The sequence below is a fragment of the Achromobacter sp. ACM01 genome (genome assembly GCF_014851745.1).
Lineage (GTDB): Bacteria > Pseudomonadota > Gammaproteobacteria > Burkholderiales > Burkholderiaceae_B > Achromobacter > Achromobacter aegrifaciens.
In genome coordinates this window covers 1,245,987-1,360,063 of sequence record NZ_JACVAF010000001.1, presented here as the reverse complement: position 1 = coordinate 1,360,063, position 114,077 = coordinate 1,245,987, and the positions used below count along the sequence as shown (strand labels likewise).

Below are 114,077 nucleotides of genomic sequence, written 5' to 3'. Positions count from 1 at the left end.
GTGGCGCTACCGGGCCAGCAACAAGGAAGCGCACTATGACCCTGACTGGAATCACTCCACCATGCTGGAGCTCCTGATCTGGGCCGCGCCGCTGCTGATCATCATCGCGCTGGGCGCGCTCACCTGGGTCAGCACGCACCAATTGGATCCTTACCGCCCGCTTGTGCGCCTGTCCGAGGGCCGCGAAGTGCCCGCCGGCACCAAACCGCTGGTCGTGGAGGTCGTGGCGCTGGACTGGAAGTGGCTGTTCATCTATCCCGAACAGGGCATCGCCGCGGTGAACGAAATGGCGGCCCCGGTGGACCGTCCCATCCAGTTCAAGATCACTTCGTCCACCGTGATGAATTCCTTCTTCGTGCCCGCGCTCGCGGGCCAGATCTACGCCATGCCGGGCATGCAGACCACCCTGCACGCGGTGATCAACCATCCCGGCGAATACGAAGGCCTGTCCGCCAACTACAGCGGCTCGGGCTTTTCCGGCATGCGCTTCAAGTTCCACGGCGTGGATCAGCAGGGCTTTGACAAATGGGTGGCTGACGCCCGCGCCTCCAACGCCACGCTCAGCCGCGAAACCTACCTGAAGCTGGAGCAACCCAGCGAACGCAACCCGGTGCAACGCTATGCGTCCAGCGCGCCCGGCCTGTTCGAGGCGATTGTCAACCGCTGCGTGGAACCCAACCGCATGTGCATGCGCGACGCGATGGCGATCGACGCGCAAGGCGGCATGGGCATACCCGGCGCGCTCAATGTCACCACGCTGGACGCCGGAACGCGCGAGCGCCTGGGCCTGACCGGCGCGCCGCGCAAGTATGTGGGCGCGATGTGCACCGCCACCGAAGGACTGGTCCTGTAGCGGATCGCTGGCGCACGGGGCTTCGTGAAATTGCGGTCTTTTTGCTGGAATCGAGATGCCTGATCAACCAGACCTCACCAAGCTGATCTTCGGTAAGTTGACCTGGGAAGCCATTCCCTACCACGAACCGATCCTGCTCTTCACCTTCATCGCGGTCGCCATCGGCGGCATCGCGGTGGTGGGCGCCATCACCTACTTCGGCAAATGGGGCTATCTGTGGCGCGAGTGGTTCACCAGCATCGACCACAAGAAGATCGGCATCATGTACGTCATCCTGGGCATCGTGATGCTGCTGCGCGGCTTCGCCGACGCCATCATGATGCGCCTGCAACAGGCGGTGGCGTTCGGCGATTCCATGGGCTACCTGCCGCCGCACCACTACGACCAGATCTTCACCGCGCACGGCGTGATCATGATCTTCTTCGTGGCCATGCCGCTGGTCACGGGCCTGATGAACTACATCGTGCCCTTGCAGATCGGCGCGCGCGACGTGGCCTTTCCGTTCCTGAACAACTTCAGCTTCTGGATGACCACGGGCGGCGTCATCCTGGTCATGATGTCGCTGTTCGTCGGTGAATTCGCGCGTACCGGCTGGCTGGCGTATCCGCCATTATCGGGGATCCTCCAGAGCCCCGACGTGGGCGTCGATTACTACATATGGGCCCTGCAGATAGCGGGGGTAGGCACACTGCTTTCCGGCGTCAACCTGCTGGTCACCATCGTCAAGATGCGCGCGCCGGGCATGACCATGATGCGCATGCCCATCTTCACCTGGACCGCGCTGTGCACCAATGTGCTGATCGTGGCGGCTTTCCCGGTGCTGACGGCGGTGCTGGCGCTGCTCTCCATGGACCGCTACGTGGGCACCAACTTCTTCACGGCGGACTTCGGCGGCAACGCCATGATGTACGTGAACCTGATCTGGATCTGGGGCCATCCCGAGGTCTACATCCTGATCCTGCCGGCCTTCGGCATCTTCTCCGAAGTGGTCTCCACCTTCTGCCGCAAGCGCCTCTTCGGCTATGCGTCCATGGTGTACGCCACGGTCGTGATCACGGTGCTGTCGTACCTGGTGTGGCTGCACCACTTCTTCACCATGGGATCAGGGGCAAGCGTGAACTCGTTCTTCGGGATCACCACCATGATCATCTCGATCCCCACGGGCGCCAAGATCTTCAACTGGCTGTTCACCATGTACCACGGCCGCATCCGCTTCGAGGTCCCCATGCTGTGGACCCTGGGGTTCATGGTGACCTTCGTGATCGGCGGCATGACGGGCGTGCTGCTGGCCGTGCCGCCCGCCGACTTCGTCCTGCACAACAGCCTGTTCCTGATCGCGCACTTCCACAACGTGATCATCGGCGGCGTGCTGTTCGGGCTGATGGCCGGCATCACGTACTGGTTTCCCAAGGCCTTTGGCTACAAGCTCGATCCGTTCTGGGGCAAGTGCTCGTTCTGGTTCTGGCTGGTGGGCTTCTACGTCGCCTTCATGCCGCTGTATGTGCTGGGACTGATGGGCGTGACGCGGCGCGTGAATCACTTCGAGGACATGTCCCTGCAGATCTGGTTCCAGGTGGCGGCCTTCGGCGCGCTGCTGATAGCCTGCGGCATCGCCAGCTTCCTGATCCAGCTGGTGGTCAGCTATCGCCGCCGCGAGTCGCTGCGCGACGACACCGGCGACCCCTGGGACGGCCGCACGCTGGAATGGTCGACCTCGTCGCCGCCGCCCAACTACAACTTCGCCTTCACGCCGCGCGTGCATGACCAGGACGCCTGGTGGCAGATGAAGCAGCACGGCTACCTGCGGCCGCAGCAGGGCTTCATTCCCATCCACATGCCCAAGAACACCTGGGCGGGCATCGTCCTGGCGGGTATCAGCGTGGTGATGGGTTTCGCCTTGATCTGGCATATGTGGCCGCTGGTCGTGCTGTCGTTCGCGGCGCTGATCCTGGTGTCCATCATTCACACCTTCAACTACAAGCGCGACTACTACGTGCCGGCCGAAGAGGTCGTGCGCGCCGAAGACGCCCGCACAAGGTTGCTAGCGAAAAATGTCTGATACCCTGGCCCCCAACCTGCCCGGCGGCGCCGCGCCGCCCGCGGAGCCCATGTTCCACGTCCCGGGCGAACACCACCCCAAGAACGGGACCCTGCTCGGGTTCTGGGTCTACCTGATGAGCGATTGCCTCATCTTCGCCTGCCTGTTCGCCACCTATGGCGTGCTGGGACGCAACTATGCGGCTGGCCCTTCCGGCGCGGACCTGTTCGACCTGCCGCTGGTAGCGGTGAATACCGCGCTGCTGCTGCTGTCTTCCATCACCTACGGTTTCGCGATGCTGGAAATGCGGCGCAACCGCGTCGGCGCCACCCAGCTCTGGCTGGCCGTGACCGGCATCCTGGGGCTGGGCTTTCTGTCGCTGGAACTGTACGAATTCGCGCACCTGATCCACCAGGGCGCCGGCCCGCAGCGCAGCGCCTTCCTGTCGTCCTTCTTCACCCTGGTCGGCACCCACGGGCTGCACGTCACCTTCGGCATCGTGTGGCTGGTGACGATGATGATCCAGGTCCAGATGCACGGGCTGATCCCCGAAAACCGCCGCCGCCTGATGTGCCTGTCCATGTTCTGGCACTTCCTGGACCTGATCTGGGTGGGCGTCTTCACCTTCGTGTACCTGATGGGAGTGCTGCCATGACCGCGCACCTGGAGCATCCGGCCGATCACGGCCACGGCGGCCACGACCACCACGACGACGATGACGGCGTCGCCCATGGCACCTTCAAAAGCTACATGACCGGCTTCGTGCTGGCGGCCATCCTGACCGCCATCCCGTTCTGGCTGGTCATGAACCAGGTCTTCTCCCAATCCCGCACCACCGCGCTGGTGATCCTGGCGTTCGCCGCGGTGCAGATCGTGGTCCACATCATCTACTTCCTGCACATGGACACCAAGTCCGAAAGCGGCTGGAACATGTTGGCGTTAATATTCACGCTGGTGCTGGTCGTAATCACGCTCAGCGGATCCATCTGGATCATGTATCACCTCGACTCCAATATGATGCCCATGTCCACACACGACATGCGGAAAATGCCCTGATGGCCGCAGTAAACGACTCCACTTCCCGCGACACCTCTTCCCGTAATCCGCGCAGCAAACTCACCCTGGTCATCCTGGGGGTGCTTGCTGTCGCCATTTTTGCGGGCCTCTGCGCCCTGGGCACCTGGCAGGTGCACCGGCTGGCCTGGAAGCGCACCCTGATCGCACAGGTCGAACAGCGCGCCCATGCAGCGCCCACGCCGGCGCCGGCCCAGGCCGAATGGCCTGCGCTGACATCCGACAATGCCGAGTACCGCCGCGTCACGGCCAAGGGCACCTACCTGTACGACCGCCAGACCCTGGTGCAGGCCGCGACCGAGCTGGGCAGCGGCTACTGGGTCATGACTCCGCTGCAGTTGCCCGAAGGCGGCACGGTGCTGGTCAACCGCGGCTTCGTGCTGCCCGAATGGCGCAAAAGCAAGTCGGCCATACAACAAACGCCCGAAGAAGCCACCGTCACCGGCCTGCTGCGCATGGGCGAGCCCCCTCATGGTTTCCTGCGCAACAACGATCCGGCGACCAACCTCTGGTACTCGCGCGATCTGCCCGCCATCGCTGCGGCGCGCGGCCTGACCGACGTGGCCCCCTACTTCATCGACGCCGATGCGACGGGCAAGGACGGCAGCGGGCGCACCGCTCCCGTCGGCGGCCTGACGGTGCTGAACTTCCCCAACAATCACCTGAGCTACGCCATCACCTGGTACGCCCTGGCAGCCATGGTGCTGGTCGGCGTTTTCATCTTCGTGCGCGAGGAAAAGCGCGCGCGCCGCAAGGGCTGAATCCGCCGGCTGCGGCCGGTGTCCTACAATGAGGGCTGGGAACAGCGCTGAGCTACATGCTCGCGTGCTGTTCCCTTTTGTTTTTTCCACCCCTCAACCAGGAGTCCCCAAGGATGAAAAAGACGCTGCTCGCCGCCGCAATGTTCACGACTTTTGCAGGCGTTGCTCAGGCAGAATCGTCGGTAACTCTCTATGGTGTCATCGACACCGGCATCGGCTACAACAAGATCAAAGGCGATGGATACGACGGTAGCAAGATAGGCATGATCAACGGCATCCAGGCCGGCTCGCGCTGGGGCCTGCGCGGCGCCGAAGATCTGGGCGACGGCCTGCGCGCCACGTTCAAGCTGGAAAGCGGATTCGACTCGGCCAACGGCCAGCGCGGACAGTCCGGCCGCCTGTTCGGCCGCCAGGCCACCATCGGCCTGGCCAACGACGCCTGGGGCTCGCTGGAGTTCGGCCGCCAGGCCACGGTGGGCTCGAACTACCTTGCCGACATCGACCCCTTCTACACCAGCTACACCCAGTCCAACATGGGCCTGGGTTTCAGCGCCGCCAACACCATGCGCTGGGACAACATGGTGATGTACAAGACGCCTTCGGTGAACGGCTTCGAACTTGGCATCGGCTACTCGTTCAATGCGGACGACACGACCGCCGACCAGACGGGTTTTCGCACCGCCGACAATACCCGCGGCATCACCGCCGGCCTGCGCTACGTGCAAGGTCCGCTGAACGTCGCGCTGACCTACGACCAGCTCAACGGCTCCAACCGCGGCTCCATCGACCATGACGCCACGCCGCGCCAGTACGCGCTGGGCGTGTCCTACGACCTGGAGGTCGTGAAGCTCGCCGCCGCCTACGGCCGCACCACCGACGGCTGGTTCGTCGGCCAGGACCTGCCGGCAGGCACGCCCTTCAGCGATGAATTCGGCACCAACCGCTTCGTGGACGGCTTCAAGGCCAACTCCTACATGCTGGGCGCCACTCTGCCCCTGGGCAGCGCAAGCAGCCTGTTCGCGTCGTGGCAACACGTGTCGCCGAACAACGACAAGCTGACCGGCGGCGACACCAACATGAACGTCTGGAGCGTGGGCTACACCTACGACCTGTCCAAGCGCACCAACCTGTACGCCTATGGTTCGTACGGCAAGGACTATGCCTTCATCGACGGCCTGAAGAGCACGGCCGCCGGCGTCGGCGTGCGCCACACGTTCTAAGCAAGTCAGCGGAGCGGCTGCGGGGCCGCTCCGCTGTCGGCGAATCCGTCCGATTCGAAGCCCCCTGGTATCGGGCTTCTTTAATATCGCCCGAGAGCCTGACGTCATCCGCATGTACGTCCAGGAGGCTCTCATGCACAAACCGCTCCCCCATACTTCTGCTTTCCCCGCCGCGGGTACGCTCGCGGTATACGCCGCGCTGGCGCCGGATCACCGGCAACTGGTCAAGGACACCATGACCCAGGATCTCGATGCGCTGGAGCAAGCCGCCGAGAAACCCGACGCCCTTGCCACCGCCCAGATGCTGCACCGCATACAGGGCGCGCTGCTGGCCCTGCAGATGCGCGCGCCAGCCTCGCACTTCGAGGCGCTGGAAGAAGAACTGGCAGAAGGCCTGTCCGCCGCCGCAGCCGCCAGAATCCGCCGTCAGGCCACCGTCGTGCGCGGCCTGATGGACAGGCTGCATGCGTGGCAACCCGTTCCGGTGCAATCTGCAGGAAACACGCGTCCCTCATGATCGGCTATCTTTGAAACCAGATCCTGAAACGGACCATGCCCTCTACCTCTCTTCCCGCGCGTCGCGCTTTTCCCGCCCGCCGGCAACGTTTGTTGCATGCGTTGGCCGCGGCTTTGCTGCCGCTGGCCCTCGCAGCCTGCAACGGCGGCGGCGACGACCATGACGACGAACCCGTCACCGTCGCGCCGCCTCCCGTCGAAGAAACGCCCCCCGCAGAATCCCAGCCGCCGCGCAATACGGCCTATCTGCAGGCCAAGCCGGGCGACGTCATCCAGGTCCGCATCGAGGAACTGCATCCCACCCAGGCCGCCATCGGCTACGACCAGATCTACTACAAGCTCGGCCGCTGGCAAGGGGACTTCGAACGCCCGACCTGGGCGGACAAGCCGGCACTGCAGCTGGACTACCTGAACCGCACGGTCGGCAAGAAGTTCGACGACTACTGCGAAGACATGGGCGGCGCCGAGCGCGCGCAGGAATTCCAGAGCATCGCCGAGGCGCGCGTCGCCCGCCTGGACCAGCCGGCCACCTATGCCTGCAAGAACGCCCCGGGCACCAACGCGGCCAACCTCAAGACGGTGGTGGTCGGCTGGGACGGCAACCTGTATCTGACCGACGGCCACCATACCTTCTCGTCGCTGCGCGAAATCGCCGATGGCGGCCCCAAGCTGCCGGTCTGGGTCAAGGTCGACGCCAACTACAGCACCCTGCCCAATGCGGCGGCGTTCTGGCAGCGCATGGTCGACGAACGCCGCGCCTGGCTGCGCGACGGCCAGAACCAACCCATCACCGTGGACCAGTTGCCCGCCCGCCTGGGGCTGGCCAGCGCCCAGGAAGCCGGCGGCATGCAAGAGGACCGCTACCGCTCGCTGGTGTACTTCACCCGCGACATCGCCTACAGCAATGGCAACCTGCCGGAGTTCGCGGAGTTCCTGTGGGGCGACTGGCTGCGCCGCCAGGCCGCGGGCGGCCAGCTGCCGGGCCTGGACCAGTACAAGATGATGGCGCCCGCCGCGCCGGCGCAGATCCTCGCTGTCAGCACGCTCGACAAGAGCCTGGCGCCTGCCGGCGCCAATGACAGCTATGCCGCCGCGGTGCGCGACGCCTCCCTGAAGATGAGCGCATTGAAGGACACCGACATCGTCTTCGATGACCGCGACGCTGCCGGCCTGGGACGTATCGCGCTGTCGCCCGACGCCGCCAGCGGCTCGCCCACCAAGAAGGCGCGCGACACCCTGGAAGAACTGCCGCGCAACGACGCCAAGAACGATGGCAGTCCGCGGGGCGCAGGCAAGCTGTGGTTCGCCGTGAACTACCGCAACTGCGGCAAGCCCGCGACCGGCACCTGCTGGGGCTGGTAAGCCGCGGCGCCCGCCCACGCGCGCTAAGCGTCGATCTGCATGGCGGGCCGGGCCTGGACCCGGTCCATCCATGCCCGCACATGCGGATGCGACGCCACTCTGGCGCCCAGATAGGCGCTGTAGCCGACCACCGAACCGACCACCAGGTCGGCCAATGAGTAGGCCGCGCCCAACATCCAGGGCTGCCGCGACAGATGGCCGTCCAGCACGGCCAGCAACGCGTCCACGTCATCCAATACGCGTTCCGCCTCGACGCCGCCGGGCGCGTCAGCGCCCTGCGTGGCGAGATACAGGCGCATCACCGCCGCGCCGTAGCTGACATAGGACCAGGCGCACCACGACATCGCCAGCAGGCGTTCGGGCGTGCCGGCGGCGGGCCACAGGCCGCGCTCCACGCCGTAGCGCTCTCCCAGCCATAGCTGTATCGCCAAGGTTTCGAACAAGGGAGCGCCGTCCACTGTCAGCGTGGGGACCTTCCCGTTGGGATTGAGCGCCAGGAATTCGGGGCGATGCTGTTCCCCCGTCCTGATGTCCACCTTGATGCGTTCATGCGGCACTTGCAGTTCAGCGAGCGCGCTGGCAACCGGGGTTGCGCTGGACATGGGGTGCCAATAGAAGACGATAGACATGGGCAAATCTCCAATTCGATCAAGGGATGTGCGTCGCGGCCCCTGCCGCTGACTACGGGGGCCACTGTAGAATCCATTGAGGACAGATTCCGCCCTCGATACGCGCTATCGTGCCGCCATGCTTACTTCCAGCAACCGCCTCCTGCGCCTGCTGTCGCTGCTGCAGACCCGCCGCCATTGGGCCGGGACCGAACTGGCCGCGACGCTGGCGATCCACCCCCGCACCCTGCGGCGCGACATCGACAAGCTGCGCGAACTGGGCTACCCCGTCCATGCCAGCAGCGGCGTGGCCGGCGGCTACGCCTTTCGCGCGGGAAAGGCGCTGCCACCCCTGTTGTTGGACGACGATGAAGCGCTGGCCGTGGCGCTCACGCTGCGCACGGCGGCCACGGGCACGGTGGGCGGCATCGAGGAAACCGCGCTGCGGGCGCTGGTGAAGCTGGAGCAGGTCATGCCGCAGCGCCTGCGCCACCGGGTCGACGCGCTGCGATCGGCCATCGTGCCGATCCCGCGCGACGGCGCGGCCGTCGACGCCACCCTGCTGGCCACGCTGGCAGCCGCCTGCCGCGACCAGTTGCGGGTCGGCTTCGACTATGCGGACGGCAAGGGCCGGGCAAGCACCCGACTGGTGGAGCCGCAAGGCTTGGCGCATACCGGATACCGCTGGTATCTGGTGGCCTGGGATCCCGCGCGCGAGGACTGGCGCACCTTCCGTATCGACCGCATCGCGGGCGCCCCGGAAGTCGGCGCGCATTTCGCGCCGCGCCCTCCGCCCGAAGGCGGCGATCTGCGCGCCTATGTCTCGCGCTCGGTCAACATGGCGCCGCATCCGGAGCCCGCGCGCGTGATCCTGCACGCGCCGCGCGCCGTCATGGCCACGCGCATCCCGCCGGGCGCCGGCCAGATCGAAGCGCTGGACGAAGCACGTTGCGTACTGCAATGCGCCGTGCCCAGCCTGGACGCGCTGGTGTACTGGCTGATGGCGCTGGACGTCGAATTCGAGGTGCTGGCGCCTGCGGCGCTGCAGGACCGCCTGCGTCTGGCCAGCGAACGGCTGGGGCGCAGCCTGGAAAAAATGGCAGTTCCCAAAGCGCGCGGATAGCGGTCGGATTTGGCTGTTTTTCGGCCTATCCCATTCTGTGTATTTCGCCCGCGATTCGAGTATCTTGGCTGCTTTCCAAACATTTCCAGAAATCACGCCATGAGCAACGTTCCCGACGCCGACGCCTTCCTGCAATTCCTCGTCAACCTGGTGAACAACGGCAGCCAGATCGAGAGCATCGGCGTCACCCTGCAGATGGGCGGCATGCTGGTGTCGGGTTCCATCGTGTCCGGGGCAGAGTACTTCGACAGCTTCGCCGCCAGCTTCACGGGATCCCTGGACAAGGTGGACGACGCCACTCGCAAGGCCGTGCATGCCTCGCTGACGGAACTGGGCGACGTCTTCCGCGTGCCCCAACCCGCTGACCCGCTGCCGAACTACATCCATCTCGCCGACGCCCTGTTCTTCACTGCCGACGGCACCCCCATCGCCGGACAGCCCACGCTGTGGCGCGGCCGCACCAGCGCGGTCGACGGCTTCGTGCTGGGCCGCCTGCAGGAAGAAGCGGCCGGCTGAGGCCGCCGATATCCCTATTGCGCACAGGTCCCCGCCCCGGTTCTCGGGCGCGGGGCGCGCCGCTACGCAAAAACCACTACGCTATGGGTTTGCCTCCGCCCCCAACCCTGAGTCCGCCCGCCTTCTCTCCACTTGAAGCACGGGCTCGCTTGAAGTCACTCCCCCGCATGGAAAGACTCCGCATCGTCCTGGTCGACGACCATCCCCTGGTCTTGATGGGGATGCGCGACCTGCTGGAAAAGGACCTCAACTTCGAGGTCACGGCCACCCTGCCCGGGCCGACCGCGCTGATCCAGCACCTGCAACGCGATATGCCGCACGTGGTCATCACCGACTACTCCATGCCCGGCGACGACACCTATGGCGACGGCATCCGCCTGGTCAAATACCTGACGCGGCATTATCCGGACGTCCAGATCGTAGTGCTGACCATGGTGTCGAACTCCATGATCATCTCGGCGCTCTACGACGCCGGGGTGGCCGCCGTGGTGCTCAAGCGCGACAACCTCACCGAAATCATGACCGCGCTGGAAACGCTGCATGCCGGCCGCAAGTACTATCCGCCCGGCTTCCAGCGCGACGGCGCGGCCGATGAGCGCAGCAAGTTCATCGGCGAACGCATCAACAGCCTGTCGCCCAAGGAATTCGAAGTGCTGCGCCACTTCATCCGCGGCGAATCCATGATGCAGGTGGCCGAGGCCTTGAAGCGCAGCGTCAAGACGGTCAGCGGCCAGAAGATCTCGGCCATGCGCAAGCTCAACGTCCGCACCGACCAGGAACTGATCGCCTTCTGCGTCGAAAGCGAAATCTTCCAGTAGGCTGTCCGTTTTCCGGAAATTCAGGCAGGAACGCGCAGCATGACGCAAAAAGCAATCGAGACGGTGGCGGGCCAGGAAGTGGACCGCAAGCTGATGCAGGGCTTGATCGAACAGTCGGCCGGCCGTCCGCTGTCGTTCCATGACTGCGACTTCCAGGACGCGGATTTTTCGCGCCTGGATCTGCGCGGCGCGCAATTGACCGCGTGCGCGATCGCTGGCGCTTCCTTTCAGGGCGCCACGCTGGCGGACTCCGTCTGGCTGCGCTGCCGCGGCGGCCAGGTGGATTTCGCCTCATGCGACGCCAGCGATGCCGTCTTTGAAAACTGCGACCTCAACAATGCCAACTGGCGCCGCGCCCGGCTGGCCGCCGCCCGTTTCCAGGGCTGCAAGCTCACCGGCAGCGACTTCGACGGCATCGCCTGCCTGGGTTGGTCGCTGGAGGAATGCCTGCTGGTCGGCGCGCTGCTGCGCGGCGTGTCGTTTCGCAAGACCGACGTGCGGCACCTGGACTTCTCCGATGCCGACCTGACCGGCAGCGATTTCCGCGACACCGTGTTCCATGGCGGCAGCCTGCGCAACGCCATCCTGAAGAATGTCCGCTTCGAAGGCGCCGACCTGCGCGAAGCCGACCTGGGCGGCCTGGACCTGAATTCGGCCGCGCGCCTGGCAGGCGCCACCATATCCAAGACTCAGGCGGCAGCCCTACTGGCCGAATTGCGCATCAGCGTGATCTGAAGCGCGCCGGCTGCGGCGGACAAAGCGCTGCTCGACCACCACGCTGCCCCACTGCCGGCCTTCGGACTCCTCGGCCAGCGTGAAGCCGGCAGCCTCGTAGAGATGCCTGGCTGCATCCAGCCCCTTGAAGGTCCACAAGTACGTCTCGTCGTAGTGGGCGTCGACAAACGCCATGGCCCGCTCCAGCAGGACGCGGCCCACGCCCATGCCGCGCAGCGACTCGTCGACGATGAACCAGCGCAGGTGCGCTTCACGGGCGGCAAGATCGCCATCGATGACGATGGAAGCCAGCGTCCTGCCGTTGTCCACGTACAGCCAGATGTTCTTGCCGGTGGCGGGCAGGCCTTCTGCGAACTCGGCCAGCTCGCTCGCGACCTTGCGTTCGAAGTACACGCCGAATCCCGAGGCCTGCGCGTAATAGCGCGCATGCAGGCTGGCCACGTCGCCGATGCAGCCGGGCAGATAGCCCGCGTGGATCTGCTCTGCGATGCCGCCCGTGACGGCGGGCGCGGTGTTGGGGTTCTCGTGCGACAGGGCGTCGGCGTAAAGGGAAAGAAAGCGGATCAGCGACTGCTGGTCCTCTGGCGCCAGTTGGCGCAATGCCCGCGAAACCTGGTCGGTGGCGAACTGGTCTATCTGCGTACGCAGCCGGGTGCCGGCTTCGCTCAGGTACAGCCGCGACGAGCGCGCATCGTCACTGTCGGCCTCGCGCGTCAGCAGCCCGGCTGACTCCAGCTTGGCGACCTGACGGCTGGTATTGGACTTGTCCAGCCTGAGGATGGCCGCCAGATCGCGCGCCTGGATGCCCGGCTGCAGGCCGATCTCGATGATGGCGTGGACGGCGGACGGCGCCAGCTCGCTGCCGGCCAGCGAGCTGCGCATGAAGCCTAGCTCGCGCACCAGTTTGCGTGAGAACTCCCGCAAATCCCGGATCGTCTGATCGCGGGACTGGATGGGGGTATCGATCAGATCCATGGCGCGCCCTTAAAGTTGCGATTCGCAACCAATATACTTGCGGATCGCAACCAATTCAACATTTTTCGCGCCAGCCGCTGCCGCGGCCTATTTCGGCCGCTTGAACCCCGCGCGCGCGGCCTCGACCGTCTGGCGGCAGACGCAGCCGCTCATGTGATCGTTGACCATGCCCACGGCCTGCATGAAGGCGTACATGGTTGTCGGGCCCACGAAGGTCCAGCCGCGCTTCTTCAGGTCACGCGACAGCGCCGCCGACGCCGGCGAGGTCGGATTGCCATTCCAGTAGTCCAGGTCCACGGTCGCGGGACGGTCCTGGGCCGGCGGCTCATGGCTCCAGAGCCAGGCCGACAATGAACCCGTCTCGTCGGCCAGGGCGCGTGCACGCCTGGCATTGTTGATGGCGGACACGATCTTGCTACGGTTGCGCACGATGCCCGCGTCGCCCATCAGGCGCTCGACGTCGCGCTCCGTGTAGCGCGCCACCCGCTCGAAGTCGAAGTCATCGAAGGCCGCGCGGAACGCCTCGCGCTTGCGCAGGATCGTGATCCAGGCCATGCCGGCCTGAAAACCCTCCAGGCAGATCTTCTCGTACAGGCGGCGGTCATCGGCCACCGGCCTGCCCCACTCATGGTCGTGATAGTCGGGCATGGACGGCTGCCAGAAGCAGCGCGCCACGCCCTGCTCGTCCGTGATCAGGCCCGGATCGTTCTTGTTCATCTCATCGGTCTTCATGCGGCGGCTTACTGCTTGCCCGGCACCGGGCAGCTCAGGTCGCCTTCCTCGCACTTCAGGTAGGCCTGCAGTTCCTTGGTGCGCGCCTGCGTCAGTTTGTCCAGGCACAGGCTCAGCGTCATGGGATAGGCGCTGCCGCCGGACGTGCTGCTGGACGCGAAGGCGCACTCCGCATCGCGAAAGAACAGCCAGGCCTTCTGGGCGGCATGCAGCTGGGTCGTCGCGTCCCGGTCGTTCTTCAGGCGCGCGGTCACTTCCTTGTAGGCGGCGTTCAAGGCGGCGTCGGACTTGCGGTACGCCTGGTCGGCGCACAGGCTCATGTCCGTCTGCGTGGCCGCGTTGCCGCAATCCAGCGGCTGCGCCTGCGCGCTTGCGGCCAGCGCAAGCGCGGCAGCGGCGGTCATGATGGCGATACGCATGGAATTCCTCCTGTGTGGCTGGTGAACCAGGAAAGTGTCGCATGGAACAATGGCCTCCCGCAGCGGCGGCTGCGCCCCCAGTGGCCTAAGATGGCGGCTATGAAGATCCAATTGCTCTCCGACCTGCATCTTGAAACCGACCCGGATTTCCTGGCCCGGCCCGCGCCCGGCGCCGATCTGCTCGTGCTGGCCGGGGACATAGGCTCATACCGCCGCGGTTCGCTCATGACCGGCGACGACTTCGGCCTGGGCAACTATGCGCCGAACAAGGGCTGGCCCACGCCCGTGGTGTATGTCCCCGGCAACCACGAATACGACAACGTCGATTTCGACGAGACCCACGCACGGCTGCGCCAGCTTTGCTGCGAACTCGGCATCCACTGGCTGGAACGCGAGACGCTGGTCATCGATGGCGTGCGCTTTGTCGGCACCACGCTGTGGACGGATTTCGACGCGCTGGCCGCGCCCGGCGACACCGTCGGCGCGGCCCTGAAAAAGCGCGAAAAAGCGTTTCGCGCGGCGGACTTCTATCTGGAAAAGGCCGAAATGCGCCGCAACGGCGCGCCCTTCATGGCCGAGCAGATGCGCGAGCAGGGGCTGCTATGCCAGCAATGGCTGCAAGACGCCCTGCGCGCGCCCCACGACGGGCCGACCGTGGCCATCACCCACTTCGCCCCCACCTTGGCGAGCGCGGATCCGCGTTACGGCGTCACCCCCGGCACAGCAGGGTTCTGCAATGCGCTGGACGCCCTGCTGCCCCTGGCCGACGTCTGGATGCACGGCCATCTGCACTGTCCGCAGGACTATGTGAAGAATGGCTGCCGCATCGTGGCCAATCCGCTGGGCTACGCCAAGAAGGGCGAACAGCAGGACTTTGCGCCTGACCGCCTGTGGGACGTGACGGCGTCTAGAACTTGAGGCTGGCGCTCAAGGCGTAGGTGCGCGGGTCGCCCGCCTTCACGTAGTCCGGCGACTGGTATAGCCAGTAACGCTTGTCGGCCAGATTGTTGATGCCCGCGCGGAACGTGGTTTCGTAGCCGTAGATGCGCGTGTCGTAGGTGGCGCCGATATTGACGATGGCGTAGTCGGACACCTGGACCGCATTCGAAGCGCCCAGCATGGTGCTGCCGGTGTACTTCACGTCGGCCCTGAGCTTCAGGCCCGGCAGTTGCGGAACCGAATACGCGACCTGGGCGGCGGCGACGAACTTGGGCGCGCCCGCGACGCGGTTGCCGGTGAAGCTGGAGCCCTTCTTGTATTCCGAGTCCAGGAACATCAGGCTGCCGCCCACGTTCCAGTTCGTCGCAATGCGCGTGGAGGCTCCCAGCTCCAGCCCTTGGTAGATTGACTTGCCGTCCTGCACCAGCTCATTGGCGGCGTTGGTGTATTCCGCCTTCTTCTCGATGCGGAACAGCGCCGCCGTGGCAGCCCAGCCGTCCTGGTTGGTCTTGATGCCCAGTTCGTACTGCTTGCTCTTGAGCGGGTCCAGCAGCGCGCCGAAGTTGGCGTAGGTATTGCCCACCGACGACCCCGGCTCCAGCGACTCGATGTAGCTGGCATAGGCCATGGTCTGCGGCGTGATGTTGTACATCAGCGCCACCGTCGGCGTCAGCACGCCGTTCTTGTCGTAGCGCGAATTGCGCACGCCCGCGGCGTCGAAACCGACCTGTTCGTAGTCGGTATAGCGCAGGCCGCCCAGCACGGACCAGCCGCCGGTCAGGTCGATGGTGTCGCTTGCGAACAGCGCCTTCTGCGTGATCTCCGCGGCGCGGTACAGGTCCAGGCTGCCCTCGCTGTAATAGGTGTTGGTGTTCTGCGTGCGCAGATTGCCCGTGCCTTGCAGCTGGTACACGCCGTTGGCGCTGTAGTCGTTCTTCTGCTTTTGCCAGGACGCGCCCGCCACCACCTGGTGTTTCAGCGGGCCGGTGCTGAACCTGCCTTCGAGCATGCCCTGCCATTGGTTGTAGGCATAGGCTTCACCGTAATCCGAGCGATAGTCCTGGTAGTCGCCCGCCTGGTTCTGCAGGAACAGCACCGATTCATTGCGGCGGGTGCGAGTGGAGCTGTAGCTGTAGTCGGTGCGCACTGACCAATCGGACGACAGCTGGTACTTCAGCCCGGTCGAATAGAAGCGGAATTTATTGTCGGCATACGGGCCCTGGCCCACCAGCCTGCCGTTGTCGTTGCGCACCGGCGACGGCAGCTCCGAGCCCGCCATCTGGCCAGCGTAGATGGTCGGCTCCTGCCCGATCGCCTTGCGGTTCTGGTAGATGGACTGGAAGTCCCAGGTCAGCTTGTCGGTCAGGCGCGCGTCCAGCGCCAGCGACACCGAATCCCGATACAGCGAGCCGCCGTTATAGGTATTGCCCTCTTCATGCGTGGCGTTCAGGCGATAGCCGAAGCGGCCGTCGCCGCCCACGCGCCCGCCCAGATCGACGTGTTCACGCAGGAGGCCCTTGGACACATAGCCCAGCTCGATGCTGCGCACCGGCTCGTCGGTCGGCTTCTTGGTGACATAGTTGATCAGTCCGCCCGGCGAACCGAAGCCGTACATGAAACCGGATGCGCCCTTGAGCAGGTCGATCTGTTCGAAGTGCTCGTAAGGCAAGGTGGTGACGTAGCTAAGGAAGGGCTTGCCGTCGATGCGGTAGGAATTCTGCCAATCCAGCGGCAGGCCGCGCACGCTCAGATAACTGGCCCAGGCGCCGTAGGAGGCGCTGTTGTCGGTGACGGATGCGTCCAGGGCGAACACGTCGCCCAGCTTGCGGACCTGCCGCTCCTCGATATCCGCTGCGGTGACCACGGCCGTGGAAAACGGCGTCTCCAGCTGGCTGCGGTTGCCCAGCGCCCCGCTGTTCACCGGCGCGGACAGATGCTCCAGCGTGTCGTCCAGCGAGGTCGCGTTGACGGTCACTGCCGGCAACTGGGCCACGCCTTGCGCATCCCCCCCGACCGTCGGCGGCGGCGTGCCGGCGTCCTGGGCCTGGACGCCCCCGGAATGAACGATGCCCAGGGTCAGGGCTAGGGCATAGGGTGCAACGGCATGCCGCGCGTGCTTGCGCGCGCGGCACTTCCTGGCGGAAGCGGGACGGACCACGTTGAATTCTCCAGAGCGGGAGGGGAAGAAATGTCGATTTCTTATAAATAAGACTGATTCGCAATTATATTAACAACTGCGAACTTCCCCATGCCGCTCTGGCCCTGCGGTCACTGCTTGGACGCTTTCTCCAACTGATCGCGCAGCCGCTCCTCCTGGGCGCGCAGCTCCGCCGTGAACTCCTCGCCGAAGTCGTCGGCCTCGTACAGCGGGCGGATCTCGATGTCAGACGGGCCGGGCATCGGATTCGGACAGCGCTTGACCCATTCGATGGCCTCCTGCAGCGAGGCGCACTCCCAGAGCCAGTAGCCGGCAATCAGCTCCTTGGTTTCCGCAAAGGGGCCGTCTATCACCTGCCGGCTGCTGCCGGAAAAGTGCACCCGTGCGCCCTTGGAGCTGGGTTTCAGGCCGTCGCCCGCCAGCATCACGCCCGCCTTGACCAGTTCCTCGTTGAACCGCCCCATGTCGGCCAGCAGTTGCTGGGTGGGCATCACCCCTGCTTCGCTATCGGCGGTGGCCCTGACTTGAACCATGAATCGCATCTCGGTCTCCTTGTGTGGATGGTGGAACTTGCATGCTCCATCCACACGACGAACCGCGCCAGTCGAAATCGACAGCCGCCAGGAAAAAAAGTGTATCCGTGGCCGGGTCGGCGTCCTCCATGAAAAACCCATGACGCCCGGAAAGCGTCATGGGTTCTTGCCGCCATGGCTGACGGGGCGATCAGCGCATCACGGCGCCGGATTCGGCTGGCGGGCGTGGATCTTGTCGATCGCCTCCAGCACCTCGGCCGACAGGGTCACGTCCACGCTGTCGATGTTCTCCTTCAGCTGTTCCAGCGTGGTCGCGCCGATCAGGTTGCTGGTGACGAAGGGGCGCTGGTTGACCCAGGCCAGGGCCAGGTGGGTGGGCGAAATGCCGTGCGTGCGCGCCAGTTCGACGTAGGCGCGGGTGGCGGCCTCGGCCTGCTCATTGCTGTAGCGGGTGAAGCGCGTGTAGAGCGTCAGGCGGGCGCCGGCCGGGCGCGCTCCGTCCAGGTACTTGCCGCAAAGCATGCCCATCGCCAGCGGCGAATAGGCCAACAGGCCCACGCCTTCGTGGTGCGAGTACTCAGACAGGCCGATCTCGTAGACGCGGTTCAGCAGGCTGTAGGCGTTCTGGATGGTTGCGATGCGCGGCAAGCTCTTGTTCTCGGCATGCCGCAGGAACTGGCCGACACCCCAGGGCGTTTCATTGGACACGCCGATGTGGCGCACCTTGCCGGCGCGCACGAAGTCCTGCAGCACCTCCAGCGTTTCCTCGATCGGCACGGTGTACTCGTCCTGGACCCAGGGATAGGACAGCTTGCCGAAGGTGGCCGTCGTGCGGTCGGGCCAATGCAGCTGATACAGGTCCAGGTAGTCCGTTTGCAGGCGCTTCAGGCTGGCATCCAGGGCCGCGGTCAGATTCTTGCGGTCCAGGTGGGTCTTGCCGTCGCGGATGTGGCCCGGACGCTTCGCGTCGCGCACGGGGCCCGCCGCCTTGCTGGCCAGCACGATATCCTGGCGGCGCTTGCTGCGCGCCAGCCAGGTGCCGATATAGGTCTCGGTGAGGCCCTGCGTTTCGGGCTTGGGCGGCACCGGATACATTTCGGCGACGTCAACCAGATTGATGCCACGCTCCAGGGCGTAGTCCAGCTGCTGGTGCGCCTCGGCTTCGGTGTTCTGCTCGCCCCAGGTCATGGTGCCCAGTCCGATCAGGCTGACATCCAGGTCGGTACGGCCGAGTTTGCGGTATTTCAATTTCTGCTCCGTGCGGTGTCGCTTACTAGGGAAGCGACACCTTACTCCAAGAAGCTTTTCAAATACCTGGCAACGATCCGCGGCTGCGGGTTATTCGCCCCTTGCCCGCCGCGCCGCACTCGGCATACGCTCTATCCCCAAATAACCACCGGAAATCAACGTGCTGCGCGAAATTGATGAAACCTACGTGTTTTTCATCTGCGTAATCGCTTGCCTGGCCATCATCGAGCTGGGCTTCCGGTTGGGGCGCAGGCACCGCCGCGCTTCCGACGACGCCGCCAAGACCCATATCGGCGCGCTCCAGACCGCCTTGCTGGGCCTGCTGGCGCTGCTGCTGGGCTTTACCTTCGCGATGTCGGTGACGCGTTTCGAAACGCGCAAGAACCTGGTGCTGGAAGAGGCCAACGCCATCGGCAACGCCTATTGGCGCTCGCAGCTGCTGCCTCCCGCGGCCCGCGATCCCATCGCGAAGCTCTTGCTGGAATACACGACGACGGCGCTGGAGTTCAGCGACGCCGACAACGACAAGGAGCGCCTGGCCGCGGCCAGCATGACGTCGCGGCGCATCGAGCGCCAGATCCGGAGCACGGCTGCGAGCGTCCTGGAGAACCCGCCGTCGATATCCACGGTCATGTTCATCCAGGCCATCAACGAAATGGCCCAGGTCAATGAAAAGCGCCGCGTCGCGCTGGAAAACCACGTACCCGAGCCCGTCTTCTATCTGCTCTTCATCGTCACCGGCGGCGCAATGGGCTTCATCGCCTACGGCACCGGGCTGCACAAGCGCAGGCGGCTGATCTCGACCGGCCTGTTCGCCACGCTTATTTCCCTGGTGCTGACCTTCATCCTGGACATCGACCAGCCAGCCAGCGGCGTGATCATGGTCAGCCAGGAGAGCATGGTGCGGATGAAGGCGACGCTGGAGCAGGAGCGCTAGGCGCGCGGCGCCTGCGCCCCCCGTCCTGGCACGCGTCAGTACTGGTAGCGCATCGTCAGCATGGCGCTGCGTCCCGCCCCCCACGCGCCCTGGCTGTAGAACCCGATCTGGCTGTAGTACTTGCGATCGAACAGGTTGTTCACATTGAGCTGGGCGCTCAGGTTGCGATTGAAGCGGTAGCGAGCCATCAGATTGGTGATCGCATAGCTGCCCTGACCGACTCGCTCTTCTCCGTTCGGGCCGCTTGCCATCGTGTACACATGGCTTTGCCAGTTGACGCCGCCGCCCACCGTCAGACGGTTCCAATCGCCAGGCAGCGTATAAGTCGTGAACACGCGCACCAGGCTGCGCGGCTGGTCGGTCTGTATGGCATTGCCATCGCCGTCGCGCGCGGTCCAGTGCGACCAGCCCGCGGCAAGGTTCCATCCCGGCATCACTTCACCCGAAACCTCCAGGTCAAAACCGCGGCTGCGCGTGCCCTGCGCAGCGGTGTAGGCCTGGTTGATGGTGCCCGGCACCATGTAGCCCGGATCGACCTGGGCCACATTGTCCTGCTCGATCTGGAACACCGCGGCGCTGGCGTTCAGCTTGCCGTCCAGGAACTCGCCCTTGATGCCCGCTTCGTAAGACTTGCCCTCGAGCGGATCGAGCCAGTTGCCGCTGCGGTCCTGATAGCTCTGCGGATTGAAGATGCCGGTGTAGCTGACGTAGGCCGTGTAGGTCTCGTTGATGTCGTAGAGCAGGCCGGCATAGGGCGTGAATTCGTTCTTCTTGAAAGACTGGCGGCTGCCGCCGCCAAAGCCGACCGAATCCGTTTCCCACGTGCTGTAGCGGCCGCCCACGATGAGCTTGAGCGGATCGGCAAGATTGAAGCGCAAGGCGCCGTACCAGCCCGTTTGCTTGGTGGTGTACCGATTGGCGGTGACCGAATCGCTGCTCCATTCCGGCTCCGGATACGAGCCGTCCCAGTCGAGGAAATTGCCCACGGCCGCGCTCGACAGGGCCGAGCGGTAGTCGAAGTCGCCGTGCTGGCGGTTGAAGCTGGCGCCCACGACAGCCTCGTGGCGGCGGCCGAACAGCGTGAACGGACCGGATGCCTTGACGTCCAGGCTGTTCTGCTTGCGGTCTCCCACGTACCACGCCGGCGATGCGTTCACACCCAGGCCGGTGTCGCGGTCGGGCCAGCCATAGAGATAGAGAAGCTTGGCATCCATCTCGTTCTTTGAATGCGAGCCCACCGCGTTGACAGTCCAGCCATTGTCGAAGCGGTGTTCCAGGCTGGCGAAAGCGCCCTGGGTCGTGCTACCCCACGAACTCCAGTCCGCCCCGGTGTTCAGCGAACGGCTCCAGTCCGTGCGGCCGCCGTCGGCGTACCAGAGCGGGAAGCCGCCCCAGCTGCTGCGTTTCGGGTCGTTGTCCTGGTAATTGAAACCCACGCTCAGCGTCGTGCGGGAGGTGATGTCCGCGTCCACCACGCCATAGAACACCTTCTTGCGGTTCTGGTAGCCATCCAGGTAGGAGTGATTGTCCTGATAGGCCGAGACGATGCGTCCGCGCACACTGCCGGCGGAGTTGAGCGGCGTGGAAAGATCCACCGTGCCGCGATAGGTGTCCCAGTTGCCAGCGCTGACGCTCATGTCCGCCTTGAACTCACGGCTGGTGGCGTGCTTGCGTACCAGGTTGATCGACGCGGACGGATTCCCCGCGCCGGTCAGCAGGCCGGTGGCGCCCCGCACCACCTCGACCCGGTCATAGATGATGGGATCGAGCGATGACTCGCCCGCGGCATAGCCGGTGTCGAAGCTCGTCGGAATTCCGTCATACATGTAGTTGCTGACGCTGAAGCCCCGGGAATTGAACGAATACCGCTCGCTGTCATAGTTCTGCACCGAAATACCCGGCGTGCTCGCCATCACGTCAACCAGCGAAAGCATGTTCTCGTCGTCCATGCGTTGCCGCGTGACCACCGTGACCGACTGCGGCGTTTCACGCAATGTCAGCGGCAGCCCCGTACTGGCGGCGGTGGCGCGCGGCGTATACGAACCGGTGCCCTCGGTGGTGGTGCTGTCGGCGTTGCCGATCACCTGTACGGACTGCAAGGTGGCCACGCCCTCGTCCTGAGCCGTGGCAGTGCCGCAGGCCAGTGCCATCAGCACCAGGCAAGGCGTGCGCCGCAGGACGAGGCGTGGACGAACGGAACGAGTGCGGCCGGCGGGCCCGGGGTGTTGCATGTTGGCTTCCTTTCCCATGTTGAAACTTCTAATGGGAAGAAAGTGTAATGCAAACAATTCTCAGGTGCGTTATTGAATAACCAAGCATCACCTGCTGGACGTCCGTATCGTTTTGGGGACGCAACCTGGTTGCAGGCAGACCGCCCGGCCGGCCGGGTAGCTTGTCGAATGGCGCGTCAAAATGAAAACTGGCGCGGCCATCGTCGCGGCCGCGCCAGAAATTCCGGCTACCCGGTAGCGGCCAAGGCCGCTCGTGGCTGTGCCTCAGCCCGCCTTGCCCGCCGACGCCAACGCCTGCGCCGCAGGCTCGCCCGCGTCCGCACAGGCCGCCGGGCTGCGCTCGGCAAGCGCTTCCAGCAACTCGGACGACGGCACGAAGAACAGGCCGCCCGTGACCGCGTGGCTGAAGTCGAGCAGGCGGTCGTAATTGCCGGGCGGACGTCCGACGAACATGTTCTCCAGCATCAGCTCGATGGGACGCGGCGAACGCGCGTAGCCGATGAAGTACGTGCCGAATTCCCCGGATCCCGGCCGGCCGAACGGCATGTTGTCGCGCAGGATCTTCAGTTCCTGGCCGTTTTCCTCGATGGTCGTCAGGGCGCTGTGCGAGGACGAGGGCTTGATGTCGTCGTCGAGTTCCACGTTGGACCACTTGTGGCGGCCGATGACCCCTTCCTGGCCTTCGACCGTCAGCGCATTCCAGGCCTTCATGTCGTGCAGGTACTTCTGCACCAGCACGTAGCTGCCGCCGGCGAACTCGGCGTCCTCGTCGCCGATGACGGTGAAGTCGAATGCTTCCTGCCCTTCCGGATTCTCGGTCCCGTCGACGAAGCCGATGATGGCGCGGCGGTCGAAGTAGCGAAAGCCATGGACCTCATCCACGACCGTCACGGCATCGCCCAATCCGCCCAGCAACAAGGTGGCCAGTTCGAAGCAGAAATCCATCGAGTCCGCGCGGATGTGCAGCAGCAGGTCGCCCGGCGTCGCCATGGCCAGGCGCTCGCCGGAACCGAACTCGCGGAAAGGGTGCAGCGCGGCGGGACGCGGCGCGCCGAAAAGCGTGTCCCAGGCCGTGGAGCCGAAGGCGGTGACACAGGAAAGATTCTGCTCGGGCGCGCGCGTGCCCACCGTGCGGACAACGGCGGCGACATCGGCGCACCAGCCACGCACGGTTTCGGCGGCGGCGGCGCCTTCATTGAGGGTGGCCACGATGAAAATCGCGTGGCGGGTCGTCGTATTGTGGACGGCTTGGGATAGGGGCTGACGGTCAGACATCGGATCGGGGACCTCAAGAAAGCGAGCGCGGCGGCGCGAAAGGGCTAGTCCGATTCTAAGCGCGGACTGTGTACGTGCGCACCCGATTGGTTACGGCACCGCCCTCAACCACTCGCTCACCACATCCAGCACGATGCGGCTTTGTTCGCGGTGCGGCACATGCCCGCAGTTCTCCAGCAGCACAGGGCGGCCGCCGGCCAGCGCCGCGATCTTTTCCTGGTGTTTGGGGGAACCGTATTCGTCGATTTCGCCATGCAGGGCAAGCACGGGGCAACGCACCTGGCGCAATTGCTCGTCCAGGTTCCAGGCGGCAAACTCGGGCGACAGCCAGGTGTTGATCCACGCGCCCAGCACCCATTCGGCTTTCTCGCCGTGATACTTCTTCAGCCGGTCCAGCTGGCCGGGTTCTGCGAAATTCTGCTTGGCGGCCCGTATGCCTTCCAGTGTGCGGTCTTCGGCAAACATCTGTGCGGACTCGGTGATCAGCGCCCGGCAATCGTCGGCATACACGCCGGCGCAGCAGACAGCCATGCCACCGCCCACGCTATGGCCGAACCCCACGTAGGGGCCGATGCCCAGCGCTGCGCGCAGGCTGCGGAATCCGCCCTGCGCTTCTTCTTCCACAAAGCCGGGTTCGAACACGGCGGTATTGGGATCGGAGCGGCCAAAGCCCAGGCGGTCATAGGCGATGACGCTGCGCCCGGTGGCCTGCGCCAGTTGTTCAGGGAAATCGCGCCACAGCTCCACGCAACCCAGCGAATCATGGAACAGCACGATGGGCGCTGCGGCAGCGGTCTCACCGGCGGGATCCCAGCGCCGCGCGAAAAGGCGGCCCTGGCTGGTGTTCACGTAGACATCCTGGCTGGTAACGGCAAGCATGAAAAGTCCTGGGGAGAGTATGCGACGATGCGCCATCGCACCGCGCTCCGATTATAGGAAAGCCGGCGGCCTCACCGCAGTCCGGACACCACGCCTGCGGCGATGATGAGCAGGACCAGCGCGGAAATCGCCGTGTAGGCGTAGTCGCGCTCGCGCAGGAAAATGGCCAGCATCAGCGCCACCCGCGCCACTGGCAGCAGGATGAACAGGGCCACCCCGACCTTGACGAGTCCAAGGTCCCGCAGGCCGCCATGCGCGGGCAACAGGAAATCCACAGCCATGCCGGCGGCGATGAGAGCCGAGGCGAGCCAGGTTCCGTACCACAGCAAGCCGGCGATGGCGCGGTCGCGCCGCGCCTGTTTGTCCACCGTCTGCGTCATGCCGGGCCTCCCGGGATATGCACGCCCAACGCGCTCAGCAGCATCTGCACCGCCAGCAGGGACAGCACGATCACGAAGAACAGCCGCAGCTTGTCCGCCGGCAGGCCCATCAGCAGGCGGGCGCCGAGCAAAGCGCCCGCGACCGAACCCAGCGCGACCGGTCCGGCGATGCCTATGTCGATATCGCCGCGCACGAAATAGGCGCCGGCGCTGGCGGCGGCGGTCACGCCGATCATGAAATTGGACGTCGCCGACGAGACCTTGATGGGCAGCTTCAGCGCGGCATCCATGGCCGGAATCTTGAGCACGCCCGAGCCTATTCCGAGCAAGGCCGAAATCAGCCCCGCGCCATACATCAGCGACAAGCCCAGCGGCACGCGATCCACCTGATAGTGCACCTCCCGGCCCAGCGCGCGGTCGGGGAAGCTTGCGTGCAGGCGCAACGCGGTGGCCCAGCTGGCGGCGCCGGGCGCAATCGCCACGGCCTCGCGCCGGCGCGCCAGCATCTGCTGCGCGGACAGCGCCAGGATCACTGCGAACAGGCCGTAGAGAAATCCGGTCGAGACGATGCCGATGAGGAACACGCCGGTCAGCGCGCCCAGCGTGGTGGCCGTCTCCAGGACGATGGCAAGCCTGACGTTGGTCAGCCGCCCTTTCAGGAAAGGCGCGGCGCTGCCGCAGGAACAGGCGATCACCGAGATGATGCTGGCCCCGATGGCGACATGGATGTCCACGCCGAACAGCAACGTCAGGATGGGCACGATGAAGATGCCGCTGGCCATCCCCAGCACCCCGCCCAGCGCGCTGGCGCCGAAGGCGGCGGCGAACAGCCAGAAGATCGTCGAGGTCTCCATGGCCGCCGCTTCAGGTCGGCTTGCGTGGCTGGCGCGCCAGGCGGGTACTGAAGCGGATCAGGTCGCCGCGGTAGTACAGCTTTTCGTAGTCGACGGGCCGCTGGCCCTCGGTGTAGGACGTGCGCTCGATGAGGAAGATCGGGCTTCCCGCGGCGACGCCCAGCGCCTGCGCGACGCGTTCGTCTGCCGTCACCGCTTCCAGCTGGTACTCGGCCTCGATCAGCGGCAGGTCGTAGCGCAGCTCCAGCAGGTCGAAGATGGGCTCGGCCTCCAGGTCGTTGCTGGCGACTTTTTCGCCCACGTCCAGCGGTAGATAGGTTTCATCAAACGACATGGCCACGCCGTCCGCCAGCCGCACTCGCTCGATCCGATAGACCAGCGCGCCGCGCGCCACGCCCAGTTGGCGGGCGACGTCTTCCGTGGCCGGCACCGGGCGCTTGTCCAGCAGGCGCGCGGTCGCCCGGCGGCCGAGCGCGGTCATGTCCTCGACGAATCCGCTCAGGGCCGTCAGCGGCTGCATCAGCTTGGGCTCCGTGACGAACGTGCCTTTGCCGCGCCGGATTTCCACCAGCCCGCGCGCAACCAGGTTTTCCACCGCCTTGCGCACGGTGCTGCGGCTGACGGCGAAGCGCTCGATCAATTGGTCTTCCGTTGGCAGCCGGTCGCCAGGCGACAGGCTGCCGGACGAGATTTCCGCAGCCAGGGCCATTTCCACCCGGGCATAAAGAGGAGCATATTCGGCATCGTTTTGCATGAAGACATCATAACATCATGATGTCATGATGACGCAAGGGCGAACATGCATTACGGATGACGACGCCGGCAACTGGTAGTCTTCGCAGGCCTGCCCGGCGCCTTCCGCGCCGGCGCCACTCTCAAGCGAGACACGATATGAGCAATTTCATGCACAGCGCCTCCGTTCCCGTCCTGACGCAAATGCTGTCGGCCCTGTCCGACGTGCTGAAGAAAGCGGAAGCCCACGCCACGGAAAAGAACATCGATCCGGACGCCTACCTGGGCGCCCGCCTGTTCCCCGATATGTTCCCGCTGTCGCGCCAGGTGCAGATCGCCGCGGATTTTGCCAAGGGCATCGCCTCGCGCCTGGCTGGCGCGGAAGTGCCTTCGTGGCCGGATAGCGAAGCCACCTTCGCGGGCCTGCAAGCCTTGATCGCCAAGACGCTGGAGCACCTGGCTTCGTTCGGCCCCGAACAGTTCGCGCAGAGCGAAGCGCGCGAAATCGTGCTGCGCCCCGGCACGCCCAAGGAAAAGAAACTGAGCGGCAGCGCCTATCTGCTGCACTATGGGCTGCCGCAGTTCTTCTTCCATGTGACCACGGCCTACGACCTCCTGCGCCACAACGGCGTGGAAATCGGCAAGCGCGATTACATGGGCAAGTACTGATCCGTGTCAGCGGGCCTCAAGCCATTGAGGCCCGCGCCCGGCGGCTACTCCGCGTAGCCCGGGTTGCGGCGGTCCAGGCGGCGCAGCAGTCCCGGCCAGGCCAGCATGGCCTTGTGCGCGCGGTCGGCCTGCGATTCCACCGTGGCGTTCTTCAGGATGTCAGGCGGGATGTAGGTCAGTTCGCCACCGGCCTGGGCCCGCACCTGCACCATGCAGGCGGCCTCCAGCCGGTGCATGGCCTGGAACGCTTCGGCCATGCTCTGCCCCACGGTCAACAGGCCATGGTTGCGCAAGATGAGATAAGTGTTGCTGCCCAGGTCCCGTACCAGGCGAGGCTGTTCCTCGGGATTGAGCGCCAGGCCTTCGTAGTCGTGGTAGCTGAGCGAACGCAGCACGATGAACGCGAACTGCGACAGCGGCAGCAGGCCGGCCTTCTGCGCCGACACCGCCACGCCGTTGATGGAGTGCGTATGCAGCACGCACATCGCGTCCTTGCGAGCCGCGTGGATACAGCTATGGATGGTGAAGCCGGCTGGATTGATGTCGTACTCCGACTCCATCACCTTGCGCCCGTCCAGATCGATCTTGACCAGGCTCGATGCCGTGATTTCGTCGAACATCATGCCGTAGGGGTTGATCAGGAAATGTTCGGTCCCCGGCACCTTGGCCGTGATGTGGGTGAAGATCAGATCGTCCCAGCCGAACAGCGCCACCAAACGGTATAGCGCCGCCAGATCCTTGCGGACCTCCCATTCCGTCGCGCTGACCTGTTCGCGCACGCTGGCGCCCTTGCCTGCCGTATCCATGTTGTCTCCGTGTCTTGATGATTGCCCGCCGCGATCGGGCGGACGCTGTCTGGCACTTTATTCGTTTTGGCGGCGGCCGGCACGGGGCGCGGCCAAGGAGCGGTCACCCCGTCTCATAAAAAAAGGCGCCCGTCGGACGCCCTGTTCGTTTCCAGCCGTTTATTGCGGTTCGATCACTGCGGTTCGATCTTCGCGTCGATCGCGCGCTGGGTCCAGACCTGGCGCTGCGACTGCGCGAAGGCCTGGTGTTCAGCCACGCTGTTGGGCGAGACCTGCATGCCCAGGGATTCGAAGCGCTGCAGCACGTCCGGCTCGCGCAGGATGGCGGCGACTTCCTGGTTCAGTTTCTGCACGATGGCGTCGGGCGTCTTGGCCGGCACGGCCACGCCGACCCACACGACCAGGTCGAACTTCTGGTAGCCCAGCTCGGCCAGCGTCGGCACGCTGGGGAACTCCTTGGCGCGTTCATGGCCCGTGTAGGCCAGGCCGCGCAGCTTGCCGGCCTGCATGAACGAGGTCACGACAGAGAGGTCGGCGAACAGGTAGTCGACGTGGCCGCCCAGCAGGTCGGTCACGGCCGGCGGCTGGCTCTTGTACGGCACGCCGTTGGCCGCGGCGCCCGCCACCGTGTTGAAGGTGGCGCCGGCGATCTGGCTGGTGGGCGAGCCATACGCGTAGTTCAGGGGCTTGGCCTGCGTGGCCTTGACCAGTTCCTGCAGCGACTTGTAGGGCGCGTCCTCGCGCACCACCAGCATCATCGGAATGGTGGCGATGCGCACGACGTGGGTGAAGTCGCCGGTGGGATCGAACGGCAGCTTGCGGAACAGCGCGGGCGTGGCCGAGTGCGTCGAACTGCTGGTGAGGATCAGCGTGTAGCCGTCGGGCTGCGCCCGCGCGACGAACGAGGCGCCGATGGTGCCGGACGCGCCGGGCTTGTTCTCGATGACGACAGGCACGTTCAGGCGCGGGCCGAGCTTCTCGGCAATGATGCGCGCGCTGGTGTCGGTGGCGCTGCCCGGAGAGAACGGCACGACGATGGTGATGGGCTTGTCAGGATAGGCGCCCTGCGCCAATGCCACGGACGGCAGTGCGCCAGCCAGCGCGGTCAGGACGGTGAGGCTGCCAGCGGCCAGCAGGCGGCGGCGGACGCCGAACGGTCGGATCATGCTTGTCTCCTGTGAGGGGCCGCGGGTCGGCCTCTTGAACTCTGACCGTATGATGCTTGCGACCCGTTTATCCCAACAAGGGACTAATTTTCATAGACTTATTCCAAACCGGGATTAATTCTCTGAAGCCTGGCGCTGCCGCAGATATTCCTCGGTCGCCTGCAGGAAGGCTGAAGCCGCCAGCGACAGCCGCGCGTTGCGGCGCTGGATGAGCCAGAGTTCGTGCCCGTGCTTGCGAGCGCCGTCTATGGCGAGGATGCGCAGGCCCAACTGCCGCGCCAGATCGCAGGCATAACCGGGCACGACCGTTATCCCCAGGCCCGCGCCGACCAGCTTCAACGCCGAGGTCAGCATGCCGGCCTCGATGCGGTAGCGGAATTCCAGGTTCAGGTCGGCCGCCACGCGGTCCAGGCTGCGCCGCACGCTATACACGTTGCGTAGCATGATGTGATCATGGGCGGCCACGTCGGCCCACGACACTGAACGCTTGCGCGTCAACGCATGGCGCGGCGCGCACACCGCGTACATGGTGTCGCGATAGATGACCCGGGTGGCCAGTTCTTCCGAAGGGATTTCGACCGAGACGATGCCGAAGTCGGCGCGACCGTTGCGCACGTGCTCGATGGTGTCGTCGGTGGAAAGTTCGAACAAATCCAGCTTCACGCTGGGATGGGCGCGGTGATAGTCGGCCACCACCTCGCCCAGCAGGCCCACCATCATCAGCGGCGAAGTGGCCACGCCCACCGTGCCGCGCTCCAGCGTGCGCAGGCCCGACATGCTGCGCTCGGCGGCGCGCACGGTGCCCAGGATTTCCTGGGCATAGGCGTAGAAATCCGCCGCGCCGTCGCAGGGCGTGACGCTGCGGGTGGAGCGCTCGAACAGCGGCTGGCCGACCTCGGCCTCAAGTTCGGCGCAGAGCTTGCTGACGGCCGATTGCGTCACGAAGGCCGCGCGCGCGGCCGCCGTGAAACTGCGCAGTTCGTATAGCGCGCAAAACACGCGCAATTGCTTGAGAGTGATGTTCATGGTCGAAGTCGCCGCCAGGCGCCGCCGGCCATGCCGGCCTCAGCGCGCAGGCTCGAGCATATCGCGATCGGCATCCTGGCGCGGCGCCTGGCGCCTGATCTCGCCCGGCGTGCGCGAGAAGCGCACCGGGATGCCAGCGGCCACCAGCGGCCCTTCGGTCGGATGTTCCACGCGCTGGAAGAAGCCCGTCGCCTTCAGGTGCGGATCTTCGAACAGGGCTTCCGGCGTGTTCACCCGCGAGTGCGGAATGTCCGCGTCCGCCAGCAGCGCCAGCCATTCCTCGGTACCGCGCAAGGCGACGATGTCCGCAAGGTCCTGATAGAGCTCGTCGAAGTGCCGCGCGCGCGCGCTTGCGTCGACATAGCGCGCGTCCGCCGCCAGGTCCGCACGTTCGGCCAGGGCGAAGAAGCGCCGCCACTGCGCGTCGGTGTAGGGCAGCAGCGCCAGGTAGCCGTCGCGAGTACGGTAGGGACGCCGCTGCGGCGACAGCACGCGGCTGTAGCCCATGGGTCCCCGCGGCGGCACGAAGCTGTGGCCGCTCATGTGTTCGATCAACGTGAAGGAGACCAGGGTCTCGAACATGGGGACCTCAACCGCCTGCCCCTGGCCCGAACGCTCGCGCTCGTACAGCGCCATGGGTATGGCGTAGGCCAGCGTCAGGCCCGCCACCTTGTCGGCAAGGATGGTGTTCACATAGGCCGGCGCGCCGCTGTTGCGCCCCTGCAAATCGGCCAGGCCGCTCATGGCCTGGATGATGTCATCGAAGGCCGGACGCGCCGCATAGGGGCCGTCCTGGCCGAAGCCCACGGCCGAGCAATGGATCAGGCGCGGGTTGCGCGCGCGCAGCGTGTCCGCGTCCAGGCCCAGGCGCGCCAGGGCCGCCGGACGCACGTTGGACACGAACACGTCCGCGCCATCGATCAGGCGCAGCAGGCTTTCGCGATCGGCCGGCGTCTTGGCATCCAGCGTCACGCTGTACTTGTTGCGGTTGAGGTTCAGGTAAGCCGGCCCCATGCCCGGACTCGCGGCCGGAGCCGAGGTGCGGAACACGTCGCCTTCGGGCGCCTCGACCTTGATGACCTCCGCGCCCATGTCGGCGAGGATCTGCGTGCCGTACGGCCCCATGGCCACCGACGTCAGGTCGATGACGCGCACGCCCGCGAGCGGACCGGCCATTACTTGGCCTCCTGCTGCTTCTTGCGATTGACGAAGGGCGCCATGTAGCGGCGCGGCTCGTCGGTAGTGAAGGCCTCGCCGAACGCCGCCACGCTGCGATCCAGGCCGGCCTCGACAGTCGACTCGCTCCAGTAGCGCAGCAGGGCCTTCTGCGAACGCACGGCGATCGGACCGCTTTCGGCGATGGGCGCCACGGTGCGTTCGACCAGGGCGTCCAGCGCGCCGGCCTCGCTGACGAATTCCAGGAAGCCCCACTGCCGGGCCTGGGTCGCGTCCACGGTCTCGCCGGTCAGCAGCAGCCAGTTGGTGGGGCCGGGACCGATGATGGCCGGCAGCAGCACGGCGTGGATTACGGACGGAATGCCCACGCGCACCTCGGGCATGCCGAAAACCGCGTCCGCCGAGCCCAGGCGGATATCGCAGGCCGCGGCCAGCTCCATGCCGGCGCCGAGGCAGAAGCCGGGAATGCGGGCAATGGTGGGCACGGGAATCGCGGCCACGGCGTCGCACAGGTCGCGCAGCCGGGTAATGAACTCGCGCGCGCCCTGCGGGTCGAGTTCGGCCATTTCATAGATGTTGGCGCCGCCCACGAAGGCACGCTCGCCCGAGCCGCGGATGACGACGGCGCGGGCATCGTCCTGCGCGCCAATCCAGCGGGCGGCCTCGGTCAGGCTCAACGTGACCGCCGAGGCCAGGATGTTCAGGCTCTTGGCATCGTGGATCTGCAAGGTGTAGACGCCGCGCTCGTCGCGGGTCACGAGGGCATGGGAAAAGGCGGGAACAGGCGCGGTCATGGAAACTCCAGCTAGGGTTATCGTCACCGATGCTAAGGGCGAGGTTTCATCACAACAAACGAGTAATTTTCATGAAATAAGTCTGGAATGGAATAAATACCGAAGCACGGGCGGCTTGGGTACGATAGCCGCCTCTTGCGGGAGTCGCACCATGGGTATCACGCTGCGCCAGCTCCGGGCCTTCTGCGCCGTGTACGAGCTGAAGAACTTCACCCGCGCCGCCGAGGCGCTCAACCTGACGCAGTCCACCGTCAGCAAGCTCTGCTCCGAACTGGAGAAGACGATAGGCATGGCGCTGTTCGAGCGCTCCGCGCGCGGCGTCGAGCTGCTGGAGGGCGCGGCCGAGCTGTATGCCTACGCGCAGGAAACCTTCGGATCGCTGCGCGCGGCCGAACGCAGCCTGAGCAGCCTGGCCGGGCTGGAGCGCGGCGAGGTCTCCGTCGCGGCCTCGCCCATCATGATGCACACGCTGATCGCGCCCGTGGTGGCGCAATTCCATGCGCGTCATCCCAACATCGTCTTCGACCTGCACGAGCTCACCGGCGACGAGGCCACCGAGCATGTCCTGCACGGCAAGGCCGATCTGGGGCTGGTGGCGCTGGAAAGCCAGGATCCGCGGCTGGACTGCCGCGTCGTCTACCGCGGCCCCATGTATGCCGTGGTGCCGGCCAACCACCCGCTGGCGCTGCACGAAGAGGCGCGTTGGCGCGAACTGGCGCGCTACCCGCACATCCTGCTGCGCGGCACCTACACCGTGCGCCGCAAGATGGACCAGATCCTGCGGGACCAGGGGCTGACGGTGCGCAGCGTGGCCCAGACCGGCAGCCTGACCACCGCCTTTGCCATGATCCGCGGCGGCATGGGCATCACGGTCATGCCAGGCTACGTGCGCCATGTCTGCCAGGAAATGGGGCTGAAGGCGCTGTGCATCGCCGACCGGCCCCAGGCGCTGCACGAACTGTCCGTCCTGCGCCGTGCCGACTACCGGCTGTCGCGCGCCGCTGCCGCATTTCTCGCTGCTTTCGAAGCCCATCTTGCAGAGCAGGGGCAGCCCGCTGCCGCCGGCCATTCATCTCTTTCTTGAATGCCTTCATGACAATTAATCAATTGTTTGCATGATGGGCCGCTTCCATCATTAGCGCGTCGAGGCACACCGCCCTACGCGCCATCCGGAAGGTCACCTCGACGCCATAACCAAGCAGGGCAAACCAGCCCGCAGGACGAGGAGACCTCCGACATGAAACTCAAGCCTGGCCTGAAGCAGCTGCTGACGCTGCTGGCCGCCCTTCCCGCCATTGCCGCCGCCGACACCTATCCGGCCAAGCCCGTCACCCTGGTGGTGGCCTATGCCCCGGGCGGCATGACCGACATCCTGACGCGCCGCATCGCGGCCGATCTGCAGACCCGCCTGGGCAAGCCCTTCGTGGTCGAGAACAAGCCGGGCGCAACTGGCCAGATCGCCACCGAGTACGTGTCGCGGCAGAAGTCGGACGGCTACACCATCCTGGTGGGTGCGACCAGCCACGTGATCAACCCTGCGATGAAGAAGCTGCCCTACAACGCCCGCAAGGACTTCGCTCCCGTAGCGTTGCTGGCCGTCAGCCCCAACTTCCTGCTGGTCAACGCCAACCAAGGGATCAAGACTTTCGCCGACTTCAAGGCCTATGCGCAGAAGCAGGCCTCGGTGCCCTATGGCACGGCCGGCGCCGGCGGCGCGCCGCACATCGTGGGCGAATTGCTGCGCGCGCAGAGCGGCCTGCCGCTGATGCACGTGTCCTACCGCGGCGCGGGTCCGGCCATGACCGACCTGGTGTCGGGCCAGGTGCCCTTCGGCATGGCCGAGTCCGTGACCGCCAACGCTTATCTGCAGTCTGGCAAGATCGTGCCCCTGGCCATCGCCTCGGCGCAGCGCCAACCGCGCTACCCGGACGTACCCACCCTCAACGAGCTGGGCTACAAGGGTTTCGACCTCAGCACCTGGGTGGGCGTCTATGCTCCGGCCGGCACGCCCGCCGACATCGTGCAGACGCTGAACAGCGAAATCCGAAAGTCGGTGATGCAGCCGGCCACGCAGGACTACATCCGCTCCACCGGGTCCGAGCCCGGCGACATGGATCTGGTCCAGTACCAGAAGTTCGTCAGCGACGAGATGGACAAATGGCAGGCCGTCATCAGCCAGGCCGGAGTCAAGGATGAGTGAGGTCCGCATCGGCTCACTGTCGCCGGAGGCCTATTTTGCCGAGGCGCTGCGCGCGGGACGCCTGGAGGTCCAGGTGTGCCGCAGCTGCGGGCTCTCGTTCTTCTTCCCGCGCACGCACTGCACCCACTGCCGCTCGCAGGAATACGCCTGGCGGCCCATGCGCGCCGGCGCCACGCTCTATTCCTATTCCGAGATTCCGGCCACGCCGCAGGCGCCCGCGCGCAACGTGATCCTGGCTGATATGGACGAAGGCTTCCGCATGATGTCCACGCTGCTGGACGAAGGCGAGCCGCGCATCGGCATGCGGTTGACGGCCCGACCCGACCCGCAGCGCGCCCGCGTGGTATTCGGCAAGGAAGCGCCATGACGGACTGGAACAAGAACCTGCGCGGCGCCATCGCCATCACCGGCTGCGCCACCGCCGGCATCGGCGACGCGGGCGGTCTGAACGACCTGGAGATCACCTCGCTGGCCGTGCACGCCGCCGTGCGCGACGCGGGTTTGCGCATGGAGGACATCGACGGCCTGATGAGCGCCAGCCTGTCTTCGTCGATGTGGCTGAACAAACTTTCCGAGTACCTGGGCCTGTACCCGCGCTTCATGGACAGCACCCAGATCGGCGGCGCGTCCTTCGTCGGCCACCTGCTGACCGCCGCGGCGGCGATCCAGGCCGGCCTGTGCCGCAACATCGTGATCGCATACGGCGCCGCCCCGCGCGGCGGCAACGGCGTCTCGGCGACCTCCGGCGCCCGCGCGCGGCTGGACCCGTTTCCCTACGAGGAACCGTTCCAGCCCTTCAACCCTCCGACGAGCTACGCGCTGGCGACGCGCCGCCACATGCATGAATACGGCACCACCCGCGAGCAACTGGCCGAGGTCGCCGTGGCCGCGCGCGCCTGGGCGCGGCTGAACCCGGAAGCCTATAAGCGCGAACCCTTGTCCATCGACGATGTGCTGGGCGCGCGCGTGATCTCCTCGCCGCTGACCGCGCGCGACTGCTGTCTGGTGACCGACGGCGCGGGCGCCATCGTGGTGACGGCGGCGGACCGCGCCGATGCCGCCCGGCCGGTGTATGTGCAAGGCACGGCCATGGCGCACTCGCACCGGCAGATCGCCTGCATGGCGGACCTGACACGCACCGTCGCCGGCCAAAGCGCCGACCTGGCGCGCGAACGCGCCGGCGTGGCGCTGGCCGACATCGACCTGGTGCAGCTCTACGACGCCTTCACCATCAATCCCATCCTGTTCCTGGAAGACATGGGGTTCTGCGCCAAGGGCGAAGGCGGCGCCTTCGTGTCCGGAGGACGCATCGCTCCCGGCGGCGAGCTGCCTGTCAATACCAACGGCGGCGGGCTGTCCTGCGTGCATCCCGGCATGTACAGCATGTTCGGCCTGGTGGAAGCGGTGCGCCAGCTACGCGGCGAATGCGGCGAACGGCAAGTTAAACAGGCGCGCACGGCGCTCGTGCACGGCAATGGCGGGGTGTTGAGCGCCCAGGCCACCACCGTGCTGACCAATTGGATGGACTGAAGGAGATTCGACATGCTGGAAGGAAAAGTAGTGGTCGTCACCGGCGCGGCCAACGGCATCGGCCGCGCCGCGGCGGTGGCGCTGGCCGCGCAGGGCGCGCGGGTGGTGGTCAATGACCTGAATGTATCGCTGGACGGCACCAGCGCCTCGCAGAGCACGGCGGCGCAGGTCGTGGAAGAGATCCGCGCCGCCGGCGGCGAGGCCATCGCCAATGGCGAATCGGTGGCCGAGTACGCCAGCGCGCAGCGCATCATCGAGGCCGCCGCGGACACCTATGGCCGCGTGGACGCGGTGGTGAACAACGCCGGCATCGTGCGCGACAAGATGTTCCACAAGCTCACGCCCGAGGATTTCGACGCCGTGGTCAAGGTGCATCTTTACGGCTGCTTCAACCTCAGCCATGCCGCTGCGCGGCACTTCCGCGAGCAGAGCGGCGGCAGCCTGATCAACATGACCTCCAACTCGGCGGTCATCGGCAACCGCGGCCAGGCCAACTATTGCGCCGCCAAGCTCGGCATCGTCGGCCTGTCCAAGGCCATGGCGCTGGACATGGCGGCCTTCAACGTGCGCTCGAACTGCATCGCCCCGCTGGCCTGGAGCCGCATGACCGAAACCATCCCGGCCAAGACCGAGGAGCAGGCGCGCCACGTCGAGAAGATCCGTCGCATGGGACCCGAAACCATCGCGCCGCTGATCTGCTACCTGGCTTCGGATGCTTCCGCCGAGGTGTCGGGACAGGTGTTCGCGATCCGCCTGAACGAGATCTTCCTGATGAGCCAGTCGCGCCCGGTGCGCTCGGTGCATCGCTCGGACGGCTGGACCACCGAGAGCATCGCCGAACACGGCATGGCCGCGCTGCGCGCCTCCTTCATGCCGCTGGACACCTCCGCCCAGGTATTCGCCTGGGATCCGGTCTGAGGCTCCCATGGCGTTGGACTACCGCAGCCTGAAGGCCCACGCCTTCGCGCCGGAACGCCAGGCCTACGGCGAGGATGACTGCATCCTCTATGCCCTGGGCGTGGGCGCGGGCCTGGCCGCAGACGACCCCGTCGGCGACGAAACCCGGTTCATCTACGAGCAGGGCCTGAGCGCCCTGCCCGCCATGGCCTGCGTGCTGGCCTACCCCGGGTTCTGGATGCGCGATCCGCGCCACGGCCTGGACTGGAGCCGGGTCGTGCACGGCGAACAGCGCATGCGCTTCCCGCGGCGCCTGCCGCCGCACGGCGAGGTCCTGTGCCAGATGGAAGTCGCGCGCATCGCCGACAAGAGTCCGGGCGCCTTCGTCGTGACGCGGCGCACGCTGTGCAACGCGGCCACCGGACAGGAATTCGCCGTCATCGAGCAACTGAACATCTGTCGCGGCGACGGCGGCTACTCGGGCGGCGACGCCGCGCTCAGCGACGCGCTGGCCGCTCCGATCCCCGCGCCTCCCGCGACGCCGCCGGACAGCATCATCGTCCTGCCCACCAGCCGCAACCAGGGCGCGCTGTACCGCCTGAACGCCGACCGCAACCCGCTGCACGTGGATCCGGCCAGCGCCCGGCGGGCGGGCTATGACCGCCCCATCCTGCACGGCGCGGCGCTGCTGGGCATGGTCAACCGCGCCCTGGAAGCCTGCCTGCGGCAGCTGCCCGGCCGGCGGCTGGGCGAGCTGGACCTGCGCTTCATGGCGCCGGTCTATCCCGGCCTGGACGTGGCGGTGTCGCTATGGCGCCAGTCAGATGAAATGGCCCTGGCCTGCCACCAGGCCAGCGCCCTGTGCGCCCAGGGCCGCGCGGCCTGGGCCAAGGAGGAACAATGAAAGACAAGACTTGTGCAAACGTGGAAGAAGCGCTGCGCGGCATCGAATCCGGCGCCGTGATCTTCGTCGGCGGCTTCGGCGGCTCGGGCATTCCCGCGCGTCTGCTGGCCGGCCTGCTGGCCAAGCAAGGCGTGGATAACCTGACCCTGATCAACAACAATGCCGGCGCGGGCGAAGCCAGCTTCCTGGCCCTGGTGGCCTCGGGACGCGTCAGCCGCATCGTGTGCTCCTATCCGCGCATGCCGGGCAATGACGTAATCCGCGAGCGGGCGCAAGCGGGCAGCCTGGCCGTGGAGGTCATGCCCCAAGGCACCTTGGTTGAACGCATCCGTGCGGGCGGAGCGGGCATGGGGCCGTTCTACTCGCCCACGGGCTATGGCACGCCGCTGGCCGAGGGCCGCGAAACCCGCGTATTCGGCGGCCGCGGCTACGTGCTGGAAGAGCCCCTGCGCGCGGACTACGCCTTCATCCGCGCCCATCGGGCCGACCAGTTGGGCAATCTGGTCTACCGCCGCGCCCAGCGCAACTTCGGTCCCGTCATGTGCATGGCGGCCCGCCACACCATTGTCGAAGTCGAAGAGATTCTGCCCTGCGGCGCGCTCGATCCCGACGCCATCGTCACGCCCAGCCTGTTCGTGCACCGCCTGTTGGGGAGTCCGCAATGAAACGACTGTCACGCGAGCAACTGGCCGCCTTGGTGGCCGCCGACCTGCCCGCCGGCGCCGTGGTCAACCTGGGCATAGGCATGCCCACCATGGTCACCGACCGCCTCGACCCCGCGCGCGGCGTGCAGCTGCACAGCGAGAATGGCATCCTCGGCATGCGCCTGCTGCAAGACCACGAGACCGCCGACGGCGATCTCATCAACGCCAGCAAGCAGTCGATCGCCCTCACCGAAGGCGCGGCCATCTTCGATCATGTCTATTCCTTTTCCATCATGCGCGGCGGCCACATCGACATCACGGTGCTGGGTGCGTTTGAGGTCTCCTGCCAGGGCGACCTAGCCAACTGGTCGCTGGGCGTGGACGATCCCATGCCGTCCGTGGGCGGGGCCATGGACCTCGCCGTGGGCGCGCGCAACGTCTGGGTCATGATGGAAGCCTTGACCCGCGAGGGCGCGCCGCGCCTTCGCGGCCGCTGCGCCCTGCCCCTGACCGGCGCGGGCGTGGTCGGACGCGTCTATGCAGACATCGGCATCTTCGACGTGCGCGGCGGGGCCTTTGTGCCGCTCGCCCTGGTGGACGGCCTGGCGCCCTCCGAATTGAACCGCTGGATCGATGCGCCCGTCCGCATCGAGGACACGCCGCGCGTCCTCCATCCCAACTTCTGATTGTTCCCAACCATGATACGCACCGAACATTTTCTCGAAGACGCCGAGGCATGGCTGCGCACCGCGCTGGTCCAGCTGCGCGAGCGGTATCCGGTCACCGCCTCGCACACCCAGGAATGCCGCCAGGCCTGGAACCGCATGCTGTGCGAGGCCGACCTCATCGCGCTCACCTGGCCGCGCGAGTACGGCGGGCGCGAACTCAGCACCGCCACGCTGATCGCCTTCCACGAATTGTGCGCGCGCCTGCATGCGCCGCAGCCCATCAACAGCATCGCGCACGCCATTCTTGCGCCTACCCTGCTGCGCTTTGGCACGCCCGCGCAAAAGACGCAATTCCTGCCCGGCATCCGCGACGGCAGCGAGATCTGGTGCCAGGGCTACTCCGAACCCCAGACCGGTTCCGATCTCTCGTCCGTGCGCACCCGCGCCAAGCCTGAGGTCGCCGGCTGGCGCGTCAGCGGCCGCAAGATCTGGACCACGCAGGCGCATCTGGCCAAGTGGTGCTTCGCGCTGGTGCGCACCGATCCCGATAGCCAGGCCCACCGCGGCCTGAGCTTCATGCTCATCGACATGCAAGCCGAGGGCGTGCGGGTCGAGCCCATACGCCAGATGACGGGCGAGGCCGACTACAACGAAGTGCTGTTCGACGCGACGCCGGTTCCCGAGGGCCGCATTCTGGGAGCACCCGGCGAAGGCTGGCGCATCGCCATGGCTGCCGCCGAGTACGAGCGCGGCATCTATTTCATGCCGCGCGTCGTCCAGCTGGAAGATGAACTGCGGCAACTGACCGAGGCGCTGGCGCAGGCCCCGCTGGACGCAGACGAACGTGCCGTGCAAGCGCGGCGCGTGCGCGACCTGGCGGACCAGTGCCAGGTCATACGTTGGCGCGTGGACCGCGTGCTGCGCCAGGTCGCCGCCGGCGACACGCCCGGCATCGACGGCGCCATGCTCAAGCTGCTGTGGAGCGAAACCCGCCAGCGCATCTGGGAACAGCGCCTGGAGCTGCTGGACGAAGCCGCCATCCTGGGCCCGCAAGCCGCGGCGCCGCATGCCGCCACGGCTTGCGTGCTGCGCGAATTTTTGTGGTCGCGCGCCGAGACCATCGTCGCGGGCACCTCGGAAATCCAACGCAATATCGTGGGCGAACGCCTGCTCGGTCTGCCCAAGGACAGGGGACAACATGCATAGCGAAATCAGGACACTGCTGTCCTCCACCTTCGGCCGCCTGCTGGAACAACAGCATCCCGCCGCCTACGCCCGCCGCGCGCTACCCGCGGACGACGCCGCCCAGCGCGCCCTGTGGAAGGAGCTGGCCGAGGGCGGCTGGCTGGAAGCGGGATCGGAAGCCTTCCAGGCCGAATACGGCCCAGGCACACAGCTCATGGGTGAATGGGCGGGACGCGCGCTGCTCACCCTACCCTATGGTGCGTCGGCATTCCTCGCCAGCGCGCTATTGGAAAAGGCCCCTGCCCTGTCGGAAGTCGTGCTGGACCTGGCGGCACATCCTGCCAGCCTCCGCTGCGACCGTGCCGGCGACGAACAAGGCTGGATAGACGCCTACGGGTCCACGGCCCAGTACCTGCGCCTCACCCGTCAGGACCGGGGTTGGCTGCTGGCGCGTTACGACCCGGCAATGCTCGAATCCGTACAGGGCCTGGATCCCACCACGGCATTGGCCCGCCTGTGCGGACCCGCGGTTGCGCAGGCCGCGCTGCCCTCGACGTTGGCTCTGCCCGCGCTGCAGAATCATCTGGCCTTCCTGCTGGCGCAGCTGGTCGGCACCGCCAGCGCCTCGCTGGACCTGGCCATCGCCTACGCCAAGGAACGCGAACAATTCGGCCGGCCCATCGGGCAATTCCAGGCGATCAAGCACGCCCTGGTCGACGCCTGGACCGGGCTGGACAACAGCCGCTACGCCGTGGAGGCTTTGCTGGCCGCGCGCGGCTCGGCCGATGCCGAGCTGGCCGCATTGGCCGCCCGCCTGGCCGCCGGCGCGGCGCGGCGCGCGGTAAAGCTCTCCATTCAAGTGCACGGCGGCATCGGTTTCTCCTGGGAGCACGACGCTCAGCTTTACCTGAAGCGCGCCTACCGCCTGGCGGTCGAGGTCGAGCGGCTGGCCGCGCTGATGCGGAACTAGGGTGTACGCCCGACGGGGCGCCGATGATGGGCTGTGGGCTACAGGGCCGTTAACATAGCGGCTTTCCACAGCCGCTTCCCTTGCGGGTTCCGGCGCGGCGCATCCCGCCCGCCAGTATCCTCCGGTCCGATGAATCACGTTCCGCACCCGCGCCACACGCCCGGCCGCCTGACATCCTTTTACTGGAGCGGCGACGCCATACGCAGCCGCTGCGTCAGCGGCACGGTGCTGACCGCCACGTTGGACGTGCCCGCGCCGCCCGCGCGCGTGCAGTCGGATTGGGAGCGCGAGATGGCCACCCGCCTGTGCCTGGAGCCCGGGGACGTGGAGCAGATGCCGCTGGCGCGCACGCAGGCGCGCTGGCCCGAATACGGGCTATGCCTGCAGGCAATGCGCGGCTGGACGCGCGATCTGGGATTGCCCGGCGTGCTGGCGAACGCCGACATCGCCCTCATGGCCTGCCGCGGCGCCCGCTACCACCATGACGGCGGCCAATATGGCGGCGCCGCCTTCTGCAATCTGTTCCTGAGCGAAGACCGGGGCCTGGACGTGCATTTCCCGGCCGCCGGCCTGCGCATTCCGCTCCTGCGCGGCACCGCCATGATCTTCGATACCTGCCAGCCGCATGCCGTCATCCCGCGCGACGGCACGGGTTTTCGCGAGGCGGACTTCGCGGCCGGTTTGGAGCTGGCGCAATTGTTCCTGACGTGGGAACTGCCGATCGAGGACCCTCGCATCGCAAGCGCGCTCGGCATCGCCTTCGATGTCGATCCGGCTACCGCCGCGCGGCTGGATGAGGAACAAGTGCGGATGGATGGAGCGCGGGCGGCGATCGATCCGGAATGCGGGCGCTGGCTGGCAGAGGGCTGAAGCAGCAACACAGTCCGCCGCGAATCAAGACCCCGGCAGCGCCGCCCCCATGGCGGCAAACAAACCGCCGCACACCTTGTTGAAACGCCGGCCGGCGCGCTCCAGCCAGGGGCGCACGCGATGCGCCAGTCGCGCCAACACGTACTCGACCAGGAACTCCACCACCACGAAGGTCCCGGCCATGATCGCGAACTGCGTGTACAGGCTGCGCGCAGGATCGATGAACTGCGGCAGGAAGGCGCCGTAGAACAGCAGGGCCTTGGGATTGGAAATGGCCGACAGCAGGCCCTGGCTGAACATGCGCATGCCGCGTATGCGCGGCATGTCAGGGGCCGGCTGCAACTGCACGCCCGGGGCGCGCCAGAGCTGGATGCCGAGCCAGATCAGATAGGCCCCGCCCGCCCACTTCAATACCGTCAGCGCTGGGCCCCAGGCCTTGAGCAAAGCGCTGATGCCCAGCATCGACAAGGCGATGAGCGCGACAAAGCCCACTGCGCCGCCCGCGATGGTGCACAGGGCCTTGCGGTGCCCATGCAGTGCCCCATGAGTCAGCGCGAGCAGCGTGTTCGGTCCGGGAGTTACCGACAGGCCGATGACCGCGACCAGATAGATGAGCCAGCTATGCAGCGCCATGGCGGAGTGCGTGAAAGAAGAGAAAGCGGCCAGTCTAGACCGCGGCGCCAGAGCTGCGCAAATGCGGCCGGAATGGAAGCGGACCGGCAGGCGCCACTCCCCCCTTCCGCGCCGCCTGCTCTGGCGCCCTGCCGCTCAGCGGCGGAACCCTCCACCATGGAATCCGCCGAAGCCGCCGCCCCAGCCTCCCCGGCCGCCCATGCCGCGCCCCTGCCAGCCGCCGCCTTCCGCGCCCCCCATGCCGCGGTCGCGCCAGCCGCCGCCCTGCATTCCGCGGTCCTGCCAACCGCCGCCCTCCATGCCGCCCATGCGGTCGTCGGAATAGTCGCGCGCCTGGCGCTGGCCGTTCAGGTAATTGCCGCCGGACTGCGCGCTGGGCTGCACGGGCTGCCAACCGGAACTGGTGTGCTGCTGCCAGCCGTTGTCGTTGTGCTCGTAGACATTGCCGTTATGGTCTGCGTACACGTTGCCGTTGTTCCACGCCATGCCGCTATTCGTGTTGCGGTCGTACGTGGCACCGCGCCGGTCCACGCTGTTGACGCCGTCGCCCGCCGTGCCGGTCGCCGTGGCCGACGAGATGGTGCTGCGGCCGGTGTTGGCATTGGTGCGCACGTCCTGGCGGCCGGCAGCCCATTGGCCGTCGTCGTTGGCGACCACGCCCGCCCGGCCAGCGCCCGAAGCGCCGGTCGCCGGGTTGGTATAGGCGTCGCGCCGCCCGGCAGCCGCATTGCCGGTGTACTCGTTATAGGCCGCGCCGCGCGTGCCTTCGAAGGCTGCGCCGGTCTGGGGGTTGTAGCCCTCGGCGTGGGTGCCCTGCCATTCGGTGCCGGTCCAGCCGTTCCAGCCGGCCGCGTGCGTGACCACGCCGGAGCCGCCCCAGGCGCCATAGACGTCGACCTGGTTCACGTTGACGCCGCCCCAATAAGGCGCGCCCCAGTATGGCCCCCAATAGGGCGCCGCGCCGCCCCAGGTCTCGCCGGCGACGAAGCCGAAGGCGAAACCGGTCGCGGTGGCGAAGGCCGCGTCGTAGCCATAGCTGGGCGGATAGCCCACCCAGGTGTCCTGCACGATGACCGGCGGATACGCGTAACCCGTGCCATACACCACGGTGCCGTCGGGACTGGCCACCACGCCCATGTAGCCCGGCGTGTAGCCGAACACCACGCTCTGCGGGGTGGATCCGTACACCTGCACGTAGGTGACGTAGTGCAGCGGCGAGCTGACGGGTATGGCGTAGATGATCGCCGGCACATGGTCAGCCACGCGCCACGGCCCCATGGGCGAATCCGATACGAACCAGACAGCGCGCGACAACGCGTAGTAGCGGCCTTCGGCCTGTATCACCGGCACCTGCGAATTGGCGGCGTAATACAGCGCCGTACCCTCGATGGGCCGCAGCGTCGGGGAGCCGCCGGCATATTCCACCTGCAATTTCGCCGCGCTGCGCGACACCGTGGCGGTCTGCGGAATGGTGGAGGCGATCAGCGCCTCCTTGGCCTGCGGCGTGCCCGGCACCGAAGCCAGCACGCCCGACTGCGGATCCTTTGACGGAATCTTGGCGAAATCGCGCGGCAGCTGCTTGCCCGGCACGTAGGACCAGGGGCCGTCCAGGCTGGCGCCCCGGAACCAGCGGCCGGACACCAGCACGTAGTAGCGGTTGTCGCCCGGATTCATGAACAGGGCATGATCGGCATTGGCCACCGACAGCAGCGAAGTCCCTGGCACCGGCCGCATTTCAGGCTGGCCGACGGTCACCAGCAACTCGGCCGGCGCGGTGGACACCGCGATGGCGGGCGCGCGGTGCGGCGCCTTGCCGCCATGCGGCAGCATCGGGTCCGGCTCGGCCTTGCGGCGCGCCGCAACAGCGGCGGCCTGCAGAGCCTCGGGCGGCTGCGGCAGGTCCGTCCACGGCCCGGTGGCGGTGCGCGCTTCGTACCAATGGCCAGCGGCCTGCAGGAAATAGCGGCCCGCGTTGTCCGCCAGCATCAACGCGCGCGTGTTGACGACCCGGCGCCAGCCTGCGGCATCAGGCACCTCGGCCAATACAGGTCCGCCGTCGATCAGCACCAGCACGGTCGGCACCGTGCGGTAGATGATGCGCGGCGGCGCGTTGTCCACCGGGACGGTTTTCGTGGCCGGGTTGTTCTGGGACAGCGTATAGCTCAGTTGCAGTGCATCAAGCCGCGTGACCACGCCCTTGGCCGGCAGGCGCGCTTCAAGCTGGCTGCGCAGCTTGGCGGCGGCTTCCGGCGAGGTGGGCACCTGCACGCGCTCGATCCGGATGTCCGACAGATGCACCAGGCCCGCCGGCTTGTTGACCTCGGCACGGGCGGAAAAGTCTGCCACGCCGTAGGTGGGATTGCCCTTGGCGGCGCCGACCGCCACCGCCATGCGGCCTGTGATGCGGTCGGCAGTCCAGGTATCTATCTGGGGTTGATAGAGCTCCACGCGCGTGCCGTCGGCGGCCTCGAAACTGCGCGGCCATTGCAGCGAACGCGCGGCCTCTTCCTGCGCATCGGATTGGGCGGGCGCCGTTTGCGCCGGGGTCTGTCCCTGGGCTTGCGCCTGCGCCGCGCCGGTTGGCGTCAGGCCCGCGCCGGCAGCCATGCCGGCCACGGCAAGGGCGAGAGCGAGGCGAGAAAGGCGCCCGGGCGGGTTCGCGGGCGCTGACGATGTTGTCGGGAAAACATGCACGCGCCACAGTCGGGTCAGGCTACACATCTCGCGCTCCTCGTTGAGGGCCGCGGCCGCCAGTCGGGCCCCCGGCCACTCTGATTTCCCGCAGCGCCGCCGCTACGGGCCAAGCCTCGACCGGCCTGCCTGCAAGGCGTCCTGCAAGGGCCGGCTTCTGAATAAGCAACAGAACGTTAACACCGCTGAAAAGCTATTGCCCGCTTTTATCAGACCTTCTATAAAACATCTCATCAGGGCTGCTGCTTATGCCCGATTGCCTTTCCGCTGCAATCCAACTAGAAGCGCGGCGCAACGCCCGCCAGACGCCCGCGCTACGGCGTGTCGCGCCCACGCCCGGCCCTCTGTCCGCGGCGCTTCGGCCGTCCCGCGAAGACTCTCCTGCTGCAGGTTCACGCCATCAAGTCGCCGTGGAAAGGAGCAGTTCATGGTCCCTGCCCTGACTCATCCCGGGGTGTATGTCCAGGAAATTCCCGCAGGCGTGCGCACCATTGCCGGCGCGCCGACCTCGGTTGCCGCGTTCCTGGGCACGGCCATGCGCGGACCGCTCAACCATCCCGTCCACATCCAGGATTTCGCCGACTACGAACGCGAGTTCGGCGGGCTGGCCGAGGGCTGCGAACTCGGCTACGCGGTGCTTCAATTCTTCCTGAACGGCGGCGCTCAAGCCTGGGTCGTGCGCGTGGCGCAGCCTGCGCAGAACGATCCGCTGGAGGCGCATGCCGCTTTCATCGGCCAGCGCGCGCAGCGCCGGGGCCTCTACGCGCTGGACGATGCCCATGCCTTCAACCTGCTATGCCTGCCCGGCATCACGCACAGCATCGTGCTGGCCGATGCCGTGTCCTACTGCAAAGAGCTGCACGCCTTCATGATCATCGATGCGCCGCCTGCGGCGGCCGATGCGGCCTCCATGGCGGCCGCAGTCATGGGTGCGGCGCTACCCAGGTCCGATCATGCCGCGCTGTATTTCCCTTGGACCCGCGCGGCCGACCCGCTGAAGAATGGCCTGCCGCGCCTGACCGCGCCTTGCGGCACGATCGCGGGCCTGTATGCGCGCACCGACGCCGACCTCGGCGTCTGGAAAGCGCCAGCCGGCATCGACGCGGGCCTCGCTGGCGTCCTGTCCCTGGCCGCGGCGGTCAGCGACGACGAGAGCCGCAACCTGAATACCCTGGGCGTCAATTGCCTGCGCACCTTTGCCGGACGCGGCGCGGTCTGCTGGGGCGCGCGGACCCTGCAAGGCACGGACCACTTCGCCTCGGAATACAAGTACGTGCCGGTGCGCCGCCTGGCGCTGCACCTGGAACAATCGCTCTTGCGCGGAACGCAGTGGGCCGCGTTCGAGCCCAACGACGAGCCGCTTTGGGCGCAGATCAGGCTGAACGTCAGCTCCTTCATGAATGCACTGTTCCGCCAGGGCGCCTTCCAGGGCGGCACGCCCCGCGATGCCTATCTGGTCAAGTGCGATGGCGAGACCACCACGCAACAGGACAGGGATCGCGGCATGGTCAACATCCTGGTGGGATTCGCTCCGCTCAGGCCGGCCGAGTTCGTGGTCATCCGGGTCCAGCAACGCGCCGGGCAAACGGAAGGAAGTCCCCCATGAACGCACCCACGGAACCGCGCATCCTCGCGTTTTGGGACACCGGCGTCCAACATGACCCGCGCGCTCGGGCGCAGGCCTTCGAGGCTGCCGAGGAACTGGCGCGCGATACGGGGCTGGCGCTGCATCGCATCGACCTGTCCAGGATCGTCAGCAAATACATCGCCGAAACCGAGGAAAACCTGAGCCGCCTGTTCGAGTCGGTCGAGCAGCGCGGCGCGGTCCTGTACTTCGACGAAGCCGACGCTCTCTTCGGAAAGCGCGCGAACGTCAAGGACAGCCATGACCGCTACGCCAATATCGAGGTCAGCTACCTGTTGCAACCCATGCAGTCCTACCGCGGCCTGGCGTCGCGGGCCGCCAGCCTGAAGTCCAACCTGGACAGCGCATTCCTGAGGCGGCTGCGCTTCGTGGTCCAGTTTCCGGCGCCCGCGCCGGATCAGCGCGCGCGCCGCTGGAGCCGCGCGCTCTTTACCGCCGACACCGGCGCCGAAGTCACCATGGCGCGCCTGCTGCAAGCCGTCCGCGCCGATGCAAGCCAACACGCCCGGCCCCTGCCTGGCCTCAAGACGAGAGAACATCCATGAAACCCGTGATCAACGAATACGTACGCGAACTCAGCCACCCCGGTTACAACGCGGCCCAACGCAATGCCTTCGTCGCCGCCATGGTGAGCAAACGGCTGATGCGGCGCACGGAGCAACAGCCCGCAGCGGACGAGGCCGCCCCCGCGCTGGCCAGCTCATTGAACAACAGCGCCGGCGCCGCTGACGCGCGCGCCGGCAACGACCCGACTTGAGCGCCGCGCCGCCGCAGAATGGCGCTGCGTGCGATGCGGGCGCGGCGCGCGCAGGAAAACCTGGCCGGCCGCCACGGTATCATCAGGCCTGTTGCGCCGGCTTGCCGCTTTCCCGCGGCAAGCCGGCCATGCCACTCCCGCCCACATTCTGCATGACGCGATGACCCCCTATATCTCGGCCGGCATACTGCTTCTAGGCGCTCTCGCCGCCATCGCTTACCGCCGCAGGCGGCAACACACAATGGGCACTGCCGGCCAGCGCCTGGGCAGCGATCTGGTCGCGGGCGGCGCACTCTACGGCGTGGCCGCGCCGCCCATCGGCGGCGCAGGCGTCATCATCGCGCTGACGGCCGTGACCCGGGATCCCGAGAACCTGCTCATGCTGGTCTACGCCCTGCCCTGGTTTTACATTTTCGGCTTCGTGCCCGCCCTGCTGTGCGGCATCGTGGCCGGCGCGTTGCGGCCGGCGCATCCGTCCTGGCGCGCCTATGCCGCGATGGCGCTGGTCGGCGCCGTCTATGGCTTCGTTTTCCTGACGGGTTTTATCTCCCAGGGCAGGCCCTGGCTGGAAGAGCTGGGCTTCCCCCTGACCGTCGGCGCGGCGCCCGGCGCGCTCAGCGCGTTCCTGTGCGCGCGCCTGCTGTATGGCAAGCCTGGTCGCCGCGGCGAGCCGGGCGCAAAGACGCCGCAAACGGCTTGAAGCCGCAACTGCCTGGAGCGGCCGCCAGCCTCACGGCTTGCGTCCGCTGACGCGCCCTGGCGGCTCGGCGTGCAGGTCGCGCGCAGCGCCGCCGCCGAACGCCGTCAAGGCGCGAGGCGTGGGTGGCGACGTGGAGATTTGCCTGGCCGTTTCCAGCATCATCGGAACGAAGCGCGACACCGCGCGCTTGACCGTCCACTTGGCCGCCGACACGGACAGCTGCAGGCCCGCCACCACACGCTGGTTCAGGTCGTAGACCGGCACCGCCAGCGCCAGATCCCCGCGGTAGTACTCCTCTTTGCAGCAGGCGTAGCCCTGCTCGCGCGACAGGCGGATCTGCGCCATCAGTTCATCCAGGCCGGTCAGCGTGTTGGCCGTGTACTTCACGCGCTCGCTGGCCTCCAGGGCCTCGCAAGCTTGCTCGTCGCTCATGCCGGCGAGGTACACGCGCCCGGTGGAGGAGCAGTACATCGGGATGCGCCGGCCCACGGGCATGTGCACCAGTAACCGCAAGGGGCTGGGAAAGCGGCCGATGTAGATCATGTCCTGCCCGGCCGGCTCCGCCAGGTTCACGGTTTCGCCGGCATTGCGATTGAGTTCCAGCAGGAAGGGATTGGCGCGGTCCAGCAGCGGATGCGATTCCAGGTAGCGGCAACCTGCGTCCAGCGTGCGGGACGACAGCGAATAGCGCTTGCTGACAGGGTCCTTGTTGAGCAGCCCCAGCGCTTCCAGCGTGAACGCGAAGCGCTGCGCCGCGCTGCGGGTGATGCCCGCTGCGGCGGCAATGTCCGGCAGGCTCATGGAGGTGTGTTCGGCATCGAAGGCATCGAGCACGGCGATGCCCGTGGCCAGCGATTGGACGTACAGCGTGGAGGTTTCCGGATTCATGGCTGGGCTGGGCGGCGCAGGCCGCCCAGTCTATTAGTGTTCGATACGCAGAGATTGCATTCCAATTCAAATGAATGCAAGAAAAAGCCGCGGTTCTTTTGATGCATTCTACCTTTTCGCATCAGGTAATCTCGGGAAAACCCTTAAATAAAAAGCGCTTAGCTAAAACCGGAGTTGATTGACAGGCTTTCCTTGGCCGGATTATAAAATCTACATGCGATAGAAGCTTATCGCTATTCGATACGATAATGCGCACCTGACAAGGACGAAATCGGACGTCCGGTACACCGTGCAGGCGCGCGATTCCAGCTTCCAAGGGGATTCCGATGCTGCACAAAGTGTTGAAAACGTTGTTGGCGACGGCGCTGTGCGCCGCCGCCCTGTCGGGCGCGCACGCCCAGACCGTCAAGGTAGGCGCCACGCCGACCGCGGTGCCGTTCAACTTCCTGGATCCGAAGACCAATACCCTGCAAGGCGTGATGATCGACATCGCCCACGCAGTGGGCAAGCAGGCCGGCTTCACTGCGGAAGTCATGCCCATCCCGTTCGCCTCGCTGGTGCCGGCCCTGCAGACCAACAAGATCGACATCATCGCCTCGGCCTTCGCCAAGACGCCGCAGCGCGCCGAAGTGGTCGATTTCACGCAGTTGGTGGTGGAGTACGGCGAGGCCCTGATCGTGCCGGAGAAGGACAAGACCGATTACAAGAGCATTGCCGACCTGAAGGGCAAGACCGTCGGCGTGCAGATCGGCACGCTCTACGTCGAGCCGTTGAAGGCCGCGCCCGGCCTCAAGGAAATCAAGATGTACGAAACCATGTCCGACCTGGTGCGCGACGTGGCGCTCGGACGCCTGGACGCGGCCTTCGGCGACGGACCGGTGATTTCCTACCAGGTCCGCACCCAGGGCGTGCGCAACGTGCGCTACGTCGAAAGCTATCAGCCTGCCATGCCCACCAACATCGCGCTTGCCGTGCGCAAGGGAGACGCCGAACGCGTCAAGCAGCTCAACGCGGCCATCGATGTGCTGCGCCAGGACGGCACCCTTGCCGCCATCATGAAGAAGTGGGGCGTCGCGCCCTGATCCCGAGCGCCGCGGCCCGATCCGCCGCGGCGCGCCGCCTAACAGGTATCCAAGATGTTCCAGTCATTTTTCAGTGACGCCGCGGAGTTCTTCCCGGTGCTGATGCAGGGGGTGCTGACGACCATCGCCATTACTGCGGCGGCGCTGGTCATCGCCACGGCGCTCGGCCTGTTCTGGGCTCTGCTGCGGGTCAGCGGCGTTGCGCCGCTATCGCACGCCAGCCGCATCCTCACCAACATCATCCGCGGCGTTCCCATCATCGTCGTGCTGTTCTACATGTACTTCGTGCTGCCCGAAATCGGTATCAGCCTGACCGCCTTCCAGGCCGGCGCGCTGGGCCTGGGCATCGCGTACTCCTCGTACATGTCGGAGGTGTTCCGCTCGGGCATCGACGCGGTCGATCCCGGCCAGTTCGAAGCTGCCCAGTCACTGGGCATGTCGCGCGCCAAGCTGATGCGCCGCGTGGTGCTACCGCAGGCCTTCAAGGTCGCGCTGCCGCCCTACGGCAACAACGTGGTCATGATGCTGAAGGATTCCTCGCAAACAGCGGTCATCACCGTGGTCGAGCTGTCCATGCAGAGCAAGCTAATTGCCTCTTCCACCTTCAAGAGCGCCACCATCTTCACGCTGGTAGCCCTCATGTACCTGGCCATGAGCCTGCCCATGATGTACTTCATCGGCAAACTTGAACGCCGACTGGGGCGCCGCCAATGATCAAGATCGAAAACCTCAGCAAGTCGTTCGGCGCCCACCGCGTGCTGGAAGGCATCGACGCCGAAATCCGGCAAGGCGAAGTGGTCTGCCTGATCGGACCGTCCGGCTCCGGCAAGTCCACGCTCCTGCGCTGCATCAATGGCCTGGAGCGCTACGACGGCGGCCGCATCACGATAGACGGCATCACCGTGGACGCGCGCCGCAAGGACATCCAGAACATCCGCCAGCGCGTGGCCATGGTGTTCCAGCGTTTCAACCTGTTCCCGCACCGCACCGCGTTGGAGAACGTCATTGAAGGCCCGGTGCACGTCAAGGGCGAAAGCGTCGAGTCCGCCACCGCCCGCGGCCGCGAGATTCTGGCGTCGGTCGGCCTGGCCGAGAAGATGAACCACTATCCGCAGCAGCTCTCCGGCGGCCAGCAGCAGCGCGTGGCCATCGCCCGTGCGCTGGCGATGGAACCCGAGGCCATCCTGTTCGACGAGCCGACCTCGGCGCTGGATCCGGAACTCGTGGGCGAGGTGCTGTCCGTGATGCGCACGCTGGCCGAGAAGGGCATGACCATGGTCATCGTCACGCACGAAATGGACTTCGCGCGCAACGTCTCTGACCGCGTTCTGTTCCTGGAAAACGGCCGTATCGCCGAACAGGGCCCCTCGCGCGAAGTGCTGACCAATCCCCGCAACGAACGCATGCGTGATTTCCTCAAACGCGTCACCCACGCCCAGTAGCTCCGGCACCATGAACAACGATCTGTTTTCGCCCGCAGCCACGCTGTGGGCCGCGACCGCGCCTGCGCGCGCCGCCTCGCCGGCGTTGGCCGGTCCGCTGCATGTCGACGCCGCCGTGGTCGGCGGCGGCTTCACCGGCCTGTCGGCCGCCTTGCATCTGGCCGAGGCCGGCTTCAAGGTGGCGCTGTTCGAATCCCATGAAGTGGCCCACCGCGCCTCCGGACGCAACGGCGGCCAGGTGGTGCCGGGCTTCAAGCCCGGCCCTGCCGCGCTGATCCGCCGCTTCGGCGCGGACACGGCCACGCGCATGATGCGCTTTGCCTACGGCAATGCCGATTACCTTTTCGAACTGGCCGAACGCCTGCGCATCGATTGCTCGCCCACCCGCAACGGCTGGATCCAGGGCGCGTTCTCGGCGGCATCGGGCAGCTATCTCAAAAACCGCGCGCGGGAGCTGAACGCCCATGGCGGCGACGTCGAATACCTGGACGCCGACGCGATGCGCGCAGCCACCGGATCCTCGTTCTGGCCCGCGGGCCTGCGCGAAAAGCGCGCGGGCGCGGTGCAGCCGCTGGCCTTCGCGCGCGGACTGGCGCGCGCGGCGCAGGACGCAGGCGCGGCGATGCACGACCACTCGCCGGTGTCCGCCATCGCGCCCACGCCTGACGGCGGCGCGACGCTGAGCGTCAACGGCTTTGCGGTCCAGGCGCGCCACGTCGTCCTGGCGACCGACGCCTACACCGACCGGCTGTGGCCGGCCGTCGCGCAGTCGTACGTCAACGTATCCAGCGCGCAGATCGCCACCGATCCCCTGCCGCAAGCGCTGCAGGAGCAGTTGTTGCCGCTGCGCGCCGGCATCTCCGAGACGCGCAAGATTACCTACTACTGCCGCATCGACCCGGAAGGTCGCTTCGTCATCGGCGGCCGCGGGCACTCGTCCGAGCGCCTGGATCCGTCCACTGGCGAACAGTTGCGCCGCGCCGCAGTCGCGCGCTTCCCGCAGTTGGCGGACGCCGCGTGGCGCCACGGCTGGGCCTGCCGCGTAGGCATGACCATGGACGACCTGCCTCGCGTGCATCGGCTGGCGCCGGGCATCTGGACCGCCTACGGCTACTGCGGACGCGGCGTGGCCATGGGCACGGCGCTGGGCCGCGTGCTGACCGACGCCATCCGCGGCGTGCCGGCAGGTGAACTCGACTTCCCCGTCACGCCCATCGAGCGCATGCCCTTCTACCCGGCGCGGCAATTCGGCGCCACGCTGGCCATCAACTGGTACCGCCTGCGCGACGCGCTGGGCTACCCCGCCTGACCCCCTGCCCTGGCGCTTTCACTTTGCCATGACGACACAAACGCAATTTCCTGCCACGGTGGACGTGGCCATCATCGGCGGCGGCATCATAGGCGTGAGCACGGCGCTCGCGCTGGCGCGCGCAGGCGTGCGCTGCGCGCTGTTCGAGAAAGGCACGCTGGCCTGCGAGCAGTCCTCGCGCAACTGGGGCTGGGTACGCACCTTGGGACGCGACCTGCCCGAAGTGCCGCTGGCGCTGCGCGCCAACCAGCTCTGGCGCGAGATCCAGGCCCAGGTCGAAGTCGGCTACCGCCGCAACGGGCTGGTCTACCTGCAAGAAAACGAGACGGACGCCGCCGAGCACGAAAGCTGGCTGGCCAAGGCGCGCGCCTATGGCGTAGAGGCCGACATGCTGGGCCGCGAAGCAGCCCTGCGCCTGCTGCCCAGTTCCGGACGCGCCTGGACGGGCGCGCTCTACAGCGCCGCCGACGGGGTGGCCGAGCCGCAGATCGCCACCCAGGGCGTCGCGGCGCTGGCGCGCCAGGCCGGCGCGCTGATATACGAAAACTGCGCCGTGCGCGGCGTGGAGACCAGCGCCGGCCGCGCCGACACCGTCATCACCGAACGCGGTACGCTGCGCGCGCAGGCGGTGCTGGTGGCCGCCGGCGGCTGGTCGCGCCTGTTCTGCGGCAATCTGGGCGTGGACTTTCCGCAGTTGAAGGTGCGCGGTTCGGTGTTGCGCACCGAACCTTTCGACGCCGGCGTTTCGCTGGCAATCAACGGCAAGGACTTCACCTGCCGCAAGCGCGCCGACGGCGGCTATACCGTCTCGCAGTTCTCGGCCTCGCTGGCCGAACTGGTGCCGGACAGTTTCCGCCTGATGGGCAAGTTCCTGCGCGCCTGGATCGCCAACAACTCGCTGGTCCGGATCCGCTTCAGCAAGCGCTTCTTCGAAGAACTGGCGACGCCGCGCCGCTTTCCGGCCGACCGCGAAACGCCTTACGAGCGCTGCCGCGTGCTCGATCCCGCGCCTTACAAACGCGGGATCGACCAGGCCTGGGAGCGCCTGCTGCGCGCCTTCCCCGTGTTCCAGCAGGCCCGCATCGCGCAATCCTGGGGCGGCTACATCGACGTGACGCCGGACGCCATGCCTGTCATCGCGCCGGTCGCCGCCGTGCCGGGGCTTTACTTGGCATCCGGCTTCTCCGGACACGGATTCGGCATCGGTCCCGCGGTGGGTGAAACCTTGGCCGCCCTTATCCAGGGGAACGAAACGCCCGTCGACATCAGGGCGTTCCGGCTGGAGCGGTACGCCTGAGGCATGCGCGCTGCCCGGCCTTCCAGGACGGCGCACGCGCCGTTTACCCCCGCAGCGCCGCCGCCAGCCCCCGCACCTCGTCCAGCGCGCCCGCCACGCCCTGCTCCGCCAGCACTTGCGCAAGCCGCGAGCCGACCACCACCAGATCGGCATGCCGCGCGACGAGCCGGGCTTCATCAGGCGAACGCACGCCGAAGCCCGCAGCCACCGGCAGCCTGGTATGCGAGCGCAGCCGGTCCAGATCCTGCGCGATGCGGCGCTCGTCAGGCAAGTCCGCGCCCGTCGTGCCGGCCAGCATGATGTGATAGACAAACCCGCTGGCGTCGCGCAGCAAGCCCGCCAGCCGCGCGTCCTCGGACGTGGGCGCGGACATCCGGATCAGATGCAGGCCATGCGCGCGCGCCGCGCGGCTGATCTCGTCGGCATGTTCGAGCGGCAGGTCAATGAGGATCAGGCCGTCCGCGCCCGCCGCGGCCGCGTCCTCGATGAAGCCTTCAACCCCATGCCGCAGGATGGGATTCAGATAGCCCATCAGCACCAAGGGCGTATGCGCGTCCGCCTCGCGGAAATCGCGCACCAGGGTCAGCGTGCGCTTCAGGGTCTGGCCGCCGGCCAGCGCACGCACGTTGGCCCGCTGCAGCACAGGACCGTCCGCGACCGGATCGCTGAACGGCATGCCGAGTTCGATCACGTCCGCGCCCGCCGCGCGCAAGCCGCGCAGCAGCTCCAGGCATGCGGCAGGATCGGGATCGCCCGCCGCAAAATAGGTCACCAGCCCACTGCGTCCAGATTGGCGCAGCTCCGCCAAGGTTCGATCAAGCCGGGTCATGCCGCCACCTCGCCAAATTGAGTCACCGTGTCCATGTCCTTGTCGCCGCGTCCGCTCAGGCACACGACGAGAATCTCGTGGCGCGCCATCCGCGGCGCCAGCTTGCGCACATAGGCCAGCGCATGCGCGCTTTCCAGCGCGGGCAGGATGCCTTCCTTGCGCGTCAGCCAATGGAAGGCCGACACGGCCTCGGCATCCGTGACCGACACGTAGTCCACGCGCTTGCGGTCATGCAGCAAGGCGTGTTCGGGCCCGACGCCCGGATAGTCGAGGCCGGCCGATATCGAATGCGCGTTGACGATCTGGCCGTCTTCGTCCTGCAGGTAATAGCTGCGGCAGCCGTGCAGCACGCCCTCGTGGCCCGCGCTGATGCTGGCCGCATGCGCCCCGCTGGCCAGGCCCAGCCCGCCGGCTTCGACGCCGTACAGACGCACGTCTGCCAGTTCCAGAAAGGGGTAGAAAAACCCCATCGCGTTGGAGCCTCCGCCTACGCAGGCCACCATGGCGTCGGGCACGCGGCCGGTCTTGGCCGCGATCTGCTGGCGCGTCTCCTCCCCGATCACCTTCTGAAACTCGCGCACCAGCCAGGGATAAGGATGCGGTCCGGCGCCGGTGCCCAGCAGGTAGTACGTGTCGGCGGGATGGGCGATCCAGTCGCGCAAGGCCTCGTTCATCGCGTCCTTCAGGGTGGCGGTGCCGGCGTGCACCGCGCGCACCTCGGCGCCCAGCATCCGCATGCGGCGCACGTTGACGGACTGGCGCTCCATGTCTTCGGCGCCCATGTAAACCACGCACTGCAGGCCGAACAGGGCGCAGACGGTGGCAGTCGCCACGCCATGCTGGCCCGCGCCGGTTTCGGCAATGATGCGGCGCTTGCCCATGCGGCGCGCCAGCAGGATCTACCCCAGGCAGTTGTTGATCTTGTGCGCGCCGGTGTGGTTGAGGTCTTCGCGCTTGAGGTAGACCTGCGCGCCGCCCAGCTCCCCGGAAACGCCGCGCGCCAGGAACAGCGGGCTCGGCCGGCCCACATAGTCGGCCAGCAGGCCGCGGTAGGTCTGCCAGAAGTCCTCGTCCGCCAGCGCCGCCTTGAACTGGCGTTCAAGTTCGTCCAGGGCGGGGACCAGCGTTTCGGGCATGTAGCGGCCGCCGTAGGGGCCGAATTGGCCTCGGCTGTCGGGCGCGGCCGGATGGATGGCGAGTGGCATGGATAGGTTTTCCGTGACGGGATGAGTAGGATTTTCCTTATGCTATCGTCACAAAATACTTATTTGAATCAATGATTTATTTCCCATATATGTAAGCTCAGCTAACAATCATGAGACGTCTGCCATCCCTCAATGCCCTGCGATTCTTCGACAGCGCGGCCCGCCAGGCGAGTTTCACGCTGGCCGCCAAGGAACTCTGCGTGACCCATAGCGCAGTCAGCCAGCAGATCCGGCAACTGGAAGAATGGCTGGGCTGCGCCTTGTTCGAGCGGCGCGCGGGGCGCGTCCACCTGACCGCGGCGGGCCTGGACCTGCAGCGCGCGGCGCATGACGCCTTCGACCTGCTGGAGCGCCGCTGCGACGAACTCAGGCGCGGCACGCAGCCGGCCGAATTGGCGGTGGGTGCGCCCGCCAGCTTTCTTTCCAACTGGTTGATCCCGCGGCTTGAACAATTCGAAGCCCTGCATCCGGACATCCGCATCAGGCTGCAGACAGCCGCAGATGCCGCCCTGTTGAACACGCAGCGCGTGGATGCGCTGATCCTGGCCGGGCGCGCCTGGCCGCAAGAATGGGGCGTCACCCCGCTCTTCGCCGAAACCATAGGCCCGGTCTGCACCCCGACCCTGGCCGCGCATATCCGCGATGCGGCCGACGTGCTGGATACGCCGCTGCTGCACACCAGTTCGCGGCCCGACGCCTGGAAGGATTGGGCGGCGCGCCAAGGCATCGCGCTGACGCCACGGCAAGCGGGGCGCGAGTTCGACCATCTGGGCCACATGCTGGAGGCCGCCGCGGCCGGGTTGGGCGTGGCCATCGCGCCGGCGGTGCTGGTGGAGGCCGAACTGCACCGAGGCAGGCTGGCCGCGCCGCTGGGCTTCATCGAAAGCGGCGCGGCCTTCAGCCTGTGCCTGCGCAAGGATGCGGTCCGCGCCGACGCCGCGCATGAACGCCTGCGCGACTGGCTGCTGGCCAGCGCCGGCGCGAACTGACGCCCTCCACGCTGCGCGCGCAAACCGGTTACCCTTGCGCGCCGAACCACACTGCCGCAACGTATCCATGAAAAAGCTCTGCGCGATGTTGGGCCTGCTGGTCCCCACGCTGGCCAGCGCCGCCTACAGTCTTTCCGCCACCGAGGCGGCCGTGCTGGAAGCCGTGCTGCGCGACGAGCTCGACACCTACCTGCAAGGCGGCAACAGCCTTATCGGCGCAAGGCTCGGCCTGCCCGCCGCGACCGCCGAAACCGTGTCCCGGGCTTATGCCAACGGCCCGACTGCGCGCTTTCCTGCGTCGCTGGATGTGACCATGCTGATCGCCGGCCCGGTCGATGCCGGCAAGCGCACGAACGGACGGATAGTGTCGTTCGCCACCTCGGGATCGCCGACTGTCCGGGCCCAGTTGCCGGCGGGCCTCCTGCCCGCTCCACGCCTGGCCTTGGCATGCAGCCGCATGGAATTGATCGACGAGTCACCCACCTTCATGGACTGCCGCGACGGCGCGCTTGCCGGCAAAGAGGAGACTGCCCGCCTCAAGCGCGACCTGGACGACTTCTACCTGGGCAAGCCGACCGCCGTCCAGGTGTCCCAGCTGGCCGTCAACATATCGGTGTACGCCAGCCTGCTGGCGCCCGGCCACGGCTGCCCGAAGGACATCGAAACATGCCGCCAGGCCATCCAGGCCGTCGACGGCGCAAGCCAAAGCAAGCAACTGCCGGCAATCGTGCGGCGCTTCCAGCAGGCGGGGCTGGATCTCAGCCCGTACCAGGGCGATAAGGCCATGGCCGCGCCCAACCGCTAGCGCGGGCGGACCGGCCGCGCCATGCCGGAATGAGGGCCACGGGGCCGTCTGTACCGCCCCCATTTACCGCCATCCCGCACCGCTATACTGGTCCCACCTCAATACCCCTTACGCGCCGCGCCTTTTCTGCTGCGCCCCGTTATGCACGTCTTGTTGGCCATGCTGCGCCCCATTGGCCGGGCGCTACTCTGTACCGTCGCCACTCTGCTCTCCGCCCAAGCGTTCGCCGCTCCGCCGACGCTGGCGCAATGCCATGGCATCAAGGACATGGCTTTCGTCGCCCACCTGGACGACGACCTGCTGTTCATGAACCCGGACATCGCCTCTAACATCCAGGCAGGCGGCTGCGTGCGGCTGGTCTACCTGACCGCAAGCGATGCCGGCGAAGGCGATACCTACATGCTGGGACGCGAGCGCGGCGTGCGCTCCGCCTATGCCTATATGGCGCATCAACCGGACGAATGGAAGGAAGACGCCGGCATCGCGGGCGGACGGCACATCGCGCGCTTTACCCTCAAGGGCAATCCGCGCGTGCAGCTTTGGCACATGCGCCTGAAGGATCCCTGGCTGGGCAAGGGCTGGGGCAGCCTGACGCCGCTGAGCCGCACTGAATCCGTACCCGGCCAGAACGTCGACACGCTCGGCCCCTATGCCGAGTCCTACACGCGCGAACAGTTGATCGACACCCTGGCCGACCTGATCCGCCAGTACGCGCCGACCACGGTACGCCATCTCGACGATACGATCGCCGTGCCTTACACGCAGCTGTGCTGGCGCTGCGCCGGCCATGGCCATCCCGACCATATCGCCAGCGCGCGGCTGGCGCGCGAAGCCATGCTGCGCGCGCCCGGCAACTACGCCGAGATGGGCTACGTCGATTACCCCAGCCAGGAACGCGCCACCAACCTGACTCAGGCCGAAATCGCCAGCAAGTCGCTGACCTTCCAGCACTACGCCTGGAACGACTACCACTATTGCGCCGGCCCCACCGGCTGCAAGGAGCCCGCCGGCCCCGCGGCCGCCTGGGTGCAGCGCGCCTATTACGTGTCGCGCCAGGACATCGCGCCGCAGCTTTACCCGGACGGGCGCGGCGGCCTGGTGGTGTTCGCTGCCGGCGAAACCAATGGCGCCGTCAACCGCTGGGACGCGGACCAGCGGCGTTGGCAAAGCCTGGGCGGGCGCACCAACGGCCCGCTGGTGTCGTACACCCATACCGACGGCACGGCCGGCCTGATGGCGCGCGACCCGCTGGGCGGCGTGTGGGCCAACAAACAGCGCCACGACGGCACCTGGCAAGGCTGGCAGGCCTTGGGCGGCCTGCGCGTGACCCAGATCCCGGCGGTTGCGCCGCGCGGCGAAGCCGCCGCCGTGGCGCTGGGCTACGACGGCCTGCTGCACTGGATCACGCCCTCCGGCGTCGACGGCAGCTGGGGCGCCTGGCAGGACCTGCCGCCGCTGGAGGGCGTGACCGGCGCCCCCGCTGCGGCGCTGGGCGGCGACGGACGCTACATCATCTTCGCGCTCACCGGGACCGGCGAGCTCCACTACACCCGCCAACTGCCGGCCGCCAAAGGCCAGCTCCCCGAATGGCAGGACTGGCGCCGCGTGCCCGCGCCCCAGGCCGCCGGCGGCCTGGCAGCGATCCGCAATCACCAGGACCGCGTCGAACTCTATTTCCGCCAGCGCGGCAACAACCATCTGACCCGCCTGATGGAGACCGGCGACACCACCGATCTCGACATGGAATGGAGCGCGCCGACCGACATGGGCGTGCCCTATATCGGCCGCCCGGCCATTAGCGCCGACGCCGGCGGCAACGTCATGATTGCCGTGCTGGAACGCGCCGGCGGACAACTGTGGCTGGTGGAACACGGCAGGCCGTCCAAGCTCGACGCCCAGGCCGCCTCGCCGCCTGCGCTCAATCTGGTCAATGGCACGCTCTACATCGTCGCCCGCGCCACCGGCGCCCCGCAGCGCTACGAGGTGCTGTCGCGCCACGATGGCAACTGGACCCGCGGCGTGACCCTGGAGGGTGTGCCATCGGCCGGCGGCGGCCCCTTCGAAACCGTGGCCGCGCGCCCCATCGACCTGCCCAAGCTCGGCGCCAACGACGCCAACAAGGCGGCGGTGGTGCGCCCCTCTGCAGAGGATCCCGGCACGCTCAGCGTGGGCCGCATGCCGACGCAGGCCTCCCAGGCGGCGACGCCGACCACGGTGCGATGATGATTTCAGATCTTGTCATCCCTCGTTACCAGAGGGAAAATCCAGCCTAGCCGCGGGGCCCGGCCCGCGAGCGCGCCAAGCGCCATGTCGCCGCAGGGGGGAACCGCAAGTGAAGGATGCAGTCCAGTACCAGACTCACCCCGCCACCCTGCTTGAACCCGATCCCTCGTCGGACTGGCTCTACCACTGCGCGATGAGCCTGCTCAAGCTCCCCGCCGACGACGCGATCTCCGAACAGCTGGCCTACATGGGCGAGACCTCGGACGTGGACCGGTCATGGATGATCGAGTACCGCCCGGACATGCTGCGCCTGCGCAATACCCATGAATGGTGCCGCGGAAAGACCGAACCCTTCGTCGCCGAACTCCAGGACGTGCCGACCACGCTGATCGCCTGGCTGCACAAATTCATGGTCAAAGGCCAGGCGGTCGCCATCCACGACGTCAACGACCTGCCCCGCACCGCGCGCGCCATCCAGGTCGAATTCCAGCGCCAGGGCAACAAGAGCGTGCTGAGCGTGCCGGTTTTCCATGACGGGAAGCTCTACGGCATCATCGGCTTCGACACCACTGTGCGGCACCGGGCCTGGTCCGCCGCCGAAGTCCGCGCCCTCTACCAATGCGCCAACCTGATAGGCCAGGCCAAATACGGCAACAGCCGCGAGCGCGGCCGCGCGCCGCGCTACGACAGCGCCACATCGGTGATCTATCTCAGCATGCGCGGCGTGGTCCGCGGCGTGCAGCCTGAAACCATCGTAGGCGTGCGCTCGGCGGGCAACTACAGCGAAATCTGGCTGGAAGACGGGTCGATGGTGCTGGACTCGCGCGCGCTGGGCATATGGTCGACCCTGCTGCCGGAACAGACCTTCTTCCGGGTGCACCGCACCGCCATTGCGAACGCGTTGCATGTCATGGACGTGGACCGCCGCAGCGTGGACAAGTGGCTGATCCGGATGCGGGCCGTGGACGAGACCTGGCCGGTGTCGCGCTCCTACCGCAAGCCGCTGCGCGAACGCATGGGCATCTGAACCCGGCGCACCTCTGAAATATGCAGTTCGTCATGCCGGCATGTTGTTTCGTCCTGCCGCAAGTGGCCGCGCAACGAGTTTTTGGGATCATCGCAGGCGAAGGAACATCCGTTCCCAAAGTCCCGCAGAGAGAACCGCATGCTGACGTCCCGCATACTGCCGCGCATCACCTCCCTAGCCTTGAGCGCCGCCTGCGCACTGGGCGCCAGCCAGGTCCGCGCGGCCGACCTGGCGCTGCAGGATGCCGTCTCCATGGCCGGCATGCAGCTGTACCTGAACTCGGGTGCGCCAGGAATGATCATCGCGGCCGTGCGCGGCGACGAGGTCGTGATTCAGGGCTATGGCGAAACCGCGCCCGGCAGCGGCGTGGAGCCGGATGGCCGCTCCATTTTCAGGATCGCTTCAGTATCCAAGGTGTTCGCTGGCGACGTGTTGGCGGCGTTGGCAGCCAAGGACAAGCTCAAGCTGACGGATCCGCTGGCCAAATATGCGCCAGAAAACGCCAAGGTCGAAACCAACGGCCGCCCGCTGACGCTGCTGGACCTGGCCACGCATTCGGCCGGCCTGCCGCGTGAACTGCCCAATCCTGACGCCAAGCCCTCCGACAATCCGTTCGCCGCGTTCGACCGCGCCTATTACTGGAAATGGATCGGCAGCCACAAGCCGGCCTATGTGCCCGGCACCACCACGCTGTACTCCAACCTGGGCTTCGGCCTGCTGGGCGATGCGCTGGCCAAGGCCGGCGGCGCGGACTATTCGACCGTGCTGGCCAACGAGGTGCTGAAGCCAGCCGGCATGACCGACACCACCAATGCGCTTGACGAAGCGCAGAAAAAGCGCCTGATGACCGGGCTGGATCCCTTCGACAAGCCCGATCCCAATGCCCCGGTGCCGGACGTGATGTACGCCAGCGCCGGCATCTACTCCACCGCCGACGACATGGCGCGCTGGATGCGCTGGCACCTGGACGGCGCCAAACAATCGAAGCAGGCGTCGTTGCTGGCGCACACGATGTGGCTGCCCTATGACGGACTGAAGTCCGTCGTAGGCACGGAAGTCACCGACGCCGACGGCATGGGCCTGGGCTGGGTCGTGACCCTGCCGCGCAATGGCGCGCCCTTGCTGCTGGGCAAGAGCGGCGGCCTGGGCGGCTTCATGTCGTATGCCGTGCTGTCGCCCAACCGCGGGCTGGGCGTGTTCGTCGTCGCCAGCCGCGTGAATTTCGCCATGTTCAACAATATCCATTCCCAGGTGCGTGAACTGGCGGCCGAGCTGGCGCGGTGAACGGACCCTGCCGGCCGCTGCGCCAGGCCGCAGCGGCCGCGCTGCTGGCCGTGGTCGCACAAGGCGCGTGCGCGCAGGAAGCTCGGGACATCTTCAAGACGGAGATCTTCCTCACGCCCTACAGCGAGCTGGGCGAGGGCGGCGAAACCTATCCGCAGCTGAATGGCCGCTTCCTGCTGATGACCGGCTACACCGGCTTCTTCGGCGTGCAGGACGACAACGGCCAGCTTCCCCGATCGCACTGGAGCAGCGTGCAGCCCACGGCGGAGGCGGCCCTGGTGCTGCAGCTGACGCGGCAGTTTTCGATCCGCACCAAGGCGACCTTCAACTCGTCCACCAACGACACCAAGGACAATGCGTTTTCCGACCTGGGCGTGGACCTGGACAACCTGTTCGCCGCCTATACGGCGGACAACTACGCGCTGTACGGCGGCAAGATGGACCTGGGCTTTGGCGACGCCTGGCACGTGGTCGACGGCTTGTACACGGGTTTCAACGAGAACTCGGAGTTCCGCGGCTCGATCGGGGTGGGCGGACGCTACACCCTGGATACCGCGGACCGCGGAACGCACTCCGTGGCCGCCATGCTGTTCAAGCGCGACAACACCGCGATGAACCGACGCTTCAGCCTGGACGGCGGCCTCATCGGGCCCGATCAGCCGCCGCTCTTCAGCGACCAATTGAAGTCCTTCATCCTCTCCTACGATTTCCGCGATCTGCCCGGACTGGAAGGATGGTCGGGCGGGGTGGACGCGGGCCGGCTGCATCTGGATCCGGATCAAGGAAAAAGCGCCAACACGGTATCGGCCCGCTTGCGCTACGACGCGCCGCTGGCCAACTCGTGGAACCTGAGCTGGTTCAACGAAGCCACCTATTCCAGCGCCTTTCGCGGCGCCCCCGTGTCCAACGGCAACGGCGTGACCTCGGTCTCGTTGTCGCGCGACCGCTGGCAGCTGACCGCGACAGCAGCCGTGCGCAAGCTTTCCGGCAGCGGCCAGAAGCTGGCGCAGTACGGCCTGCTGGACGATACGGATTGGGGCATTTCAGGCGCGGTTACCTACGTCACGCCCATGGGCTTCATCGTGCAGGCCGGGCTCACGCATCAGCGCGACCAGGCCCTGCGCATCAACCAGGGCGTTTTCCGCATCGCTTACCAAGCAGGATTCTGAGGCCATCATGAACCGCAAACACACGCTCGTCATCGGAGTCATCCTTCTTGCGCTGGGCAGCGCCACCGCAGCCTGGTCGCAGTCCGTGCCCATCGCCAGCGCGCCGAATCCGCCCGCGGACGCCGTCGCCATCCCTGCAGGCAGCAAGGAACGCGCGCTGCGGGAACTGCCGCAAATCATCGCGGACATCATGCAGCGCAGCCAGGTTCCGGGCATGGCCGTGGCCGTGGTCATCGACGGCAAGACCGTGCTGGCGCAGGGCTACGGCACGCGCGAGGCCGGCAAACAGGCGCCGGTGGATGCGCAGACCGTGTTCCAGATCGCATCGATCTCCAAGTCGCTGTCGGCTACGGTGGCTGCCATTGAAGTGTCCAAGGGCCGCGCCGCCTGGGACGATCCGGTCTCGCGCTACCTGCCGGACTTCAAGCTGAGCAATGCCTATGTGTCCGACTACGCCACGATCGGCGATTTCTTCGCGCACCGTTCCGGTCTGCCGGGCACGGCGGGCGACGATCTCGAAGACCTGGGCTTCAGCCGCGGCGACGTGATCGCCCGCCTGCGCCTGCTGCCGCTGGACGCCTTCCGCACGTCCTACCACTATGCCAACTTCAGCACCACCATCGGCGCGGAAGCCGTGGCCAAGGCCGCCGGACGCCCTTGGGAGCAGTTGGCCGACGAACAGCTTTTCAAACCGTTGGGCATGAAGTCGACCAGCTACCGCTACGGCGACTTCGAAGCTCACGGCAATCGCGCCGTGCTGCACGCCTACCAGAACGGCCGTTTCGTTCCCACGGGCCAGCGCAACGCCGACCAACAGGCTCCCGCGGGCGGCGTGTCCTCCACCGTCGTCGACCTCGCGGAGTGGCTGAAGCTGCTGCTTGCCGACGGGCAATATCAAGGCAAGCCCATGATCGCTCCCGGCGCGCTGTTGCCCGCGCTCTCCCCCCAGGCATTCAGCGCCTGCGCGCATGACCTGGACTCGCGCTCCGGCTTCTATGGTTATGGTTTCAACGTCAACACGGAACTGGGCGGACGTCCTTCGATGGGACATTCCGGCGCCTTCCTGATGGGAACGGGAACAACCTTCCGCATCGTCCCTTCCGCCGGCATCGGCATCGTGGTGCTGACCAATGGCGCGCCAGTGGGCGCGGCCGAATCCGTCGCGGCATCGTTCACAGACACTGCGTTGTACGGCAAGCCCACGCGCGACTGGTTCGCGGCGTACAACGGCGCCATGAAGGCGTTCTTCGAACCCCAGGCCGATCTGTCCGGACAGGCCGATCCCGCCAAGCCGGCGGCGTCGAAAGCGCTGTCGCAATACACCGGCAGGTTCGACAATCCCTACTACGGCCCGGCCGAGATCCAGGAGGCCAACGGCGCGCTGACCCTGGTGCTGGGGCCCAAGGGCATGCGCTTCCCCTTGCGGCACTGGGACGGCGATACCTACGCCTTCTCGCCCGCGGGCGAAGCCGAACTGGTCGCCTCGCTGGCGTCCATCGTCTTCAAGATGGACCAGGGGCGGGCCCAGGGCTTCGACATCAAGTTCTACGACGACAACGGCCTGGGCCGCTGGGTCCGCAAGTAGCCTTCCACCCTGCCGCGCCGCTTGCTTAGAAGCGGTAGGCGGCGCGCAGGGTCAGGGACTGGTCGCGGTATTCCCCGTTGCCGCGCAAGGCGTATTCCGTCTTCAATTCCACGCCCTTGGGCGTGACGTATTCCAGGCCGGCTGACAGGTTGCCGTAGGTTCTGGGCATGCCCGACCGCAACGTGAAGGGCGTCGCGCCCGGTCCGTTGAGCTGCATGGTGGTGACCACATCGCCGCCGCTCAGAAAGCTCATCCCGCCGGCCACGTATGAGCGCAGGGTCGCGCCGCTGGCCAGGTCCTTGCGCCCGCCCAGTTCCACCATGGGCGAAGCCATGAACGAGGTCGTGTCGTTGCCGCGTACCTTCAGATTCAAGGCGCCCGCGCCCTGCTCGGTGTAGCCGTCCTGCCGGATGTGGTTCACGTCCAGATCCACATAGGGCCGCAAATACCAGGACGGCTGGCTGAACTCGTAGGCCGTGCGTAGCCTGGCCGCGAGAAAGGACGACTCCGGCTTGCTCTTGGCCGTGCCGTCCAGCGTGCCGCGCGACATCCTGCTCTTCTCCACGCCGCCATGCACGGCAAGCGAGACCTGCCACGGCGCATTGTTGTACTTCAAGGCCAGGCCGCCCGCGTAGGTATCGCTGTTGCCCGAGAGGTCGGCGGCGGACGTGGTCTTGCCGTAGGCATAGCTGAGCGAGCCGCCCAGGAACCAGTTGGCGGCAAACTCGCGCTGCGCGCCCAGCGTAAGCGTGCTCTGGCGAACGCGGTACCCCTCGTCGTCCGAGGTGGCCTTGCGCTCGGTCCAGTTCGTGTCCAGGCGGGTCCAGACGCAATCGCCCTCGCGCAGGATCGTGCTTTCGCCGACGAAGGCCGGGCAGCTCATCATCCGGTTCATCGACGCGTAGGAGGCATGCATCTGGTTGGCGGCGCGGGCGAACTGGCCGTCGTGGGCGATGCGGTTCAGGGCGTCGCGGTACTGGTCCGCGCTCTGGACGCCCGTGAACTTGTCGAAGGTGGACGCATCGCTCGCTTTCCCCTGGTCCCACAGCGTCTGCAGGGAATTCGCGATCCGCGCGCGATCCGCGGAAAGCGGCAACGCCGCGGGCGTGAAGTTGGCATCCACAGAAATGAGCGGATCGCGCAGGGCGCCCGCGCCATTGTTCTTCAGCGCGTAGCTGAACAAGGGACTGTCGCTGGCGGTCGCGGGCATGCTGGTTTGCGCGGCGGCGAAATGGCCTATTCCCAGCCATACATTCTTCACGGGATTGTGCAGCACCGGCTTGACGGTGCCTGCGAAGGTCGATGCGCCCGTCACCGAAATGAAGTCGCTGTTATGGCCGCCGAAATTCAGATCGGGCCGGTAGGTTCCCGTATGGTTCAGCGCGCCCGTGATGCGCGTGGTCGTGTACACGCCCGGTCCGCCCGGATTCAGGAGGCCAGCGCTGTCCAGGTCGCCCTGGAAGCGGGCGCCGCTGTACAAGGCGCCGCCCGCGTTGTTGTGGAAGAGGCTGCCGCCGCCCATGAGCACGTCGCCCGCCACGGTTCCGTTGTTGTTGACGACGGCTGCGCCGGCCACGTCTATGGCGGTCTGCGCCTGGATGACCCCGGCGTTGGTGATGGTGGCGCTGGCCAGCGGCGTGATCGCCAGGATGCCCGTGCCGGATGCGCTGCTGGCGCTGACCAGGGCGTTCTGACCCAGGTTGATCGAGATGGCCCGGCCTCCGCCATAGGCGCCATTGCTGATGGCGATCACGGCAGGCGAATTGGCGCCGGTGGCGACCACCTGCGCCGCGTAGCCGATGTCCACGCTTACCGGCCCGCCATAGGCCGGTTCGTTGCCGGGAGTGCTGTACTGATAGAGGCTGCCGTCCTTGAACACGCCGCCCCCGCCCACGCTCATCGCCAGGATCGCAGGCGCATTCGCGCCCGAGGTCTGGACCGTGCCTCCCGTGCCGATGGCCACGTTGACGGCCCCGCCATTGCCCATGCCGCCAGTGAGGCCGGCGTTCTGTATGAGACCGGTCGTGTAGTGCGCGGCTGACTGGTCGCCCGCCAGCCCGCCGCCGCCGCCCACGCTCTGCGCCAGTATCCCGGCGGCGCCGCTGCCCGAGGTGACGATCCGGCCCGCGATCGACAAGCTGACGACGTTCCCGTCACCGCCTTGCGCGGGAGACGAGACGGGCTTCAAGGTCGCCAGCCCGGGCCGCGTTGCCAGGCCGGCGATGCCGCCCCCGCCGCCTATGCTTTGCGCGACGATGCCGTGCGAATTTACGCCAGCGGTGACGATGCTTCCACCCACGTCCTGCGTCACGCTGACCGTTCCCCCGGGGCCGGCCATCGGCGCGCTGGAACCGAACGTGATGTTCGCCACGCTCGAGGCGGGCCCCGAGCCGTTGTCCATCGTCACCAGGCCGCCGCCGCCGCCCACGCTCTGCGCCAGCACGCCGAAGGAAAGCGCGCCGTGGGTCGCGATGCTGCCGCCCAGGTTCGACACGGCAACCGTGCCGCCCGCGCCGTTCACGCTGCTCGAAAAAGGGCCACCCGTATCGGTCGCCGCGCTTCCCACCCGGATATCGACGCCGCTAAGCGCCGCGCTGGACGACACCGCCGCCATGCCGCCCCCGCCGCCCACGCTTTGCGCCAGAATTCCCGGCGCAAACCACCCCTGCGTGGCGATGCGGCCGATGTTGTTGGCGACGCTGACCGTACCGCCGGCAACTTGGGCCAGGCCGAATCCGCTGCTGTTGTTCGACGGATAATCGCCGCCCAAGGTGATCGACAGGGACGCGTTCTGCTGGATCGCGGCGAGGCTGGCGTTGCGCAAGGCGAGCGTGCTGACGCCGCCCCCTCCCCCCACGCTCTGCGCCATGATCCCGGCGGAGCCGCCCGCGCCAGTCGCCAGCGTCCCGCCATGGCTGACGTTGACCGCGCCGCCCATACTCGTCGTCATGCTCTGCCACGAGTCGCCCGTGGCCCCCAATGCGACGGTGGCGGCGGTCTGGCTCCACAGGAACAAGGGCCGGTCGACCATCGATATGCCGCCGCCTCCGCCCACGCTCTGGGCCAGGATGCCGGGCGCCTGATAGCCCTGCGTGCTGATCCGGCTGGCCGAGGCGCCGGCGTCGACCGTGACCGCGCCGCCCGCGCCGCTGGCCCCGGCTACGCCGCCGTTGCGCACATTGATCAGGGATCCCAGCAGCGATCCGCCCTTGGTTCCCAGGATGCCGACGATGCGGGTGATCTTGTCGATGATCTCGGGCGCCTGGCTGCCGGCGCCGGCCGATACCACCGCCTGCAGGTCCTGGCCGCTGGCCGCGCTGCGGCCGCCGCCACCTCCGATGCTCTGGGCGACGATGCCTGCCGAGCCGCTGCCTTGCGTGGCGATCGTTCCCGTATTGGTCACGATGGCCGGATCGGACGCGCTGCCTCCGCCCACTCCCGCCGCGCCGCCGTTGCCGCCGGTCTGGTGGGTGATGCTGGTCTGCGGCAACGCGACCGTGAACAGGTCCTGCGCGCCGGACTCGGCGGCCTTGATCAGCGCATCGATGCTGGACAGCAGCGTGGACGCCCCAGCCGAATCTATCGCCCCGGCATTGCCGCCACCACCGCCGATGCTCTGCGCCAGGATGCCCGGCGCCTGGTCTCCCGCCGTCGCGATGGCGCCATCGTTGCGCACGTCGAATGCGCTGGCAGCGCTACCCGCGCCGCCGTTGCCGCCGGTCGTGACCCCGACGGACAGGCTGACGGCCTTGCTGAACGCCAACTGCGGCCCTTTTTCCAGCCAGTCCGCCGCCTTCTCCAACAGGCCGGCGAGACTACCCGGCGCGCCCAGGATGTCGTTGAAACTGGCAGCGTCGTGCATCTGGACGATGCCGCCATTGCCCCCGCCCCCGCCTATGCTTTGCGCGACGATGCCCGCCGACCCGGCCCCCGCCGTGGCAATGGCGCCGGTGCCGGCGTTCGCTGCCTGCACCCGGCCGCCGCTGCCGCCTTGCCCACCCTGCCCGCCATGCCGCACGGACAGTTGCAGATCGATCAGCGAATTGCCGATGACCGGCGTCTTGACCGGCGCCAGGACCCCGCCGCCATTGCCCCCGCCCCCGCCTATGCTCTGGGCCACCACGCCATTGCTTTGCGCGGCCGAGGTACGGATGCCTCCTTCATTCGTGACCAGCGCCGTGCCGCCGTCGCCGCCCCCTTGTCCCACGCCGCCGTTGGACACTGCCAGCGTGACCGCGCCGCTCGGGTTGTCGCCCAGCTGCGGCGCGATCGTGACGACGCGGGAATTCGCCAGCCCGCCGCTGCCGCCGCCCCCGCCTATGCTTTGCGCCAGCACGCCATTGCTGTGCGCGCCCATGGTCGTGATCGTGCCCTGGCGGGCTTGCGTGAATGACACGGTGCTGCCGGAGCCGCCGCTGCCGCCCTTGCCGCCCGTCGCCACCGTCACGTTCAGCCCCACGCCCACGCCGACCGCATTGGCCGAACCGCCGCTGCCGCCTCCGCCGCCTATGCTCTGGAGGATCACGCCCGAAGCATTGCCCGCGCGGGTCAGAATCCTGCCTTGCGAGGAAAACTGGATCAGGCCGCCGTTGCCCGCCGCGCCGCCCGTGCCGCCAATGGCGACCGACGCGATCACGCCGGTGCTGTTGGCGTCGCCGCCCACCCCGCCGCCTCCGCCTATGCTCTGCAGCAGCACCGCCGCGCTGTTGTCGCCCGAGGTGTCGATGCCGCCTCTGTTGGCCATGGCGATACCGCCTCCCGCGCCGCCCGTGCCGCCATGCCCGCCGCCCACGGCGATGATGCCGTTGCTGGACGAAGCCAGCCCGCCGCCGCCGCCCGCACTGTTGGCAATGACGGCGGCCGCATCGTTGCCGAAGGTGCTGATGACGCCCGCATTGGTGATGGAGATCGCCTGGCCCGCAACCGCGCCCGCGCCGCCGTCCCCGCCCCGTCCAAAAGCGCCGCTGGCGCCCCCGGGGCCGCCTTCTCCGCCCAGCACGCTGGCCACGATGCCTTTCGCGCCGACGCTGCCGTTGCTGCCAGCCGTGATCTTCCCCGTATTGACGATCGAGATGGCGCCAGGCGATCCGCCCGCGCCGCCGTCGTGTCCGCCGGACCACGAACCGTTGCCGCCGTTGCCGCCATTGCCCCCCTGGGTCAGCGCATAGACGCCGATCCCCCGGTTGCCGTCGGTCCTGATGGCGCCGCCGTTGGTCACGCTGACCTGGCCGGCATTGCCGCCCGCCGCGGCCTTGGTGTCAACGCCATTGGACGTCGACGCATTGCCGCCGATGGAACGGGCGATCACGCCGTACACGCCGTCGCCGTGGCCGCTGACTGACGTTCCGGCCGAGGACGTGAACATGACCGTCGAGGCATCGCCGCCCCGGCCCGCATCGCTATGCCCGCCGAAATCGCCCGTGTGCTCGGCCGCGCCCGCGGGCCCGCCCGACGAGATCAGACCCACCGCGGCACTGACATCACCCGGCCCCGGTCCGCGCGCCGTCACCGAACTCGTCCCTTGCAGTATCACGGACGCGAGTCCGGCGCTGCCGCCGTGGCCGGACGTGTAAGCGCCGCTGAAGCCGTCGGCGATGGCGCTGTCAGTCCCCGCGCCGCCCCAGGATTGGACCGCGACGCCGAACCCCGTGCCCATTACCGTAGCGTTGTCGAGCGTGATGCGCGCCTGATGCCCGTCGCCGCCGATGCCGTAACCGCCATTGGGTCCGTCCGCATTGCCCCACAGGCCGCCATTGCCGCCCGCGGAATACAAGTCTATTCCGCGGCCAGCAGCGTTGACCGTGCTGGCCGACAAGATGTAGTCGATGATCCGCCCGCCGCCGCCATTGCCCCCCCAGTGATTTTGGTTGGCATCCCTGCCGTTGCCGCCATGGCCGCCGCTGACGTCGATCAGGATGCCGGTCTGGCCGGCCCCATTGGCGCTGATGCGCTGGTTGCGGTCCGTCTGCACGAAGTCGCGCTGGCCCCATTGGCCGTCATGGCCATTGTTGGGATGATTGCCGCTGGAACAACAGGTGCCGTCGGCGCCGCGCAGTTGATAGGACAGCGGCGCGGTCTGGGAGAACGCCGGCCGCCCGAAGACGTAGAGGACGGAGATTCCCGCATGCAAAAGCAATGCCAGCCTGGAAAGCCGCAGGCCGTTGCGGCCGGGCTTTGGAATATCTTGCGGGGAGATCATGGCTGCAGCGGCGGAATTGGGCAAATTGAGAAATTCGCCGTTCACCGCGCGCCGTACAAGTCCAAGATGACGAATCAACCATCCCGGCTGACGAGTCGCTGCTTCCGGCCCCCCTATCTCGAATCGCGCACCGCCGCGACCACCTTGATCTCCACCGCCAGACCGGGTCGCGCCAGCGCCGCGACGCCCAGTATGGTCCAGGCCGGGAAGTCGGACCGTATGTACTTTTCCTTCACCGCGCGGAACCCGGCAAGGTCCGCGCCGATGTCGACGTGATACGAGACCATTTCGACCACGTCGGTAAAATCGAGGCCCAGATGGCCGAGCACCGCGGCGATGCGCTGGAACGCCACGTCGGCTTGCTCCGCAGCCGATTCGGGCACGGAACCGTCAGCGCGCAATCCGATCTGCCCGGCGATGAAAACCAGCCCGTTGGCCGTGACCGCAGGCGAGTACTGGAACAGGTCGAAGATCCGGTTGCCGCCAAAGGCGGGATCGTCATCGGGAAGGCGCAGGCGCTCGATCTTGCTCATGGAAGTCCTTGTGCAACGCGGGCGTTGCTCGCTTATCGGGATTTGCAACTCTACTAGGGAACGCCGCGATGTCCACCTCCCCCGCCGACAACGTGATCACGCTGTATCGCGAACATGCCGACGCCTTCGAGAAACTGCGCGGCACGCAGCTGGCCGAACGCGCCTGGCTGGACGCGTTCCTGGATCTGCTGCCCGGCCCCGCTCCCCAGGTGCTGGACATAGGCTGCGGCAACGGCGTCCCCATCGCCCGCCATCTGATCGAACGCGGCTGCAGGCTGACCGGCGTGGATGCCTCGGACGCGATGCTGGCGAGGGCAAGAGCCTCGTTCCCAGGACACAGCTGGATTGAAGCGGACATGCGCAGCCTGCCGCCCTTGCGGCCCTTCCAGGGGCTGATCGCCTGGCACAGCTTCTTTCACCTGCGGCCTGAAGACCAGCGGCCCATGTTCCAGACCTTCGCACGCCTTGCCGCGCCGGGCGCGGCGCTGATGTACACCAGCGGGACGCATCTAGGGGAAGCCATCGGCCGGTTCGAAGGCCAACCGCTCTATCACGGCAGCCTGGACAGCGCGGAGTACCGCGAACTGCTGCGCCAAGCCGGCTTCGAAGTGGTGCGCCACGTGGAAGGCGATACGACCTGCGGCGGCGCCAACATCTGGCTGGCGCGGCGGCATACATAAAACCTTTGAGTTACATCAAGGTTTGACCGGCCGACAACGCCGGCAAACGCCGCCCCTGCGCCATAATCAGAATGCCGCGGCCCCATTGGGGCTGCGCGGGGCCCACCCGGCCTCTTCGGTTTCCCTTACCTCGATCAGGCGGACCCGGCATTCATGCAAAGACTTATCCTCCCGCTCCCCGGCAACGAAGGATTCGCCAAGCGCCTTGCCGCCCTGTGCCAAGGTGAACTCGGCGCCGTCGAGACCCGCCGTTTTCCTGACGGCGAAAGCTACGTACGGCTGCATGGCGACCCGCGCGGACGCGCCGTCGACATCGTCTGCACGCTGGCCCGGCCGGATCCCAGCTTTCTCGGCCTGATCTTCGCGGCCGACACCGCGCGCGACCTGGGCGCCACAGAGGTCAACCTGATCGCGCCCTATCTGGCCTATATGCGCCAGGACAAACGCTTCCAGGACGGAGAAAGCGTGAGTTCGCTGTCGTTCGCGCGCCTGGTGTCGTCGACCTTCGACCGCCTGCTGACGGTCGATCCGCATCTGCACCGGCATCCGTCGCTGGCGGCGCTGTACACCATCCCGACCACCACGCTGCATGCCGCGCCGCGGCTGGCCAGCTGGATCGCCGGCAATGTGCAAGCGCCGCTGATCGTCGGCCCCGACGAGGAAAGCGAGCAATGGGCCGGCTCCATCGCCGCGCGCATTGGCGCGCCACACGTGGTGCTGCGCAAGACCCGTCACGGCGACCGCCAGGTCGACATCGAAGCGCCCGACCTCTCCGCCTGGCGCGACTGCACGCCGGTGCTGGTGGACGACATCGCCTCGTCCGGCCGCACCCTGGTGACGGCCGCCGGCAAGCTGGCGGGCATGCGGCCGCCGCAATGCGTGGTGGTGCATGCGCTCTTCGCCGAGGACGCCTGGTCCCAGGTATCCGCCTGTTTTGAACGCGTCGTTTCCACCGACGCGGTGCCCCACCCCAGCAACCGCATCGAACTCGCGCCCTTGCTGGCCAATGCACTTCTGCGCGACCTGCGCGATTGATCACCCGATTTGAAAGGAACCCGCGATGACGCTACGCGAGCATTGGCTATCTGGCTACGGCCCCATCCAGCACCGCGCTGAAACCGTCGAGCGCATCGATGCGCTGGTGCAACGCCTGGCGGCCAGCGGCCGCATCGCCAGCGCGGACGATGCCTACGCCATGCTGGCCGCGGCCGACCGCCTCAGCTGCGCCGCCATGAACGTGGTGGCGCACATGACCTACGCACGCCGCATCGACCTGAACGGCGCACCGCTGGCCGCCGAAGACTTCAAGCCCAACCCCGAAGGCCATACGGGCGGTTCGCTGAACATGGCGCCCGCCTTCGTCGCCTACCTGCTGGCCAACGCGTTGAGCGGCAAGACCCGCGGCTGGCTGATGGGCCAGGGCCATTGCGTGGCCGCCATCGAAGCCGTCAACGCCCTGACCGGCGACGTGTCGCCTGCGCAGCGCGGCCGCTATGACCGCAGCGAAGCCGGGCTGGGACGCCTGATCACGGACTTCTATTCCTACGCCATCGACGCCCGGGGTTTGCCAGCCGTGCCGCTGGGCAGCCACGCCGGCCCCAACACGGCGGGCGCCGTGTCGGAAGGCGGCTACCTGGGCTTCGCCGGCCTGCAATACGTGCACATGCCGCTGCCGGGCGAAAACCTGGTGGCCTTTCTGAGCGACGGCGCGTTCGAAGAACAGCGCGGCTCCGACTGGGCCACGCGCTGGTGGCGCGCCGAGGATTGCGGCCAGGCCGTGCCGGTCATGATCCTCAATGGCCGCCGCATCGAGCAGCGCACGCAGATCGTGCAGGAAGGCGGCGCGCATTGGCTGGCCGAGGACCTGCGCCACAACGGCTTCGATCCGCTCATCGTCGACGGCCGTGATCCGGCGGCCATCGCCTGGGCCATCCTGGCGGCGGAAGACGCGCTGGCCGCAAGCCTCGCGGCGCCAGGCTTCCAGTACCCCGCCCGGCTACCCTACGTCATCGCCGAAACCGAAAAGGGATTCGGCTTTCCCGGCGCCGGCACCAACGCCGCGCACAACCTGCCGCTGGGCGGCAACCCTCATACTGACAGCGGGGCCCGCGACGCTTTCAACGCCAGCGCGGCCCGATTGTTCGTCCCGGGGCCGGAACTGGACGCGGCGCTGGCGGCGCTGGCCAATCACGGAGCGCAGCAACGCCCGCTGGAAAGCGGACACCCCATGGCGCACCGGCATCCCGATGCGCCTGCCCTGCCCGAACCCGCCTGGGAAACCGCAGGCGCCCAAAGCAGCGCCATGGCGGCGCTGGACCGCTGGTTCGTCGAACTGGGGCGGGCCAATCCGCGCCTGCGCGTGCGCATCGGCAATCCGGATGAACTGGCCAGCAACAAGATGGGCGGCACGCTGGCCTTGCTGAAGCACCGCGTCGACCATCCGGAGGCCGGCGTGGCCGAAGACCAGCACGGCGCCGTCATCACCGCCCTGAACGAGGAAGCGGTGGCCGCGGCCGCGCTGGCGAACAAGGGCGGCCTGAACCTCATCGTCAGCTACGAGGCCTTCGCGGTGAAGATGCTGGGCCTGCTGCGCCAGGAAATCATCTTCGCGCGCCGCCAGAAGGAACTGGGACAATCCCCGGGCTGGCTGTCAGTGCCGCTGGTGGTCACTTCCCATACGTGGGAGAACGCCAAGAACGAGCAATCGCACCAGGATCCCACCATAGGCGAAGCCCTGCTGGGTGAAATGTCCGATACCTCCCGCGTGCTCTTTCCGGTGGACGGCAACAGCGCCGCGGCGGCGCTGCGCGCGGTCTACGCGCAGCGCGCGCAGGTGGCCTGCATGGTCGTGTCCAAGCGCGAGGGCACGCAGCGCTTCGACGCCCAGGCCGCGCAGACGCTGATCGAACAGGGCGCCGCGCACGTCGCCGGCGACCCGAAGACCAGCGTGCTGCAGTTCGTCGCCATCGGCGCGTACCAGGTAGAAGAGGCGTTGAAAGCCCGTGCCCATCTGGCGCGGCAGGGACGCGAGTGCTGCGTATCCGTGGTGCTGGAACCTGGCCGACTGCGCACGCCGCGCGACGAGCTCGAATCCGCTTTTGTCCTGTCCGACGAAGCCGTCCACGCGCTTTTCCCGCCCGGCCTGCCGCGCGTGCTGCTGTGCCATACGCGCCCCGAACCCATGCTGGGCGTGCTGCGCCGGCTGGACGGCGGCCCGGCCCGCACCCGGGCGCTGGGCTACATCAGCCGCGGCGGCACGCTGGACGTGGCCGGCATGCTGTACGCCAACCGCTGCACCTGGGCGCATGCAGTAGATGCGGCCGCTGCCGTCGCGGGCTGGCGCCGCGTAGACGTGCTGGACGCGCCGCGCCTGCAAGCCCTGGACGGCAAGGGCAATCCCGCCGACCTCGCCTGATCATTCTGATGCTGCACAAGGAAACCATGCTCACACTGACCTGCCTGGGTGGAGCCGGCACCGTTACCGGCTCCAAGCACCTCCTGAGCCACGCCGACACGCACCTGCTGATCGACTGCGGCCTGTTCCAGGGCCTGAAGAACCTGCGCGAACTCAATTGGCAGCGGCTGCCGCTGTCGCCCACCGACATCGATGCGGTGGTGCTTACGCACGCGCATCTGGATCATTGCGGCTATCTGCCGCGGCTGGTGGCCGAAGGCTTCAAAGGCAAGATCCACGCCACGCCCGCAACCCGCGACGTCGCCGAGCTGATCCTGCTGGACAGCGCCAATCTGCAGGAAAAGGACGCCGACTTCGCCAACCGCAAGGGCTTTTCCAAGCACAAACCCGCGCTGCCGCTCTATCGCGTGGTCGACGCCGAACGCGCGCTGACGCATTTTTCCGATGTAGCGCTGCACCAGGAAACCGCCTTGCCCGGCGGCGCGAAGCTGACCTTGCGCCGCGCCGGCCACATCCTGGGCGCAACGACCGCGCAGATCGATATCGGCGGCATGCGCGTGGTGTTCTCGGGCGACCTGGGCCGCTACAACGATCCGGTGATGCACGATCCCGAGCCCGTGCCACGGGCCGACTACATCGTCATCGAGTCCACCTACGGCAATCGGCGTCACGACCCGGCCGATCCCGTCGAAGCCCTGGGCGCCGTGATCGAACGCACCGTGCAGCGCGGCGGCACGGTCGTCATTCCAGCCTTCGCCGTCGGGCGGGCGCAGACCCTGATCCATGCGCTGTGGAAGCTGCGCCAGGCCGGCCGGCTGCAGAACATCCCGGTCTACCTGGACAGCCCCATGGCCACCAGCGCCACCGAACTGCTGGACCGCCATGCCGGCGAGCACAAGCTCTCCCCGCGCGAATACGAGGCCGCCTGCTCGGCCGTGACCTATGTGCGCGACGTCGAAGAATCCAAGGCGCTGTCGGCCAACCGCTATCCCAAGGTCATCATCTCGGCCAGCGGCATGGCCACCGGCGGCCGGGTGCTGCACCATATCGCCGCCTTCGGCAGCGACCATCGCAATACCCTGCTTTTCTCCGGCTTCCAGGCCGCCGGCACGCGCGGCCGCAAGCTGCTCAATGGCGCGACTGAAACCAAGATCTACGGCCAGTGGACGCCCATCAATGCCGAGATCGCCGAACTGCCCATGCTGTCGGCGCATGCCGACAGCGACGAACTGATGCGCTGGCTGTCCGGCTTCCAGGAAGCGCCACGCCGGGTCTTCATCGTCCATGGCGAACCCGAGGCCTCCGAAGCGCTGCGCGAACGCATCGAGCGCGAACTCAGCTGGCATGTCACCGTTCCGCTGCAGGACCAGAGGTACGAGCTGTGAGCAGCGTGCCGGAACTGAAGCCGCCCGCGCTGCGCGCCACGCGCATGCGCCTGCACGCGCAGCATCAGCCGATAGCGCTGATGCGCGCGGACTGCCACGTCTGCCGTTCCGAAGGTTTGGCGTCGCGTTCGCAAGTGCTGATCACCTCGAACGGCCACGAAGTACAGGCCCAGCTCTACCAGATCGACAGCGACCTGCTCGCGCTCGACGAGGTGGCGCTGTCCGAGGAAGCCTGGGACGCGCTGGACATACGCGACGGCGACAGCGTGCAGGTCCGCCACCCGCCGGTGCTGGAGTCCCTGGCCGGCGTGCGCCAGCGCATCTATGGCCGCCGCCTGGGCGAAGAGGATCTTGCCGCCATTGTCCGCGACGTGGTGCGCGGCCGCTACACCGACGTGCACCTGTCGGCCTTTCTCACCGCCACGGCCACGCTGCCGCTGAGCGTCGACGAGACCATCTTCCTGACCAAAGCCATGGTCGAAGTCGGCGACCGCCTGAGCTGGCAGGCGCCGATCGTGGTGGACAAGCATTGCGTGGGAGGCCTGCCCGGCAACCGCACCACCCCGCTGGTGGTCGCCATCGCCGCGGCCAACGGCTTGGTCATGCCCAAGACCTCGTCGCGCGCGATCACTTCGCCAGCGGGCACGGCCGACACCATGGAAATGCTGGCGCCGGTGGACCTGGGCATCGAGCAGCTGCAACGGGTGGTCCAGGCCGAGGGCGGCTGCATCGCCTGGGGCGGCGCCATGCACCTGAGCCCGGCCGACGACATCTTCGTGCGGGTGGAACGCGAACTGGACATCGACACCGAGGGCCAGCTGATCGCCTCGGTGCTATCCAAGAAGATCGCCGCCGGGGCGACGCATGTGGTGATCGACATCCCCGTCGGGCCCACCGCCAAGGTCCGCAGCCGCGAGGCTGCGGAACGCCTTGCCGGCCACCTGATAGAAACCGCCGCGCATTTCGGCCTGACCCTGCGCTGCCTGTATACCGACGGCAGCCAGCCCGTCGGCCGCGGCATCGGCCCCGCGCTGGAAGCCCGCGACGTGCTGGCCGTGCTGCGCAACGACGCCGATCAGCCGCAGGACCTGCGCGAACGCGCCGCTCTGGTTGCGGGCGCCGTGCTCGAAATCGGCGGCGCGGCGCCGCCCGGGCAAGGCATTGCGCTGGCGCTACGGACTCTGGACAGCGGCCAGGCCTGGGAGAAGTTCGCCCGCATCTGCGCCGCCCAGGGCGGCCTGCGCGAACCGCCGCAGGCCGCGCACGTCGAACCTCTGGTCGCGTTGCAAGCCGGCCGCGTGACCCATATCGACAACCGCAAGCTGTCGCGCCTGGCCAAGCTGGCCGGCGCGCCGGAACGGCCTGCAGCCGGCGTGTCGCTGCACGCGCGGTTGGGCGATGAAGTCGCGCGCGGGCAGCCCTGGCTCTATCTCCATGCGCAGACCCGCAGCGAAATGGCCTATGCGCTGGAGTATGCGCGGCACGCCGGGGATATCGTGACCATCGAAGCCTGAAGCGGGCGGCAGCGCCGCCCGCCGTTCAGCCGCCCGCCTAGAACTCCATCGAGGCGGACAGCATGAAGGTGCGCGGCGCGCCCAGCGCCAGGCTCGACAACTGCGGCATGCCCCAATAGGCCTTGTTCGTCAGATTGTTGATGGCGGCTCGCAGCACGATCGGGCGCTCAGCCACCTTGGTGGCGTAGCGCGCGCCTACGTCGTAGGTGGTGCGTCCCGCCACCGATAGCGAATTGTCGGCGCTGATGTACTGTTTGGACACGGCGGTTGCATTGGCCGTCAACGTCAGTCCCTGCACCGCCGGCACATCCCATTCCACGCCCAGCTTGCCCTGGAGCTTGGGAACACCGGTCGCCTGCTTGCCCTCGTTGGCGGCGATGGCGGTCTTCGTGACCTTGGGGTCGATGTACGCCACACCGCCCATCAGGCGCACACCACGCATCGGTTCGCCGAAAAAGCCCCACTCCACGCCCTGGTTGCGCTGTTCGCCGCCGAACGAGAAGACGTTGGTGACGGGGTCCGTATAGCTGCTGGGCCGCTTTATCTCGAACAGGCTCACGGTATGGGTGAAATCCCCCAGATCGACCTTGACGCCGACTTCCGTCTGCTTGGTCTTGTAGGGCGGGAACACCTGTCCCGCGTTGGCGGCGGTGACCGGCGCGGTCTGGCCCTTGCTCAAGCCTTCGATGTAATTGGCGTATACCGAAACGTTGTCGGTCGCCCTGATCAGCAGCGCGGCGGCGGGCGTCGTGGCGCTGGCGTCATAGCGGCTGGTCCGCGCCCCGGTCGTGACGCTGTAGCTGTCGGTGCGCACTTCCTGCCGCCGCGCGCCCAGCGTCAGCTGCACCCGGTCCTCTGCGAAGGACAAGGTATCCGCCAGGCCGTAGCTCACCAGACGCGTCTTGCTGTGCAGGATCGGCGGCCAACTGGTATCGGGGGCCGGCCCCCACACAGGGTGGTAGATGTTGGTGACCCAGTCCGCCCCCGGCACCGTTCTGCGGCCGTAGTCCCGTTGGTTGTCCGAGTAGTACGTGGCATTCAACACCCACTGGTGCTTAATGCCGCCGGTCTGCAATTTGCCGCGCAGACCGGCTTCTCCGGACGTCTTTTTCACGTTCATGTTCAATTGGCCCATCGAGGTGCGATAGTCCCCCGCCTCATTGAACACCTGCGCCACCATGGCGCCGTTGTAGGTGTATTCGGACCGGCTGGTACCGATGGCGGCGTAGGCCATCAGGTTATCGCTGACATCGAATTCGCCGCGGATCATGGCTGCCTTGTCCTGGTTCTTCACATAGGCCCAGTCCGGATTCAACAGGGTTTCAGGCTTGGGCGGCTTGGGCACGCCTATGCCTGGCGCCAGATTGATCCCTCGGGTCACGCCGTCCACACGCTCATCGCTGTCATACATGTCGATGGAAACGCGCGCGCGTTCCCCGCGCCAATCCAGGCCCAGCGCGGCCAGCTGCGCCTTTTTCTTCTGGTTGTCGACCGGGCCGTCGCCGTCCCTATACACACCATTGAAGCGCAGGCCGAACTGCTGGTTCTCGCCGAAGCGCCGTCCCAGGTCTATGTGCCCGCCGAACTGCGAGTCCGACATGTAGGTCGCCGTCAGGCGCGTCAGGGGATCGGCGCCCGCGCGCTTGGGCACCAGGTTGACGGTACCGCCGACGGAACCGCCTGGCGGCATGCCGTTGAGCAAGGCGGACGGACCTTTCAGGACTTCGATGCGCTCGAACATTTCCGGCGTGGTCCGGTAGTACGGCGCCATGCCGAACAGTCCGCCAAACGAAATATCGGTAGTGCTGGAGCTGAAGCCGCGGATCGAGTAGTTTTCGCTCCAGGCGCCGGTCACGCCGTTGCTGAACACCGAAGGATCGGTCCGGGCGATTACGTCGGTGATGTCCTGCGCCTGCAAGTCCTCGATGTACTTTTCCGTGTAGCTGATGACGGAAAATGGCGTCTCCATCGAATCCTTGTCGCCTAGAAAGCCCACGCGGCCGCCGTAGGTCACCTGTCCGCCGGCATAGGGCGCGGCGGGCGCTTCGGCCTGGCCCGTGACAGTCACTGCCGGCAGTGTTTTCACTCCTGCCTCGGCCGCCTGCTGGGCCCACGCCGGCGATGCCGCGCCGACGCTCAGTCCGAGCAGCGCCGCGGCGAGATAGTTGAGGGAAAAGCCAGAATGCGCGTGCCGCACCCGCGATGGCAGGCGTGCGGCGCGGCCGCTATGGCGACGTTTGCTCATGAAGTGCTCCGTTCGGTTGAGCTTGGGGCCGCCTGCGAAATAAGGCGACTGGGAATCATTTACATATGGACCGGCAATTTCCCCCGATCCCCGGACTGCATCAGTTCTGATAGGCCTTGAGAACGTCGTCGATCATGAGCGCCAGCGACTGTGCGCTGGCAGCCATGACGTACCAGGCTTGCGCATCGGCGAAGACCACGCGGCCGTTCTGCCAGGCGGCGGTCTGGCGCAAGAGCGGATTGCTCAAGCTCTCGGCGTTCAGCGTTGGCCGGCGCTCCATCACGGCAGTGCGATCCACCACGTAGATGATGTCGGGGTTGGCCTGCTGGATGAATTCGCTGGATATCGGCTGGCCATGCAGGCCGGCCTCCGCGTCGGGACTCGCAGGCTTCACGCCCAGGGCCCTGAAGATGAAGCCGTAGCGCGACTGGACGCCGAAGGAACTGAAGGCGCCGTTGTTGTGCAGCACAATGAGCGCTCTTTCGGGGCGGTCCTGGATGAGGCGCTTCGCCTCCTGAACCTTGGCGTCCAGCGCGGCGGCCTTGTCGCGTGCCAGGCTTTCCTTCTCGAAGATCCGTCCCAGCGTGATGAGGTGATCCTTGATGATCTCGATGTGATTGGCTTCGCTGTCGCGGTAGTCCACGTCGAAGTGGATCGTCGGCGCGATCTCGCTCAGCTCCTTGTAGTGGTTCGCCTGCAGCGAGGTGATCAGGATCAGGTCAGGCTTGGCCGCGTGCACCCGTTCCAGATTGGGCTGGACGATCGCGCCCGTGTCCTGCACATCCGCGGCGTTCTTGTACTTCTCCAGAAAGTGAGGCACGAAGTCCTTCGGCATGCCGGCGACCGGAACGCCCAGCTGATCCAGGAAATCCACCTCGTTCATGTCCAGCGCGACCACGCGCTGCGGCAGCTTGCCGATCACCGTGGTTCCCAGCTTGTGCTGCACAGCGACGGGTTGATATGCCCGTTGCGCCGCGGGGCTGGTGGCGGCCGGCTGCGCCGCCTTGGACGATTCCGCCGCCTCCTGCCCGCAGCCCTGCATCACGGCCGTCGTGGCGGCCAGCAGGGCAAGCGCCCATGCCCTGCGCCCGTGCTTGAGGATCATTTCAGTTCTCCTGATGGATTGAAGTAGTTGCACAGGCGTCCGCGTGCGCCTTGCGTGATCTCGAAGTCCAGCCCATAAAGTTCCCGCAACCGGTCCTCGGTCACGACTTCGGGCACGCTGCCGGCGCAATGCACCGCCCCGGCCTTCATTGCAACGATGTGGTCGGAATAGCTGGCCGCAAAGTTGATGTCGTGCACCACCAGGATCACGGTGCGGCCGTGCTCGTCACACAGGCGGCGCAACGCGCGCATGATCTGGACCGCATGCTTGATGTCGAGGTTGTTGAGCGGTTCATCCAGCAGCAGGCAGTCCGTCTGCTGGGCGATCGTCATGGCCAGGAACGCCATCTGGCGCTGCCCGCCGCTGAGTTCGTCGAGATAGGCCGCGCGTAGCGGTTCCAGCGAGAGGAACGCAATCGCCTCGTCGATCACGCGGTGGTCTTCCTGCGTCAACGCGCCGCGGCTATATGGGAACCGCCCGAAGGCGACGAGATCCTCCACCGTCAGGCGCAGATTGAAATCGGGCGATTGACGCAACGTGGCCACGCGCTTGGCGTAATCGCCGATACGGATACCCGATGCCCTGGCGCCCTCGATCAGGATCTCGCCCTCGCTCGGTTCCAGCAGCCGCCCTGCCATCATCAGCAAGGTGGTCTTGCCCGCGCCGTTGGGGCCGATGAGCGAGGTCATCCGCCCGGCGGGGAACTGCAAGCAGACATCGCGCAGCACCGTCTTCGGGCCATAGCTCTTCGAGAGATTCTTGATCGTGATCATGCGGTGCCTCGCGAGCGCGCCATCAGCGCCAGGAACCAGGCGCCGCAAACCAGGTTGACCAGGATGCCGACGCTGGTCCGGTAGTTGAAGAGATGTTCGACCGCAAGCTGCGCCAGGATGAAAATGCCGACCGCGATAGCGCAACCGGCCGACAGCGTGGCGCGGTGCCGGCGCGTGCGCGTCAGGGCATAGGCGGTGTTGGCGACGAAGATGCCCATAAAGGCGGTGGGTCCCAGCAGACTGGTCGACACCGCGACCAGCACCGCAATCAGCGCCAGATGCAGCCGCAAGACGCGCTGATAATCCACGCCCAGGGAGATGGCCTGATCGCGTCCCAGCGAGATCACGTCCAGCGCCGGCAACGTCTTGACTCCAGCCAGGCACACGCCCGCGACGACGATCGCGGAAACCAGCAACTGGCCCGGCTCCGCCTTGTTGAAGGAAGCCTGGGTGAAGCCGAGCAGAATGGAGAATTCGCCAGGACTGGTCTTCAATTGCACGAACTGCGTGAAGGTGCCGATCACCATCGTCAGCACCAGCCCCACCAGCAGCAGGAAGTACACGTTCTGCCTGCCATCGCGGAACAGCCAGCGGTGGATGATCCACGAATAGCCCAGCATCAGCAGCACGGACAGGAAGAAGTTGCCGTTTGCGCCCAGCAGGACCAGGCTCTGCGCCCCCATGGCCAGGACCATCAGGGATTGCAGCAACAGGTAGACGGCTTCGTAGCCCATGATGGCCGGCGTCAGGATCCGGTTGCCGGTGATGGTCTGGAACACGATGGAAGACCACGCGATGCAGATCCCGCCGACGAGCATGGCCGCAAGCCGGGCAAGCCGCTTGGGAATGATGTAGTCGAAGTCCAGGTTGGAACGGAACAGCAGGAAAGCCAGGGCCAATGCGATGACCGTCACCCATGCCGCCTGCCGGGGAACCGCGCGCATCACCGGTGCCTCCAGAAGATCAGCATAAGGAACAGGATGCCGCCCACGCCGCCCGCGGTCAGGCCGATAGGCACTTCGAACGGATAGATCAGAAGGCGGCCCAGGATGTCGCAGGCCAGCAGCAGCGTCGCGCCTCCCAGCGCGACGACGGGCAAGGTGCGACCCAGGTTGTCGCCGCAGCGCAGCGCGACCAGATTGGGGATGACCAGCCCCACAAAGGGAATAGCCCCAACGGTAATGACCGTGGCGGACACGGTGACGGCCACCAGGATCAGCCCCAGCGCCACGGTGGCCCGATAGTTCAGGCCCAGGCTCGCCGCCATGCCTTCGCCCATGCCCAGGACGGTGAAGCGGTGCGCGTACAGATAGGTCAACACGACGATCGGCAGGATCAGGTAGATGATCTCGTAGTTGCCCTGCACGATCTTGGAAAAGTCGCCCAACATCCAGCCCTGCATGCTCTGCATGATGTTGTTGCGATACGCGTAGAACTCCGCCAGGGCGCTCAGCACGCCGCCATACATCAGGCCGATCACGGGCACGAGCACCGTATTCTTGAACTTGATGCGGCGGACGACTGCGACGAAGAGCAGGCTGGCCGCGAAGCAGAAGCCCAGCGCAAACAGCGTCCGCGCCGCCGGCCCGGCGGCAGGCATCGACAGCATCGACACCAGGATGCCCAGCTTGGCGGCATCCAGTCCGCCCGACGTGGCGGGTTCGACGAACTTGTTGCGCACGATGTGCTGCAGGATCACGCCGCAGACGGCCAGCCCGATGCCCGTCAGCACCAGCGCCGCCAGGCGCGGCAGCCGGCTTGCGGTCAAGGTGAGCCAGGCATCGCCCGACAGCGAGTACAGCTGCGGCCAGGCGATCTGGCGCGCGCCCACCAGCAGCGACGCGCCGCAAAGCACGATGAACAGGCCGACCAGGCTGGCACGCATCAGGCGTGCGCCCCTGCAATGCGCCAGCCGCGGGCAGCCTTGCGCTGATCCAGGGACTGCGCGTACCGCCCCTGGCTCTCACGCAAAGCTGCGGGCGTGCCTTGCTCGGCGATACGTCCGTCCTCGATCACCACGATCTGGTCGGCCATCGCCACGGTGGAAAGCTGGTGCGCGATCACCACCAGCGTGCGCTTCCCGCGCAGCCGCGCCAGCGTCCCGGTGATAATGGCCTGGTTCTCCGCGTCCAGCGCCGCGGTCGCCTCGTCCACCAGCATGATGGGCGCAGGGTTGAGCAGCGCGCGGGCGACGGCGATGCGTTGGCGTTCGCCGCCGGACAGCCGCGCGCCGCCCTCGCCTACCGGTGTGTCCAGCCCTTGCGGCAGGCGCGCGGCGATGCCGTCCACGCCGGCCTGTTTGGCGACATCCATCAACTCGGCATCGCTGCAGCCCGGCCTGCCGGCGCGGATGTTTTCGGCGATGGATCCCGTGAACAGATAGTTGTCCTGGAAGACCTGGCTGATCTGGCCGGCCAGCCTCAAGCTGGAAATCTGCCGCACGTCCACGCCACCGACCAGCACGCCGCCCTGGTTCACGTCGAAGAAACGCGCAATCAGCCGCGCCAGCGTGGTCTTGCCGGAGCCGGACGCGCCAACCAGGGCAACCATGCTGCCCGGTTCGATACGCAGATTCACACCTTGCAGCACCTCGGGCGCGTGATCCGCGTAGCGGAAATGCACATTGCGCAATTCGATCGAAGCATCGCGCGGTTCCTGCGGCGCATCGGACTCCGGCAGCGGCGGGACGGCATACAGCGCTTCGATGGCGTCGAGTTGCCCGCGCGCGCCGCGCAGCACCTCCCCATAGCCGACCACCTCCAGCAACGCATCGATATAGCGGACCGCAAGCATCAGCGCGACGATCGCGGCCACGATCTGTCCGGTTGCCAGCGGGTTGCCCAGGATGCCGTCGAGCCACCAGGCTGAGGCGGCCAGCAGGACGGCAAAGACGGCCTGCACGGCCCAGACGTTGAGAACGGCCGCCCCGGCCGACAGCCAGATCACCCGCGCCCCGGACGCGCGCTGTTGTTCCACTGCCTGTTCGAGCAGTCGCGTGCCTCCGCCAGCTCCGTTGAACGCGCGCAGCACCGACTGGGCCTGCGCGAATTCGACCATGCGCTGGCTGGCATCGGCAAAGCGCTGCTGGAAAGCCTCATCCGCGCGCCGCGCCAGTCTTGCCGTGAGCGCCAGCAAGCCTGCCAGCAACGGCAGCGCCGCCAATGCGATCAGGCCCAACAGCCAGTGCTGCGCAAACAGTGCGACGACGAGCACCGCTGGCGTCACCACGCCGGCGATGACGGGCGTGAAGACATGCGCGGGGAGCTGGGCCACAGACATCATGCCTTGCGTGACGACGTGCCCGAGACGGGCCGTATTCTGCGGCGTGAACCAACCCACGGGCAGGCTGGCCACATGGTCGCCGAGGCGATGGCGGGCGTCTTGCAGGATGGCGACGCCCACGCGCACGCCGGCCCGCTCCACATGGCGCCGCAGGCCCCAGCAGACCGCTACCCCGGCCAGCAGCGCGGCCAGCCACGGGGCGGCAGCCTTCACGTCCGCTTCAAGCAGATGCGTGAGCAGCGGCGCCAGCGCGGTAATGGTCAGCCCGCAAAGCACTCCATAGGCCACGGCCATCCAGCCGTAGCGGCGCAGGACAGGCGCGTCCTGGCCCAGCAACAGCATGAAGGTCTTCAGCATGCGGCCACCTCTTTGTCATCGGAGTTTTCGTAGCCGCCCTGCGCCCACAGCCGGGCATAACTGCCGCCTTGCGCCAGCAACTGCTCATGCCGGCCTTGTTCGACGACGGCGCCGTCCTCGACGACCAGAATGCGGTCGGCGTGCATCACCGTATCCAGCCGGTGCGCGATCACCATCACCGTGCGCCCCCGGGCGAAGCGCGACAACGCGCCCTGGACCGCCGCCTCGTTGCCGGCGTCGGCCGCCGCCGTGGCCTCGTCCAGCACCAGCACGGGAGGATCCAGCAGCACGGCGCGCGCAATGCTGGCGCGCTGGAGTTCGCCGCCGGAAAGCTGCGCGTCCTCGCCGATCACCGAATCGTAGCCGCGCGGCAGCGCCAGGATGCGCTCATGGATATTGGCGGTGCGGGCGGCGTCCTCGATCTCTTGCAGGGTCGCGGAGGGCCGGCCCAGCGCGATGTTGTCGCGCACGCTGGCATGGATCAGGCGCACTTCCTGCAATACGAAGCCCACGCGCCGGTAGAGCTGCGCGCTCGCGATCCGCCTGAGATCGGCGCCGCCCAGCGTGATGCGCCCTTCGTCGGGGTCGAAGAATCGCAGCAGCAGCCGCGCCAGCGTGGACTTGCCCGCGCCCGAGGGCCCGACGATGGCGGTGACCGTGCCGGGTTCCAGCGTGAAGCTGATGCCCGACAGGGTCCGGCGCTCCCCGCCATAGGAATAACCCACGCTCTCGAACCGGACTTCATGGCCCTCGGGGATTTGTTCCTGGCCGGGCGCCAGCGGTTCCAGCACCGGCGTCTCCAGCAGCGCCTGCACGCGCTGCGCGGCGCCCGCGGCGCTGCCCAGATCGTGCAGCAGCGTATGCAGCAACAGCACCGGCGCGCATATTCCCGGCGCCACCAGCGCGAACGGCAGCACATCCACCGGCGCCATCCAGTCCAACCCGACGAACAAGGCGCCAAAACCCAGCACCACGCCCAGCACCGTGACCGGCGCGATCATTGCATGGGCATGCGCCATCGCCGCCACCAGCGGACGGGTAAAACTGGCAAACGCCTCGGCGAAGGCGTCGACGGCCTCGCGATAGCCGCGATGCGCCTTGCCTGCATCGCCGAATGCCTTGACCACGGGGATGCCGCCGACGAACTCGACCGTTGCGCCATTGAGGCGCCCAAGCCGCTCGACGAATTCCTGCATGTTCGCCCCGCCGGCCTTCATGGCCCGGCGCAGGAACAGGAAGAAGCCGGGGAACGGCAGCAACGCCGCCAACGCCATGCGCCAGTCCTGCGCGAACAGGTAGATGACCGAAATCGCAATAGCGCCCGTGGCGCGCCCCACCGCCGTGTAGAAATGCGCGGCCAGGCTGTGCAGCGTGCCGATGTCGTCCTGCATCGCCTGCTTGACCTCGCCCGACGCCCTGCTGGTGAACCAGCCCAGCGGCACCTGCGACAGCCGCTGCGCGGCGGCCAGGCGCAGTCGATGCGTAAGGCGGTTATCGGCCAGATGAGCCGTCAATTCGCCGGCCGAGATCAGCGCCATGCCGGCGAACATGCACGCCAGGCTGGCGACGACAGTCCACCAGATTCCTGGCCAGGCTTGAGCGGTTGCGGAAGGCTCGGCGCCAGCGAGGACGATACGGGCAATGTGCGCGATCCCCGCCAGCGGCACCAGGGTAAGCATGGTGCCCACCGCGGCCAGCGCTGCGGCGGCCATCAATTGCCCGCGTACGGGGGCCAGCACCAAGCCTAGCGGACCGGGTTTCCCAGGCTTGGCCGCGGCTGCTCCTGAACTGCTCATGAAATCGACTTACCCAGATGTTGGTGATAATTATTTGCATCACTATAAACTAAATTCTCGAATTAGTTTCATTGCAATAAACTAAATAAATCGGGCCGGGTTAAAGTGAAGGCTGAATGACGCCAAGGAACCAGGAACAGCCATGACACCGCCAGAGCGCCGCCCAGCGCGGGGACGCCCTCCCACCATCACCCGGGAGCGGATTGCCGATGCCGGCATAGCGATGGGCCTGCCGAACATCACCTTCGTCGGGCTCGCGGCGGCACTGGGCGTCAGCCATATGGCGCTGTACAAGCACGTGCCCAGCCTGGAGGAACTCAAGCGCCTGGTCGCCGAGGAGATCTTCAAGCGCTGGCAGATACCGCAAGCCTGTAGCAACGACCGCGGCGAACTGAAGGAATACCTGACCACTTTCGCCGCGTCCGTGCGCGAGTTCGTCAAGGCGCACCCAGGCGTCACGCCCTACGTGATCCGCAGGCTGGCTGCGACGCCTTCCATGCTCGCCAAGATCGACGAACAACAGCGGCACATCGCCAAGGCCTACGGAATTTCCAGGGAACAGTCCCGCATCCTGCTGGCGACGGTGGCCTTCCACGGTATGGCGGTGGCCGACACGGTGTATTCGGTCGCCGGCCTGGAGCCGGTCGTGGAGGCGGAACGCGCGGCGGAAGAATCCGAGATGGAAGTGGAACTGGACCAAGGCATGCAGGCGCTGATCATCGGCCTGCTCGCCATGCTGGATAACGGCCCCCCGCGGTCCGACGCCGCCGCGCCCAAGAAGCGCGTCCCCGGACAGGAAAGAAAGCCGTCCAAGGGCTGAGGGCCGCCCGCGCGGCCCATTGCCGGAATGGCAATCCCGCTACGCAATCGGCCATTTCGGCAGCCTGGCCTTGCGGTACGGCAAGCTGCTCCAGTCCGGGCTGGCGGAACCGGGCGCGGCCACGTACAACACCGCCTTGGCCAAGGGCGCGTACCTGGCGTGGAAGTGGTGCGCGGACTTCACCACGATCAGGCGCTGCGCCGTCAGGTCGCAGCCCAGCTGGGTAAAGAGGTCCGTGTGATAGGCCTGTGTACGCAGCGAGACCAGGACGACCAGGATGCCGTCCACGTCGACCAGCGCGCAGTCGCCCAAGGCGATGCGGGTGTTGGAGTTACCCGTCATGTACATGTCCGCATGCGTCGCCACGACCCGGCAGCGCGCGTCCACGGGGCTGCCGGACAACGGACCGACCTTGCCGCCGATACGCAGGTCCAGCTCCGCGCCGGGGCCGGCGTCGAACGCAATGCGCGCCGCAACCGGATCCCACAAGGGACCGATGGCGGCATTGCGTATGCCGCGCTCGCGCATCCTGGCCAACAGATAAGTGGAGTCTCCGGCTGCGCCGCTGCCGGGATTGTCCGAACGGTCGGCCAATACGATCGGCCCGTCGCCATGGGCCAGCGCTTCATCCAGCGCCTGGTCCACGCTGCGGTAGGACACCATGAGCTGCTCGCGCATGCCGATGAGTTCATCGGCCAGGCGGCGCGCCAGCGCTTGCGCGGCGCTAGCGTCGCCATTGGCGTAGACCAGCACCTTGGTGCCCATTTCCGGCACGTCGCCGGTGGCGAAGCCCTGCGCCGCCGAGATCGACAGGATACCGTCGCGGCCTTCCAGCGCCTTGATGCGGCTGACGAAGCCCTGCGCCGGTTCGCGCGTGGTGTGCATGGGCACGATCATTTCGCAGTCGACCAACGCCGCGACGGGTCGCGTGCGCCCGGCCTGCGCGTCCAGGCACAAGGCCAGCAGGTCCTCGGCGCGCTCCAGTACATCGGTGTGGGGATATTCCTTGAACAAGACCAGCACCGTGGCCTGCTCCACCATCAGCGGCGTGAGATGCGCGTGCGGATCCAGCTCCGCGCCCACCACCACGTCGGGGCCGACGATCTCGCGCACGCGGCGCAGGATGTCGCCCTCGCAGTCGTCGTAGCCGTCGGCCACCATGGCGCCATGCAGGCCCAGCAAGACCATGTCCACCGGCAGCGCCGCGCGCAGGTCGGCCAGCAACTCGTCTCGCAAGGTTTCGTAGGCCGCGCGCGTGGTGGTGCCGCCCGGCTGGGCCGAAGCCACCAGCCCTTCGACCAGCGTCCAGCCTCCTGCGCTTGCGCCTTGGCGCGCAACCCATAGCGGTCCGGCGTAGAACGTCATATGGTCGGGATGCGTGCCGCCGGGAAGATACTCGCGCGACTTGAACGCTGCGAGGCCGGTAGGCAAAGGCGAGAACGTATTGGTTTCGGTGGCGAGGGCGCCGGTGAATATGCGCATGGGGCGACTCCAGGGCGCGGCGCGCCGCTAGCGGTTGAAAGGCGACGGCCTTGCGGCTTGCCCGCCGGCCAGGAACAGCTCCAGATTCTGAGCGCCGCCAGAGCCGCCCACAAATTCCAAATCATGAACTGTCCATAACCTTTCATATGCGCGCGGAAAGGCTTTCGGCCGGCCTATCGTTTTCCCTTAAAAGCAGCCGATCTGCGCGCTTTTCGCCGCGATTTTCCCCGAAAAAGCGCACACCATAACCTTGGGTTATCCATGGGAACACGTTAGCTATTTGTGCCTCGCTGGTGTGCCGCCGATCATCCGCGATACGGAACGCAGTGCCTCTCTCATGTGGCGGCAATGACGGACATCCGATCCATACAAGGGGAAAATTATGTCGTCGACCTGGACCGCCGCGCGCGCCGCGGCGCATGCAGCAGCCTGTCCGGAGGCCCGGCCATGAAGATCTTCAGCGCCGGCCTGGGCACGGAAACCAACACCTTCGCGCCCATGCCCACCAGCCTCGCCTCCTTCCAGGACCGCGACTACTATCCGGCGGGCACGCATCCGGACTCGGTGACCTTTGCAGGCGCGCCGCTGTACGTGGCACGGCAGCGCGGCCGCGAGGCCGGCTGGACGCTGGCCGAAGGCCTGGTCACGTCCGCGCAGCCGGGCGGCACGACCACCCGCGCCGCCTACGAGACGCTGCGCGACCAGATCCTGGCCGACCTGCGCGCGGCGATGCCGGTGGACATGGTCTTGCTGGGCCTGCACGGCGCCATGGTGGCCGACGGCTACGACGACTGCGAGGGCGACATCCTGCGCCACGTGCGCGAGATCGTCGGCCCCGATGTGGTGGTGGGCGCCGAACTGGATCCCCATGCGCACCTGAGTCCGTTGATGGTGGAACAGGCCACGGTGCTGGTCCTGTTCAAGGAATATCCCCACACCGACATCCGTGAACGCGCGGAAGACCTGCTGGCCTTGTGCCTGGACGCGCAGGCCGGGCGCACGCGACCCGTCGCGGCGTTGATCGACTGCGACATGATCGTGCCCATGCACACCACCCGCGAACCGGCGCAGGGCTTCGTCAGCCGCATCAAGGCGCTGGAAGGCCGCGACGGCATCCTGTCGATCTCGGCGGCGCAAGGCTTCGCCACCGGCGACGTGCCGGAAATGGGCACCAAGGTGCTGGTCTACGCCGATGGCGACGCTAGCGCCGCGCAAGCGCTGGCGCGCCGCCTGGCCGATGAACTCATCGGCATGCGCGAGCAGCTCATGGTGCCCTACCGCAGCGTGGACCAGGCGCTGGACGAAGCGCTGGCCTTCGGCGACGGTCCGGTGGTGCTGGCCGACCGGCCCGACAATCCCGGCAGCGGCGCGCCCGGCGACGCCACGTTTGTCCTGAGCCGCATGCTGGAACGCGGCGTGACGAACGCGGCGCTGGGTCCCATGTGGGATCCGGTTTCGGCGCGCATTGCGTTCGACGCCGGTCCCGGCGCGGTGCTGGACCTGCGCATTGGCGGCAAGGTCGGTCCCTTGTCCGGCGACCCTCTGGACCTGCGCTGCACGGTCAAGGCCATCCAGGCCGACATGATCATGACGGGCCTGTCCGGCGCGCCGGCAGCGATGGGGGACTGCGCGCTGGTCGAGACCCAGGGCATCGAGATCGTGCTGACCTCACTGCGCAACCAGGCCATCAACATGGACCTGTTCACGCAGCTGGGCTGCGATCTTTCTTCCAAGAAGATCGTGGTGGTCAAGTCCGCGCAGCACTTCCATGCCTCGTTCTCGAAAGTCGCGCGCCACATCATCTATGTCGGCGGCAAGGGCGTCGCCACGCCCGACTGGAAAACGCTCACGTACCGCAATATCCGGCTGCCCAAGTGGCCGCTCTAAGAACCTGCCGGCGCGCGGACGCCGGCGCCTCCACCAACAAGATGGGAGCCTAGCGCGATGAAAAAACGCCTGCTTTGCCTGTTCTCGACGGCCACCCTCGGCCTGGCCTTCACCCTTGGCGCCGCGCCGGCGCACGCGCAGCAGGCCAAGACCCTGCGCATCGTGCCGCACGCCGACCTAAAGGTGCTGGATCCGACCTTCACCACCGCCTACATCACGCGCAACTTCGGCTACATGGTGTACGACACGCTGTTCGCGATGGACTCGCACAGCAAGCCGCAGCCGCAGATGGTGGAAAAGTATTCGGCCAGCGACGACAAGAAGACCTGGACCTTCACGCTGCTGCCTGGCCTGAAGTTCAGCGACGGCCAGGCGCTGACCACCGCCGACGTGATCGCGTCGCTGCAGCGCTGGTCCGCGCGCGACAACATCGGCCAGGCCATCACGCGCGCCGGCGGCAAGTGGGAAGCCGTGGACGCCAACACCTTCAAGCTGACGCTGGACCAGCCGTTTGACCTGGTGCTCGAAGGCCTCGCGAAGGTGTCCAGCTATCCCGCGTTCATCCTGCCCCAGCGCCTGGCCTCGCAGCCGGCCGACCGCCCGCTGACCGAGGTCGTAGGTTCCGGCCCTTACCTCTTCAAGCGCGCCGAATGGGTGCCTGGCAGCAAGATCGTGTTCGAGCAGAATCCGAACTACGTCGGCCCCAAGGCCCAGGCCGACGGCCTGGCCGGCAACAAGACCCCGCACATCCCGCGCGTGGAATGGCGCGTGCTGCCCGATTCCAACAGCGCCACGGCCGCGCTGACCAACGGCGAAGTCGACATGATCGAACAGGCGCCGGCGGACTACATCGACGCCTTGCGCGGCAACAAGAACGTCAAGATCGGCGTGATGGAGCGCGCCCAGGGCTACATCATCCTGAACCAGTCCATGCCGCCGTTCAACAACGAGAAGGCGCGCCAGGCCGTGGCCCACCTGGTGGACCAGGACAAGTTCACCGCCGCCATGGGCTACCCGGACGACCTGCGCATGAAGTACTGCGCCACGGTCTTCATCTGCGGCGGCCCCAACGACACCACCGCCGGCGCGGCGCCCTACGCCAAGCCCGATCCCGCCCTGGCCAAGAAGCTGCTGGCCGAAGCCGGATACAAGGGCGAGAAGGTCGCGATCCTGCTGCCCACCGACCTGGCCTACCTGAACTCCGCCACGCTGGTCGCCATCCAGGCGCTGCAGGACATCGGCGTCAACCTCGACATCCAGTCCATGGACTGGGCCACGCTGACCGCGCGCCGCGCCCGCAAGGAACCCATCGACAAGGGCGGCTGGAACATCTTCCTGTCGGCCGCTTCGGAGTTCAACGTCGACTCGCCCATCAGCAACACCTACCTGGGCGCGGTGTGCGGCAACAGCCTGCCGGGCTGGCCCTGCGACAAGAAGCTGGACGAACTGCGCGCCCAGTGGATTGCGGCCACCAGTTCGGACGAACGCAAGCGCGTGCTCGACCTGTTCCAGGAGCGCGCCTATGAAGCCTTCCCCGCGATCTCGGTGGGCCAGTATTCGCGGGCATTCGCGTCGCACAACAGCCTGAAGAACGCGGAAAAGATCTGGAGCCTGCCGAACCTGTGGGTGCTGGACAAGTAATCCGCAGCCAGCCTAATCGATACGCGAGACAACCATGGGTTACATCATCCGGCGAGTGCTTGCCATCGTGCCTGTCATGGCAGTGGTGGCGGTGATCGTCTTCCTGCTGATCCACCTGTCGCCGGGAGACCCGGCGGCGCTCATCGCCGGGGATTTCGCCTCCGCCGACGACATCGCCAAGCTGCGCGTGGCGCTGGGCCTGGACGAGCCGCTGTGGCGGCAGTTCGGGCTGTGGGCGGGCAAGCTGCTGCAAGGCGACCTGGGCACGTCCATCTTCACCCACGTGCCCGTGACGCAGCTGCTGGCGCAGCGGGTGGAACCTACGTTGTCCATTGCCGCGCTCACGATGCTGGTCTCCATCATCGTGGCCGTGCCGCTGGGCGTGCTGGCCGCCTACCGCGCCGGCACCTGGATCGACCGCCTGGTGATGCTGTTCGCCGTGCTGGCGTTCTCGGTGCCGGTGTTCCTGGTCGGCTACCTGCTGATCTACGGCTTCGCCATCAAGCTGCAATGGCTGCCGGTGCAGGGCTATGTCAGCCTGTCCGAGGGCGTGGGCCCGTGGCTGCGCAACCTGACCCTGCCCTGTATCAACCTGGCGCTGGTATACATCGCGCTGATCACCCGCATGACCCGCGCAACCGTGGTGGAAGTGCTGCACGAGGACTACATCCGCACGGCGCGCGCCAAGGGCCTGGCGGTGCTGCCCGTGCTGGAGCACGCGCTGCGCAATGCCGCCATCCCGATTGCCACCACGGTGGGCGTGGGCATCGCGCTGCTGATCGGCGGCGTGGTCGTGACCGAGACTGTGTTCGCCATTCCCGGCATCGGCCGGCTGGTCATCGACGCGGTCCAGCACCATGACTATCCGGTGATCCAGAGCGTGCTGCTGCTATCGGCCGGCACCTACGTGCTGATCAATCTGCTGATCGACCTCAGCTACCGGCTGTTCGATCCTCGCATCCGTTACTGAGCCGCCGCAGGAAAGAATCATGTCAGAAAGCTCGATTTCCACCAGCCCGCCCGTGGTGCTGCACGAGGCGCTCAGCGCCAGCGGCCGCCGCTGGCGCTGGATACGCAAGCACCCCACCCTGATCCTGGGCCTGGCGCTGCTGTTGATCGTGGCGGGCCTGGCCATCGCCGCGCCCTGGATCGCCACGCACAACCCTATCAGCATCAATCCGCTGCAACGCATGAAGCCGCCGTCGGCCGAACATTACTTCGGCACCGACGCGCTGGGCCGCGACGTGTTCAGCCGCGTGGTGTGGGGCGGCCGCGTGTCGCTCGTGGTGGCCATCGTGGTGGCGCTGATCGCGACCGCGGTCGGCGTGGTGCTGGGCCTGATGGCGGGCTTCGTGCGCTGGGCCGACGCGATCATCATGCGCATCATGGACGGCATGATGGCCATTCCCGACATCCTGCTGGCCATCGCCCTGATGGCGGTGATCCGCGCCAGCCTGACCACGGTGATCATCGCGATCGCCATTCCGCAGGTACCGCGCGTGGTGCGCCTGGTGCGTTCGCTGGCGCTGACGCTGCGCGAACAGCTTTACGTCGAAGCCGCCCACGCCGTGGGCACGCGCCTGCCGGTGATCCTGCGGCGCCACGTGCTGCCCAACATGGTCACGCCGCTGGTGGTGCAGGCCACGTTCATTGCCGCCACCGCGGTGCTGACCGAAGCGGTGCTGTCGTTCCTGGGCGTAGGCGTGCCGGCCCAGGTGCCCAGCTGGGGCAACATGATGGCCGACGCCCGCAACTACGTGGCGGTGGCGTTCTACACCATCCTGTATCCGGGCATCCTGCTGGCCGTCACCGTGCTGGCGATCAACCTGATGGGCGACGGCCTGCGCGACGCGCTCGACCCCCGCCTGACCAACCAACGCTAGGAGCACGCCATGGCAATCTCTCCCGCCGCCGTCGCCCCTGGCGATGTGCTGCTCGAAGTCGACAACCTGCGCACCTACTTCGATACCGTGTCCGGCACCGTGCGCTCGGTGGACGGCGTGTCCTACCAGGTGCGGGCAGGCCGCACGCTGGGCGTGGTCGGCGAGTCCGGCTGCGGCAAGAGCGTCACCGCGCTGTCCATCCTGCGGCTGATCCCGACGCCGCCCGGGCGCTATGCCGGCGGCCAGATCCGCTACCGCGGCACCGACCTGCTGGGCCTGACCGAAAAGCAGATGCGCCAGATCCGCGGCAACCGGATCTCGATGATCTTCCAGGAACCGATGACCTCGCTGAACCCCGTGCTGACAGTGGGCCGGCAGATCGCGGAAACGGTGATGCTGCATCAAAAGCTCGGCCGCCGCGAGGCCTACCGCCGCGCCGAGGAAATGCTGCGCCTGGTGCAGATCGCGGAACCCGAACGGCGCGTGCACGAGTACCCCTACCAGCTTTCCGGCGGCATGCGGCAGCGCGTGATGATTGCGCTGGCCCTGGCCTGTAATCCCGAAGTGCTGATCGCCGACGAACCGACCACGGCGCTGGACGTGACCATCCAGGCGCAGATCGTGGACCTGCTGCGCAGCCTGCAGCAGAGCTTGGGCATGGGCATCGTGCTGATCACCCACGACCTGGGCGTGGTGGCCGAATGCTGCGACCGCGTGGCCGTGATGTACGCAGGCCGCAAGGTGGAAGAAGCTCCCGTCACCGAACTGTTCGACCGCCCCCTGCATCCGTACACGCGGGCGCTGATGGCGTCGATGCCGTCGATGAACGCGTCGACGCAACGCCTGGCCGAGATCCCCGGCATGGTGCCCGCGCCCAGCGAGCTGGGCAAAGGCTGCAGCTTCGCGCCGCGCTGCGCCTACGCCACCGACCGCTGCCGGGCCGAAGCGCCGCAATTGCTGGAACATGGCAGCGACCACGTGGTCGCCTGCCACGAAGCGGCGCGCGTCGCCGCGCAACCGGCCCCGCAGGCGGCCGCTTCGACGCCCCCCGGCGCCGCCCTGACTGGAGTCCAAGCATGAGCGCCCGCAACCAGCCCGCCGCCCCGGCCACGCCCTTGCTGGAAGTGCGCGACCTGAAGATGCACTATCCCGGCGCGGGCGGCTGGTTCAAGCCGCGCCGCAAGGTCATCCAGGCCGTGGACGGCGTGTCGTTCTCTGTCGCCCGCGGCGAGACCCTGGCGCTGGTGGGCGAATCCGGCTGCGGCAAGACCACCACCGGCAAGTCCGTGCTGCGCCTGATCCAGCCGACCTCGGGATCCGTGCGGCTGGAAGGCGAGGAAATCCTGGCGCTGTCGGCCGAGCAGATGCGCAGCCGCCGGCGCGACATGCAGATCATCTTCCAGGATCCGTACGCGTCGCTGAATCCACGGCTGACGGCAGGCGACATCGTCGGCGAACCGCTGCAGAACTTCCCGACCTCGGGCGGCCGGTCACGCGCCGATGAGATCGCCTGGCTGTTCTCCAAGGTCGGCCTGCGTCCGGAGGCGATGAAGAAGTTCCCGCACGAGTTCTCCGGCGGCCAGCGGCAGCGCCTGGGCATCGCGCGGGCGCTGGCCCTGCGGCCCAAGCTGATCGTGTGCGACGAACCGGTCTCCGCGCTGGACGTGTCGGTGCAGGCGCAGGTGATCAACCTGCTGATGGACCTGCAGGAAGAGATGGGCATCGCCTACCTGTTCGTCGCGCATGACCTGGCGGTGGTGCGCCACATCAGCCATCGCGTGGCGGTGATGTACCTGGGCCGCATCGTCGAGGTCGCCGACCGCGACACGCTGTTCTCGCGCCCGCTACACCCGTACACGGAAATCCTGCTGTCGGCCGTCCCGGTTCCCGATCCGCACAAGCCCGCGCAGCGCAAGCTGCTGCAGGGCGATCCGCCCAGCCCGGCGAATCCGCCCAGCGGCTGCCGCTTCCACACGCGCTGCCCGCTGGCGCAGCCAGTGTGCAAAGAGAAGCAGCCGGTCCTGACCCAGCGGCCAGACGGCTCAGACGCCGGGCAGCACTGGGTGGCGTGCCACTTCCGATGAGCGCGCCGCGCCTGCTGGCGGGTCCTCTGCCGGGCAGCGACCCGGTCTTTGGCCGCGGCATCGCCGAGCTGCGGTCGGCCATGGCAGCGGGCGCGCTCAGCGCCATGGACCTGGTGCGCGCCTACCTGGCGCGCATCGCCGCGCACGACCAGGCCGGGCCAGCGCTCAACGCGGTCATCGCGCTGAACAGCCAGGCGCTGGCCGAGGCCGCCGATCGGGACAGGGAAAGACAGCGCGGGGCGGCGCTGGGGCCGCTGCACGGCATTCCCCTTCTGCTCAAGGACAACATCGATACCGTGGGCATGCCCGCCACCGCTGGCTCGCTCGCGCTGGCCGGCCGCCGCCCGCAGCGCGACGCCGACGTCGTGCGCCGGCTGCGCGAAGCCGGCGCCGTGGTGCTGGGCAAGACCACGATGCACGAACTGGCCTGCGGCATCACCAACGTTTCTTCACTATCCGGCCGCACGCGCAACGCCTACGACGCCGCCCGCGTTCCCGGCGGATCCAGCGGCGGTAGCGCCGTCGCGGTGGCGTCCAGCTTCGCGGCGGCCGCGATAGGCACCGACACCAGCGGCTCGATCCGCATCCCCGCGGCCTTCAACCAGGTCTGGGGCCTGCGGCCCACGGCCGGACGCTACAGCAACGCCGGCGTGGTGCCGCTGTCGCCGACGCTCGACACGGTCGGCCCGATGGCCCGCAGCCTTGCTGATATCTCAGCCCTGTGGTCGGTGATGGCGGGACAAGGCGAAGACGCGCGCGGCGCGGACCGGGCCTGGCGCATCGGCACGCTGGAAGCATTCTTCGGCCCAGCCGGCGCGGAACTGGAGGTGTCGCGCCACGTCCGCGCGGCGCTCGCCGGCTGGCAAGCCGAGGGCGCACAGATCCAGCCAGTCGCGCTGGCGCTGGAAGACGCGCGCCTGACCGCCGCCAACGTCACCGGCCATGAATTCCGCGACGCGCTGGCCCTGTGCCTGCGCGATGCGGGTCTGCCTGTGCGCAGCCTGACCGACATCCTGGACGGCGGTTATCCCCACCCGGAAGTCGCGCCGCTGCTGCGCGAGCGCGATGCGCTGCGCGATCCCGACGGCAGCGCGCGCCTCGCGGTGCTGGCCCGCGCCCAGGCGCTGCGCGACGAATTGTTGACTGCCATGGACCAAGGCCAGCTGGACCTGCTGGCCTATCCCAGCGTGCGTGGCGCGCCGGCACTGCTAGGCCAGGCCCAGCGCGGCGGCAATGGGCTGCTCGCGGCGGTGACGGGGCTGCCGGCCTTGAGCGTGCCCATCGGCTTCACGCCCAGCGGAATACCCGTCGGCCTGGAACTGCTGGGTCGCGCGGGCAGCGAGCGCCAGCTGTTTCAGGCTGCGCGGCGCTTCCAGGCTTGAAAACTCCTTGCCGCGTAAGCAGCCGTAGCGGTCACGTCCTGGCCTCCTCGACGATCCAGTCGATGAAGGCGCGGACTTCCGGACGCTGGATCGCGCCGGGCCTGCTGACGGCGTAGTAGGCGAACCTCGCGGGCCAGGGCTTGTCCAGCGCCTGGACCAGGCGTCCGGCCGCGATCTCTTCCTGCGCGTGCGCGGCGGGCACCAGCGCAAGTCCCTGGCCCGCTTCCGCCGCCCGGATCAGCAGGAAATCGTCATCGAACGCATTGCCGCGCTGCGCCCGGGCATCCTGGGCCACGCCATGCGCGCTTAGCCACAGCGGCCAATCGGCGCGGTCCGCATCGTGCAGCAGCGGGTAATCCAGGCAGTCCGCCGGTTCGGCCAGCGCCGCTGCGAAGCCTGGCGCGGCCACCGGCACGAGCACCGGCGCCATCAGCGGCACCACATCCAGTCCCGGATAGTCGCCCAGCCCGTGGCGCAGGGCGACATCGACGTGGTCGCGCCGCAGATCGACCAGGGCAGGCGTCGCCTCTACCCGGATTTCGATGTGCGGATGCCGTTCCTTGAACCGCCCCAGGCGTGGAACCAGCCAAGACGCCGCGAACGTCGCCACGGTGCTGACGGTCAGGCTTTGCCGCGCCTGCTTCGCGGCCAGCATGTCCACTGCCTTGTCGATCTGCGCGAACGCCGCGCTAAGCATCGGATACGCCTCGGCGCCCGCCTCCGTCATGCGCATGCCGTGGCGTTCGCGCACCAGCAGGGCGATGCCGAGCCGGTCCTCCAGCAGCCGGATCTGCTGGCTGACGGCGCCCGGCGTGACATGCAAGGCCTGCGCCGCCGCGGTGATGCTGCCGCGCTGGCTTACCTCGACAAAAGTGCGCAGCGCCTGCAGGGGAAGCGTTGCCGTCATTTTAGATTTCCTAAATTTAAAAGTGAGAAATGATCGCTGTACCGGATCCCGCTCAACAAAGAAAATTTCAATGCCGCCGCGGATCCTGAATATTTAGCCAATCTTAAATGAGCAAGCCCATGCTGAATCTATACACCGATAGTTCTCCCAATGGCTACAAGGCCACCATCGCGCTGGAAGAACTGGAACTGCCCTACCGCCTGCACCATGTGCGCATCGCGCAGGGCGAGCACCGCCAGCCGGATTTTCTGGCCCTGAATCCGCACGGCCGCATTCCGGTACTGACCGATGATGAAACCGGCGTGGCGCTGTTCGAATCGGCGGCCATACTGCTGTATCTCGCGGAAAAGACCGGGAGGCTGCTGCCCACGGACATCCAAGGCCGCTGGGAAGCGATCAAGTGGCTGCAATTCCATTCCAGCAGCGTCGGTCCCATCATCGGGCAACGCGTGAACTTCGAGGTGTTCGACAAGGCGCGCAACCCCGCCGCGCTCGAACGCTACCAGCGCCTGACCGAGGATGCGCTCGCGGTGCTGGACCGCAGGCTGGCCGATCAGCCCTACCTTGCCGGCGACGCCTACTCCATCGCCGATATCGCGCATTTCGGCTGGAGCCACATCGCACGGATCATCGATTTCGATTTCAGCCATCACCGGCACCTGAGCGCATGGCACGAACGCGTGGCAGCGCGGCCCGCGGTCGCCAAAGGCATCACCCTGCCCGCGCCGGCAACGGGCGCTTGAAGGAAACAAGGACAGTCGGAATGGACACCACCCTCTCTCTCCATGGCACGACGGGAGCGTCGTACTTCGCTTTTTCCGCGCACCCCGGCTATCGGCGGATGTTCGCGCCCGACCGCCTGACGCTGGGCATCTTCCTGCCGCTGCGCTTCTATGAAGGCAGCATGGCGGTCCTTGCGGGGCAGGCCGAACTTGTGCGGCAGATCGACCGGCAGGAGTTTGCCGCCGTCTGGGTACGCGACGTACCCTTGTACTCCCCTTCGTTCGGCGATGCCGGCCAGGTCTTCGATCCGTTCACCTACCTGGCCTTTCTGGCGGCGCAAACGAAGAAGATTGCACTGGCCACGGGCAGCGCGATCTTTTCCCTGCGCCCCCCCATCGATCTGGCCAAGGCGGCGACAACCATCGACCAATTGTCGGGCGGCCGGCTGGTGCTGGGGATTGCGTCGGGAGACCGTCCGGTCGAGTTTCCTGCCTATGGGCTGAATCACGACGAACGCGCTGCGCGTTTCGCCGAGGCGGTTTCGTACTTCCGTCAGTTGATGCGCCCAGGACGCCTGGAGATCGATTCGCCGCTGGGGCGCTTCAGCAACGCGGAATTCCTGCCCAAGCCCGCCGCGGGCGTCATTCCGCTCATCGTCACGGGTTCGTCGGGGCAGTCGCTGCCGTGGATCGCCGAACACGCCGATGGCTGGCTGACCTATCCCGACGCCACCGATACGTCGACAGGACCCAAGCGCCTGGGGGCCAAGATCCGCGCCTGGCGCGCCCAGATTCCCGACGGCGGCTTCCGGCCGCACATGACCAATGAATGGCTGGACCTGGCCGAAGACCCCGACCATCCCCGCACGCCCTTGCATAACGGTTTCGTGCTGCGCACGGGCAGGAAAGGCTTGATCGCGTTGCTGGAAGAATGGCAGGAGGCCGGCGTCAATCACGCCGCGCTGGGCATCCAGTTCTCGCAACGGCCCGCGGCGGACGTGCTGCAGGAACTGGCGGAGGAAGTGCTGCCACATTTCCCCACGCATGAAGGGCCTGGGACTTTGCCGGACGCTTGGTAGCTCACGCAGGCGGCTACGCTATCCTTGACGGTTTGCATCCTCCAACCCCGTCATGGCGCAGCCCTCCGCCCGCATACTCGAAGGAACCATCGACCAGATCCGCCTCGCGGTGCCGCTCGTGCGGCACGATGCGTTCCTGCGCGTAGGAACAGAAAGCGTGATCGCCGCCGGGCTGGAAGCGCCGCAGATCAATCAATTGCAGCGCCTGCATCAGCAGGGCATGCCGGCGCGCCTGGGTGTGATGGACGGCGAAGAGGGGCCGGCCGTCTTCTCCTGGGCGGTTCCGGCGCGTGGCGATCCCATCCCGCCGCGCTACTACCAAACCCTGAAACGGCGCGGCTGGCGCGAGGTCGTCATCGGCGGCGCGGTCTGCGCGGCGTTCGTGTGGCTGGCTTGGCTGCTCGGCATCGCCAGCCTCACACGCGTGTTCCTGATGGTCTTCTCGCTGGTCGTCGCCCTGGTGGCGCTGGTGGTGGCGGGCTCGGCCATGCACGGCCTCTGGCACAACCGCCGCCACCGCCCGCTGATCCTGGCAACCGAAGCGCTTTTCGATCCCAAGCAAAAGCCGGTTGCCGGCATACCTGCCCCGCCGCCCGAGCCGCCACGCCTGGAGCCGCTATCGACGCAGGACGAGGGCGAACCGCCCATCGGGTACGTGCGGGGCCGCCTTACCGGCCTCACGCATGAGATGCGCCAGGTTCACAAAGGGCCGAACTATGGCATCTACCGCTACACGGTCAACGGCGTGGACTACGCGATGATCGCCCAGGAAGCGTTCGGCGACGCGCTGCCCTTCCTGGCCGAGGGCGACCGCGTCGAATTGGCAGTGCGCACGGCCTCCGTCCACCAGGATGGCCGGCGCGCCGTCTATGCGCTGCGCAATCTGGAAGATGGCCGCTGCTATATGTGCCACCGCTACTACGGCGGCGAGCAAGGCAGGGACACGCCTATCCGCGTGGGCATGAGCCAGCGCGCGCGCCTGCTCAAGCTGATAGGCGCGTTGATGCTGACGGCCTGGCTGTTCGTGGTCGGCCTGCAGTTTTTCGCCGGACCGGACGACGGTTCGTTCCGGGACTTTCCCGAACTGGCCGTCTTCCTGCTGGCGCTCTTCTTCATCGTGTGGCTGGGCTTCGCCCTGCCCCTGCTATGGCTGGACACGCGCTGGCGCATGGGCCGGCCCACGCGGCGGCAGCGTTTCACGCAGCGGATCTACGCCATGCTGGACCTCGGTACGCCCCTTGCGCCCTCGCAGCGCATCGAAGACGTGTAGCGCGCGCAGGCCTCAGTTGCCCAGCAGCTTCACCGTCTGCGGGTTGTAGCCGGAATACGCGCCGCCGCAGCCCGTATAGGCTTGCGCGGCGGCGGGCAGGCCGGTAGCGCGGACGGAGAGTTCGCCGCGCGCGCGGATCTCCCTGTAGCGTTCGGCAGCCACCGTCTCATCCGGCAGGAAGTACAGCCGCACGCGCAGCAGGCCCTTGCCTGGGTCCTTGCCGCTCGCCGCGCTGAAGGCCGGCACGCTCACTATCGCCTCCCGCCAGGTCCCGGGTTCTTCCAGCGTCTGCCAACGCACCCGCAAGGGCTGCTCCAGATCGAGCAGGACCGGGCTACCGCCACGCACCGGATCGCAAGGCTGCCGCAGCACGCTGCGCGCCGCCTGCGAGCCCATGTCATAGGCCTGGCCGTTGATCTCCACCCGGGCGATGGTCTGCGGCGTCAGGTTCTGCAGGCCGAATATCGCCACCCCGGGCATCCCGGCCGCCTCCATCCGGTCGTCGGTGGTGCCAGCGAAGCGCGCGATGCCCGGCGCCACCTCGACGTGATCGGCATAGTGGTAATAGTGATAAACCACCAGCTCCGCTTCGCCCTGCGCGGACGCCGAGGGCAGCTTGCCCATATCCGGATACGGCTGGCGTTTCAGCGGCACGGACGCGCCTGGCGTTCCGTCCTGGCTGGAGTACACGTAGCGATCCACGCCGTCCTTCAGGCGCGCGCCGTCGTAGGGGAAATTCTCGCTGGCCGCGGCCCCCTGGTTCGGATAGCGGCGAAAGCGCGAAAACATGTATTGAGCCACCGACCCGGGCTCCAGGTACGGCGACGAGCCCGACGACACGCTCCCGCCGCTCCGGTCCGTCCAGATCGTGCGCCCGCTCAGATTGACATGCGCTTCCTCGATCGCTGGGTGCGACGCCTGGAAACGGTCCCACCTGCCCTGCTCGATGGAGTCGCTGACGGGCACGATGGCAAGTGCCAACACCGTAGGCAGGAACATCAACGCGTGGACGCCCCCCGGCACCTGGCCTTTATCGCGCACCATGTAGATGATCCAGCACAGCGCCAGCACCAGGGCCAGAGGCCCGCCGAACAACACGCCATAGCTCAACAGCGCCTGCGCGCCCCAGCCCAGATTGGGGCTGGAGACGAACACGATGCCCAGGAACGCCAGCAGTCCCGCCAGCAGGAAGGAGACGATGATGCCAAACAGGTAGTGCCGGATTTGCTTCAAGTGCGCAGTCCTCGCCGGTCGCGGCATCGGCGCCATCCCGGTAGGCATGGCAGCCGACGATCTAGTCTGGCGGCAGGATAACGCTAATTCCAGTTCCGCTCTGGATCGGGAAGCGGATTTTGCCTGTCAATCCGCCAGCGCCCGCCCTGTTCTCTACGATGACGGGCGGCCCTTCCAGCGCCCCCCGAGGCTCGTCGCCTACTTGCCCTTGCGCAGCGACAGCGGCACACCCCAGATCGGGTCTTCCATGCCCTGCTTGCCCAAGGGCGTGATCTGCATCGGTGTCATCTTGGCCAGAAGCTGACGGTGTTCCGCGCTTACGTTCTCAAGCCGCTCGATGTACTTCTGCGTGAACTCCATGGGCGCTGGACGCGTATAGACGGTCAGATCTTCGAGCGGGCATTCGATCATCTTCGGATCGACCGCGCGGCAGGCGGACTGCCGGTACTTGTAGCTCGGCGTCTTCAGGTGCATGCGCTGGCTCAGCACCAGTTGGCCGCCCTTGAGCGTGAAACTTGCCAGCGCCTGCTGCGGGGGGATGCGGGCCTGCACCTTGATCGCGGGGATATCGCGGGAATCGGTCTCTTCGCGATAGCCGGCCACACCGAGCTGCGTGGTCTCGCTGTATTGCTGCTCGCTCCAGCTCACGCAGGCGCCCGAAGCCGCGTGCACGGCGGTGCAGACCGTGCGCGTCTTGGTCTCGGTGCCATAGGTAGCGTCGCGCCAGTTGGTTTCCCGGTAGAACTCGCGATAGAGCTCGGGCGACAGATAGGCGGTGCCGTTGGCGCCGCGGCCCGAACCCTCCTTGCCGCTCGCAGCGCCGACCTGGTCAAGCAAGGCATTCAGCTTGTAGTCGTCGCCACCGGTGAGCAGATATTTGCCCGGCGGCAGGATATGCACCTCGAAGGCCTGGAACAGATAGGTCGTCTTCTTGTCCCGTTGTAGCGAGTTGGTCTGAAAGCCGCGGCTGAAAGTTATGCGCGGATCCTTTTCGTACATCCAGATGACGCGCGAGGTCCATTTAGTCATTTCCAACGCGTCGCTCAGCGAACGATGCGGCATGATGTCGGCCACCAGCACCACGGCCATATCGTCCTTCAGCGCCGCGTCGATCAGATCCAGCAGCTGGGCATAGCGCGGATCGTTCCTGGTGCCTTCGGCGCTCAGGAACGGATGAGGCGCGCAGCCAGACAGGGCCAGCGCGAGCGCCAGGGCGGACAGGGCAAGTCGCGGACGCGTCAGGGTCATGGATCAGTCCTTGGTATGAGCGGGATCGGTCGGTTGAGCGCGCATACTACTGGCTCGGGGCCAGATCGCAATCCTTGCATAGCGGCTGAAACACACGCCGGCCGGCTCCGATCCGGCGTTCATGCAGACCCGCGCAAGCGCCCGGCCATGCCTCGCAGCCGCCGGGCCAATAACGGCGGGAGCCGCGGCCCCCCGTACTGCCGCGCCGCCTCGCATGGGCGCTCGGATCGCTGACACAAAAGGTTTGAAATTATTTGTTGCGATTGTTTCTCGTCTCGGCGACGCTAGGCGTCGTCCATCGCGATTCCGCCCGGAGACCCCCGCCATGTCGCTCGCCCTTTACGGCCATCCCTTCTCCTCCTACACGCAGAAGGTGCTGATCGCGCTGTACGAAAACGGCACTCCATTCGAGTTCCGCTGCATCGGCCCCGACACGCCAGAGCACGCGGCCGAATGGCTGCGCCGCTGGCCCCTGCACAAGTTCCCGCTGCTGGAAGACGGCGGCCGCAACATCGCCGAGACCAGCATCATCATCGAGCATCTGCAGCTGGATCATCCCGGGCCGCAGCGCCTGCTGCCCGCCGATCCCAGGACAGCGCTGCAGGTGCGCTTCCTGGATCGGTTCTTCGACCTGCACATCATGAACTGGACGCAGCATGCGGTAGGTGGCGCGCTCTCGGGCGACGAGAACAAGCGGCGGGAAACGCTGGCCCTGGCGGTGGAAAAGCTGGAAGTCGCCTATGCATGGCTCGAAACGCATCTGGCCGGCAAGACCTGGGCGGCTGGCGAGGACTTTACCCTGGCGGACTGCGCCGCCGCGCCCTCGCTGTTCTATGGCGACTGGACGCACCGCATCGCCGAATCGTATCCGGTGCTGCGCGCTTATCGGGCGCGGCTGCTTGCGCGTCCATCGTTCGCGCGGGCCGTGGAAGAAGCGCGGCCGTACCGGCCGCTGTTCCCGCTGGGCGCGCCGGACCGGGATTGACCCCGGGGCCGGCAGACGCGTCACTCGTTGCCGGCGGCCATGTCCCACACCTTCTGGGCGATGGGATTCTTCTGTTCCTCGATGATGTGCGCCATCAGGCCCACCGAACGGCCGATCATCGTCAAGGCCTTGCCCAACTCCGGCGTCAGGCCCATATCGAGCACGATGGCGCCCTTGGCCCCGGTGGCATTCAGCGGAATCTTGCGGCCCGACTGGCGGGCGGCCGCCGCGGCCAACTCGACGGCAAAGCGCGAGTAATTGCCGTAATAGCCGCAGTCCCTGGCGATCTCGAACATCTTTTCGCAACGGGGATCGCCGTCCACGTGTATGGGATGCCCCACGCCGGGAATCTTGCGCTTGGCCGCCTTGTTAGCCGCGACGCATTCCTCGGCATAGCGGCGCAGTTCCTCGTCCGTGTAGCTATCCTGCTTGGGCAGGGCGTCGCGCAGAAAGCGCGCGGCGTATTCGATCACGCCAAGAAAGCGGCTGCCTGCGCCCAGCAATCCCGCCGCCAGGGCGCCCTGCATGGCCTCGGGCGCGCCGTGCAGGGTCAGCCGCGCCGACAAGGCGCTGGGCGTGAGGCCATGGTCGGTCGCGCTCACCAGGAACAGGTTGAGCATGGTCTTGAGCTGCGGCGTGGGGAACTCGCCCAGCAGCTCCAGGGCCAGCACGTCGATGAAATCGCGCTGGAACAGGTCCTGCACCAGGTCATGGCCTCGCACCAGGATGGTATGGGCGTCGCCGCCTCCGATCTTGCTGTCGAACATCTCAAATCTCCGTGTTTTTTTCCGGGCAGCGGACGGCCGCTGCGCCGGCCTGCTATTCGATGACGGCGTCCAGCGCCACCACGCCGCGCCCTTCGTCCAATACCACCAGCGGGTTGACCTCCAGCGATTGCACGTCGTCTCCCAGCGCCGTGAACAAGGCCGCGATGCGCAGCACGGCATCCACCAGGGCCGCCCTGTCGCGCGCCGGCAGGCCGCGATGGCTGGCCAGGCGGCGCGCGATGCGCGTTTGGTCCAGCGCGCGCTCGATCTGCTTGCGGCTGGCCGGCAGGTGGCAGCGCGCCACGTCGGCCTCGACCTCCACCCACACGCCGCCCGCGCCCACGCTCAGCACCGGGCCGAAGACCTCGTCGCGATGCAGGCCCACCAGCATTTCCACGCCGTCGACCACCATCTCCGACACCAGCACGCCGCGGATGGCCGCGACGGGCACCTGATGCCGCGCCGCGTTCGCGACAATGTTCTCGAAAGCCTGCCGCACGTCGGCTTCATCGCGCAGCCGCAGCTGCACGCCGCCGATCTCGCTCTTGTGCAGCACGCCGTCGGCCACCAGCTTGAGCGCCACCGGAAAACCGATGGCGCACGCGGCTGCCGCCGCCTCTTGCGCCGTGGCCGCCTGGGATTCGCGGGGCGCGCGCACGCCGTACTGCGCCAGCAGCGCCTTGGCCTGCGCTTCATTGCAGGGCAGCGTTACGACAGGCGCGGCCGCCGGCAGGCCTGCGGGCGGAGCGTCCGGCGCCTCGTCGGCCCCCAGGTCCGCGTACGCGCTGACGCGCTTGAGCGCCTGCATGGCGTTGCGCAGGCTGTAGACCGGCGCGAATCCTTCCTGGATCAGAAGGTCGTGCGCCGGCCCGCGGCGGCTGCTCATCCAGACGGGCACGAAGGCCTTGGCGCCGCCCTGTGCGACCGCCAGCATGTTGCGCACCAGCCCTTCGGTGCTGGCCGAATAATTGGAGGTGATGGGATAGAGCACGGCGTCCACGCCCGGGTCCGCAAACAGCGGCGCCAGGCAGCGCCGCGCCAGATCCGGGTCGGTCAGCGCCTTGGTGGTCAGGTCCACGGGATTGGTCAGGGCCGCGTAGGCGGGCGCGTGCCGCGCCATCTCGGCCACGGTTTCATCCGCCAGCGCGGCCATGGCCAGCCCGGCTTCGCCCACCTTGTCGGCCGATAGCACGCCCGCGCCGCCCGACGATGAATACACGCAGATGTTGCGCAGGCGGCGCACGCCCACGCGCGATATCAGGCTGGCGACGTCCAGCAGTTCGTCCAGGTCTTCGACACGGATGACGCCGTACTGCGAGAACACCGCGTCGTTGACGGCATCCTCGCCCGCCAGCGAGGCAGTATGCGATTGCGCCGCCTTCTTGCCGAAATCCGAGCGGCCGATCTTCAGCGCGATCAGCGGCTTGCCCGCGCGGCGCGCGGCCGCCGCCGCCGCAATGAAACGCGGGCCGCTGCGTATGCCTTCCATCACGGTGCAGATCAGGTCGGTTCCCGGGTCATGCGCCAGCCAGTTGATGAAGTCCGCGCTGTCCAGGTCCAGTTCGTTGCCGGTGGAGAACCAGCGCGAAAAGCACACGCCGCGCTCGTTGCCCTGCATGAGCGAACGGCCCAGGCCTCCGCCCTGCGTCACCAGGCCGATGCGCGAAAGCTTTCCCGTCCTGCCGTCGTTGCGGAATTCGGTGGAAAAGGTCAGGCCCAGGCGCGGCGCCAGCATGGTCATGCCCGCGCAGTTGGGACCGTACAGGCGCATGCCGCTGCGCTGCGCCAGCGCCAGCATCTCGGCCTCGACCGTGCGCCCCGCTACGCCCAGCTCGGCGAAACCGCCCGTGAACACGATGACGTAGCGCACGCCCTTGGCGGCGCAGGCGCGCAGCGTGGCGACGGCGGATTCGGCCGGCACCAGCAGCAAGGCCACGTCGATGCCTTGCGCCGGCACCGCGTCCACGCTGGCATGCAAGGGTTTGCCGAAGAGTTCGCCGCCCTTGGGGTTGACCAGGTGCACCTCGCCGTCGAAATCCGAGTGCTCCAGCACGTTGACCACTGTGGTGTGGCCCAGCGTGCCAGGCTTGCTGGAGGCGCCCACGATCATGACCGAACGCGGCCGCGTCAGCTCCACCAGATCGTCGAAGCGAACGTTGGGATCAAACTGGGAAGGACTGGCGCTCATGCGGCCTCCGGTCGGCATTTCATCAGGGTGGTCCATTCCGACTCCACCACGACTTCGCCGTTCTGGTTCTTCACCGTGCGCTGCATGGTCACGCGGCCCGTGCCGGGGCGCTTCTGCGACAGCGTCTTATCGCCTATGCTCAATTCGACATGGATGGTGTCGCCGATGAGCACGGGCTTGCGCCACACGCAGCGCAGTTCGGTCAGCGCCAGCCGGGTGCCGTCCATCAGGCGGTACACCGGCATGCGGGTGGTCAGGCCCGACGCGATGGCCAGGGTCAGCATGCCGTGCGCGGCGCGCTGGCCGAAGGGATGGCTGGCGGCGAATACGGCATCCGTGTGCAGCGCGTTGTAGTCGCCGGACAGCCCGGCGAACTGCACCACATCCGCTTCGGTGACCGTGCGGCGCGGACTTTCCCAGGACTGCCCGGACGCCAGGTCCTCAAAGTACAGGCGGCGGCCCAGATGTTCGTCCAGATCGAATGGCGTGCTCATGCGTAACGCCCTCCCGTCACGTGCACGGTCTCGCCCGTGGTGAAGCCGGCCAGGCGCGATGCCAGGAAGGCTACCGTCGCGGCCACATCGGCCGGGTCGCCCAGCCGGCCGACCGGCGTGTTGGTCTTGGCGCGTTCGGTCAGCTCTTGGTAGTCGGGGCGCTTCTGCATGCGCGGCGTCGAAATGACGCCCGGGGCGACCGCGTTGGCGGTGATGCCGAACTTGCCGGACTCCAGCGCCAACGAACGGGTAAAGCCGATCAGCCCGGCCTTGGCGGCCGAGTAGTTGGTCTGCCCGGGATTTCCCAGATGGGCGCGCGAGGCGATGTTGATGACGCGGCCGAAGCGCTGTTCCATCATCAGCGGCAGCACTGCGCGCGAGCAATGGAATGCCCCTTGCAGCGTCACGTCCAGCACCGCGTGCCAATCTTCCTCGGACATCTTGGTCAGATAACGGTCGCGCGCGAAGCCCGCGTTGTTGACCAGGATATCCACCTTCTTCCAGCGCTCGACCGCCTGCTGCACGGCGCGGCCGACCTCGTCCTTGTTGGTCACGTCGGCGCGCACGCCCAGGCCGTTCCCGCCCAAGGCAGACAGTTCGGCGCAGGCGGATTCGATCGCCTCTTCATTGGCGTCGCACACCACCACATTGCAGCCTTCCTGCACGAAGCGCCTGGCCATTGCCATGCCCAGCGTGCCCGCGCCGCCCGTGATGAAAGCGGTGCAACCCTTCAGTTCCAGATCCATGATGCCATTCCATTCGAGTTTCAATGTTCCTGCCACGCCGGGCCCGCCCGGGCCCGGCGTTCAATCGACCTGCAGCCGCGCCTTCTCCACCAGAGCCTGGGCGCCGGCCCTCTCCTTGGCCCAGAAGACCGCGAAGGCTTCGGGCGTGCTGCCCACCAGCGGCGTGTAGATGCGCGCGAAGCGTTCCTGCACTTCGGGCATCTGCAGGGTGTCGCGCAAGGCCTTGGAGAACTTGTCGACGATGGGTTGGGGCGTGCCCGCCGGCATGACCACGGCCTGCCAGGTCGTCACTTTGAAGCCGGGCACGCCGGACTCGGCCACCGTGGGCACGTCGGGCATGTCCGCCACGCGCTGGTCGCCGCTGACGGCAAGGGCGCGCAGCGCGCCTTCCTTGATGAAGGGCGCGGTGGTGGAGCGGCTGTCCACCATGAAGGACAGGCGCCCGGCGATCAGGTCCTGCAGCGCGGGCGCGCTGCCCTTGTAAGGCACGTGCGTCATGGGCGCGTTCAGGGCCAGCGACAGCGCGGCGCCCGCCACGTGCATGGAACTGCCGTGCCCGGCGGACCCGTACGACAACCCCGCGTCGGGCTTCTTCGCCGCCTGCACCAGGTCCTGCATGGTCTGGAATGGCGAAGACTTCGGCACCACCACAACCAGCGGCGAATCGGTCAATTGCGTGACCGGCACAAAGGCCTTGCCCGGATCGACCTGCACGCCCTTGTAGAGATAAGTGTTGATGGCCAGCGGCCCGACGTTGGCCCACAGCGCCGTGTAGCCGTCGGGTTCGGCCGTGGCCACGGCCTGGTTGGCGATGTTGCCGTTGGCGCCGGGCTTGTAGATCGGCACCACGGGCTGGCCGAGCTTTTTGGATAGCTCGTCCTGCACCATCTTGAACGCGATGTCCGAAGCGCCCCCGGGCGCGAAACCGATGACCATGCGCAGCGGACGGTCGGGCCATTCCGCGTGCGCGCCGGCCGCCAGCATGCAGGCGGCCAGGCCCGAGGCCAGCTTGACGATGAACTTCATGTTGTCTCCTGTGGGCGCCACGCTAGATCGTGGTGTCGTACTTGACGTTCTTGAGCTGGGTGTTTTCGTAGATGGCTTCCAGCCCGCGTTCCTTGCCGATGCCAGACTGCTTGTAGCCGCCAAACGGCGCATCGAACGACGTCCGCAGGCCGGTGTTGATGGCCACGCTGCCCGACTGCAGGCCGCGCGCCATGCGCAGGGCGCGGCCGCCGTCGCGCGTGTACAGCACCGCGGCCAGCCCGTAGCGCGTGTCGTTGGCGATGCGCAAGGCGTCGGCTTCGTCGCGAAAGCCGATCACGGATTGCACCGGGCCGAAGATCTCGTCCTGCGCGCTCTGCATGCGCGCGTGGGAGTTCAGCAGCAGCGTGGGCGGCACGAAGTAGCCCTTGGCCGTGTCGCCTTCCAGCTTCATGTTGCCGTAATGGACGGGCTGCGCGCCCTCTTCCCGCGCCAGCGCCACGTACTTCTCGACGCGCTGCTTCTGGGCCGCGCTGACCAGGGGGCCCATCTCGGTCGCTGGGTCCGCGGGCGAGCCGATGCGCACGGCGTCCAGGCGCTGCTGCAGCAGGCCAAGGAATTCCTCGCGCACGGAATCCTGTACCAGCAGGCGCGTGCAGGCGATGCAGACCTGGCCGGAATTCTTGATGATGTCGCCCGCGGCCACGGCCGCCGCCTTGTCCAGCGGCGCGTCCTCGAACACGATCAGCGGCGACTTGCCGCCCAGCTCCAGCGTGACGCGCTTGACGTCGGCAGCCGCGGACGCCTGGATACGCGCGCCGGTCACGGTGCCGCCGGTGAACGACACCCGTGATACCAGCGGATGAGTGACCAGCCGTTCGCCCACCGTGGCGCCGGGACCGTTGACCACGTTGATCACGCCGGGCGGAAAGCCGGCTTCCTCGAACAGGCGCGCCAGCGCCATGCTGGACAGCGGCGTCACTTCCGAGGGCTTGAGGATCACCGCATTGCCCGCGGCCAGCGCCGGACCGAGCTTGTTGACGGTCAGCGTCATCGGGTAATTCCACGGCATGATGAGCGCGCACACGCCCAGCGGCTCGCGTATCGTGAAATTGAGCACGTCGGCATTGCCCACCGGTATGGTCTCGCCGCGCAGGGCCGGAATGATGCCCGCGAAGTACTCCAGCGACGCCGGCATGCCCTTGAGCGAATCCAGCGAATGCGTAATGGGCTTGCCCACGTTCAGCGTTTCGATCCAGGCGAGCTTTTCGCGGTCGCGCTCGAACAGGTCGGCCAGGCGCCGCAGCAGCTTGCCGCGCTGCGCCGGCGTGGTCTTGCGCCAGTGCGTTTCAAAGGCGGTGTGCGCAGCCTGCACGGCGGCGTCCACATCTGCCGCCGAGGCTTCATGCACGCTGGCGAGCACCTGCGCCGTGGCCGGGTTGCAGGTATCGAACGTGCGGCCTTCGGCGCCAGCGCGCCAGTTTTCCCCGATCAGCAGTTCATAGGGGCGGGAATCGATGACATCCATGCGGGCGCTCCTTACGCGGCCATTTGCAGGTATAGGGATTGGATTTCTTCCGGCGCGAGTACGCGCGGATTGATGGGCATGGACGCGCTCAGCATGGCCTGGCTGGCCAGCTGAGCGGCGTCCTGCTCAGACAGCGCCAAGCCGGAAAAGCGCAGGGGAATGCCCGCCAGCCGCGCCAGCGACTCGACCGCCTCGATCAGGGCCAGGGCGTCCTGTTGTTCGTCGCCCGTCGCGGCTATGCCCAGCGCGCGGGCGGCCTCGGCGTAAGGCGCGGCGGCGGTCTGCGCCGTGTGGCGCGCCACCACGCTGAAGATCGGACCCAGCACTTCCGCATGCGCCATGTGGACGCGCGACTCCAGCGGCGTGCACATGGCGTGCACGGCGTCCACCTTGCTCATGCCGATGGCCAGGCCCGCCATATATGCGCCCATCTGCATGTCGGCGCGCGCGCGCAGGCTGTCCGGGGCGCGCAGCACGTCGGG

101 protein-coding genes and 1 pseudogene (2 of these 102 cut by a window edge) are annotated in these 114,077 nt (G+C 67.0%); 59 read left to right on the top strand and 43 right to left on the bottom strand.

All coding sequences use genetic code 11. The features are described from left to right. The 8 genes from cyoA to IB268_RS06210 form a co-directional block, all read left to right on the top strand. A protein-coding gene (cyoA, locus tag IB268_RS06245) for a ubiquinol oxidase subunit II (protein WP_054452277.1) crosses the window boundary here: on the top strand, positions 1-853 show its 3' portion. 188 nt of this gene lie to the left of the window's left edge; only the last 853 of its 1,041 coding nucleotides appear in the window; its start codon lies off the left edge, out of view; its stop codon occupies positions 851-853. Positions 854-908: 55 nt separating this feature from the next. Continuing rightward, positions 909-2,912 carry a cytochrome o ubiquinol oxidase subunit I gene (gene cyoB, locus IB268_RS06240; RefSeq protein ID WP_059378766.1) on the top strand — a complete coding sequence of 668 codons (2,004 nt, stop codon included), beginning with the start codon at positions 909-911 and terminating at the stop codon, positions 2,910-2,912. Further along, positions 2,905-3,546, top strand: coding sequence for a cytochrome o ubiquinol oxidase subunit III (gene cyoC, locus IB268_RS06235; RefSeq protein WP_054451712.1), 642 nt, complete (start codon positions 2,905-2,907; stop codon positions 3,544-3,546). The genes cyoB and cyoC overlap by 8 nt, the downstream gene beginning before the upstream one ends. After that, on the top strand, positions 3,543-3,947 hold the full coding sequence (gene cyoD / locus IB268_RS06230) for a cytochrome o ubiquinol oxidase subunit IV (protein ID WP_192353987.1): 405 nt from the start codon (positions 3,543-3,545) through the stop codon (positions 3,945-3,947). Before cyoC ends, cyoD begins: the two co-directional genes overlap by 4 nt. Further along, positions 3,947-4,726 (top strand): SURF1 family protein, encoded by a 780-nt coding sequence (locus tag IB268_RS06225; protein ID WP_192353986.1) that lies wholly within the window; start codon positions 3,947-3,949, stop codon positions 4,724-4,726. The genes cyoD and IB268_RS06225 overlap by 1 nt, the downstream gene beginning before the upstream one ends. Positions 4,727-4,839: 113 nt before the next feature. Next, a complete protein-coding gene (locus tag IB268_RS06220; protein WP_119449463.1) occupies positions 4,840-5,946 on the top strand; it encodes a porin in 1,107 nt (368 codons plus the stop codon). Positions 5,947-6,079: 133 nt separating this feature from the next. After that, positions 6,080-6,463, top strand: a complete 384-nt coding sequence (locus tag IB268_RS06215) for a hypothetical protein (protein WP_054451716.1) — start codon at positions 6,080-6,082, stop codon at positions 6,461-6,463. Between the two features lie 35 nt (positions 6,464-6,498). After that, a complete protein-coding gene (locus IB268_RS06210; RefSeq protein WP_192353985.1) occupies positions 6,499-7,824 on the top strand; it encodes a ParB/Srx family N-terminal domain-containing protein in 1,326 nt (441 codons plus the stop codon). A gap of 23 nt (positions 7,825-7,847) precedes the next feature. Here the strand turns inward: IB268_RS06210 and IB268_RS06205 are convergent, their stop codons facing one another. Continuing rightward, complete coding sequence (locus tag IB268_RS06205; RefSeq protein ID WP_054451718.1) at positions 7,848-8,453, bottom strand: glutathione S-transferase family protein; 606 nt, start codon at positions 8,451-8,453, stop codon at positions 7,848-7,850. A 118-nt stretch (positions 8,454-8,571) separates the two neighbouring features. Here IB268_RS06205 and IB268_RS06200 point away from each other — a divergent pair, with 118 nt between their 5' ends. The 4 genes from IB268_RS06200 (at position 8,572) to IB268_RS06185 (ending at position 11,624) form a co-directional block, all read left to right on the top strand. Beyond that, the gene (locus tag IB268_RS06200; RefSeq protein ID WP_125471217.1) at positions 8,572-9,555 is read left to right on the top strand and encodes a YafY family protein; all 984 of its coding nucleotides are present in this window, start codon (positions 8,572-8,574) and stop codon (positions 9,553-9,555) included. A 99-nt stretch (positions 9,556-9,654) separates the two neighbouring features. Continuing rightward, on the top strand, positions 9,655-10,071 hold the full coding sequence (gene gvpU, locus IB268_RS06195; RefSeq protein ID WP_175160217.1) for a gas vesicle accessory protein GvpU: 417 nt from the start codon (positions 9,655-9,657) through the stop codon (positions 10,069-10,071). A gap of 167 nt (positions 10,072-10,238) precedes the next feature. Further along, positions 10,239-10,889: a response regulator gene (locus IB268_RS06190; RefSeq protein ID WP_054451720.1), complete on the top strand. Its 651-nt coding sequence runs from the start codon at positions 10,239-10,241 to the stop codon at positions 10,887-10,889. 39 nt (positions 10,890-10,928) lie between these two features. Continuing rightward, positions 10,929-11,624: a pentapeptide repeat-containing protein gene (locus IB268_RS06185; RefSeq protein WP_119449467.1), complete on the top strand. Its 696-nt coding sequence runs from the start codon at positions 10,929-10,931 to the stop codon at positions 11,622-11,624. Here IB268_RS06185 and IB268_RS06180 read toward each other — a convergent pair. From IB268_RS06180 to IB268_RS06170, 3 genes are all read right to left on the bottom strand, one after another. Next, positions 11,592-12,599 (bottom strand): helix-turn-helix domain-containing GNAT family N-acetyltransferase, encoded by a 1,008-nt coding sequence (locus tag IB268_RS06180; RefSeq protein WP_054451724.1) that lies wholly within the window; start codon positions 12,597-12,599, stop codon positions 11,592-11,594. The genes IB268_RS06185 and IB268_RS06180 overlap by 33 nt on opposite strands. An 87-nt stretch (positions 12,600-12,686) precedes the next feature. Continuing rightward, positions 12,687-13,331 (bottom strand): DNA-3-methyladenine glycosylase I, encoded by a 645-nt coding sequence (locus tag IB268_RS06175; protein WP_054451725.1) that lies wholly within the window; start codon positions 13,329-13,331, stop codon positions 12,687-12,689. Positions 13,332-13,339: 8 nt separating this feature from the next. After that, a complete protein-coding gene (locus tag IB268_RS06170; RefSeq protein ID WP_119449469.1) occupies positions 13,340-13,750 on the bottom strand; it encodes a lysozyme inhibitor LprI family protein in 411 nt (136 codons plus the stop codon). Between the two features lie 99 nt (positions 13,751-13,849). Between IB268_RS06170 and IB268_RS06165 the strand changes: the two genes are divergently transcribed. Further along, the gene (locus tag IB268_RS06165) at positions 13,850-14,668 is read left to right on the top strand and encodes a metallophosphoesterase (protein WP_192353984.1); all 819 of its coding nucleotides are present in this window, start codon (positions 13,850-13,852) and stop codon (positions 14,666-14,668) included. Here IB268_RS06165 and IB268_RS06160 read toward each other — a convergent pair. The 3 genes from IB268_RS06160 to IB268_RS06150 all read right to left on the bottom strand — a co-directional run bounded on the left by IB268_RS06160 (position 14,658) and on the right by IB268_RS06150 (position 18,628). Further along, a complete protein-coding gene (locus IB268_RS06160) occupies positions 14,658-16,847 on the bottom strand; it encodes a TonB-dependent siderophore receptor (protein WP_370540006.1) in 2,190 nt (729 codons plus the stop codon). The two genes, IB268_RS06165 and IB268_RS06160, sit on opposite strands and share 11 nt — an antisense overlap. A gap of 110 nt (positions 16,848-16,957) precedes the next feature. Next, a complete protein-coding gene (locus tag IB268_RS06155; protein ID WP_054451730.1) occupies positions 16,958-17,389 on the bottom strand; it encodes a YciI family protein in 432 nt (143 codons plus the stop codon). Between the two features lie 189 nt (positions 17,390-17,578). After that, positions 17,579-18,628, bottom strand: a complete 1,050-nt coding sequence (locus IB268_RS06150) for an NADP(H)-dependent aldo-keto reductase (RefSeq protein ID WP_054451732.1) — start codon at positions 18,626-18,628, stop codon at positions 17,579-17,581. Positions 18,629-18,788: 160 nt separating this feature from the next. Between IB268_RS06150 and IB268_RS06145 the strand changes: the two genes are divergently transcribed. Further along, on the top strand, positions 18,789-19,565 hold the full coding sequence (locus IB268_RS06145) for a hypothetical protein (RefSeq protein WP_192353983.1): 777 nt from the start codon (positions 18,789-18,791) through the stop codon (positions 19,563-19,565). 35 nt (positions 19,566-19,600) lie between these two features. Here IB268_RS06145 and fhuE read toward each other — a convergent pair whose 3' ends face one another. From fhuE to IB268_RS06115, 6 genes are all read right to left on the bottom strand, one after another. Then, positions 19,601-21,796 carry a ferric-rhodotorulic acid/ferric-coprogen receptor FhuE gene (gene fhuE / locus IB268_RS06140; RefSeq protein ID WP_054452280.1) on the bottom strand — a complete coding sequence of 732 codons (2,196 nt, stop codon included), beginning with the start codon at positions 21,794-21,796 and terminating at the stop codon, positions 19,601-19,603. A gap of 264 nt (positions 21,797-22,060) precedes the next feature. Continuing rightward, a complete protein-coding gene (locus tag IB268_RS06135; protein WP_054451736.1) occupies positions 22,061-23,071 on the bottom strand; it encodes a Dyp-type peroxidase in 1,011 nt (336 codons plus the stop codon). A 90-nt stretch (positions 23,072-23,161) separates the two neighbouring features. After that, the gene (locus IB268_RS06130; protein ID WP_054451738.1) at positions 23,162-23,950 is read right to left on the bottom strand and encodes an alpha/beta fold hydrolase; all 789 of its coding nucleotides are present in this window, start codon (positions 23,948-23,950) and stop codon (positions 23,162-23,164) included. 71 nt (positions 23,951-24,021) lie between these two features. Beyond that, positions 24,022-24,330, bottom strand: coding sequence for a DUF1634 domain-containing protein (locus IB268_RS06125; protein WP_054451740.1), 309 nt, complete (start codon positions 24,328-24,330; stop codon positions 24,022-24,024). Beyond that, the gene (locus tag IB268_RS06120) at positions 24,327-25,184 is read right to left on the bottom strand and encodes a sulfite exporter TauE/SafE family protein (protein WP_054451742.1); all 858 of its coding nucleotides are present in this window, start codon (positions 25,182-25,184) and stop codon (positions 24,327-24,329) included. Before IB268_RS06120 ends, IB268_RS06125 begins: the two co-directional genes overlap by 4 nt. Before the next feature lie 10 nt (positions 25,185-25,194). Beyond that, a complete protein-coding gene (locus IB268_RS06115; RefSeq protein ID WP_192353982.1) occupies positions 25,195-25,938 on the bottom strand; it encodes a GntR family transcriptional regulator in 744 nt (247 codons plus the stop codon). A gap of 137 nt (positions 25,939-26,075) precedes the next feature. On the opposite strand from IB268_RS06115, the gene IB268_RS06110 reads away from it, so the two are divergent. Next, positions 26,076-26,585, top strand: coding sequence for a DUF1993 family protein (locus IB268_RS06110; protein ID WP_054451745.1), 510 nt, complete (start codon positions 26,076-26,078; stop codon positions 26,583-26,585). 44 nt (positions 26,586-26,629) lie between these two features. Here the strand turns inward: IB268_RS06110 and IB268_RS06105 are convergent, their stop codons facing one another. The 5 genes from IB268_RS06105 to IB268_RS06085 form a co-directional block, all read right to left on the bottom strand. Further along, positions 26,630-27,391 carry a class II aldolase/adducin family protein gene (locus tag IB268_RS06105; protein ID WP_119449472.1) on the bottom strand — a complete coding sequence of 254 codons (762 nt, stop codon included), beginning with the start codon at positions 27,389-27,391 and terminating at the stop codon, positions 26,630-26,632. Positions 27,392-27,564: 173 nt separating this feature from the next. Beyond that, complete coding sequence (locus IB268_RS06100; RefSeq protein WP_054451748.1) at positions 27,565-28,557, bottom strand: tripartite tricarboxylate transporter substrate binding protein; 993 nt, start codon at positions 28,555-28,557, stop codon at positions 27,565-27,567. 114 nt (positions 28,558-28,671) lie between these two features. Further along, entirely contained in the window at positions 28,672-29,583 is a 912-nt protein-coding gene (locus IB268_RS06095; RefSeq protein ID WP_054451750.1) for a LysR family transcriptional regulator, read from the bottom strand. 39 nt (positions 29,584-29,622) lie between these two features. Continuing rightward, a complete protein-coding gene (locus IB268_RS06090; RefSeq protein WP_175160225.1) occupies positions 29,623-30,759 on the bottom strand; it encodes a CaiB/BaiF CoA-transferase family protein in 1,137 nt (378 codons plus the stop codon). Next, positions 30,759-31,553 (bottom strand): enoyl-CoA hydratase, encoded by a 795-nt coding sequence (locus IB268_RS06085; protein WP_192352692.1) that lies wholly within the window; start codon positions 31,551-31,553, stop codon positions 30,759-30,761. Before IB268_RS06085 ends, IB268_RS06090 begins: the two co-directional genes overlap by 1 nt. Before the next feature lie 151 nt (positions 31,554-31,704). On the opposite strand from IB268_RS06085, the gene IB268_RS06080 reads away from it, so the two are divergent. The 11 genes from IB268_RS06080 to IB268_RS06030 all read left to right on the top strand — a co-directional run bounded on the left by IB268_RS06080 (position 31,705) and on the right by IB268_RS06030 (position 41,421). Beyond that, positions 31,705-32,637, top strand: coding sequence for a LysR family transcriptional regulator (locus IB268_RS06080; RefSeq protein WP_192353981.1), 933 nt, complete (start codon positions 31,705-31,707; stop codon positions 32,635-32,637). A 153-nt stretch (positions 32,638-32,790) separates the two neighbouring features. Further along, complete coding sequence (locus IB268_RS06075) at positions 32,791-33,753, top strand: tripartite tricarboxylate transporter substrate binding protein (RefSeq protein ID WP_192353980.1); 963 nt, start codon at positions 32,791-32,793, stop codon at positions 33,751-33,753. Next, on the top strand, positions 33,746-34,120 hold the full coding sequence (locus IB268_RS06070; protein WP_013396006.1) for a Zn-ribbon domain-containing OB-fold protein: 375 nt from the start codon (positions 33,746-33,748) through the stop codon (positions 34,118-34,120). The genes IB268_RS06075 and IB268_RS06070 overlap by 8 nt, the downstream gene beginning before the upstream one ends. Next, positions 34,117-35,283, top strand: a complete 1,167-nt coding sequence (locus IB268_RS06065; RefSeq protein ID WP_192353979.1) for an acetyl-CoA acetyltransferase — start codon at positions 34,117-34,119, stop codon at positions 35,281-35,283. The genes IB268_RS06070 and IB268_RS06065 overlap by 4 nt, the downstream gene beginning before the upstream one ends. 12 nt (positions 35,284-35,295) lie before the next feature. After that, positions 35,296-36,201 carry an SDR family NAD(P)-dependent oxidoreductase gene (locus IB268_RS06060; protein WP_192353978.1) on the top strand — a complete coding sequence of 302 codons (906 nt, stop codon included), beginning with the start codon at positions 35,296-35,298 and terminating at the stop codon, positions 36,199-36,201. A 7-nt stretch (positions 36,202-36,208) separates the two neighbouring features. Further along, on the top strand, positions 36,209-37,084 hold the full coding sequence (locus tag IB268_RS06055; RefSeq protein WP_192353977.1) for a MaoC/PaaZ C-terminal domain-containing protein: 876 nt from the start codon (positions 36,209-36,211) through the stop codon (positions 37,082-37,084). Then, positions 37,081-37,749 carry a 3-oxoacid CoA-transferase subunit A gene (locus IB268_RS06050; RefSeq protein WP_192353976.1) on the top strand — a complete coding sequence of 223 codons (669 nt, stop codon included), beginning with the start codon at positions 37,081-37,083 and terminating at the stop codon, positions 37,747-37,749. Before IB268_RS06055 ends, IB268_RS06050 begins: the two co-directional genes overlap by 4 nt. Continuing rightward, positions 37,746-38,414 (top strand): CoA-transferase, encoded by a 669-nt coding sequence (locus tag IB268_RS06045; protein ID WP_192329246.1) that lies wholly within the window; start codon positions 37,746-37,748, stop codon positions 38,412-38,414. Before IB268_RS06050 ends, IB268_RS06045 begins: the two co-directional genes overlap by 4 nt. 12 nt (positions 38,415-38,426) lie before the next feature. Beyond that, positions 38,427-39,602: an acyl-CoA dehydrogenase family protein gene (locus IB268_RS06040; RefSeq protein WP_192353975.1), complete on the top strand. Its 1,176-nt coding sequence runs from the start codon at positions 38,427-38,429 to the stop codon at positions 39,600-39,602. Further along, positions 39,595-40,551 carry an acyl-CoA dehydrogenase family protein gene (locus tag IB268_RS06035; RefSeq protein ID WP_192353974.1) on the top strand — a complete coding sequence of 319 codons (957 nt, stop codon included), beginning with the start codon at positions 39,595-39,597 and terminating at the stop codon, positions 40,549-40,551. Before IB268_RS06040 ends, IB268_RS06035 begins: the two co-directional genes overlap by 8 nt. 129 nt (positions 40,552-40,680) lie before the next feature. Beyond that, on the top strand, positions 40,681-41,421 hold the full coding sequence (locus IB268_RS06030) for a hypothetical protein (protein ID WP_192353973.1): 741 nt from the start codon (positions 40,681-40,683) through the stop codon (positions 41,419-41,421). A gap of 24 nt (positions 41,422-41,445) precedes the next feature. On the opposite strand, the gene IB268_RS06025 is transcribed toward IB268_RS06030, so the two are convergent. Together IB268_RS06025 and IB268_RS06020 are read right to left on the bottom strand one after the other, a co-directional pair. Continuing rightward, the gene (locus IB268_RS06025; protein ID WP_119449475.1) at positions 41,446-42,054 is read right to left on the bottom strand and encodes a LysE family translocator; all 609 of its coding nucleotides are present in this window, start codon (positions 42,052-42,054) and stop codon (positions 41,446-41,448) included. A gap of 135 nt (positions 42,055-42,189) precedes the next feature. Beyond that, a complete protein-coding gene (locus tag IB268_RS06020; protein ID WP_225591300.1) occupies positions 42,190-44,661 on the bottom strand; it encodes a carbohydrate-binding family V/XII in 2,472 nt (823 codons plus the stop codon). 511 nt (positions 44,662-45,172) lie between these two features. Here IB268_RS06020 and IB268_RS06015 point away from each other — a divergent pair. The 4 genes from IB268_RS06015 (at position 45,173) to IB268_RS06000 (ending at position 47,847) form a co-directional block, all read left to right on the top strand. Continuing rightward, on the top strand, positions 45,173-46,351 hold the full coding sequence (locus IB268_RS06015; RefSeq protein WP_192353971.1) for a phage tail sheath subtilisin-like domain-containing protein: 1,179 nt from the start codon (positions 45,173-45,175) through the stop codon (positions 46,349-46,351). Further along, entirely contained in the window at positions 46,348-46,935 is a 588-nt protein-coding gene (locus IB268_RS06010) for an ATP-binding protein (RefSeq protein ID WP_054451764.1), read from the top strand. The genes IB268_RS06015 and IB268_RS06010 overlap by 4 nt, the downstream gene beginning before the upstream one ends. Further along, the gene (locus IB268_RS06005; protein WP_175180692.1) at positions 46,932-47,147 is read left to right on the top strand and encodes a hypothetical protein; all 216 of its coding nucleotides are present in this window, start codon (positions 46,932-46,934) and stop codon (positions 47,145-47,147) included. The genes IB268_RS06010 and IB268_RS06005 overlap by 4 nt, the downstream gene beginning before the upstream one ends. 241 nt (positions 47,148-47,388) lie before the next feature. Next, positions 47,389-47,847, top strand: coding sequence for a hypothetical protein (locus IB268_RS06000; protein WP_225591299.1), 459 nt, complete (start codon positions 47,389-47,391; stop codon positions 47,845-47,847). Between the two features lie 30 nt (positions 47,848-47,877). On the opposite strand, the gene IB268_RS05995 is transcribed toward IB268_RS06000, so the two are convergent. Then, entirely contained in the window at positions 47,878-48,735 is an 858-nt protein-coding gene (locus tag IB268_RS05995; RefSeq protein ID WP_054451768.1) for an IclR family transcriptional regulator, read from the bottom strand. A 326-nt stretch (positions 48,736-49,061) separates the two neighbouring features. On the opposite strand from IB268_RS05995, the gene IB268_RS05990 reads away from it, so the two are divergent. Genes IB268_RS05990 through IB268_RS05970 form a run of 5 tightly spaced genes read left to right on the top strand, consistent with a single transcriptional unit; the run spans position 49,062 to position 53,865 of the window. Continuing rightward, complete coding sequence (locus IB268_RS05990) at positions 49,062-49,817, top strand: ABC transporter substrate-binding protein (protein WP_125471231.1); 756 nt, start codon at positions 49,062-49,064, stop codon at positions 49,815-49,817. Positions 49,818-49,871: 54 nt separating this feature from the next. Continuing rightward, the gene (locus IB268_RS05985; RefSeq protein ID WP_054451769.1) at positions 49,872-50,531 is read left to right on the top strand and encodes an amino acid ABC transporter permease; all 660 of its coding nucleotides are present in this window, start codon (positions 49,872-49,874) and stop codon (positions 50,529-50,531) included. Beyond that, on the top strand, positions 50,528-51,259 hold the full coding sequence (locus IB268_RS05980) for an amino acid ABC transporter ATP-binding protein (protein ID WP_175160240.1): 732 nt from the start codon (positions 50,528-50,530) through the stop codon (positions 51,257-51,259). The genes IB268_RS05985 and IB268_RS05980 overlap by 4 nt, the downstream gene beginning before the upstream one ends. Positions 51,260-51,269: 10 nt before the next feature. Beyond that, positions 51,270-52,568 carry an FAD-binding oxidoreductase gene (locus IB268_RS05975; protein ID WP_192353969.1) on the top strand — a complete coding sequence of 433 codons (1,299 nt, stop codon included), beginning with the start codon at positions 51,270-51,272 and terminating at the stop codon, positions 52,566-52,568. 28 nt (positions 52,569-52,596) lie between these two features. Further along, positions 52,597-53,865: an FAD-binding oxidoreductase gene (locus tag IB268_RS05970; RefSeq protein ID WP_054451776.1), complete on the top strand. Its 1,269-nt coding sequence runs from the start codon at positions 52,597-52,599 to the stop codon at positions 53,863-53,865. 43 nt (positions 53,866-53,908) lie between these two features. On the opposite strand, the gene trpA is transcribed toward IB268_RS05970, so the two are convergent. Together trpA and trpB are read right to left on the bottom strand one after the other, a co-directional pair. After that, positions 53,909-54,694, bottom strand: coding sequence for a tryptophan synthase subunit alpha (gene trpA, locus IB268_RS05965; protein ID WP_175212530.1), 786 nt, complete (start codon positions 54,692-54,694; stop codon positions 53,909-53,911). Continuing rightward, positions 54,691-55,899: pseudogene (gene trpB, locus IB268_RS05960) on the bottom strand (tryptophan synthase subunit beta). The gene trpA and the pseudogene trpB overlap by 4 nt, the downstream one beginning before the upstream one ends. 110 nt (positions 55,900-56,009) lie before the next feature. On the opposite strand from trpB, the gene IB268_RS05955 reads away from it, so the two are divergent. The 7 genes from IB268_RS05955 (at position 56,010) to IB268_RS05925 (ending at position 64,981) form a co-directional block, all read left to right on the top strand. Then, positions 56,010-56,888 carry a LysR substrate-binding domain-containing protein gene (locus IB268_RS05955; RefSeq protein WP_119450118.1) on the top strand — a complete coding sequence of 293 codons (879 nt, stop codon included), beginning with the start codon at positions 56,010-56,012 and terminating at the stop codon, positions 56,886-56,888. Positions 56,889-56,955: 67 nt separating this feature from the next. Further along, a complete protein-coding gene (locus tag IB268_RS05950; protein WP_192353968.1) occupies positions 56,956-57,693 on the top strand; it encodes a hypothetical protein in 738 nt (245 codons plus the stop codon). Between the two features lie 141 nt (positions 57,694-57,834). Further along, complete coding sequence (locus tag IB268_RS05945; protein WP_192352707.1) at positions 57,835-59,916, top strand: PIG-L family deacetylase; 2,082 nt, start codon at positions 57,835-57,837, stop codon at positions 59,914-59,916. A gap of 109 nt (positions 59,917-60,025) precedes the next feature. Next, positions 60,026-60,943 (top strand): GAF domain-containing DNA-binding protein, encoded by a 918-nt coding sequence (locus tag IB268_RS05940; protein WP_233564540.1) that lies wholly within the window; start codon positions 60,026-60,028, stop codon positions 60,941-60,943. A gap of 138 nt (positions 60,944-61,081) precedes the next feature. Next, positions 61,082-62,227, top strand: a complete 1,146-nt coding sequence (ampH, locus tag IB268_RS05935) for a D-alanyl-D-alanine-carboxypeptidase/endopeptidase AmpH (RefSeq protein WP_175180685.1) — start codon at positions 61,082-61,084, stop codon at positions 62,225-62,227. Beyond that, entirely contained in the window at positions 62,224-63,396 is a 1,173-nt protein-coding gene (locus IB268_RS05930; RefSeq protein WP_254593276.1) for a hypothetical protein, read from the top strand. The genes ampH and IB268_RS05930 overlap by 4 nt, the downstream gene beginning before the upstream one ends. Before the next feature lie 7 nt (positions 63,397-63,403). Next, the gene (locus IB268_RS05925; RefSeq protein WP_192353967.1) at positions 63,404-64,981 is read left to right on the top strand and encodes a serine hydrolase; all 1,578 of its coding nucleotides are present in this window, start codon (positions 63,404-63,406) and stop codon (positions 64,979-64,981) included. Between the two features lie 25 nt (positions 64,982-65,006). Here IB268_RS05925 and IB268_RS05920 read toward each other — a convergent pair whose 3' ends face one another. Next, the gene (locus IB268_RS05920) at positions 65,007-71,180 is read right to left on the bottom strand and encodes an autotransporter outer membrane beta-barrel domain-containing protein (protein WP_192353966.1); all 6,174 of its coding nucleotides are present in this window, start codon (positions 71,178-71,180) and stop codon (positions 65,007-65,009) included. 113 nt (positions 71,181-71,293) lie between these two features. Next, positions 71,294-71,713 carry a RidA family protein gene (locus IB268_RS05915; protein WP_192353965.1) on the bottom strand — a complete coding sequence of 140 codons (420 nt, stop codon included), beginning with the start codon at positions 71,711-71,713 and terminating at the stop codon, positions 71,294-71,296. A 68-nt stretch (positions 71,714-71,781) separates the two neighbouring features. On the opposite strand from IB268_RS05915, the gene IB268_RS05910 reads away from it, so the two are divergent. The 5 genes from IB268_RS05910 (at position 71,782) to IB268_RS05890 (ending at position 78,707) form a co-directional block, all read left to right on the top strand. Continuing rightward, positions 71,782-72,393: a class I SAM-dependent methyltransferase gene (locus tag IB268_RS05910; RefSeq protein ID WP_119451909.1), complete on the top strand. Its 612-nt coding sequence runs from the start codon at positions 71,782-71,784 to the stop codon at positions 72,391-72,393. A 153-nt stretch (positions 72,394-72,546) separates the two neighbouring features. After that, a complete protein-coding gene (locus IB268_RS05905) occupies positions 72,547-73,428 on the top strand; it encodes a ribose-phosphate pyrophosphokinase (RefSeq protein WP_054451796.1) in 882 nt (293 codons plus the stop codon). A gap of 25 nt (positions 73,429-73,453) precedes the next feature. Further along, positions 73,454-75,808 carry a xylulose 5-phosphate 3-epimerase gene (locus IB268_RS05900; RefSeq protein WP_192353964.1) on the top strand — a complete coding sequence of 785 codons (2,355 nt, stop codon included), beginning with the start codon at positions 73,454-73,456 and terminating at the stop codon, positions 75,806-75,808. Positions 75,809-75,834: 26 nt separating this feature from the next. Further along, complete coding sequence (locus IB268_RS05895; RefSeq protein ID WP_192353963.1) at positions 75,835-77,193, top strand: MBL fold metallo-hydrolase RNA specificity domain-containing protein; 1,359 nt, start codon at positions 75,835-75,837, stop codon at positions 77,191-77,193. After that, positions 77,190-78,707 (top strand): thymidine phosphorylase family protein, encoded by a 1,518-nt coding sequence (locus tag IB268_RS05890; protein ID WP_054451799.1) that lies wholly within the window; start codon positions 77,190-77,192, stop codon positions 78,705-78,707. Before IB268_RS05895 ends, IB268_RS05890 begins: the two co-directional genes overlap by 4 nt. A 37-nt stretch (positions 78,708-78,744) precedes the next feature. Here IB268_RS05890 and IB268_RS05885 read toward each other — a convergent pair whose 3' ends face one another. The 7 genes from IB268_RS05885 to IB268_RS05855 form a co-directional block, all read right to left on the bottom strand. Next, entirely contained in the window at positions 78,745-80,952 is a 2,208-nt protein-coding gene (locus IB268_RS05885) for a TonB-dependent siderophore receptor (RefSeq protein ID WP_175212537.1), read from the bottom strand. Positions 80,953-81,052: 100 nt separating this feature from the next. Then, positions 81,053-82,057, bottom strand: a complete 1,005-nt coding sequence (locus tag IB268_RS05880) for a siderophore ABC transporter substrate-binding protein (RefSeq protein ID WP_119451907.1) — start codon at positions 82,055-82,057, stop codon at positions 81,053-81,055. Beyond that, the gene (locus IB268_RS05875) at positions 82,054-82,830 is read right to left on the bottom strand and encodes an ABC transporter ATP-binding protein (protein ID WP_175180678.1); all 777 of its coding nucleotides are present in this window, start codon (positions 82,828-82,830) and stop codon (positions 82,054-82,056) included. The genes IB268_RS05880 and IB268_RS05875 overlap by 4 nt, the downstream gene beginning before the upstream one ends. Then, a complete protein-coding gene (locus IB268_RS05870) occupies positions 82,827-83,774 on the bottom strand; it encodes an iron chelate uptake ABC transporter family permease subunit (protein WP_192352718.1) in 948 nt (315 codons plus the stop codon). Before IB268_RS05870 ends, IB268_RS05875 begins: the two co-directional genes overlap by 4 nt. After that, positions 83,774-84,715 carry an ABC transporter permease gene (locus IB268_RS05865; protein ID WP_192353962.1) on the bottom strand — a complete coding sequence of 314 codons (942 nt, stop codon included), beginning with the start codon at positions 84,713-84,715 and terminating at the stop codon, positions 83,774-83,776. Before IB268_RS05865 ends, IB268_RS05870 begins: the two co-directional genes overlap by 1 nt. Next, positions 84,715-86,469, bottom strand: coding sequence for an ABC transporter ATP-binding protein (locus IB268_RS05860; protein WP_192353961.1), 1,755 nt, complete (start codon positions 86,467-86,469; stop codon positions 84,715-84,717). Before IB268_RS05860 ends, IB268_RS05865 begins: the two co-directional genes overlap by 1 nt. Then, the gene (locus IB268_RS05855) at positions 86,463-88,265 is read right to left on the bottom strand and encodes an ABC transporter ATP-binding protein (RefSeq protein WP_192353960.1); all 1,803 of its coding nucleotides are present in this window, start codon (positions 88,263-88,265) and stop codon (positions 86,463-86,465) included. Before IB268_RS05855 ends, IB268_RS05860 begins: the two co-directional genes overlap by 7 nt. Before the next feature lie 142 nt (positions 88,266-88,407). On the opposite strand from IB268_RS05855, the gene IB268_RS05850 reads away from it, so the two are divergent. Beyond that, complete coding sequence (locus tag IB268_RS05850; RefSeq protein WP_119451901.1) at positions 88,408-89,085, top strand: TetR/AcrR family transcriptional regulator; 678 nt, start codon at positions 88,408-88,410, stop codon at positions 89,083-89,085. A 39-nt stretch (positions 89,086-89,124) separates the two neighbouring features. Here IB268_RS05850 and IB268_RS05845 read toward each other — a convergent pair whose 3' ends face one another. Continuing rightward, entirely contained in the window at positions 89,125-90,567 is a 1,443-nt protein-coding gene (locus tag IB268_RS05845) for a M81 family metallopeptidase (RefSeq protein WP_175160268.1), read from the bottom strand. 447 nt (positions 90,568-91,014) lie between these two features. On the opposite strand from IB268_RS05845, the gene IB268_RS05840 reads away from it, so the two are divergent. From IB268_RS05840 to IB268_RS05810, 7 genes are read left to right on the top strand one after another with little or no spacing between them, the layout of a single operon-like run. Then, on the top strand, positions 91,015-92,454 hold the full coding sequence (locus tag IB268_RS05840; RefSeq protein ID WP_192353959.1) for a M81 family metallopeptidase: 1,440 nt from the start codon (positions 91,015-91,017) through the stop codon (positions 92,452-92,454). Positions 92,455-92,511: 57 nt separating this feature from the next. Further along, positions 92,512-94,095 (top strand): ABC transporter substrate-binding protein, encoded by a 1,584-nt coding sequence (locus IB268_RS05835; RefSeq protein WP_119451899.1) that lies wholly within the window; start codon positions 92,512-92,514, stop codon positions 94,093-94,095. A 34-nt stretch (positions 94,096-94,129) separates the two neighbouring features. Further along, positions 94,130-95,065 (top strand): ABC transporter permease, encoded by a 936-nt coding sequence (locus IB268_RS05830; protein ID WP_054451821.1) that lies wholly within the window; start codon positions 94,130-94,132, stop codon positions 95,063-95,065. A 19-nt stretch (positions 95,066-95,084) separates the two neighbouring features. Continuing rightward, the gene (locus IB268_RS05825; protein ID WP_054451823.1) at positions 95,085-95,978 is read left to right on the top strand and encodes an ABC transporter permease; all 894 of its coding nucleotides are present in this window, start codon (positions 95,085-95,087) and stop codon (positions 95,976-95,978) included. Positions 95,979-95,987: 9 nt separating this feature from the next. Beyond that, on the top strand, positions 95,988-97,058 hold the full coding sequence (locus tag IB268_RS05820) for an ABC transporter ATP-binding protein (protein WP_054451825.1): 1,071 nt from the start codon (positions 95,988-95,990) through the stop codon (positions 97,056-97,058). Continuing rightward, entirely contained in the window at positions 97,055-98,062 is a 1,008-nt protein-coding gene (locus IB268_RS05815; RefSeq protein ID WP_054451827.1) for an ABC transporter ATP-binding protein, read from the top strand. The genes IB268_RS05820 and IB268_RS05815 overlap by 4 nt, the downstream gene beginning before the upstream one ends. After that, complete coding sequence (locus tag IB268_RS05810; protein ID WP_192352723.1) at positions 98,059-99,444, top strand: amidase; 1,386 nt, start codon at positions 98,059-98,061, stop codon at positions 99,442-99,444. The genes IB268_RS05815 and IB268_RS05810 overlap by 4 nt, the downstream gene beginning before the upstream one ends. Before the next feature lie 31 nt (positions 99,445-99,475). On the opposite strand, the gene IB268_RS05805 is transcribed toward IB268_RS05810, so the two are convergent. Continuing rightward, positions 99,476-100,351 carry a LysR substrate-binding domain-containing protein gene (locus tag IB268_RS05805; RefSeq protein ID WP_192353958.1) on the bottom strand — a complete coding sequence of 292 codons (876 nt, stop codon included), beginning with the start codon at positions 100,349-100,351 and terminating at the stop codon, positions 99,476-99,478. Positions 100,352-100,470: 119 nt separating this feature from the next. Between IB268_RS05805 and IB268_RS05800 the strand changes: the two genes are divergently transcribed. The 3 genes from IB268_RS05800 (at position 100,471) to IB268_RS05790 (ending at position 103,422) form a co-directional block, all read left to right on the top strand. Then, positions 100,471-101,094 (top strand): glutathione S-transferase family protein, encoded by a 624-nt coding sequence (locus tag IB268_RS05800; RefSeq protein ID WP_054451831.1) that lies wholly within the window; start codon positions 100,471-100,473, stop codon positions 101,092-101,094. Positions 101,095-101,192: 98 nt separating this feature from the next. Beyond that, positions 101,193-102,152 (top strand): LLM class oxidoreductase, encoded by a 960-nt coding sequence (locus tag IB268_RS05795; protein ID WP_208949719.1) that lies wholly within the window; start codon positions 101,193-101,195, stop codon positions 102,150-102,152. Positions 102,153-102,204: 52 nt separating this feature from the next. Beyond that, a complete protein-coding gene (locus tag IB268_RS05790; protein WP_192353957.1) occupies positions 102,205-103,422 on the top strand; it encodes a hypothetical protein in 1,218 nt (405 codons plus the stop codon). Between the two features lie 12 nt (positions 103,423-103,434). On the opposite strand, the gene IB268_RS05785 is transcribed toward IB268_RS05790, so the two are convergent. Both IB268_RS05785 and IB268_RS05780 read right to left on the bottom strand, forming a co-directional pair. After that, on the bottom strand, positions 103,435-104,655 hold the full coding sequence (locus IB268_RS05785) for a hypothetical protein (RefSeq protein WP_192353956.1): 1,221 nt from the start codon (positions 104,653-104,655) through the stop codon (positions 103,435-103,437). A 198-nt stretch (positions 104,656-104,853) separates the two neighbouring features. Further along, the gene (locus IB268_RS05780) at positions 104,854-105,903 is read right to left on the bottom strand and encodes a hypothetical protein (protein WP_192353955.1); all 1,050 of its coding nucleotides are present in this window, start codon (positions 105,901-105,903) and stop codon (positions 104,854-104,856) included. A 325-nt stretch (positions 105,904-106,228) separates the two neighbouring features. Here IB268_RS05780 and IB268_RS05775 point away from each other — a divergent pair, with 325 nt between their 5' ends. Next, positions 106,229-106,888: a glutathione S-transferase family protein gene (locus tag IB268_RS05775; RefSeq protein WP_192353954.1), complete on the top strand. Its 660-nt coding sequence runs from the start codon at positions 106,229-106,231 to the stop codon at positions 106,886-106,888. A 20-nt stretch (positions 106,889-106,908) separates the two neighbouring features. Here the strand turns inward: IB268_RS05775 and IB268_RS05770 are convergent, their stop codons facing one another. The 7 genes in view from IB268_RS05770 to IB268_RS05740 are tightly spaced (at most 60 nt apart) and all read right to left on the bottom strand, a layout consistent with a single transcriptional unit that may run on beyond the window. After that, on the bottom strand, positions 106,909-107,655 hold the full coding sequence (locus IB268_RS05770) for a citryl-CoA lyase (protein ID WP_054451836.1): 747 nt from the start codon (positions 107,653-107,655) through the stop codon (positions 106,909-106,911). 52 nt (positions 107,656-107,707) lie between these two features. Further along, positions 107,708-109,843 (bottom strand): acetate--CoA ligase family protein, encoded by a 2,136-nt coding sequence (locus IB268_RS05765; RefSeq protein ID WP_192353953.1) that lies wholly within the window; start codon positions 109,841-109,843, stop codon positions 107,708-107,710. Further along, a complete protein-coding gene (locus tag IB268_RS05760) occupies positions 109,840-110,337 on the bottom strand; it encodes a MaoC/PaaZ C-terminal domain-containing protein (protein WP_192353952.1) in 498 nt (165 codons plus the stop codon). Before IB268_RS05760 ends, IB268_RS05765 begins: the two co-directional genes overlap by 4 nt. Then, positions 110,334-111,083 (bottom strand): SDR family NAD(P)-dependent oxidoreductase, encoded by a 750-nt coding sequence (locus IB268_RS05755; protein ID WP_192353951.1) that lies wholly within the window; start codon positions 111,081-111,083, stop codon positions 110,334-110,336. Before IB268_RS05755 ends, IB268_RS05760 begins: the two co-directional genes overlap by 4 nt. A 60-nt stretch (positions 111,084-111,143) precedes the next feature. Beyond that, positions 111,144-112,109, bottom strand: coding sequence for a tripartite tricarboxylate transporter substrate binding protein (locus IB268_RS05750; protein WP_054451839.1), 966 nt, complete (start codon positions 112,107-112,109; stop codon positions 111,144-111,146). Between the two features lie 22 nt (positions 112,110-112,131). Continuing rightward, positions 112,132-113,595, bottom strand: coding sequence for an aldehyde dehydrogenase (locus IB268_RS05745; protein ID WP_192353950.1), 1,464 nt, complete (start codon positions 113,593-113,595; stop codon positions 112,132-112,134). Positions 113,596-113,606: 11 nt separating this feature from the next. After that, positions 113,607-114,077 carry the end of an iron-containing alcohol dehydrogenase family protein gene (locus tag IB268_RS05740; RefSeq protein WP_192353949.1) on the bottom strand. Its footprint extends 723 nt past the window's final position, so 471 of the gene's 1,194 nt are visible here — the last part of the coding sequence; the start codon falls outside the window, past its right edge — the gene reads right to left on this strand; the stop codon is at positions 113,607-113,609.

Coding starts and splice junctions, on each gene's coding strand:
- cyoB (WP_059378766.1), top strand. CDS start 909: ATGCCTGATCAACCAGACCTCACCAAGCTGATCTTCGGTAAGTTGACC.
- cyoC (WP_054451712.1), top strand. CDS start 2,905: ATGTCTGATACCCTGGCCCCCAACCTGCCCGGCGGCGCCGCGCCGCCC.
- cyoD (WP_192353987.1), top strand. CDS start 3,543: ATGACCGCGCACCTGGAGCATCCGGCCGATCACGGCCACGGCGGCCAC.
- IB268_RS06225 (WP_192353986.1), top strand. CDS start 3,947: ATGGCCGCAGTAAACGACTCCACTTCCCGCGACACCTCTTCCCGTAAT.
- IB268_RS06220 (WP_119449463.1), top strand. CDS start 4,840: ATGAAAAAGACGCTGCTCGCCGCCGCAATGTTCACGACTTTTGCAGGC.
- IB268_RS06215 (WP_054451716.1), top strand. CDS start 6,080: ATGCACAAACCGCTCCCCCATACTTCTGCTTTCCCCGCCGCGGGTACG.
- IB268_RS06210 (WP_192353985.1), top strand. CDS start 6,499: ATGCCCTCTACCTCTCTTCCCGCGCGTCGCGCTTTTCCCGCCCGCCGG.
- IB268_RS06205 (WP_054451718.1), bottom strand. CDS start 8,453: ATGTCTATCGTCTTCTATTGGCACCCCATGTCCAGCGCAACCCCGGTT.
- IB268_RS06200 (WP_125471217.1), top strand. CDS start 8,572: ATGCTTACTTCCAGCAACCGCCTCCTGCGCCTGCTGTCGCTGCTGCAG.
- gvpU (WP_175160217.1), top strand. CDS start 9,655: ATGAGCAACGTTCCCGACGCCGACGCCTTCCTGCAATTCCTCGTCAAC.
- IB268_RS06190 (WP_054451720.1), top strand. CDS start 10,239: ATGGAAAGACTCCGCATCGTCCTGGTCGACGACCATCCCCTGGTCTTG.
- IB268_RS06185 (WP_119449467.1), top strand. CDS start 10,929: ATGACGCAAAAAGCAATCGAGACGGTGGCGGGCCAGGAAGTGGACCGC.
- IB268_RS06180 (WP_054451724.1), bottom strand. CDS start 12,599: ATGGATCTGATCGATACCCCCATCCAGTCCCGCGATCAGACGATCCGG.
- IB268_RS06175 (WP_054451725.1), bottom strand. CDS start 13,331: ATGAAGACCGATGAGATGAACAAGAACGATCCGGGCCTGATCACGGAC.
- IB268_RS06170 (WP_119449469.1), bottom strand. CDS start 13,750: ATGCGTATCGCCATCATGACCGCCGCTGCCGCGCTTGCGCTGGCCGCA.
- IB268_RS06165 (WP_192353984.1), top strand. CDS start 13,850: ATGAAGATCCAATTGCTCTCCGACCTGCATCTTGAAACCGACCCGGAT.
- IB268_RS06155 (WP_054451730.1), bottom strand. CDS start 17,389: ATGCGATTCATGGTTCAAGTCAGGGCCACCGCCGATAGCGAAGCAGGG.
- fhuE (WP_054452280.1), bottom strand. CDS start 21,796: ATGCAACACCCCGGGCCCGCCGGCCGCACTCGTTCCGTTCGTCCACGC.
- IB268_RS06135 (WP_054451736.1), bottom strand. CDS start 23,071: ATGTCTGACCGTCAGCCCCTATCCCAAGCCGTCCACAATACGACGACC.
- IB268_RS06130 (WP_054451738.1), bottom strand. CDS start 23,950: ATGCTTGCCGTTACCAGCCAGGATGTCTACGTGAACACCAGCCAGGGC.
- IB268_RS06125 (WP_054451740.1), bottom strand. CDS start 24,330: ATGACGCAGACGGTGGACAAACAGGCGCGGCGCGACCGCGCCATCGCC.
- IB268_RS06120 (WP_054451742.1), bottom strand. CDS start 25,184: ATGGAGACCTCGACGATCTTCTGGCTGTTCGCCGCCGCCTTCGGCGCC.
- IB268_RS06115 (WP_192353982.1), bottom strand. CDS start 25,938: ATGCAAAACGATGCCGAATATGCTCCTCTTTATGCCCGGGTGGAAATG.
- IB268_RS06110 (WP_054451745.1), top strand. CDS start 26,076: ATGAGCAATTTCATGCACAGCGCCTCCGTTCCCGTCCTGACGCAAATG.
- IB268_RS06105 (WP_119449472.1), bottom strand. CDS start 27,391: ATGGATACGGCAGGCAAGGGCGCCAGCGTGCGCGAACAGGTCAGCGCG.
- IB268_RS06100 (WP_054451748.1), bottom strand. CDS start 28,557: ATGATCCGACCGTTCGGCGTCCGCCGCCGCCTGCTGGCCGCTGGCAGC.
- IB268_RS06095 (WP_054451750.1), bottom strand. CDS start 29,583: ATGAACATCACTCTCAAGCAATTGCGCGTGTTTTGCGCGCTATACGAA.
- IB268_RS06090 (WP_175160225.1), bottom strand. CDS start 30,759: ATGGCCGGTCCGCTCGCGGGCGTGCGCGTCATCGACCTGACGTCGGTG.
- IB268_RS06085 (WP_192352692.1), bottom strand. CDS start 31,553: ATGACCGCGCCTGTTCCCGCCTTTTCCCATGCCCTCGTGACCCGCGAC.
- IB268_RS06080 (WP_192353981.1), top strand. CDS start 31,705: ATGGGTATCACGCTGCGCCAGCTCCGGGCCTTCTGCGCCGTGTACGAG.
- IB268_RS06075 (WP_192353980.1), top strand. CDS start 32,791: ATGAAACTCAAGCCTGGCCTGAAGCAGCTGCTGACGCTGCTGGCCGCC.
- IB268_RS06070 (WP_013396006.1), top strand. CDS start 33,746: ATGAGTGAGGTCCGCATCGGCTCACTGTCGCCGGAGGCCTATTTTGCC.
- IB268_RS06065 (WP_192353979.1), top strand. CDS start 34,117: ATGACGGACTGGAACAAGAACCTGCGCGGCGCCATCGCCATCACCGGC.
- IB268_RS06060 (WP_192353978.1), top strand. CDS start 35,296: ATGCTGGAAGGAAAAGTAGTGGTCGTCACCGGCGCGGCCAACGGCATC.
- IB268_RS06055 (WP_192353977.1), top strand. CDS start 36,209: ATGGCGTTGGACTACCGCAGCCTGAAGGCCCACGCCTTCGCGCCGGAA.
- IB268_RS06050 (WP_192353976.1), top strand. CDS start 37,081: ATGAAAGACAAGACTTGTGCAAACGTGGAAGAAGCGCTGCGCGGCATC.
- IB268_RS06045 (WP_192329246.1), top strand. CDS start 37,746: ATGAAACGACTGTCACGCGAGCAACTGGCCGCCTTGGTGGCCGCCGAC.
- IB268_RS06040 (WP_192353975.1), top strand. CDS start 38,427: ATGATACGCACCGAACATTTTCTCGAAGACGCCGAGGCATGGCTGCGC.
- IB268_RS06035 (WP_192353974.1), top strand. CDS start 39,595: ATGCATAGCGAAATCAGGACACTGCTGTCCTCCACCTTCGGCCGCCTG.
- IB268_RS06030 (WP_192353973.1), top strand. CDS start 40,681: ATGAATCACGTTCCGCACCCGCGCCACACGCCCGGCCGCCTGACATCC.
- IB268_RS06025 (WP_119449475.1), bottom strand. CDS start 42,054: ATGGCGCTGCATAGCTGGCTCATCTATCTGGTCGCGGTCATCGGCCTG.
- IB268_RS06020 (WP_225591300.1), bottom strand. CDS start 44,661: ATGGCTGCCGGCGCGGGCCTGACGCCAACCGGCGCGGCGCAGGCGCAA.
- IB268_RS06015 (WP_192353971.1), top strand. CDS start 45,173: ATGGTCCCTGCCCTGACTCATCCCGGGGTGTATGTCCAGGAAATTCCC.
- IB268_RS06010 (WP_054451764.1), top strand. CDS start 46,348: ATGAACGCACCCACGGAACCGCGCATCCTCGCGTTTTGGGACACCGGC.
- IB268_RS06005 (WP_175180692.1), top strand. CDS start 46,932: ATGAAACCCGTGATCAACGAATACGTACGCGAACTCAGCCACCCCGGT.
- IB268_RS06000 (WP_225591299.1), top strand. CDS start 47,389: ATGGGCACTGCCGGCCAGCGCCTGGGCAGCGATCTGGTCGCGGGCGGC.
- IB268_RS05995 (WP_054451768.1), bottom strand. CDS start 48,735: ATGAATCCGGAAACCTCCACGCTGTACGTCCAATCGCTGGCCACGGGC.
- IB268_RS05990 (WP_125471231.1), top strand. CDS start 49,062: ATGCTGCACAAAGTGTTGAAAACGTTGTTGGCGACGGCGCTGTGCGCC.
- IB268_RS05985 (WP_054451769.1), top strand. CDS start 49,872: ATGTTCCAGTCATTTTTCAGTGACGCCGCGGAGTTCTTCCCGGTGCTG.
- IB268_RS05980 (WP_175160240.1), top strand. CDS start 50,528: ATGATCAAGATCGAAAACCTCAGCAAGTCGTTCGGCGCCCACCGCGTG.
- IB268_RS05975 (WP_192353969.1), top strand. CDS start 51,270: ATGAACAACGATCTGTTTTCGCCCGCAGCCACGCTGTGGGCCGCGACC.
- IB268_RS05970 (WP_054451776.1), top strand. CDS start 52,597: ATGACGACACAAACGCAATTTCCTGCCACGGTGGACGTGGCCATCATC.
- trpA (WP_175212530.1), bottom strand. CDS start 54,694: ATGACCCGGCTTGATCGAACCTTGGCGGAGCTGCGCCAATCTGGACGC.
- IB268_RS05955 (WP_119450118.1), top strand. CDS start 56,010: ATGAGACGTCTGCCATCCCTCAATGCCCTGCGATTCTTCGACAGCGCG.
- IB268_RS05950 (WP_192353968.1), top strand. CDS start 56,956: ATGAAAAAGCTCTGCGCGATGTTGGGCCTGCTGGTCCCCACGCTGGCC.
- IB268_RS05945 (WP_192352707.1), top strand. CDS start 57,835: ATGCACGTCTTGTTGGCCATGCTGCGCCCCATTGGCCGGGCGCTACTC.
- ampH (WP_175180685.1), top strand. CDS start 61,082: ATGCTGACGTCCCGCATACTGCCGCGCATCACCTCCCTAGCCTTGAGC.
- IB268_RS05925 (WP_192353967.1), top strand. CDS start 63,404: ATGAACCGCAAACACACGCTCGTCATCGGAGTCATCCTTCTTGCGCTG.
- IB268_RS05920 (WP_192353966.1), bottom strand. CDS start 71,180: ATGATCTCCCCGCAAGATATTCCAAAGCCCGGCCGCAACGGCCTGCGG.
- IB268_RS05915 (WP_192353965.1), bottom strand. CDS start 71,713: ATGAGCAAGATCGAGCGCCTGCGCCTTCCCGATGACGATCCCGCCTTT.
- IB268_RS05910 (WP_119451909.1), top strand. CDS start 71,782: ATGTCCACCTCCCCCGCCGACAACGTGATCACGCTGTATCGCGAACAT.
- IB268_RS05905 (WP_054451796.1), top strand. CDS start 72,547: ATGCAAAGACTTATCCTCCCGCTCCCCGGCAACGAAGGATTCGCCAAG.
- IB268_RS05900 (WP_192353964.1), top strand. CDS start 73,454: ATGACGCTACGCGAGCATTGGCTATCTGGCTACGGCCCCATCCAGCAC.
- IB268_RS05895 (WP_192353963.1), top strand. CDS start 75,835: ATGCTCACACTGACCTGCCTGGGTGGAGCCGGCACCGTTACCGGCTCC.
- IB268_RS05885 (WP_175212537.1), bottom strand. CDS start 80,952: ATGAGCAAACGTCGCCATAGCGGCCGCGCCGCACGCCTGCCATCGCGG.
- IB268_RS05880 (WP_119451907.1), bottom strand. CDS start 82,057: ATGATCCTCAAGCACGGGCGCAGGGCATGGGCGCTTGCCCTGCTGGCC.
- IB268_RS05875 (WP_175180678.1), bottom strand. CDS start 82,830: ATGATCACGATCAAGAATCTCTCGAAGAGCTATGGCCCGAAGACGGTG.
- IB268_RS05870 (WP_192352718.1), bottom strand. CDS start 83,774: ATGCGCGCGGTTCCCCGGCAGGCGGCATGGGTGACGGTCATCGCATTG.
- IB268_RS05865 (WP_192353962.1), bottom strand. CDS start 84,715: ATGCGTGCCAGCCTGGTCGGCCTGTTCATCGTGCTTTGCGGCGCGTCG.
- IB268_RS05860 (WP_192353961.1), bottom strand. CDS start 86,469: ATGCTGAAGACCTTCATGCTGTTGCTGGGCCAGGACGCGCCTGTCCTG.
- IB268_RS05855 (WP_192353960.1), bottom strand. CDS start 88,265: ATGAGCAGTTCAGGAGCAGCCGCGGCCAAGCCTGGGAAACCCGGTCCG.
- IB268_RS05850 (WP_119451901.1), top strand. CDS start 88,408: ATGACACCGCCAGAGCGCCGCCCAGCGCGGGGACGCCCTCCCACCATC.
- IB268_RS05845 (WP_175160268.1), bottom strand. CDS start 90,567: ATGCGCATATTCACCGGCGCCCTCGCCACCGAAACCAATACGTTCTCG.
- IB268_RS05840 (WP_192353959.1), top strand. CDS start 91,015: ATGAAGATCTTCAGCGCCGGCCTGGGCACGGAAACCAACACCTTCGCG.
- IB268_RS05835 (WP_119451899.1), top strand. CDS start 92,512: ATGAAAAAACGCCTGCTTTGCCTGTTCTCGACGGCCACCCTCGGCCTG.
- IB268_RS05830 (WP_054451821.1), top strand. CDS start 94,130: ATGGGTTACATCATCCGGCGAGTGCTTGCCATCGTGCCTGTCATGGCA.
- IB268_RS05825 (WP_054451823.1), top strand. CDS start 95,085: ATGTCAGAAAGCTCGATTTCCACCAGCCCGCCCGTGGTGCTGCACGAG.
- IB268_RS05820 (WP_054451825.1), top strand. CDS start 95,988: ATGGCAATCTCTCCCGCCGCCGTCGCCCCTGGCGATGTGCTGCTCGAA.
- IB268_RS05815 (WP_054451827.1), top strand. CDS start 97,055: ATGAGCGCCCGCAACCAGCCCGCCGCCCCGGCCACGCCCTTGCTGGAA.
- IB268_RS05810 (WP_192352723.1), top strand. CDS start 98,059: ATGAGCGCGCCGCGCCTGCTGGCGGGTCCTCTGCCGGGCAGCGACCCG.
- IB268_RS05805 (WP_192353958.1), bottom strand. CDS start 100,351: ATGACGGCAACGCTTCCCCTGCAGGCGCTGCGCACTTTTGTCGAGGTA.
- IB268_RS05800 (WP_054451831.1), top strand. CDS start 100,471: ATGCTGAATCTATACACCGATAGTTCTCCCAATGGCTACAAGGCCACC.
- IB268_RS05795 (WP_208949719.1), top strand. CDS start 101,193: ATGTTCGCGCCCGACCGCCTGACGCTGGGCATCTTCCTGCCGCTGCGC.
- IB268_RS05790 (WP_192353957.1), top strand. CDS start 102,205: ATGGCGCAGCCCTCCGCCCGCATACTCGAAGGAACCATCGACCAGATC.
- IB268_RS05780 (WP_192353955.1), bottom strand. CDS start 105,903: ATGACCCTGACGCGTCCGCGACTTGCCCTGTCCGCCCTGGCGCTCGCG.
- IB268_RS05775 (WP_192353954.1), top strand. CDS start 106,229: ATGTCGCTCGCCCTTTACGGCCATCCCTTCTCCTCCTACACGCAGAAG.
- IB268_RS05770 (WP_054451836.1), bottom strand. CDS start 107,655: ATGTTCGACAGCAAGATCGGAGGCGGCGACGCCCATACCATCCTGGTG.
- IB268_RS05765 (WP_192353953.1), bottom strand. CDS start 109,843: ATGAGCGCCAGTCCTTCCCAGTTTGATCCCAACGTTCGCTTCGACGAT.
- IB268_RS05760 (WP_192353952.1), bottom strand. CDS start 110,337: ATGAGCACGCCATTCGATCTGGACGAACATCTGGGCCGCCGCCTGTAC.
- IB268_RS05755 (WP_192353951.1), bottom strand. CDS start 111,083: ATGGATCTGGAACTGAAGGGTTGCACCGCTTTCATCACGGGCGGCGCG.
- IB268_RS05750 (WP_054451839.1), bottom strand. CDS start 112,109: ATGAAGTTCATCGTCAAGCTGGCCTCGGGCCTGGCCGCCTGCATGCTG.
- IB268_RS05745 (WP_192353950.1), bottom strand. CDS start 113,595: ATGGATGTCATCGATTCCCGCCCCTATGAACTGCTGATCGGGGAAAAC.